Origin of the sequence: Streptomyces sp. NPDC094143 (assembly GCF_040303825.1) — a bacterium.
Taxonomy (GTDB): domain Bacteria; phylum Actinomycetota; class Actinomycetes; order Streptomycetales; family Streptomycetaceae; genus Streptomyces.
In genome coordinates this window covers 1-111,969 of the sequence record NZ_JBEOTZ010000012.1, presented here as the reverse complement: position 1 = coordinate 111,969, position 111,969 = coordinate 1, and the positions used below count along the sequence as shown (strand labels likewise).

General features: G+C 72.2%; 106 protein-coding genes and 2 pseudogenes (1 of these 108 only partly in view). 52 read left to right on the top strand and 56 right to left on the bottom strand.

Going from position 1 to position 111,969, the window contains the following annotated elements; translation table 11 throughout:
• The 5 genes from ABTZ58_RS17915 to ABTZ58_RS17895 form a co-directional block, all read left to right on the top strand.
• On the top strand, positions 1-370 hold the 3' end of the coding sequence (locus ABTZ58_RS17915) for a hypothetical protein (protein WP_351356998.1). Its footprint begins 749 nt before the window's first position; 370 of the gene's 1,119 nt are visible here — the last part of the coding sequence; its start codon lies beyond the left edge, outside the window; its stop codon occupies positions 368-370.
• 133 nt (positions 371-503) lie between these two features.
• A complete protein-coding gene (gene msrA / locus ABTZ58_RS17910; RefSeq protein ID WP_351356995.1) occupies positions 504-1,172 on the top strand; it encodes a peptide-methionine (S)-S-oxide reductase MsrA in 669 nt (222 codons plus the stop codon).
• A 96-nt stretch (positions 1,173-1,268) separates the two neighbouring features.
• Positions 1,269-2,384, top strand: a complete 1,116-nt coding sequence (locus ABTZ58_RS17905) for an AI-2E family transporter (RefSeq protein ID WP_351356992.1) — start codon at positions 1,269-1,271, stop codon at positions 2,382-2,384.
• A gap of 66 nt (positions 2,385-2,450) precedes the next feature.
• A complete protein-coding gene (locus ABTZ58_RS17900) occupies positions 2,451-3,641 on the top strand; it encodes an MFS transporter (protein ID WP_351356989.1) in 1,191 nt (396 codons plus the stop codon).
• Between the two features lie 49 nt (positions 3,642-3,690).
• Entirely contained in the window at positions 3,691-4,623 is a 933-nt protein-coding gene (locus tag ABTZ58_RS17895) for a DUF5829 family protein (protein WP_351356986.1), read from the top strand.
• Positions 4,624-4,650: 27 nt separating this feature from the next.
• On the opposite strand, the gene ABTZ58_RS17890 is transcribed toward ABTZ58_RS17895, so the two are convergent.
• Positions 4,651-5,034 (bottom strand): VOC family protein, encoded by a 384-nt coding sequence (locus ABTZ58_RS17890; RefSeq protein ID WP_309098155.1) that lies wholly within the window; start codon positions 5,032-5,034, stop codon positions 4,651-4,653.
• 145 nt (positions 5,035-5,179) lie between these two features.
• Complete coding sequence (locus ABTZ58_RS17885; protein WP_351356983.1) at positions 5,180-6,220, bottom strand: NAD(P)-dependent alcohol dehydrogenase; 1,041 nt, start codon at positions 6,218-6,220, stop codon at positions 5,180-5,182.
• Between the two features lie 183 nt (positions 6,221-6,403).
• On the opposite strand from ABTZ58_RS17885, the gene ABTZ58_RS17880 reads away from it, so the two are divergent.
• On the top strand, positions 6,404-7,312 hold the full coding sequence (locus ABTZ58_RS17880) for a helix-turn-helix domain-containing protein (protein WP_502996088.1): 909 nt from the start codon (positions 6,404-6,406) through the stop codon (positions 7,310-7,312).
• A 64-nt stretch (positions 7,313-7,376) separates the two neighbouring features.
• Here ABTZ58_RS17880 and ABTZ58_RS17875 read toward each other — a convergent pair whose 3' ends face one another.
• The 5 genes from ABTZ58_RS17875 to ABTZ58_RS17855 form a co-directional block, all read right to left on the bottom strand.
• Complete coding sequence (locus ABTZ58_RS17875; RefSeq protein ID WP_351356977.1) at positions 7,377-10,691, bottom strand: S8 family peptidase; 3,315 nt, start codon at positions 10,689-10,691, stop codon at positions 7,377-7,379.
• Positions 10,692-10,885: 194 nt separating this feature from the next.
• Entirely contained in the window at positions 10,886-11,569 is a 684-nt protein-coding gene (locus tag ABTZ58_RS17870; protein WP_351356974.1) for an ABC transporter ATP-binding protein, read from the bottom strand.
• Positions 11,570-11,637: 68 nt separating this feature from the next.
• Entirely contained in the window at positions 11,638-13,098 is a 1,461-nt protein-coding gene (locus ABTZ58_RS17865) for an ABC transporter permease (RefSeq protein WP_351356971.1), read from the bottom strand.
• A 186-nt stretch (positions 13,099-13,284) separates the two neighbouring features.
• Positions 13,285-14,535, bottom strand: coding sequence for a L,D-transpeptidase (locus ABTZ58_RS17860; RefSeq protein ID WP_351356968.1), 1,251 nt, complete (start codon positions 14,533-14,535; stop codon positions 13,285-13,287).
• Between the two features lie 262 nt (positions 14,536-14,797).
• Positions 14,798-15,091 carry a hypothetical protein gene (locus ABTZ58_RS17855; RefSeq protein WP_351356965.1) on the bottom strand — a complete coding sequence of 98 codons (294 nt, stop codon included), beginning with the start codon at positions 15,089-15,091 and terminating at the stop codon, positions 14,798-14,800.
• 148 nt (positions 15,092-15,239) lie between these two features.
• Here ABTZ58_RS17855 and ABTZ58_RS17850 point away from each other — a divergent pair, with 148 nt between their 5' ends.
• Positions 15,240-15,554, top strand: coding sequence for a hypothetical protein (locus ABTZ58_RS17850; RefSeq protein ID WP_351356962.1), 315 nt, complete (start codon positions 15,240-15,242; stop codon positions 15,552-15,554).
• Positions 15,555-15,631: 77 nt separating this feature from the next.
• Here the strand turns inward: ABTZ58_RS17850 and hutH are convergent, their stop codons facing one another.
• The 3 genes from hutH to ABTZ58_RS17835 form a co-directional block, all read right to left on the bottom strand.
• A complete protein-coding gene (gene hutH, locus ABTZ58_RS17845) occupies positions 15,632-17,170 on the bottom strand; it encodes a histidine ammonia-lyase (protein WP_351357244.1) in 1,539 nt (512 codons plus the stop codon).
• 533 nt (positions 17,171-17,703) lie between these two features.
• Positions 17,704-18,852 (bottom strand): GGDEF domain-containing protein, encoded by a 1,149-nt coding sequence (locus ABTZ58_RS17840; RefSeq protein WP_351356958.1) that lies wholly within the window; start codon positions 18,850-18,852, stop codon positions 17,704-17,706.
• 608 nt (positions 18,853-19,460) lie between these two features.
• On the bottom strand, positions 19,461-20,261 hold the full coding sequence (locus ABTZ58_RS17835; RefSeq protein ID WP_351356955.1) for an enoyl-CoA hydratase/isomerase family protein: 801 nt from the start codon (positions 20,259-20,261) through the stop codon (positions 19,461-19,463).
• A 217-nt stretch (positions 20,262-20,478) separates the two neighbouring features.
• On the opposite strand from ABTZ58_RS17835, the gene ABTZ58_RS17830 reads away from it, so the two are divergent.
• Complete coding sequence (locus tag ABTZ58_RS17830) at positions 20,479-21,189, top strand: hypothetical protein (RefSeq protein ID WP_351356952.1); 711 nt, start codon at positions 20,479-20,481, stop codon at positions 21,187-21,189.
• 40 nt (positions 21,190-21,229) lie between these two features.
• Here the strand turns inward: ABTZ58_RS17830 and ABTZ58_RS17825 are convergent, their stop codons facing one another.
• Positions 21,230-22,336 (bottom strand): adenylate/guanylate cyclase domain-containing protein, encoded by a 1,107-nt coding sequence (locus ABTZ58_RS17825; RefSeq protein ID WP_309097308.1) that lies wholly within the window; start codon positions 22,334-22,336, stop codon positions 21,230-21,232.
• Positions 22,337-22,570: 234 nt separating this feature from the next.
• On the bottom strand, positions 22,571-23,437 hold the full coding sequence (locus ABTZ58_RS17820; protein WP_351356948.1) for a biotin--[acetyl-CoA-carboxylase] ligase: 867 nt from the start codon (positions 23,435-23,437) through the stop codon (positions 22,571-22,573).
• Between the two features lie 110 nt (positions 23,438-23,547).
• Here ABTZ58_RS17820 and ABTZ58_RS17815 point away from each other — a divergent pair, with 110 nt between their 5' ends.
• The 4 genes from ABTZ58_RS17815 to ABTZ58_RS17800 all read left to right on the top strand — a co-directional run bounded on the left by ABTZ58_RS17815 (position 23,548) and on the right by ABTZ58_RS17800 (position 26,261).
• Positions 23,548-25,152 carry an acyl-CoA carboxylase subunit beta gene (locus ABTZ58_RS17815; protein ID WP_351356945.1) on the top strand — a complete coding sequence of 535 codons (1,605 nt, stop codon included), beginning with the start codon at positions 23,548-23,550 and terminating at the stop codon, positions 25,150-25,152.
• A 15-nt stretch (positions 25,153-25,167) separates the two neighbouring features.
• Positions 25,168-25,377, top strand: coding sequence for an acyl-CoA carboxylase epsilon subunit (locus tag ABTZ58_RS17810; protein ID WP_094054987.1), 210 nt, complete (start codon positions 25,168-25,170; stop codon positions 25,375-25,377).
• 103 nt (positions 25,378-25,480) lie between these two features.
• Positions 25,481-25,609 carry a morphogenic membrane protein MmpB gene (gene mmpB, locus ABTZ58_RS17805; protein WP_351356941.1) on the top strand — a complete coding sequence of 43 codons (129 nt, stop codon included), beginning with the start codon at positions 25,481-25,483 and terminating at the stop codon, positions 25,607-25,609.
• Positions 25,610-25,640: 31 nt separating this feature from the next.
• Positions 25,641-26,261 carry a Maf family protein gene (locus ABTZ58_RS17800; protein ID WP_351356938.1) on the top strand — a complete coding sequence of 207 codons (621 nt, stop codon included), beginning with the start codon at positions 25,641-25,643 and terminating at the stop codon, positions 26,259-26,261.
• Here the strand turns inward: ABTZ58_RS17800 and ABTZ58_RS17795 are convergent.
• A complete protein-coding gene (locus ABTZ58_RS17795; RefSeq protein WP_351356935.1) occupies positions 26,230-26,715 on the bottom strand; it encodes a hypothetical protein in 486 nt (161 codons plus the stop codon). The two genes, ABTZ58_RS17800 and ABTZ58_RS17795, sit on opposite strands and share 32 nt — an antisense overlap.
• A 336-nt stretch (positions 26,716-27,051) precedes the next feature.
• On the opposite strand from ABTZ58_RS17795, the gene ABTZ58_RS17790 reads away from it, so the two are divergent.
• Positions 27,052-28,824, top strand: a complete 1,773-nt coding sequence (locus tag ABTZ58_RS17790) for an acetyl/propionyl/methylcrotonyl-CoA carboxylase subunit alpha (RefSeq protein WP_351356932.1) — start codon at positions 27,052-27,054, stop codon at positions 28,822-28,824.
• 204 nt (positions 28,825-29,028) lie between these two features.
• Here the strand turns inward: ABTZ58_RS17790 and ABTZ58_RS17785 are convergent, their stop codons facing one another.
• Both ABTZ58_RS17785 and ABTZ58_RS17780 read right to left on the bottom strand, forming a co-directional pair.
• Positions 29,029-30,003, bottom strand: coding sequence for a DeoR/GlpR family DNA-binding transcription regulator (locus tag ABTZ58_RS17785; RefSeq protein WP_351356929.1), 975 nt, complete (start codon positions 30,001-30,003; stop codon positions 29,029-29,031).
• A 164-nt stretch (positions 30,004-30,167) separates the two neighbouring features.
• Positions 30,168-31,616: an NAD(P)H-quinone dehydrogenase gene (locus tag ABTZ58_RS17780; RefSeq protein ID WP_351356926.1), complete on the bottom strand. Its 1,449-nt coding sequence runs from the start codon at positions 31,614-31,616 to the stop codon at positions 30,168-30,170.
• A gap of 84 nt (positions 31,617-31,700) precedes the next feature.
• Here ABTZ58_RS17780 and ABTZ58_RS17775 point away from each other — a divergent pair, with 84 nt between their 5' ends.
• From ABTZ58_RS17775 to ABTZ58_RS17765, 3 genes are all read left to right on the top strand, one after another.
• Positions 31,701-32,138: a gamma-glutamylcyclotransferase family protein gene (locus ABTZ58_RS17775; protein WP_351356923.1), complete on the top strand. Its 438-nt coding sequence runs from the start codon at positions 31,701-31,703 to the stop codon at positions 32,136-32,138.
• 94 nt (positions 32,139-32,232) lie between these two features.
• Positions 32,233-33,057 carry a purine-nucleoside phosphorylase gene (locus ABTZ58_RS17770; protein ID WP_020274367.1) on the top strand — a complete coding sequence of 275 codons (825 nt, stop codon included), beginning with the start codon at positions 32,233-32,235 and terminating at the stop codon, positions 33,055-33,057.
• 308 nt (positions 33,058-33,365) lie between these two features.
• Positions 33,366-35,012 (top strand): phospho-sugar mutase, encoded by a 1,647-nt coding sequence (locus tag ABTZ58_RS17765; protein ID WP_351356919.1) that lies wholly within the window; start codon positions 33,366-33,368, stop codon positions 35,010-35,012.
• Between the two features lie 501 nt (positions 35,013-35,513).
• Here the strand turns inward: ABTZ58_RS17765 and ABTZ58_RS17760 are convergent.
• Entirely contained in the window at positions 35,514-36,215 is a 702-nt protein-coding gene (locus ABTZ58_RS17760) for a PH domain-containing protein (RefSeq protein ID WP_351356916.1), read from the bottom strand.
• A 101-nt stretch (positions 36,216-36,316) separates the two neighbouring features.
• On the opposite strand from ABTZ58_RS17760, the gene deoC reads away from it, so the two are divergent.
• The 3 genes from deoC to ABTZ58_RS17745 are packed head-to-tail and all read left to right on the top strand — an operon-like array spanning position 36,317 to position 39,649.
• The gene (deoC, locus tag ABTZ58_RS17755; RefSeq protein WP_351357241.1) at positions 36,317-37,279 is read left to right on the top strand and encodes a deoxyribose-phosphate aldolase; all 963 of its coding nucleotides are present in this window, start codon (positions 36,317-36,319) and stop codon (positions 37,277-37,279) included.
• 21 nt (positions 37,280-37,300) lie between these two features.
• A complete protein-coding gene (locus tag ABTZ58_RS17750; protein WP_351356913.1) occupies positions 37,301-38,758 on the top strand; it encodes an aldehyde dehydrogenase family protein in 1,458 nt (485 codons plus the stop codon).
• On the top strand, positions 38,759-39,649 hold the full coding sequence (locus ABTZ58_RS17745) for an aldehyde dehydrogenase family protein (RefSeq protein ID WP_351356910.1): 891 nt from the start codon (positions 38,759-38,761) through the stop codon (positions 39,647-39,649).
• A 79-nt stretch (positions 39,650-39,728) separates the two neighbouring features.
• On the opposite strand, the pseudogene ABTZ58_RS17740 reads toward ABTZ58_RS17745, so the two are convergent.
• A pseudogene (locus tag ABTZ58_RS17740) lies at positions 39,729-40,118 on the bottom strand (hypothetical protein); the annotation flags it as partial.
• Here ABTZ58_RS17740 and ABTZ58_RS17735 point away from each other — a divergent pair.
• A complete protein-coding gene (locus ABTZ58_RS17735) occupies positions 40,106-40,810 on the top strand; it encodes a uridine kinase family protein (RefSeq protein WP_502996084.1) in 705 nt (234 codons plus the stop codon). The pseudogene ABTZ58_RS17740 and the gene ABTZ58_RS17735 sit on opposite strands and share 13 nt — an antisense overlap.
• A gap of 504 nt (positions 40,811-41,314) precedes the next feature.
• Here ABTZ58_RS17735 and ABTZ58_RS17730 read toward each other — a convergent pair.
• On the bottom strand, positions 41,315-42,070 hold the full coding sequence (locus tag ABTZ58_RS17730; protein WP_351356904.1) for a SigE family RNA polymerase sigma factor: 756 nt from the start codon (positions 42,068-42,070) through the stop codon (positions 41,315-41,317).
• A gap of 237 nt (positions 42,071-42,307) precedes the next feature.
• Between ABTZ58_RS17730 and afsQ1 the strand changes: the two genes are divergently transcribed.
• The 5 genes from afsQ1 (at position 42,308) to ABTZ58_RS17705 (ending at position 46,256) form a co-directional block, all read left to right on the top strand.
• Positions 42,308-42,985 carry a two-component system response regulator AfsQ1 gene (gene afsQ1, locus ABTZ58_RS17725; protein WP_010048893.1) on the top strand — a complete coding sequence of 226 codons (678 nt, stop codon included), beginning with the start codon at positions 42,308-42,310 and terminating at the stop codon, positions 42,983-42,985.
• Positions 42,982-44,589 carry an ATP-binding protein gene (locus ABTZ58_RS17720; RefSeq protein ID WP_351356901.1) on the top strand — a complete coding sequence of 536 codons (1,608 nt, stop codon included), beginning with the start codon at positions 42,982-42,984 and terminating at the stop codon, positions 44,587-44,589. Before afsQ1 ends, ABTZ58_RS17720 begins: the two co-directional genes overlap by 4 nt.
• Positions 44,590-44,711: 122 nt before the next feature.
• Positions 44,712-45,308, top strand: coding sequence for a hypothetical protein (locus ABTZ58_RS17715; RefSeq protein ID WP_351356898.1), 597 nt, complete (start codon positions 44,712-44,714; stop codon positions 45,306-45,308).
• 85 nt (positions 45,309-45,393) lie between these two features.
• Complete coding sequence (locus ABTZ58_RS17710; RefSeq protein WP_351356895.1) at positions 45,394-45,978, top strand: VanZ family protein; 585 nt, start codon at positions 45,394-45,396, stop codon at positions 45,976-45,978.
• 65 nt (positions 45,979-46,043) lie between these two features.
• Positions 46,044-46,256, top strand: coding sequence for a PspC domain-containing protein (locus ABTZ58_RS17705; protein ID WP_351356892.1), 213 nt, complete (start codon positions 46,044-46,046; stop codon positions 46,254-46,256).
• A gap of 84 nt (positions 46,257-46,340) precedes the next feature.
• On the opposite strand, the gene ABTZ58_RS17700 is transcribed toward ABTZ58_RS17705, so the two are convergent.
• Positions 46,341-46,697, bottom strand: a complete 357-nt coding sequence (locus tag ABTZ58_RS17700; RefSeq protein ID WP_351356890.1) for an ATP-binding protein — start codon at positions 46,695-46,697, stop codon at positions 46,341-46,343.
• A gap of 141 nt (positions 46,698-46,838) precedes the next feature.
• Entirely contained in the window at positions 46,839-47,996 is a 1,158-nt protein-coding gene (locus ABTZ58_RS17695) for an adenosine deaminase (RefSeq protein WP_351356888.1), read from the bottom strand.
• A 123-nt stretch (positions 47,997-48,119) separates the two neighbouring features.
• Between ABTZ58_RS17695 and ABTZ58_RS17690 the strand changes: the two genes are divergently transcribed.
• A complete protein-coding gene (locus ABTZ58_RS17690) occupies positions 48,120-48,878 on the top strand; it encodes an alpha/beta hydrolase (RefSeq protein WP_351356885.1) in 759 nt (252 codons plus the stop codon).
• 93 nt (positions 48,879-48,971) lie between these two features.
• Here the strand turns inward: ABTZ58_RS17690 and ABTZ58_RS17685 are convergent, their stop codons facing one another.
• A complete protein-coding gene (locus ABTZ58_RS17685) occupies positions 48,972-49,925 on the bottom strand; it encodes a LysR family transcriptional regulator (RefSeq protein ID WP_351356882.1) in 954 nt (317 codons plus the stop codon).
• Positions 49,926-49,988: 63 nt separating this feature from the next.
• Between ABTZ58_RS17685 and ABTZ58_RS17680 the strand changes: the two genes are divergently transcribed.
• Together ABTZ58_RS17680 and ABTZ58_RS17675 are read left to right on the top strand one after the other, a co-directional pair.
• Complete coding sequence (locus ABTZ58_RS17680) at positions 49,989-51,260, top strand: MFS transporter (RefSeq protein WP_351356879.1); 1,272 nt, start codon at positions 49,989-49,991, stop codon at positions 51,258-51,260.
• 304 nt (positions 51,261-51,564) lie between these two features.
• Entirely contained in the window at positions 51,565-52,581 is a 1,017-nt protein-coding gene (locus ABTZ58_RS17675) for a sigma-70 family RNA polymerase sigma factor (protein ID WP_351356876.1), read from the top strand.
• Here ABTZ58_RS17675 and ABTZ58_RS17670 read toward each other — a convergent pair.
• The gene (locus tag ABTZ58_RS17670) at positions 52,465-52,851 is read right to left on the bottom strand and encodes an STAS domain-containing protein (protein WP_502996083.1); all 387 of its coding nucleotides are present in this window, start codon (positions 52,849-52,851) and stop codon (positions 52,465-52,467) included. The two genes, ABTZ58_RS17675 and ABTZ58_RS17670, sit on opposite strands and share 117 nt — an antisense overlap.
• Before the next feature lie 136 nt (positions 52,852-52,987).
• On the opposite strand from ABTZ58_RS17670, the pseudogene ABTZ58_RS17665 reads away from it, so the two are divergent.
• Positions 52,988-53,910 (top strand): annotated as a pseudogene (locus ABTZ58_RS17665) (AEC family transporter).
• Positions 53,911-53,917: 7 nt separating this feature from the next.
• Here the strand turns inward: ABTZ58_RS17665 and ABTZ58_RS17660 are convergent.
• A complete protein-coding gene (locus ABTZ58_RS17660; RefSeq protein WP_351356870.1) occupies positions 53,918-54,718 on the bottom strand; it encodes a GbsR/MarR family transcriptional regulator in 801 nt (266 codons plus the stop codon).
• 220 nt (positions 54,719-54,938) lie between these two features.
• On the opposite strand from ABTZ58_RS17660, the gene ABTZ58_RS17655 reads away from it, so the two are divergent.
• From ABTZ58_RS17655 to ABTZ58_RS17645, 3 genes are read left to right on the top strand one after another with little or no spacing between them, the layout of a single operon-like run.
• Entirely contained in the window at positions 54,939-55,607 is a 669-nt protein-coding gene (locus ABTZ58_RS17655) for a DUF4097 family beta strand repeat-containing protein (RefSeq protein ID WP_351356867.1), read from the top strand.
• Positions 55,608-55,638: 31 nt separating this feature from the next.
• Positions 55,639-56,598 carry an ATP-binding cassette domain-containing protein gene (locus tag ABTZ58_RS17650; protein ID WP_351356864.1) on the top strand — a complete coding sequence of 320 codons (960 nt, stop codon included), beginning with the start codon at positions 55,639-55,641 and terminating at the stop codon, positions 56,596-56,598.
• The gene (locus ABTZ58_RS17645) at positions 56,595-57,428 is read left to right on the top strand and encodes an ABC transporter permease (RefSeq protein WP_351356862.1); all 834 of its coding nucleotides are present in this window, start codon (positions 56,595-56,597) and stop codon (positions 57,426-57,428) included. The genes ABTZ58_RS17650 and ABTZ58_RS17645 overlap by 4 nt, the downstream gene beginning before the upstream one ends.
• Positions 57,429-57,540: 112 nt before the next feature.
• Here the strand turns inward: ABTZ58_RS17645 and ABTZ58_RS17640 are convergent, their stop codons facing one another.
• From ABTZ58_RS17640 to ABTZ58_RS17605, 8 genes are all read right to left on the bottom strand, one after another.
• On the bottom strand, positions 57,541-58,824 hold the full coding sequence (locus tag ABTZ58_RS17640; protein ID WP_351356859.1) for a thymidine phosphorylase: 1,284 nt from the start codon (positions 58,822-58,824) through the stop codon (positions 57,541-57,543).
• 72 nt (positions 58,825-58,896) lie between these two features.
• Entirely contained in the window at positions 58,897-59,301 is a 405-nt protein-coding gene (locus tag ABTZ58_RS17635; protein WP_351356856.1) for a cytidine deaminase, read from the bottom strand.
• Positions 59,298-60,572, bottom strand: a complete 1,275-nt coding sequence (locus tag ABTZ58_RS17630; protein WP_351356854.1) for an ABC transporter permease — start codon at positions 60,570-60,572, stop codon at positions 59,298-59,300. Before ABTZ58_RS17630 ends, ABTZ58_RS17635 begins: the two co-directional genes overlap by 4 nt.
• Entirely contained in the window at positions 60,569-61,690 is a 1,122-nt protein-coding gene (locus ABTZ58_RS17625) for an ABC transporter permease (RefSeq protein WP_351356851.1), read from the bottom strand. The genes ABTZ58_RS17630 and ABTZ58_RS17625 overlap by 4 nt, the downstream gene beginning before the upstream one ends.
• Positions 61,690-63,279 carry an ABC transporter ATP-binding protein gene (locus ABTZ58_RS17620; RefSeq protein ID WP_351356848.1) on the bottom strand — a complete coding sequence of 530 codons (1,590 nt, stop codon included), beginning with the start codon at positions 63,277-63,279 and terminating at the stop codon, positions 61,690-61,692. Before ABTZ58_RS17620 ends, ABTZ58_RS17625 begins: the two co-directional genes overlap by 1 nt.
• 210 nt (positions 63,280-63,489) lie before the next feature.
• On the bottom strand, positions 63,490-64,536 hold the full coding sequence (locus ABTZ58_RS17615; RefSeq protein WP_351356845.1) for a BMP family lipoprotein: 1,047 nt from the start codon (positions 64,534-64,536) through the stop codon (positions 63,490-63,492).
• A 272-nt stretch (positions 64,537-64,808) separates the two neighbouring features.
• Positions 64,809-65,852 (bottom strand): BMP family lipoprotein, encoded by a 1,044-nt coding sequence (locus ABTZ58_RS17610; protein WP_351356842.1) that lies wholly within the window; start codon positions 65,850-65,852, stop codon positions 64,809-64,811.
• Between the two features lie 330 nt (positions 65,853-66,182).
• Positions 66,183-67,415 (bottom strand): M20 family metallopeptidase, encoded by a 1,233-nt coding sequence (locus ABTZ58_RS17605; RefSeq protein ID WP_351357238.1) that lies wholly within the window; start codon positions 67,413-67,415, stop codon positions 66,183-66,185.
• 297 nt (positions 67,416-67,712) lie between these two features.
• On the opposite strand from ABTZ58_RS17605, the gene ABTZ58_RS17600 reads away from it, so the two are divergent.
• The gene (locus tag ABTZ58_RS17600; RefSeq protein ID WP_351356839.1) at positions 67,713-68,399 is read left to right on the top strand and encodes a class I SAM-dependent DNA methyltransferase; all 687 of its coding nucleotides are present in this window, start codon (positions 67,713-67,715) and stop codon (positions 68,397-68,399) included.
• Between the two features lie 470 nt (positions 68,400-68,869).
• On the opposite strand, the gene ABTZ58_RS17595 is transcribed toward ABTZ58_RS17600, so the two are convergent.
• The 4 genes from ABTZ58_RS17595 to ABTZ58_RS17580 are packed head-to-tail and all read right to left on the bottom strand — an operon-like array spanning position 68,870 to position 73,732.
• Positions 68,870-70,060 (bottom strand): ferritin family protein, encoded by a 1,191-nt coding sequence (locus ABTZ58_RS17595; RefSeq protein ID WP_351356836.1) that lies wholly within the window; start codon positions 70,058-70,060, stop codon positions 68,870-68,872.
• 47 nt (positions 70,061-70,107) lie between these two features.
• Positions 70,108-71,046, bottom strand: a complete 939-nt coding sequence (locus ABTZ58_RS17590) for an N-acetylneuraminate synthase family protein (protein WP_031119834.1) — start codon at positions 71,044-71,046, stop codon at positions 70,108-70,110.
• Positions 71,047-71,060: 14 nt separating this feature from the next.
• Positions 71,061-72,326 (bottom strand): cytidylyltransferase domain-containing protein, encoded by a 1,266-nt coding sequence (locus tag ABTZ58_RS17585; RefSeq protein ID WP_351356833.1) that lies wholly within the window; start codon positions 72,324-72,326, stop codon positions 71,061-71,063.
• A gap of 35 nt (positions 72,327-72,361) precedes the next feature.
• Positions 72,362-73,732 carry a DUF6716 putative glycosyltransferase gene (locus ABTZ58_RS17580; protein ID WP_351356830.1) on the bottom strand — a complete coding sequence of 457 codons (1,371 nt, stop codon included), beginning with the start codon at positions 73,730-73,732 and terminating at the stop codon, positions 72,362-72,364.
• A gap of 198 nt (positions 73,733-73,930) precedes the next feature.
• Between ABTZ58_RS17580 and ABTZ58_RS17575 the strand changes: the two genes are divergently transcribed.
• From ABTZ58_RS17575 to ABTZ58_RS17560, 4 genes are all read left to right on the top strand, one after another.
• The gene (locus ABTZ58_RS17575; RefSeq protein WP_351356826.1) at positions 73,931-74,917 is read left to right on the top strand and encodes a glycosyltransferase family 2 protein; all 987 of its coding nucleotides are present in this window, start codon (positions 73,931-73,933) and stop codon (positions 74,915-74,917) included.
• Positions 74,917-76,251, top strand: coding sequence for an alpha-2,8-polysialyltransferase family protein (locus tag ABTZ58_RS17570; protein WP_351356824.1), 1,335 nt, complete (start codon positions 74,917-74,919; stop codon positions 76,249-76,251). The genes ABTZ58_RS17575 and ABTZ58_RS17570 overlap by 1 nt, the downstream gene beginning before the upstream one ends.
• A gap of 178 nt (positions 76,252-76,429) precedes the next feature.
• Positions 76,430-77,584, top strand: a complete 1,155-nt coding sequence (locus tag ABTZ58_RS17565; protein ID WP_351356821.1) for an acyltransferase family protein — start codon at positions 76,430-76,432, stop codon at positions 77,582-77,584.
• 63 nt (positions 77,585-77,647) lie between these two features.
• Complete coding sequence (locus tag ABTZ58_RS17560) at positions 77,648-78,568, top strand: class I SAM-dependent methyltransferase (protein WP_351356818.1); 921 nt, start codon at positions 77,648-77,650, stop codon at positions 78,566-78,568.
• A gap of 123 nt (positions 78,569-78,691) precedes the next feature.
• Here ABTZ58_RS17560 and leuE read toward each other — a convergent pair whose 3' ends face one another.
• On the bottom strand, positions 78,692-79,339 hold the full coding sequence (gene leuE / locus ABTZ58_RS17555; protein ID WP_351356815.1) for a leucine efflux protein LeuE: 648 nt from the start codon (positions 79,337-79,339) through the stop codon (positions 78,692-78,694).
• A 63-nt stretch (positions 79,340-79,402) separates the two neighbouring features.
• Positions 79,403-80,983 (bottom strand): acyl-CoA mutase large subunit family protein, encoded by a 1,581-nt coding sequence (locus ABTZ58_RS17550; RefSeq protein ID WP_351356812.1) that lies wholly within the window; start codon positions 80,981-80,983, stop codon positions 79,403-79,405.
• A 137-nt stretch (positions 80,984-81,120) separates the two neighbouring features.
• Here ABTZ58_RS17550 and ABTZ58_RS17545 point away from each other — a divergent pair, with 137 nt between their 5' ends.
• On the top strand, positions 81,121-81,960 hold the full coding sequence (locus ABTZ58_RS17545; protein WP_351356808.1) for a L,D-transpeptidase family protein: 840 nt from the start codon (positions 81,121-81,123) through the stop codon (positions 81,958-81,960).
• A 157-nt stretch (positions 81,961-82,117) separates the two neighbouring features.
• Here the strand turns inward: ABTZ58_RS17545 and ABTZ58_RS17540 are convergent, their stop codons facing one another.
• The 5 genes from ABTZ58_RS17540 to ABTZ58_RS17520 form a co-directional block, all read right to left on the bottom strand.
• A complete protein-coding gene (locus ABTZ58_RS17540; protein ID WP_351356805.1) occupies positions 82,118-83,272 on the bottom strand; it encodes an extensin in 1,155 nt (384 codons plus the stop codon).
• Positions 83,272-83,946 (bottom strand): RNA polymerase sigma factor, encoded by a 675-nt coding sequence (locus ABTZ58_RS17535; protein ID WP_351356802.1) that lies wholly within the window; start codon positions 83,944-83,946, stop codon positions 83,272-83,274. The genes ABTZ58_RS17540 and ABTZ58_RS17535 overlap by 1 nt, the downstream gene beginning before the upstream one ends.
• Before the next feature lie 688 nt (positions 83,947-84,634).
• Complete coding sequence (locus ABTZ58_RS17530; RefSeq protein WP_351356799.1) at positions 84,635-84,841, bottom strand: hypothetical protein; 207 nt, start codon at positions 84,839-84,841, stop codon at positions 84,635-84,637.
• Positions 84,842-84,894: 53 nt separating this feature from the next.
• On the bottom strand, positions 84,895-85,902 hold the full coding sequence (locus tag ABTZ58_RS17525; protein ID WP_351356796.1) for a hypothetical protein: 1,008 nt from the start codon (positions 85,900-85,902) through the stop codon (positions 84,895-84,897).
• A gap of 162 nt (positions 85,903-86,064) precedes the next feature.
• A complete protein-coding gene (locus ABTZ58_RS17520; protein WP_351356793.1) occupies positions 86,065-86,682 on the bottom strand; it encodes an RNA polymerase sigma factor in 618 nt (205 codons plus the stop codon).
• A 304-nt stretch (positions 86,683-86,986) separates the two neighbouring features.
• Here ABTZ58_RS17520 and ABTZ58_RS17515 point away from each other — a divergent pair, with 304 nt between their 5' ends.
• Positions 86,987-88,150, top strand: coding sequence for a peptidoglycan recognition protein family protein (locus ABTZ58_RS17515; protein WP_351356791.1), 1,164 nt, complete (start codon positions 86,987-86,989; stop codon positions 88,148-88,150).
• 2 nt (positions 88,151-88,152) lie between these two features.
• On the opposite strand, the gene ABTZ58_RS17510 is transcribed toward ABTZ58_RS17515, so the two are convergent.
• From ABTZ58_RS17510 to ABTZ58_RS17495, 4 genes are all read right to left on the bottom strand, one after another.
• The gene (locus ABTZ58_RS17510; protein ID WP_351356788.1) at positions 88,153-88,548 is read right to left on the bottom strand and encodes a hypothetical protein; all 396 of its coding nucleotides are present in this window, start codon (positions 88,546-88,548) and stop codon (positions 88,153-88,155) included.
• Positions 88,549-88,680: 132 nt separating this feature from the next.
• Positions 88,681-89,235 carry a hypothetical protein gene (locus ABTZ58_RS17505; RefSeq protein WP_351356785.1) on the bottom strand — a complete coding sequence of 185 codons (555 nt, stop codon included), beginning with the start codon at positions 89,233-89,235 and terminating at the stop codon, positions 88,681-88,683.
• 108 nt (positions 89,236-89,343) lie between these two features.
• A complete protein-coding gene (locus tag ABTZ58_RS17500) occupies positions 89,344-89,850 on the bottom strand; it encodes a hypothetical protein (RefSeq protein ID WP_351356782.1) in 507 nt (168 codons plus the stop codon).
• Positions 89,851-89,946: 96 nt separating this feature from the next.
• On the bottom strand, positions 89,947-91,536 hold the full coding sequence (locus ABTZ58_RS17495) for a beta-N-acetylhexosaminidase (RefSeq protein WP_351357235.1): 1,590 nt from the start codon (positions 91,534-91,536) through the stop codon (positions 89,947-89,949).
• Between the two features lie 301 nt (positions 91,537-91,837).
• Between ABTZ58_RS17495 and ABTZ58_RS17490 the strand changes: the two genes are divergently transcribed.
• The 7 genes from ABTZ58_RS17490 to ABTZ58_RS17460 all read left to right on the top strand — a co-directional run bounded on the left by ABTZ58_RS17490 (position 91,838) and on the right by ABTZ58_RS17460 (position 97,350).
• The gene (locus tag ABTZ58_RS17490) at positions 91,838-92,311 is read left to right on the top strand and encodes a 2-oxo-4-hydroxy-4-carboxy-5-ureidoimidazoline decarboxylase (RefSeq protein WP_351356779.1); all 474 of its coding nucleotides are present in this window, start codon (positions 91,838-91,840) and stop codon (positions 92,309-92,311) included.
• Between the two features lie 218 nt (positions 92,312-92,529).
• A complete protein-coding gene (gene sdhC / locus ABTZ58_RS17485) occupies positions 92,530-92,910 on the top strand; it encodes a succinate dehydrogenase, cytochrome b556 subunit (protein ID WP_037670267.1) in 381 nt (126 codons plus the stop codon).
• Positions 92,911-92,915: 5 nt separating this feature from the next.
• A complete protein-coding gene (locus ABTZ58_RS17480) occupies positions 92,916-93,398 on the top strand; it encodes a succinate dehydrogenase hydrophobic membrane anchor subunit (protein WP_351356775.1) in 483 nt (160 codons plus the stop codon).
• Between the two features lie 19 nt (positions 93,399-93,417).
• The gene (sdhA, locus tag ABTZ58_RS17475) at positions 93,418-95,172 is read left to right on the top strand and encodes a succinate dehydrogenase flavoprotein subunit (protein ID WP_351356772.1); all 1,755 of its coding nucleotides are present in this window, start codon (positions 93,418-93,420) and stop codon (positions 95,170-95,172) included.
• Complete coding sequence (locus ABTZ58_RS17470; RefSeq protein ID WP_351356769.1) at positions 95,172-95,951, top strand: succinate dehydrogenase iron-sulfur subunit; 780 nt, start codon at positions 95,172-95,174, stop codon at positions 95,949-95,951. Before sdhA ends, ABTZ58_RS17470 begins: the two co-directional genes overlap by 1 nt.
• Before the next feature lie 152 nt (positions 95,952-96,103).
• A complete protein-coding gene (locus ABTZ58_RS17465) occupies positions 96,104-96,724 on the top strand; it encodes a Uma2 family endonuclease (protein WP_351356766.1) in 621 nt (206 codons plus the stop codon).
• Between the two features lie 209 nt (positions 96,725-96,933).
• Complete coding sequence (locus tag ABTZ58_RS17460; protein ID WP_351356763.1) at positions 96,934-97,350, top strand: hypothetical protein; 417 nt, start codon at positions 96,934-96,936, stop codon at positions 97,348-97,350.
• On the opposite strand, the gene ABTZ58_RS17455 is transcribed toward ABTZ58_RS17460, so the two are convergent.
• Positions 97,319-99,790: a DUF4132 domain-containing protein gene (locus ABTZ58_RS17455; RefSeq protein WP_351356760.1), complete on the bottom strand. Its 2,472-nt coding sequence runs from the start codon at positions 99,788-99,790 to the stop codon at positions 97,319-97,321. The genes ABTZ58_RS17460 and ABTZ58_RS17455 overlap by 32 nt on opposite strands.
• Positions 99,790-100,182, bottom strand: coding sequence for a hypothetical protein (locus ABTZ58_RS17450; protein ID WP_351356757.1), 393 nt, complete (start codon positions 100,180-100,182; stop codon positions 99,790-99,792). Before ABTZ58_RS17450 ends, ABTZ58_RS17455 begins: the two co-directional genes overlap by 1 nt.
• A gap of 120 nt (positions 100,183-100,302) precedes the next feature.
• Here ABTZ58_RS17450 and ABTZ58_RS17445 point away from each other — a divergent pair, with 120 nt between their 5' ends.
• The 3 genes from ABTZ58_RS17445 to ABTZ58_RS17435 are packed head-to-tail and all read left to right on the top strand — an operon-like array spanning position 100,303 to position 102,015.
• Positions 100,303-100,710, top strand: a complete 408-nt coding sequence (locus ABTZ58_RS17445; RefSeq protein WP_311680105.1) for a hypothetical protein — start codon at positions 100,303-100,305, stop codon at positions 100,708-100,710.
• A gap of 13 nt (positions 100,711-100,723) precedes the next feature.
• Positions 100,724-101,242 carry a thiol-disulfide oxidoreductase DCC family protein gene (locus ABTZ58_RS17440; protein ID WP_351356754.1) on the top strand — a complete coding sequence of 173 codons (519 nt, stop codon included), beginning with the start codon at positions 100,724-100,726 and terminating at the stop codon, positions 101,240-101,242.
• Between the two features lie 32 nt (positions 101,243-101,274).
• Positions 101,275-102,015: a TetR/AcrR family transcriptional regulator gene (locus ABTZ58_RS17435; RefSeq protein ID WP_351356751.1), complete on the top strand. Its 741-nt coding sequence runs from the start codon at positions 101,275-101,277 to the stop codon at positions 102,013-102,015.
• Between the two features lie 37 nt (positions 102,016-102,052).
• Here the strand turns inward: ABTZ58_RS17435 and ABTZ58_RS17430 are convergent, their stop codons facing one another.
• Together ABTZ58_RS17430 and ABTZ58_RS17425 are read right to left on the bottom strand one after the other, a co-directional pair.
• Positions 102,053-103,396, bottom strand: coding sequence for a metallophosphoesterase (locus tag ABTZ58_RS17430; protein WP_351356748.1), 1,344 nt, complete (start codon positions 103,394-103,396; stop codon positions 102,053-102,055).
• 23 nt (positions 103,397-103,419) lie between these two features.
• The gene (locus tag ABTZ58_RS17425) at positions 103,420-103,659 is read right to left on the bottom strand and encodes an SCO4848 family membrane protein (protein ID WP_351356745.1); all 240 of its coding nucleotides are present in this window, start codon (positions 103,657-103,659) and stop codon (positions 103,420-103,422) included.
• A 91-nt stretch (positions 103,660-103,750) separates the two neighbouring features.
• On the opposite strand from ABTZ58_RS17425, the gene ABTZ58_RS17420 reads away from it, so the two are divergent.
• Positions 103,751-105,058 (top strand): D-alanyl-D-alanine carboxypeptidase family protein, encoded by a 1,308-nt coding sequence (locus tag ABTZ58_RS17420; protein ID WP_351356743.1) that lies wholly within the window; start codon positions 103,751-103,753, stop codon positions 105,056-105,058.
• On the opposite strand, the gene ABTZ58_RS17415 is transcribed toward ABTZ58_RS17420, so the two are convergent.
• Genes ABTZ58_RS17415 through ABTZ58_RS17400 form a run of 4 tightly spaced genes read right to left on the bottom strand, consistent with a single transcriptional unit; the run spans position 105,006 to position 107,821 of the window.
• Positions 105,006-105,923, bottom strand: a complete 918-nt coding sequence (locus tag ABTZ58_RS17415) for a YihY/virulence factor BrkB family protein (protein WP_351356740.1) — start codon at positions 105,921-105,923, stop codon at positions 105,006-105,008. The genes ABTZ58_RS17420 and ABTZ58_RS17415 overlap by 53 nt on opposite strands.
• Positions 105,911-106,366 (bottom strand): GtrA family protein, encoded by a 456-nt coding sequence (locus ABTZ58_RS17410; RefSeq protein ID WP_351356737.1) that lies wholly within the window; start codon positions 106,364-106,366, stop codon positions 105,911-105,913. Before ABTZ58_RS17410 ends, ABTZ58_RS17415 begins: the two co-directional genes overlap by 13 nt.
• Positions 106,363-107,307: a decaprenyl-phosphate phosphoribosyltransferase gene (locus ABTZ58_RS17405; protein ID WP_351356734.1), complete on the bottom strand. Its 945-nt coding sequence runs from the start codon at positions 107,305-107,307 to the stop codon at positions 106,363-106,365. Before ABTZ58_RS17405 ends, ABTZ58_RS17410 begins: the two co-directional genes overlap by 4 nt.
• On the bottom strand, positions 107,300-107,821 hold the full coding sequence (locus ABTZ58_RS17400; RefSeq protein WP_351356731.1) for a phosphatase PAP2 family protein: 522 nt from the start codon (positions 107,819-107,821) through the stop codon (positions 107,300-107,302). The genes ABTZ58_RS17405 and ABTZ58_RS17400 overlap by 8 nt, the downstream gene beginning before the upstream one ends.
• A gap of 133 nt (positions 107,822-107,954) precedes the next feature.
• On the opposite strand from ABTZ58_RS17400, the gene dprE1 reads away from it, so the two are divergent.
• On the top strand, positions 107,955-109,349 hold the full coding sequence (gene dprE1, locus ABTZ58_RS17395) for a decaprenylphosphoryl-beta-D-ribose oxidase (RefSeq protein WP_351356728.1): 1,395 nt from the start codon (positions 107,955-107,957) through the stop codon (positions 109,347-109,349).
• Positions 109,350-109,368: 19 nt separating this feature from the next.
• Positions 109,369-110,124: a decaprenylphospho-beta-D-erythro-pentofuranosid-2-ulose 2-reductase gene (dprE2, locus tag ABTZ58_RS17390; protein ID WP_309095887.1), complete on the top strand. Its 756-nt coding sequence runs from the start codon at positions 109,369-109,371 to the stop codon at positions 110,122-110,124.
• Between the two features lie 11 nt (positions 110,125-110,135).
• Here the strand turns inward: dprE2 and ABTZ58_RS17385 are convergent, their stop codons facing one another.
• Positions 110,136-110,714, bottom strand: a complete 579-nt coding sequence (locus ABTZ58_RS17385) for a 2'-5' RNA ligase family protein (RefSeq protein ID WP_351356725.1) — start codon at positions 110,712-110,714, stop codon at positions 110,136-110,138.
• A 143-nt stretch (positions 110,715-110,857) separates the two neighbouring features.
• Positions 110,858-111,871 carry a tryptophan--tRNA ligase gene (gene trpS, locus ABTZ58_RS17380; RefSeq protein ID WP_351356722.1) on the bottom strand — a complete coding sequence of 338 codons (1,014 nt, stop codon included), beginning with the start codon at positions 111,869-111,871 and terminating at the stop codon, positions 110,858-110,860.
• Positions 111,872-111,969 lie beyond the last annotated feature (98 nt).

Genomic DNA, 111,969 nt, shown 5'->3' with positions numbered 1-111,969 from the left:
CCAGGGCTCCCTGCTGGCGGCGATGCCCCTGTTCGCGGTGTTCGAGCACCTGCCCGAGGTGACGCTGGTCAGCGGATTCTGGCAGACCGAGGTCGTCACGAAGGCGGTGCACGGCGCGCTGCACGCGGTGCACTCGGCCCGCCCCGACGACCCGATGCTGGCGCACGTGCGCCACCTGCTGGTGTACTTCCTGGTCCGCGGCGAGCGCTGGTCGGAGGCGATGAGCCAGCTGGTCCACATCGACGGGCACGTGGGCGCCCTGCCCTGGACCCTGTCCGCCGACCCGGCCGCGGAGTTCGCGGTATACCGGGCGCTGGCCGTGGCGGGCTACGAGGCGAACGGCGGCAGCCCGGCGAACCTGCCGCACTGAGGCCCGCTGTGGGGCCGGTTCCGCGCCGGAATTCCGTAAGCCGGGGGCGGGTTGAAGGGGACGTCGCCCACGCGTGGGGCGGCGCGCCCTCACCGGAGACCGCCGGGAAGAGGGCCACCGACCTGGAGGCCGCATGTTCCTCTACAGCCGCACGCCCCGGCTGCCGACCCGCGAGCAGGCCCTGACCGGCCGCCCCGAGCCGCTGTTCACGGTCCCCGACCGCCACACCGTCCTCGGCAACCCGCTGCTCGGCCCCTACCCCGAGGGCCTGGAGACCGCCGACTTCGGCATGGGCTGCTTCTGGGGCGCCGAGCGCGTGTTCTGGCAGCTCCCGGCCGGTGTCTGGACGACCCTCGTCGGCTACCAGGGCGGCCACACCGAGCACCCCACGTACGAGGAGGTCTGCTCGGGGCTGACCGGCCACACGGAGGTCGTGCGCGTGGTGTACGACCCGGCGGTGATCTCGTACGAGCGTCTGCTGAAGACGTTCTGGGAGTCCCACGACCCCACGCAGGGCTTCCGTCAGGGCAACGACGTGGGCACGCAGTACCGCTCCGCCGTCTACACGCACAGCGCCGGGCAGGAGGCCGCCGCCAAGGCGTCCCGCGCCGCCTACCAGCGGGTTCTGACGTCCTCCGGCCACGGGTTGGTCACCACGGAGATCCTCCCGGCCCAGGACCGCCCCTTCTACCCGGCCGAGGCGCACCACCAGCAGTACCTCGACAAGAACCCGGCCGGTTACTGCGGCATCGGCGGCACCGGTGTCTCCTGCCCGATCGGCGTGGCCCGGGCCGACGGGTGAGCCGGCGGGGGCGTGGAGAGCTTCGGCGCTGAGCCGGCGGGGCCGTGGAGGGCACGGTGTGTCCCTTGAGGCGTGGGCACCCCATAAAGTGCCCTCGTGACTGCGCCCCTGAGTTCCTCCAGATCCCGTATCGCGCTACGGATATCCGCGCGGGTGTCCGCCGAGTTGCTGCTGGTGTTGGCCGGGCTGGCCGTGGCTCTGTGGTTGCTGGGCCGCATGTGGTCGGTGGTGTGGCCGCTGGTGGTCGGGCTGCTGCTGACCACGCTGACCTGGCCCGCCGCCCGGTACCTGCGGCGGCGCGGCTGGCCGCCCGCGCTCGCCGCCTCGGTGGTGACCGTGCTGTTCCTGCTGGTCGCCGCGGGTGTGGTGGCGTTGATCGCCGTGCCGGTGGCGTCCCAGTCCGGGGAGTTGTCCGACGGCGTGGTCGAGGGCATCCAGCGCCTGCGCGAGTGGGCCGCCGGGCCACCGCTGAACATCGGGGACGCCCAGATCGACAAGGCCTTCGACTCCGCGGTCGCCCGGGCCCAGAACGGGCTCGGCAGCATGGTCGGCGCCGTCGTCACGGGGGTGAGCACCGTGGTCAACGGGGTCGTCACCGCCGTGCTCGCGCTGTTCCTGATGTTCTTCTTCCTGAAGGACGGCCCGCGCTTCCTTCCCTGGCTCGCCCGCCAGCTGCCCGGCCGACTCGCCACGGACGTCCCGGTCGTGTGCGCGCGGAGCTGGGACACGCTGGGCTCCTTCGTACGGTCCCAGGCGGCCGTCGGCCTGCTCGACGCCGTCCTGATCGGCCTTGGCCTGTGGATCCTGGGCGTCCCGCTGGTGCTGCCCCTGGCGGTGCTGACCTTCGTCTCCGCGTTCGTGCCGATCATCGGCGCCCTGTTCGCCGGTTTCGTCGCGGTCCTCATCGCGCTGGTCTACAACGGCCTGACGGACGCGTTGATCGTGCTGGCCATCATCGTCGTGGTGCAGCAACTGGAGGGCAACGTCTTCCAGCCCATGATCCAGAGCCGCGGCCTCGGTCTGCACGCGGCCGTCGTGCTGCTGGCGGTGACGCTGGGCGGCAACGTCGCCGGCATCGTCGGCAGCCTGCTCGCCGTGCCCGTCGCCGCGCTGATCGCGGTGGTGTGGAGCTACGTCCGCGAGCAGCTCACCGACCCGCCACCGGGACCGGGCGAGGACGATCCGGACCTCGCGGGACCCGTCCCGTCGTAGCCGCGTCCGCGGGCGGCCGGGCACGCCGCGCCGGGCGGAGGCGACCCGCGGGTTACGGTCGGCCGCATGAACGGTGACCGCCCCGGGTGGCGCCGGTGCCTGCTGGGCGGCGCGCTGTTCGCCGTGTGTATGGCCGGCACCACGCTGCCCACCCCGCTCTACCCCCTCTACCAGGAGAAGTTCGGCTTCTCCGAGCTCACCGTCACCGTCGTCTACGCGGTGTACGCCTTCGGTGTCATCGGCGTGCTGCTGCTGGCGGGCAACGCCTCGGACGCCGTGGGCCGCCGGCCGGTGCTGCTGGGGGGCCTGGGGTTCGCCGCAGTGAGCGCCGTCTGCTTCCTGTGCGCGACGGGTCTGGGCTGGCTCTGCGCGGGACGGCTGCTGTCGGGCCTGTCGGCCGGCCTGTTCACCGGTGCCGCCACAGCGTACGTGATGGAGCTGGCCCCCGCCGGGGGTGCCTCCCAGGCCACCTTCGTGGCGACGGCGGCCAACATGGGCGGACTGGGCTGCGGCCCGCTGCTCGCCGGACTGCTCGCGCAGTACGCCCCCTGGCCGCTGCACCTGCCGTTCGCCGTCCATCTCGGCCTGGTGGCCGCCTCGGCCGCCGCCCTGCTGCGGCTCCCGGAGACCGTGCGGGAGTCGCGGCCGCCGCGCACGGTACGGCCGCGGCGGCCCGCCCTGCCCGCTCGGGTGCGTCCGGTGTTCGGGCCGGCGGCGACCGCCTCGTTCGTGGGGTTCGCCCTGTTCGGGGTGTTCACGGCCGTCAGCCCCGCGTTCCTGGCCGAGTCGCTGGACCTGCGCGACCACGCCGTGAGCGGACTGGTCGTCGCGCTGGCCTTCTTCTCCTCGACAGCCGGGCAGTTGGTGGCCGGACGGTTGGGGGTGGCGCGGTCGCTGCCGCTGGGCTGCGCCGGGCTGCTGGCCGGGCTCCTGCTGCTGGCCGGCGCCCTGCACTGGGGCCTGCTCGCGCTGGTGGTGCTGAGCGCGCTCGCCGGCGGGGTCGGGCAGGGGCTGGCGTTCCGCGGCGCACTGTCGGCGGTGGCCGGGGCCTCGCCGGGGGACCGGCGCGCGGCGGTGATCTCGACGCTGTTCGTGGTGGCGTACGCGGGGATCTCGGTGCCGGTGATCGGGGTGGGGCTGCTGGCGGGCCCGATCGGCCTGGAGGGGGCCGGGCTCGTCTTCATCGCGTGCATGGGCGTCCTGGTGTCGACCGCCGGCGTGTACCTGCTGCGGCGACCGGTCCGGGTGACGGCGTAAGCGCCGAAATCCGCAGCGGAACGGATTCCTCCCGGCCTACGCTCCCCGCATGGTTCTCAGACGAGCGTTACAGGCGATCATGGTCATGACCCTGGCCCTCGCGGGGGCGGTCCAGGGTGCCGCGCACGCCGAGGACGGCGGCGGGGGCGGGCGGCAGTTGCTGTACTACAACCACGCCTACGGCGTGCTCGACCGGGAGACCGCCGACGCGATCGAGCACTCGGCGTACCTCCGGGACTTCGCCAACTTCCAGGTCCGCACCACCACCGGCTCCGGTGGACAGACCTGGACCGGCCGCTACCTCATGGGCCGCGAGACCTACCTCGAACTGTTCGGCGCCGGCGACCTGCCCGGCAAGGACGCCACCCTCGGCGCCGGCGGCATGGGCGTCTCGACGGAGCGGGCGGGCGACCTCGCGACGGTCACGGCCCGGCTGCGCGAGCAGGGCAACGGCGACCCGGTGGAGTTCCTGCAGACGCGTGACTTCGGCGACGGCGTCCCCGTGCCGTGGTTCGACGCTGTCTTCACCACCGACCAGTACGACCTGTTCGGCGCGTGGGGCATGGAGTACCGGCCCGAGTACTTCGCCGACCCGCGCGGCAACACCGAGCCCGCCGCGTACCCCGGTGACGTGGGCCGGGAGCGCTACCTGTCCGACGGCTACCGCGACCGTCTGATGCGGGACGTGACCGCCATCCGGCTCGCGGTGACCGCCCGGGACCTGGCCAACACCGTGCCGCTGCTGGAGGCCGGCGGGTTCGCCGTGCGGTCCGTGCCGGGCGGGGGCGTCGTCGCGAAGGGCGGCGGCACCACCCTCCGGTTCGACGCCGTGCCGCTCGACCAGGTGGGTCTGAAGCGGGTGGAGATGTCGCTGAACAGGCCGGTGCCCGACCGGCACGTGGAGCGGCTCGGCCACTCGGACCTGGTCGTCGGCCCCGGCCCCCGTGCCGTGTGGACCTTCGGCGGGACCTCTGGCGAGTAGGGTCCGGCGCTGACCCGGCCGGCCGGGTCACCCGCCGCTGCCGTACGGCCTGGTGATGATCTCCAGGCGGTGGCCGTCGGGGTCGTCGAAGTACGCGCCGCGGCCACCGTCGTTGTGGTTGATCTCGCCGGGGCGGCTGTGGAACGGGTCCGCCCAGTACGTCAGGCCGGCCTCCTGGATCCGGGCGAGGATCTGGTCGAACTCCTCCTCCGAGACCAGGAAGGCGTAGTGCTGCGGGGTGATGGCGCCGGGGCTGTCCATGAAGTCGAGCGTGACACTGTTGGAGATCTCGACCGGGAGGAACGGGCCGTAGGGCGCGCTCACCTCCAGGCCGAGGATGTCGGCGAGGAACCGGGCCGAGGCGCGCTTGTCGTGCGCGGCGACGATGGTGTGGTTCAGCTGCACGGTCATGGCGGGCCTCCCCTGACGTACCGGTGAACCCCCTGGTGCACTCCACCTGTGTACCCCGCGGGCCCGCCCCCGCGCATCACGAGAACGCCCCGAGGGCCCCGGCGCGGGTGCGCCGGGGCCCTCCGAGTCGCGAGACCGTCCGGTCTCAGATCGTGGCCGTGTCGATCACGAACCGGTACCGCACGTCGCTGGCGAGGACCCGCTGGTACGCCTCGTTGATCTGGTCGCCGCGGATCAGCTCGATCTCGGCGCCCAGGCCGTGCTCGGCACAGAAGTCCAGCATCTCCTGGGTCTCCGCGATGCCACCGATCATAGAACCGGCGAGGGACTTGCCGCCGCCGATCACCGAGAAGAGGTTCAGGGAGATGGGCTCCTCGGGGGCGCCGACGTTGGCCAGCGTGCCCTCGGTCTTCAGCAGCGACAGGTAGGCGCCGAAGTCCAGCGGCGCCGAGACCGTGGAGACGATCAGGTCGAAGGTGCCGGCCAGTTCCTCGAAGGTCTTCGGGTCGCTGGTGGCGTAGTAGTGGTCGGCGCCCAGCTTCAGGCCGTCCTCCCGCTTGCGCAGCGACTGTGACAGCACGGTCACCTCGGCGCCGAGCGCGTGCGCGATCTTCACGCCCATGTGGCCGAGGCCGCCGAGGCCGACGATCGCGACCTTCTTGCCGGGGCCGGCGCCGAAGCGCCTGAGCGGCGAGTAGAGGGTGATGCCGGCGCACAGCAGCGGCGCGGCGACGTCCAGGGCGAGCCCGTCGGGGATGCGGACGACGAAGTTCTCGTCGACGACGACCTTCTGCGAATAGCCGCCGTACGTGGGCTCGCCGTCCTTGCCGATGCCGTTGTAGGTCGGGATGTTGCCCTTGACGCAGTACTGCTCGCGGCCGGCCTTGCAGTTGTCGCACTCGCGGCAGGAGTCGACCATGCAGCCGACGCCCACGCGGTCGCCGACGGCGAACTTCGTCACGCCCGGGCCGACCTCGGAGACGACACCGGCGATCTCGTGGCCGGGGACCATCGGGAAGATGGCCTCGCCCCAGCCCTCGTTGGCCTGGTGGATGTCGGAGTGGCAGATGCCGGCGAACTTGATGTCGATCAGGACGTCGTACTCGCCGACCTGGCGGCGTTCGATGGTGGTGCGCTCCAGCGGTGCCTTGGGGGCGGGAGCGGCGTACGCAGCAACAGTGGTCATGCCGAGGGTTCTCCTAGCGGGGTCGTATGCCCGGCTGCCTTCCGGATCTTCCGGCCGGGCACGCACTCCACCGTGCCGGAATCCCGGGCCGTCACCCAGACCACGCTTTTGCGTACGCACAGCCTGCGTACCACTGGCGGGGTCAGGCTCGTGTGCGTACGACCGGCCATACTGGACGGCATGGTGGACGAACAGCCCGAACCCGCACAGACGGCCGGAGGCGGCCTGGACCGGCGCACCGAACTCAGCGAGTTCCTGCGCACCCGGCGTGCCCGGCTGAAGCCGGAGGACGTGGGGCTGCCCGACTTCGGGCGGCGACGGGTGCCCGGGCTGCGCCGGGAGGAGCTGGCCCAGCTGGCCGGGGTGTCCGTGGCGTACTACACGCGGCTGGAGCAGGGCAACGGCCACAACGTCTCGGCCGAGGTGCTGGACGCGATCGCGCGCGCCCTGCGGCTGAACGACGCCGAGCACGCACACCTGACGCACCTGGCCAAGCCGAAGCAGCACAAGAAGAAGCCGGTGGCGCGCAGCCAGCAGGTGCGGCCGGCGCTGCGGCACCTGCTGGACTCGATCGACAGCGTCCCGGCGTACGTCGTCGGGCGCCGCTCGCACGTCCTGGCCTGGAACCGGATGGCCGCGGCCCTCTTCGGCGACTGGGCGGAGCTGCCGGCCCAGGAGCGGAACTGGGCGCGGATGGTGTTCCTGCGGCCCGAGTACCGCCAGCTGTTCGTCGAGTGGGACCAGAAGGCGGCCGACATCGTCGGCTACCTGCGCATGGACGCGGGCTGCCACCCGGACGACCCGCAGCTGTCGGCCCTGGTGGGCGAGCTGTCGGTGAAGAGCGAGGAGTTCCGCCGCCTGTGGGCCGCGCACGACGTCAAGGAGAAGAGCTACGGCGTCAAGCGCATGCGCCACCCCCTGGTCGGCGACCTGACGCTGTCGTTCGAGACGTTCCGCCTGGTCGACGACGCCGAGCAGTCCCTGATCACGTATCACGCGGAGCCGGACACCCCCTCGGCCCAGGCCCTGCGCCTGCTGGCGAGCTGGGGGGCGGACGCGACCCGGGCGGGGGTCGAGAGCCCGGCCCCGTAGACGCGAAAGCGGCCCGCCGGAAGCCGAGGCTCCCGGCGGGCCGCTCGCGGACGGGCCCTACGGCCTACTTGCCGTAGTACGCGTTGTAGATCGAGATCGTCGACTTGTTGCCCTTCTTGTCGGCGATCTTGGCGTGGAAGGAGATGGCCTTCCCCTTCGCCGGGTTCTTGAAGGAGACCTTGCCCTTCTTGACGTCGAGCTTCTTCCAGGTCTTGCCGTAGTCGTACGACACGTACACCGACAGCGACTTCAGGTTGCCGCCCTTGGCCGCGCCCTCGACGGTGACCGGAACGGTGACCTGCTTGCCCGCCGGGACCTTGCTGTCCAGGCCGGTGGCCGCGTTGAAGCGAACGGTGGAAGCGGGCAGCTTCACACGCGCGTCACCGGACGGCTTCTTGGAACGGAACGTCCAGCTGGCATCGATACGGGTCGAAGCCGCAGCGACCTTGACGCTTCGCTTGACCGACGTCGTCAGCTTGTACTCGGCGTCTCCGGACGAAACGTTGAACTCCTCGCCGAACAGCGGGTCGGTGTTGGAGCTGACCTTGGTGCCGTTGCGGTAGAGGTTCGTGGAGACCGACGTGAAGTCGGACGAGCCCGCGTGCCCGGAGCCGTCAGCGAAGAGCGGCAGCGAACCGTAGAGGGCGTTGCCCCTGCGGAAGATGCCGAAGTCGGTGTTCAGGCGCGGACCGAACACCGCCGTGTTGAAGGTCTTCGTGTACTTCTGGCCGGCCTTGTACGTCTGCGGGTCGATCGAGTAGCCGGCCTCGGGGATCGCGTCGCCGTTGGCGTCCTTGCCCTTGTACTGCGTGAAGTCGAACGCCCACTGGACCTTGTCCGAGGTCGACAGGTACATGGTGCGCGCGCTCGGCAGCTTCTGCTCCACCGGGAGACCGAAGGTCAGGGTGTCGGGAAGCAGACCCATGGTGAACACGTCACCGGTCTTGCCGGATGCCGCCGCACCCATGTTGTGCTTCACCGTGGCAAGTTCACTCGCCTTGAAGTGCCGAACCTTGTCACCCTGGATCTTCTTGACCTTGGCCGAGGTGGCGACGTTGTACTCGGCGCTGTCGCCCTTGGCCCACTGCCCGCTCCAGACCTGGCTCAGCCCGGAGACCTCCGGACCGAGATGGGCCATGCGCAGGTCGGCGAACGTGCCGACACCGATGCCGAGACCCGCGCCCGCCGCTTCGTAGTAGTAGTCGACCATCGCGGACAGCGGCTTTGCCTGCCCGTCCGGAACCTTGATGTCGGCCGACTTGGCCTTGCGGGCGTCGATGGTCACCGTGGTGTTCTTGGTGACGGCCAGCTTGGGCTGGACGAGCCAGTCGATGCCGCCTTCGAACGTCTCGACGTCTTCGGCGATCAGGCTGTTGAGCAGGTACGAGCCCTTGGGCAGGCGCAGGGTGGCCGCGCCGGTGGGCGTGTCGGGCACCGAGTAGGAACGCTCCTTGCCCAGGCCGGCGTAGCCCGAAGCCTCGGTGGTGTAGCCGGCCGTCGGCTTGCCGTCCCTGCCGATGTGCTTAACGGTGACGTCGTACGACTCCACCTCGCGCTGCACCGCCGCCGCCGTGCGCACCGTCTGGCCGCCGCCCGTCGCCGTCACGTACGAGGAGTACGCGCCGTCGAGCGTGCCGCCCAGCTTGGTGTTGACGGTGAAGGGCACGGAGGCCTTGCCGCCCGCCGGGACCGTCACCGAGGTGGCGCCGAGCTTGAAGAAGCCGGCCGGGGCGGCCTGGCCCTTCGGGTTGGTGGCGGTCGACGCCAGCTTCAGCGTGACGTCCTTCGTACCGAGGTTGCGGTACGTCAGCTGCTTGGTGACCGGCTTGTCGTCGGTGTGCGGCCACTGCTGGATGCCGAAGCTCACCGACACCGGCTCGGCGACGACGGTCTGCTTGATGGCCTTGTCGACCTGGATGCGGCCCGAACCCTGCTGGAACGGCGTGTACTTGCCGCCCTTGGTGGAGCCGGTGAGGGCGCCCTTCAGCTCGGGGTACTTCCACTCGGGGTGCTGCTGCTTCAGGATCGCCGCCGCGCCCGCGACGTGCGGGGTTGCCATCGACGTGCCGGAGATGGTCATGTAGCCGGCCGGCTTCTCTCCGACGTCCTGGGCTATCAGGTTGCCCGGGGCGGAGGCCGCGGTGATGTCCACGCCGGGCGCGGTCACGTCGGGCTTGAGGGCGCCGTCCATGCCGGGGCCGCGGCTGGAGAAGTCCGCCAGCACGTCCTTGTCGTCGACCGCGCCGACGGTCAGGGCCGCGGCGGCGCTGCCCGGGGAGCCGACGGTCTGCTCGCCGAAGTCGCCCTCGTTGCCGGCGGCGATGGCGAACAGGACGCCCTTCTCCTCGGAGAGCTTGTTCACCACCGCTTCCATCGGGTCGATCGCAGGCGTGTCCAGGCCGCCCAGGCTCATGTTGATGACGTCGGCGCCCTGCGCGGCGGCCCACTCCATGCCGGCGACGATCTCGGAGTCGCTGCCGAATCCGGCGTCGTCGAGCACCTTGCCGTTGAGGATCTTCGCGCCGGGCGCGACACCCTTGTACTTGCCGCCGGACTTCGCGCCGGTGCCGGCCGCGATGGCGGCGACGTGCGTGCCGTGGCCGACCTTGTCGGTGGTGTCGGGCGCGGTGGAGAAGTTCTTGGCGTCGACGACCTGGCCCTTGAGGTCGGCGTGCGTGCCGTCGACACCGGTGTCCAGGACGGCGATCTTGACGCCCTTGCCGTCGTAGCCGGCCGACCACGCCTTGGGGGCGCCGATCTGCGGGACGGACTTGTCGAGGCTGGCCTTGCGGACCCCGTCGAGCCAGACGTGCGCGATGCCCGAGGCGGTCCGGTCGCCGTTGGTGACGGCGTCCCACAGCTCGGGAGTGTCCGCCTGCGGCGTCTGGACCGCGTCGGCGTTCAGGGTCTTCAGCGTGTGGCTCAGGGTGCCCGCGTCACGGACGTCGGCCTTGGTGGCCGCGGCGCTGCCCTGGTAGCCGACGATGACCTTCAGGCCCTTCTTCTGGGCCTTGCGGGTCGCGGACTTGTTGAGCTCGGTGACGTCGAAGAGACGCTGGTCGAGCTTGCCGGTGGCGACGAGGCGGGCCGCGTCGGCCGGGATCACGAGGGTGTGACCGTCGACCTTGCGGACCTGGACGGGTATGTCGTCACGGCCCTTGGCCCGCTCCAAGCCGACCACGCGGCCCTTGGCGTCCAGGGAGACCCGGTCGCCGGTGATCAGCGTGATGTGGTGCTTGGCGGTGAGCGAGGCCGGCTTGGCCGCCGCGCCCGTCCGCTCGCCGTCGGCCGACGCCGGGCTGGTCATGCCCGCCGCCAGGGCCACGGCTGCCGCTGTGGCGACCGTGGCCGCGCACGCCCTTTTCACTTGTCTGCGCAAGTTTCCCCCTTGCAGAAGTACCGGGCGAATTCCCCGTTCACCCGGCCGGGGGTGGTCTCGTACGCATGCGCGTCACCCCCCGGAATACGCAGTATGCCGACGGGTGATCAGGCACTCAATAGATGAGAGGAGAGTAAGAATTCCGTCGGCTGACTGTTACACGGCCGCCGGAACTCCGTTACAGGGCCGCAGCGTTACGCACGCGTGTTCTCCTTGACGGTGATTCGGCCCTCGCGGATCGTCGCCAGGCGCGGGGCCTTCTTCGCGAGGGCGGAGTCGTGGGTCACCATGATGAAGGTGAGCCCGAGCTCCTTCCACATGCGTTCGAGTACGTCCATGATCTCGTCGCGCATCGACTCGTCGAGGTTGCCGGTGGGTTCGTCGGCGAGCAGCACCTTCGGCTGTTTCACCAGGGCCCGGGCGATGGCCACGCGCTGCTGCTGACCGCCGGACATCTCCCCGGGCAGATGTGCGAGGCGTTCTCCGAGACCGACCGACTTCAGTGCCTCGGCGGCCTGTTCGCGGCGTTGTTTCGGCTTGACGCCGAGCGGGACGAGGGCGGTTTCGACGTTTTCCTGCGCGGTGAGCGTCGGGATCAGGTTGAAGGACTGGAAGACAAAACCGATGTTCTCACTCCGCACGCGGGTGAGTCTGGCCTCCGGCAGGGCGGCGAGGTCGGTGCCGTCGAGGACGATCCGGCCGGAGGTGGGGCGGTCCAGGCCGCCGAGCATTTGCAGCAGGGTGGATTTGCCGCCGCCGGTGGGGCCCTGGATGACCAGGCGGTCGCCGTCGGGGATGGTGAGGTCGATGCCGTCGAGGGCGTGGACGGTTTCCCGGGAACGGGTGTAGTGCTTGGTGACGGCGCTCAGTTCGTACATGGAGACTCCTGGTTCGAGCTTCTGGCTCGGGCTTCGGGCTTCGGCCTTCGGGTACGGGCGTGCGGGCGTCACTCGACTCGGCGCAGAGCGTCGGCGGGCCGCAGTCGTGACGCCCGCCAGCCCCCGAACGCGCCGGCGATCAGGCCGCCCGTCACCGCCAGGGCCACCGCGAGGGCGATGGTCGTCAGGCTGACGGGTGCGGTGAGGGTGACGTCGAGGGTCTGCTGCGCCCCCGGCCCGCCCGGCGTGGCCCGCAGGCCCCCGAAGCCGCCCCCGGCACCACCGCCCCCGCCCAACTGCGCCTGCAGCGTGGGACTCACGGCCGTCACCGCGTACGCGCCCGCCAGCCCCAGCGCGATGCCGAGCGCCCCGCCGACCAGGCCGTTGACGACCGCCTCGCCGACCACCTGCCCGGTCACCCGGCCCGACTTCCAGCCCAGCGCCTTGAGCGTGCCGAACTCGCGGACCCGGCGGGAGACCGCCGAGGACGTCAGCAGGCCCGCCACCAGGAACGCGGCCACCAGGACCACGATCGACAGCCACCTGCCCACGCTCGTGGCGAGGGAGGAGGCCGTGGACAGGGAGCCGGAGACGGTGTCGGCGAGGTCGGCCGAGGTGGTGACGGTCGTGCCGGGGACGTTCTCGCGGATCTCCGACTTGACGCTGTCGATCCGCTGCGAGTCGGTGGCTTTGACGTACACCGTGGTGACCTCGTCCTTGGCGCCGGCCAGCGTCTGCGCCTGCCGCAGCGGGATGTAGAGGTTGGCGGCGGCGTCCCCGCTGTCGGCCGTGGCGATGCCGACGACCTCGAACTTCGTGTTCCTGATGGTGACCGTGGACCCGGTGCTGAGCTTCTTCTCCTTGGCGTACGACGCGTCGGCCACGGCGACCCCGGCGTCGGTCTCGCTCGTCCTGAAGGTGCGGCCGCTGGTGATCCGGGAGGAGGTGAGCGGGCCGAGGGCCGGTTCAGTGACGTCGGTGCCGTAGACGGAGTAGCTGTTGACGTCGAAGTCGGCGCCGCCGCCCTCGATCCGGCCCTGCGGCGAGGGCTGGGCCCCGCCCGGGCCGCTGCTCCGGCCGCCGCTCCGGCCGCCGCTGCCGTCCTGCTGGAAGCGGCCGCGGGTGAACTCGCCGCTGACCTTGACGACCTGCAGGCTCAGCCCGCCCACCGCGTCCGCGACCCCGTTCTGCGCGGCCACCTCGTCCACGGTCGAACTCGCCAGTGTCTGGAAGCCCTGCACCATGACGCGGTCGCTGCTCTGCTCGCCGCCCGAGCCGTCGTCCTGCGCGTCGAAGCGGAAGCGGGGCCGCTCGGTGCCGGTGCCCGACGGTGCCGCGGCCTTGGTGACGGTCATGTCCGTGCCCAGCCCGTAGAGCGACTGGAGGACCCTGTCCTGCGCCGTGCTCATGCCGGCGGAGACGGAGGTGACGACGATGACCAGCGCGATGCCCAGCGCGAGTCCGGAGGCGACGACGAGGGCCGCCTTCCTGCGGCGGCGCGACTCGCGCCTCAGATAGGTGAAGAACATGGCGGCAAGCTAGGGACGGTCTGTGATGAGTGCTTGAGCCGCGCATAAGAGCCGGATGAGAAGGGGCCGGGAAGGCCGGAAGCGGCCGGGAAAAGCCCGAAGCGGCCGGGAAGAAAAGCCGGAAGCCGTCGCCCGCCCCGGGCGGGGGCGGGCGACGGCTTCCGGGTGTGCGGTGCCGAAGGGCCGTCAGACGGCCGAGCCGGCCTTCCAGTCGGCCCAGTTCATGTTCCAGCCGTTGAGGCCGTTGTCCGGCGCGATGGTCTTGTCACCGGTGTTCTCGACGACGACCACGTCACCGAGGATCGAGTTGTTGAAGAACCAGGCGCCCGGCGTGTTCGGGTCGTCCGCGCCCTTGGCGTCCTGGAGACCGACGCAGCCGTGGCTCGTGTTCGCGTTGCCGAAGATGGACTTCGCGCCCCAGTAGTTGCCGTGGATGAACGTGCCGGAGCTGGAGAGGCGGATGGCGTGCGGCACGTCCTTGATGTCGTACTCGCCCTTGCCGTCGTCGTCCGTGAAGCCCACGGTCGCGCCGTTCATGCGCGTCTCCTTGAACTTCTCGGACATCACCATGACGCCCTCGTAGGTCTTGTTCTCCGGTGAGCCCGCGGAGATCGGGATCGTCCGGACGACCTTGCCGTCCTGCGTGACCTTCATCTGCTTGGTCTTCGCGTCGACGTAGGAGATCTGGTTGCGGCCGATCTTGAAGGTGACCGTCTTCTGCTGGACGCCGTAGACGCCCTCGGCGCCCTCGACACCGTCGAGCGCGAGCTTCAGCGTGACGGTGGAGCCTTCCTTCCAGTAGTCCTCGGGCCGGCAGTCCATGCGGTTGGCGTTGAACCAGTGGCAGGCGACCTCCTGGCCGCTGGTCGTGCTGACCGTGATGCCCTTCTGGACCGCGGCCTTGTTGGTGATCGCCTTGTCGAAGTTGATCGAGACCGGCATGCCGACGCCGACGGTGGTGCCGTCGTCCGGCGTGAAGTTGCCGATGAAGCTGTTGGCCGGGGAGACCGTGGTGAACGAGGCGTTTTCGTGGGCGACGCGTCCGTCGGCGTCCTTCGCCTCGGCCGCCAGCCTGTAGGTGGTGGAGCGCTCCAGCTGCGTGCTGGGCTTCCAGCTCTTCCTGTCGGCGGATATCTGGCCGCTGACCTCGGTGCCGTCGGTCGTCGTCATCTTCACGTCCGTGAGCGTGCCCTTGCTCACGGTGACGGTGGCCGAGTTGTTGATCGAGGCGTTGTTCGAGCCGTCCTTGGGTGTGATCTTGATCTGGGCCTCGGAGGTCTTCTTGGCCGCGGCCTCGTCGACCTTCGACTGGGAGCTGTCACCGCCGTCGCTGCCGGAGGCGCTGTCGTCGCCGCCGGAACAGGCCGAGAGCATCAGCACTCCGCCGAGCAGTGCGGACGCGACCGTCAGGCCCTTGCGCCGCTTACTGACCGTCATCACACGCTTCTCCATCGTTGCCGATTTCCCCAAAACCCCGTGGCCCCCGTCACCAACCAAGTGCCCCCGTCGGGATCCGTGAGTCCCCGTCGAGAACTTTCAACGCTACGACCGGTTCGCCCGGTTCCCCAGGTGGCGCGCGTGTGGGGATCACCACGTCCGCGACGGACGGTGCCGGGCGTTACGGGTGCGGTCGCGCGCCGCCTGAGACGCGAGGACCCCGGGCGGCGGTTGCCGCCCGGGGTCACGAGCTTCCGGGCGGTCAGCCGTCGCTGTCGTCGTCGCCATCATCCTCGTCGAGGTCCCAGTCCGGCGAATCGGGGTCGTAGTCGATCCGCTCGCTGCTCCAGGAGGCCTGCTGGAGCTCGATCCCCGGCACCTCACTGACCAGGTCGAACGGGTCGACGAGATAGGCGAGGGCCTCCGCGGTGTCTTCCGTCACACCGTCCTCGGCGTGGGCCCGCTCCGCCGCGGGCATCCCGGCGTCGCCGGCGATCCGGCCGAGTGCGGCCTTGGTGATCGCGGCGGGGTCCTCGACTTCGAGAACGAGCTCCACTCGAAGCCGGACAAATCGTGATGTCTCTGGAGTGCTCATGGCGGGAGCGTACGGCCAAGGCCTCCCGTGACTTTCCCGTGACCCGCGCCTTTCACTAACATCGCCCCACACGGCCAATTCGCCGACGTCACAAGGGGATCGATATTCCGTGTCATCCGCTCGCCGTCCGTTGCTGACCACCACCGCAGCGGCGACCCTGCTGGGCGCCCTGTGGTTCGTCCCGTCCGCCAACGCGACGTCGGACTCCCCGGCGAGAGACGCGGTCTCGACGAGCCCGTCGCCGCAGGTCACGGAGCAGGCCCGGATCGCGGCCACGACCGCGGACGCCTCCGTCCCGGGGACCCGCCTCGCGGACACCGGCAGTTTCGACAGCACGCCGTACGTGATCGGCGGGACCTTCTGCCTCACGCTGGGCGCCGGCTTCGTCGTGTACTCGGTCCGCCGGGAACGCCTCGGTCTCTGACCGCACTTGGGCTCCGGCCGGGGGACGGCGAAGGGGCCCCGCCGGGCGGCAGGGCCCCTCCTGTCGCGCGGGCCGTCCTACCGGAGCGGCCCGGTGACCGCCTCCACCGCCGCGAGCAGCCGCCCGTCGCGCACGAACGCGTCCGCCGCGGCCAGGTCGGGCGCCAGGTACCGGTCCGGGCCGGGACCGCGCACCCCGGCCTCCCGTACGGCGTCGATGACCGCCTGCGTCGCGGGCGCCGGGGTCAGCCCCTCGCGCAGCTGGATCGCGCGCGTGGCGGCGTACAGCTCGATGGCGAGGACCCGGGTGAGGTTGTCCACGGACGTGCGCAGCTTGCGCGCCGCCGACCAGCCCATAGAGACGTGGTCCTCCTGCATGGCGGAGGACGGGATGGAGTCGGCGGACGCCGGTACGGCGAGCCGCTTCAGTTCGCTCACCAGCGCGGCCTGCGTGTACTGAGCGATCATCAGGCCCGAGTCCACACCGGCGTCGTCGGCGAGGAACGGTGGCAGGCCGTGGCTGCGGTTCTTGTCGAGCAGCCGGTCGGTGCGCCGCTCGGCGATGGAGCCGAGGTCGGCGGCGGCGATGGCGAGGAAGTCCAGCACGTAGGCGACCGGCGCCCCGTGGAAGTTGCCGTTGGACTCCACGCGCCCGTCGGGCAGCACAACGGGGTTGTCGACGGCGGCGGCCAGCTCGCGGTCGGCGACCAGCCGCGCGTGGGTGACGGTGTCCCGTCCGGCACCGGCGACCTGCGGGGCGCAGCGCACCGAGTAGGCGTCCTGGACGCGCGGGGCGTCGTCCTGGTGATGCCCGGTCAGCCCGGAGCCCTTCAGTACGGCCAGCATGTTGGCGGCGCTGGCGGCCTGGCCCGGGTGCGGCCGGATGGCGTGCAGCTCGGGGGCGAGGACCTTGTCGGTGCCGAGCAGGGCCTCCAGGGACAGGGCGGCCGTGACGTCGGCGGACCGGTAGAGGGTCTCCAGGTCGGCCAGGGCCATGACCAGCATGCCGAGCATGCCGTCGGTGCCGTTGAGGAGGGCGAGGCCCTCCTTCTCGCGCAGTTCGACCGGCTGGATGCCGTGCGCGGCGAGCAGTTCGGCGGCCGGGCGCACGGAGCCGTCGGGGCCCTCGGCCTCCCCCTCGCCCATCAGCGCGAGCGCGCAGTGGGACAGCGGGGCGAGGTCGCCGGAGCAGCCGAGGGAGCCGTACTCGTGCACGACCGGGGTGATCCCGGCGTTGAGCAGGTCGGCCATGGTCTGCGCGACCTCGGGGCGCACGCCGGTGCGCCCGGAGCAGACGGTCTTCAGTCGCAGGAACATCAGGGCGCGCACGACCTCGCGCTCGACCCGGGGGCCCATGCCGGCGGCGTGCGAGCGGACGATGTTGCGCTGGAGCTGGGCGCGCAGCTCGGGGCTGATGTGCCGGGTCGCCAGGGCGCCGAAGCCGGTGCTCACGCCGTACACGGGGTCCGGCTTGGCCGCCAGCGCGTCCACGATCTCGCGGGCCGCGGCGAGGGCGGCCACGGCCTCCTCGGAGAGCTCGACGCGGGCGCCGCCGCGCGCCACGGCGAGCACGTCGGACGCGGTCACCCCGGACGTCCCCACCACCACAGTGTGCATATCCATATTCAGGAGCGTACGCAGTGAATTCAATGATGTCACCACTGGGGACGGGGTTCGCCCCTTACCGAATACGTCACACCGGCGGGGTCGGCGGCGTCGGCGGGGCTGGGGGCCCGGGGCCGCGGGGGCCGGAGCCGCGGAGGCCGGGGCCGCGGAGGCCGGGGCCGCGGGGGCCGGGGCCGCCCAGAGGGGACCACTGGGGGGGGCCACGGAGCGCGGGGACCGCCCGAGCCGGTCGGGGCCGCCGGGACCGCAGGGCCTCCGGGACCGCCTGGGTCCGCGGAGGCGCGGGGGCGCGGGACCCCGGGACCGCGCGGGCCCGCGGGGCCATCACGACCGCAGGGACACCGAGACCACCCGAACCGGCGGGCCACCGAGACCACCCGAACCGGCGGGCCACTGAGACCACAGGGACGCCCGGACCACCCGAGCCCACAGGACCACCACGACCACAAGGGCGCCCGGACCACCCGAACCGGCGGGGGCGCTCGAGTCGTCGGGGCCCGGGCCGTCGGGAGCGCCCGGTGGTGTCAGGGCGCGTGCCGACCGCGGAAGCGCCGGCGCTCGCCGCCCGTCTCTCCGGACGGCTCGTCCGCGAGCCGCACGACGGGGTCGTCGGGCCCGGCCCGCCCGGCGACGACCGGGCGGGTGGCCCGCTCCGCCTTGGCCCGGTACTGGGCGGCGTCGGCGAGCCGGAAGAGCCGGCGGGCCGAGCGTACGGTCCCGATCGGATCCTCGGTGCAGGCGACTCCGCAGGCCACACCGTCCCCGAGCTCCAACTCGGCCGCCCTGCGGCACAGTTCACGGGCCGCCTTCACCACCTGGTCCGCGGGCGGCCCGACCGCCAGCAGGCAGAACTCGTCCCCGCCGAGCCGCGCGGCCAGCGCCCCCGGCAGCATGGCCCCGCACAGCGACAGCACCGAGCCGAACCGCTCCAGGAGCCGGTCGCCGGCCGCGTGCCCATGGGTGTCGTTGACCCGCTTGAGCCCGTTCAGGTCGCAGACGACGAGGCTGACGACGGTCCCGTCCCTGCGGTGCCGCTCGATGGCCTGTTCCAGGCGTACGTCGACGGCTCGGCGGTTGGCGAGCCCGGTGAGGGAGTCGGTGAAGGCGAGCCGCCGGGCCTCTTCGAGCCGCTCGGTCTGGGCGATGCCGGCGGCCACGACGGAGGCCAGGACGGTGGCGAAGTCGGCGTCGGCCCGTCCGAAGACGGGCTCCCCGACCGGGCGGGCCACGTACAGCTCGCCCCAGGCCCGGCCGTGCAGCACGATGGGCGCGACGACGCAGCAGCCGCGGCCGCGGCGGCGCAGGGCGGCGACCCGCTGGTGGCAGTAGCCGGGCTGCCCGGCGGCGGTGCCCTGGGCGGTCTCCACCCAAGCGTCGGGCTCGCCGCCGCCGGCCCACTGCTCGTGCAGGAACTCGGTGATCTCGGCGAACTGGTGCACCGGGTAGGACTCGTCCTCCGGAAACTCCTCCTCACTCTCGGCCAGCTCACCGACGTTCACGAGGACCTTCAGCCGCCCGAGCTCCCGCTCCCACACCGACAGCGCGGCGAAGCTGCCACCGAGCGCCCGGCACGCCCCCGTCGCCGCCGCACGCCATGCCTCGCGCAACCCGTGCGCGGCCGCCATCCCCTGAGCCAACGCGACGACGGCCGCCAGCCGTCTGTCCTCACCCATCACCCCAGGCTAGGTAGTTTTCGGCCAGACCGTTCTGTTGACGGGGCGAACGGGGAGGGCGAGGGTTCACACGGAACACCGGCCGTTCACAGCCCCCGGACAGCTCCCGACAGCGACGCTCCCGCCCACCCCGGCCACCCTCCGGGCCACTCCCGGCCGGGCCGTCCTCGGACTGCCCCGATCACCGCTCCACCGCCCTCCGGGCCACTCCTGCCGCCGCCCTCCAGACCCCCACCGCCCACCACCCCGCCGGCCCCGGCCACTACCGCCCGGGCCGCTCCACCCACCGCTCCGCCGGACCCGGCCGCCGCCCTCCGGCCCGCCCAGGCCGTCACTACCCGAGCCACTCCGACCGCCGCCCTCCGGGCCACTCCGGCCACCGGCCTCCAGACCGGCACCGGCCACCGCTCTGCCGGCGTTGGCCGTTACTACCCGGGCCACTCCGGCCGGCGCCCTCCAGCCCCCCACCGACCACCACCCCGCCGACCCCGGCCACTACCGCCCGGGCCGCTCCACCCACCACTCCGCCGACCTCGGCCGTTACCGCCCGGGCCGCTTCCGGCCACCGCACTCCGGACCGCTCTCGGTCGCCGCCGCCCGGGAGTCCGTCACTCCCCCGGCCACTCCGGCTTGCGTCGTTCGTTGAAGGCCGCGACGCCCTCCGCCCGGTCACCGGAGAACGCCGTGGTCCGCCACGCCGCGTCCTCGACCTCCAGCCCGGCTCGCAGATCCAGCCCCTGCCCCAGCCGCAGCGCCCGCTTCGCGGCCCGCAGCCCCACCGGCGAGTTCCCGGCGATCCGGACGGCCAGCGCCAGGGCCTCCTCCCGGTCCCGTCCCTCCTCCACCACCCGGTCCACGAGCCCCAGCTCCCCGGCCTCCGCGGCCTCCACCCGCCGCGCGGAGAAGATCAGCTCAGCCGCCCGGGCCGCCCCCACCCGCCGCGGCAGCAGCTGCGTCCCGCCGCCCCCGGGGATGACCCCGACCGACACCTCCGGCAGCCCCACCACCGCGGTCCGGTCCGCCACGATCACGTCGCACGCCAGCGCCAGCTCGAACCCGCCGCCCAGCGCGAAACCGTGCACCGCCGCCACCGTCGGCACCGGCAGCTCCAGCACCCCGGTGTACGCCGCGCGGGTCACGGGCCGCTGCCGCAGCAGATCCGCGTCACTGAACGAGTTCCGCTCCTTCAGGTCGGCCCCTACACAGAAGGCCCGCTCGTGCGTCGAGGTCAAGACGACCGCCCGCACCTCCCGGTCCTCCCCCAGCGCCGCGCACGCCCCGGAAATGGACCGCGCCATCTCGGTCGACACCGCGTTCATGGCCTTGGGGCGGTCGAGGACGAGCTCCGCGACATGCCCCTGCTCGTGCCGCCGCACCAGCACGAACTCCCCGAACCGTTCCTCACTCATGACACCCTCCGGTTAACGCGGGTTAACACAAACCGACGCTCAGATCATCGCAGCCGCACCCCGCCGGCGAAAGAGCGGACGCGCCCGGTTCCCTCTCCCCTCCCGCCCACCCGTTCGAGTGACATCACCCCAACTCCACCCCGACCGCGCAAGGGAGCGCATAACGTGCGTCCGCCATGGCGCACAGGGGGCGCGTGCGCATCGGGGAGGAACCGTGATGACGACGAACACGCCGGCGAGGCCGCAGCAGGACACAACGGCCGCGCGGCAACGCCGACCGCTGCCGGCCGCGCCCCACGAGCCGTCCCCGGCGGAAACCGGCCCCCTCACCCCGCGCCCCCGGGGCCGGCACCGCAAGCCCCGCCCCCGCAAGGCCCTGCTCGCCGCCGGCGGCCTCGCCCTGGCCGCGGGCGTCCTGAGCCTCGTACGCCTGACCTCGGGAACCGGCCCGGACGGCGGCGTCGGCGCCGTCGAGGCCGAGCCCCGCCCGGACCCGGTCGTCTCCGGCACGGACGAGACCCCCGGCACAGCGGCGGCCCGGCCGGACACGCCCGAGGCGGGCCCTTCGTCCCCCACCGCCCTCGGCGGCCTCACCCCGTCACCGGTCACCAGGGGGGCGGGGCAGGCCCCGTCCGCCCCGGCCGGGCATTCCGGCCGGACAACCGACACGCCCACCGCCCCCGAGCCCGGCACCTCGCCCCGCCCCGCCCCGGCGAATCCCCCGGCGGACCCCCCGGCCCAGCCGCCCCGGGACGACGCACCCCGCCCGGCCCCGACCGCACCCGCGCCGCCGAGCCGGACCGCGCCCACCCCGACACCCGGTCCCGGCGAACCGGACGAGCCGCGGAAACCACAGAAGCCACAGGACCCCGGCCTGTGCGTGCCGGTCATCGGCCTGTGCGCGGACCCACCCGTCGACCGCCGCTGACGACGCGCCGACGGCACACCGGGGAGCGGCTACGGCGCGGCTACGGCGCCGCGTCCCGCCGCGTGAGCAGCCACGGCTCCACGACGCCCAGTCCACGCACCGGCCGCTGCCACATCGGCTGCAGCGCGAACCGGTAGACGGGCGGCTCCTCGCCCTCCTTCTCCGCCGCCGCGGCCTCCTCGGCCGCCTCCGCCTCGGAGGCCGGGGCGTCCTGCGTGCGGATCAGCTCCTCGGCGAACGCGGTGTCGACGAGGACGGCGTCCTTCGGAGCTATCGAGGTGAGCCGGGACGCCAGGTTCACGGTCGTACCGAAGACATCACCCATTCGGGTGGTCACGGTGCCGAACGCCATGCCGACGCGCAGCTCCGGCATGGTCTCGTCGTGCGCCATGGTCTCGATCAGCCGCAGCGCGATCTCGGCGGCCGTGCCGGCGTCGTCGGCGGCGTACAGCACCTCGTCGCCGAGGGTCTTGATCAGCCGTCCGCCGTTGGCGGCCACCAGGTCGGCGGCCGTCGTCTCGAAGGCCTCGACCAGCTCGCCGAGCTCCTCCTCCTCCATCCGGCGGGTCAGCCGCGTGAAGCCGACCAGGTCGGCGAAGCCGACGGCCAGCCGCCGGTCGACCATCTCCTCGTCGTCGGCGGCCTGCACGACCCGTCCGGCCGAGGCGGCGAGCTGGCGGCGCCAGACGTAGACCAGGAACTCCTCCAGCTCGGGCAGGAGCAGCTCGACGATCGGATACGTCACCTCGGTGCGCGTCATGCCCGGCTCGGGCGGCTCGGTCAGGCCCTCCAGGAAGGAGTCGATCTGCCACTCGGCGAGCCGCGCGGTGGTCTGTCCGGTGGAGCGGGCCACCTGGACGGCCATCGCCTCGCTCAGCAGCCCGGCCTCGACGAGACCGGCCAGGCGCCGTAGGGCCAGGACGTCCGCCTCCGTGAGGGCCCTGGCCTGCCCGATGTCGGCGAAGCCCATCGCCCGCCAGAAGCGGGAGGCCAGTTCCATGGAGACGCCGGCGCTGCGGGCCGCCTGGAACGGGGTGTAGCGGCGCTCGGCGCCCAGGATGAGCTGTTCCAGCCGCAGGGCGAGTGGATCCTCGCCGGGGTCGGCGCCCTGCGCGTCCGTGCCGGAGCCCGAGTCGTCGACGGTCACGCGTGCTGCCCTTCCGATCTGTCACGGTCATGTATCGACCGGCCTCAACTCTACGGCAGGTGTGCGCCAGCTCACTCCGTTGGTTCTGCCGACGGGTGAGGTGCCGGGCGCCGTCCGGGTGCACGGCGTTTCCCACCGCCCCCAGAGGGCTCCGCCCCCGGACCCCCCATCGGCCTGAACGGTCTCGTCCTCGATCGCCGGACGGGCTGGAGACACCTGGCCGGCCGCTTGGCCTCAAGCAGGCCGCAAGTGCACGATGTCCCCCGCCCCGACCGGCTCCTGCACCCCCTCCCCCGTGGCCAGCACCAACCGCCCGTCCCCGTCCACCGCGACGGCTTCCCCCAACACCGCCCGATCCCCCGGCAGCTCCGCCCGCACCACCCTCCCGAGCGTCGCGCACCCGGCGGCGTACGCCTCCTGCAACCCGCTCACACTCGGGTCGCCCCCGGCCGCACGCCACTTCCCGTACCACTCCTCCAGGGAACGAAGCACGCCCCGCAGCAGTGGATCGCGGTCCGTGCTCACGGCCCCGGCCAGCGCCAGCGACCCGGCCGTCGGCACGGGCAGCTCGTCCGCCCTCAGCGTGACGTTGATGCCGACCCCGATGACGACCCCGTCGTCACCGGCCCGCTCGGCGAGGATCCCGCCGGCCTTGCGTTCCTCTCCCCCGACGGTGACCAGCAGGTCGTTCGGCCACTTCAGCGCCGTGTCGACACCCGCCGCCCGGGCCAGTCCCGTCGCCACCGCCACCCCCGTGAGCAGCGGCAGCCAGCCCCACCGGGCCACCGGCACCTCGGCCGGGGTGAGCAGGACGGAGAAGAACAGGCCCGAACGCGGCGGCGCGGTCCACTGGCGGTCCAGGCGCCCGCGCCCGGCCGTCTGCTCCTCGGCGACCAGTACGGCCCCCTCCACGGCCTCACCCCCGGCCGCCCGGGCGACCAGGTCGGAGTTGGTCGAGCCGGTGCGCTGGACGACCTCCACCCGCGACCACAGCCCTCCCTGCCGCACCAGACCCCGGCGCAGGCCGGTGACGTTGAGGGGCGGCCGGTCCAGGTCGGACCAGCGGCTTCCGTTCGGCTCTGATGCATCTCGCGGCGTCATGCAAGCCACCCTAGGTGTGGTAAACGCCGCACTGCCGATGTGGAGGGCCCCCACTACTCTACGGATGAGTAACCGTCCCCCCTTTTGAGCAGGCAGGGAGCCGCATCCCGATGTCCGAGCCGGAAGAGCAGCAGCAGCCTGACATTCACACGACCGCGGGCAAACTCGCGGATCTGAAGCGCCGCATCGATGAGGCGACGCACGCCGGCTCCGCACGCGCCGTCGAGAAGCAGCACGCCAAGGGCAAACTGACGGCCCGTGAGCGGATCGAGCTCCTGCTCGACGAGGGCTCGTTCGTCGAGCTCGACGAGTTCGCCCGGCACCGCTCCACCAACTTCGGCCTCGACAGGAACCGGCCGTACGGCGACGGCGTCGTCACCGGCTACGGCACGGTCGACGGCCGCCCGGTCGCCGTGTTCTCGCAGGACTTCACCGTCTTCGGCGGGGCGCTGGGCGAGGTCTACGGGCAGAAGATCGTCAAGGTGATGGACTTCGCGCTGAAGACCGGCTGCCCGGTCATCGGCATCAACGACTCCGGCGGCGCCCGCATCCAGGAGGGCGTGGCCTCCCTCGGCGCCTACGGCGAGATCTTCCGCCGCAACACCCACGCCTCCGGCGTCATCCCGCAGATCAGCCTGGTCGTCGGGCCGTGCGCGGGCGGTGCGGTCTACTCCCCGGCCATCACCGACTTCACGGTCATGGTCGACCAGACCTCGCACATGTTCATCACCGGCCCCGACGTCATCAAGACGGTCACCGGCGAGGACGTCGGCTTCGAGGAGCTGGGCGGCGCCCGGACCCACAACGCGACCTCCGGCGTGGCCCACCACATGGCCGGGGACGAGAAGGACGCGATCGAGTACATCAAGCAGTTGCTGTCGTACCTGCCGTCCAACAACCTCTCCGAGCCGCCCGCCTTCCCCGAGGAGGCGGACCTGGAGGTCACGGACGAGGACCGCGAGCTGGACACGATCGTCCCGGACAGCGCGAACCAGCCCTACGACATGCACACGGTGATCGAGCACGTCCTGGACGACGCCGAGTTCTTCGAGACGCAGCCGCTGTACGCGCCGAACATCGTCACCGGCTTCGGCCGGGTCGAGGGCCGGCCGGTGGGCATCGTCGCCAACCAGCCGATGCAGTTCGCCGGCTGCCTGGACATCAAGGCCAGCGAGAAGGCGGCCCGCTTCGTGCGGACCTGCGACGCCTTCAACGTCCCGGTGCTGACCTTCGTCGACGTCCCCGGCTTCCTGCCCGGCGTCGACCAGGAGCACGACGGCATCATCCGCCGCGGCGCCAAGCTGATCTACGCCTACGCCGAGGCGACCGTCCCGCTCATCACGGTCATCACCCGCAAGGCCTTCGGCGGCGCCTACGACGTCATGGGCTCCAAGCACCTCGGCGCCGACCTCAACCTGGCCTGGCCCACCGCCCAGATCGCCGTCATGGGCGCCCAGGGCGCGGTCAACATCCTGCACCGCCGCACCCTGGCCGAGGCCGAGGCGAACGGGGAGGACCTGGAGACGGTCCGCGCCCGGCTGATCCAGGAGTACGAGGACACGCTCCTCAACCCCTACGTCGCGGCCGAGCGCGGCTACGTCGACGCCGTGATCCTGCCGTCCGAGACCCGCCGGCACGTCGTCAGGGGTCTGCGTCAACTGCGCACGAAGCGGGAATCCCTGCCTCCGAAGAAGCACGGCAACATCCCCCTCTAGCCACCAGGAGCCCATATGACGATCAAGGTCGTACGGGGCAACCCGACCCCGGAGGAGCTGGCCGCCGCCCTGGCGGTGGTCAGAGCGCGCGCCGCGGCGGCGGCCGCCCTGCCGCCCGGCGCGCCGACGCCCCGCGACTCCTGGTCCGACCCGTCCCGCATCGCCGCTCACCGCCTGCCCCAGCCGGGGCCGACGGCCTGGGGCCGTACGTACTGGCCGGGCTGAGACTCTCAGGGGCGCGGGGACCCGCGCACGGCGGAACGACGCGGGGCGCGATCTGAGTACCTCTACTCAGGCGCCCCGCCCCGCCAGGCCGCACGCTGGACTCATGCTGTGGTCCGACCCCGAGAACGAACCGCCCGAGGAACTGCGCGACACGCAGGACATGCTGCGGCGGCTGAGCGTTCTCCTGGCCTCGGCCATGGTGCTGGTGATGCTCGTGATCGGCGTGAGGTGAGGGAGCGCCGTGCCGCCGATACGCTGAACGCATGACAGACCAGCCGCGCCGCCGACTCGTTCTCGCCTCCCAGTCCCCCGCCCGGCTCGGCCTGCTCCGCCAGGCCGGCCTCGCCCCCGAGGTGATCGTGAGCGGCGTCGACGAGGACGCCGTCACCGCTCCCACCCCGGCCGAGCTGGCCCTCGCCCTCGCCGAGGCGAAGGCCTCCGTCGTGGCGGCCCGGCCGGACGTCAAGGGCGCCCTGGTGATCGGCTGCGACTCCGTGCTCGACCTGGACGGCCGGGCCCTCGGCAAGCCCGCCGACGCCGAGGAGGCCGCGGCCCGCTGGAAGGCGATGCGCGGCCGGGCCGGCACCCTGCAGACCGGCCACTGCGTCTACGACACGCGCACCGGCCGGTACGTCTCCGCCACCGCGTCGACCGTCGTCCACTTCGGCGAGCCCAGCGACGAGGAGATCGCCGCCTATGTGGCCTCCGGCGAACCCCTCCACGTCGCCGGGGCGTTCACCCTGGACGGCCGTTCGGCCCCGTTCATCGACGGCATCGACGGCGACCACGGCAACGTCATCGGCATCAGCCTGCCCCTGGTCCGGCGGCTCCTGGCCGACCTGGGCGTCGGCATCACGGAGTTGTGGGCGCCGGCGCAGAGGTGACCGGGGGCCCGCCGTCTCCCGCCCCGCCCCGGGGCGCCGCGTCGGCGGGCTCGGCAGGCTCGGCCGGACGGTCGTAGGTCATCAGCAGCAGCACGATCAGGGCGAACACCAGCACCATGAGCAGGAACGCCGGCCAGCCGACGAGCCCCCAGGTGAAGGCGCCCAGCAGTGCGTGCACGACCGCCGCGCTGATCAGCAGCACACGTCCGAAGCCCGCCGGGGGCCGGTCGCGCACCGCCACGAGCAGGGCGACCAGGCCGCACAGCGCGAAGTAGAGGCCGAAGGCGATCCCGCCGATCTTCGACGACACCGACATCATGTGCGGGTCGAGTCCGGCCAGCGACATGTCCTGCCGGTCGACGACGACCCCCAGGAACCAGTTGAGCGCCGCGACGCCGAACGCCTCGGCGAACAGCACCACCGCCACGACCCACGCCACCGGCCTGCGCACCACCGCGCCCACCCTCTTCCGTTCGGGACATCGCGAACGCTACTCACCGGTAAACCCCGGGACAAGGGTCCGGGAGCGGGCAAAGAATCATTGGGCCATTCGTAGGGACTCCACAAAGAAACGGAGTGGCCCGCAGCACGTGATGACAGAGACCTCGACCACAGGGGACGGCTAGGGTTTCCCGGAGGAGCACTGCGTTCCGCGGTGCGACAAGGGATTTCGCGGGTCGAGCGGGCCTCGCATCACGCTCCGTGTGGGCAAGCTCACCACTGGGGACGGGTCGAAGTGCCGTGTCGGCAGTCCCTAAACTCGGCTTGTTTCAAGGAGGGAGCCTCAATCGTGCGCAAGGTGCTCATCGCCAACCGTGGCGAAATCGCTGTCCGCGTGGCCCGGGCCTGCCGGGACGCCGGGATCGCGAGCGTGGCCGTCTACGCCGACCCGGACCGGGACGCTCTGCATGTCCGCGCCGCGGATGAGGCGTTCGCCCTGGGCGGTGACACCCCGGGAACCAGCTATCTCGACATCGAGAAGGTGCTGAAGGCCGCCCGGGAATCGGGCGCGGACGCGATCCACCCCGGCTACGGCTTCCTCTCCGAGAACGCCGAGTTCGCCCAGGCGGTCCTGGACGCGGGCCTGATCTGGATCGGCCCGCCGCCGCAGGCCATCCGCGACCTCGGCGACAAGGTCGCCGCCCGGCACATCGCGCAGCGCGCGGGCGCCCCGCTCGTGGCGGGCACGCCCGACCCGGTGTCCGGCGCCGACGAGGTCGTCGCCTTCGCCGAGGAGCACGGGCTGCCGATCGCCATCAAGGCCGCGTTCGGCGGCGGCGGCCGCGGCCTGAAGGTCGCGCGCACCCTGGAAGAGGTCCCGGAGCTGTACGACTCGGCCGTCCGTGAGGCCGTGGCGGCCTTCGGCCGCGGCGAGTGCTTCGTCGAGCGCTACCTGGACAAGCCCCGGCACGTCGAGACCCAGTGCCTGGCCGACCGGCACGGCAACGTGGTGGTCGTCTCCACCCGTGACTGCTCCCTGCAGCGCCGCCACCAGAAGCTGGTCGAGGAGGCCCCCGCGCCGTTCCTCTCGGAGGACCAGGTCGCCCAGCTGTACCGCGCGTCGAAGGCGATCCTGAAGGAGGCCGGCTACGTCGGCGCCGGCACGGTCGAGTTCCTCGTCGGCAACGACGGCACGATCTCCTTCCTGGAGGTCAACACCCGTCTGCAGGTGGAGCACCCGGTCACCGAGGAGGTCGCCGGCATCGACCTGGTGCGCGAGATGTTCCGCATCGCCGACGGTGAGGAGCTGGGCTACGACGACCCGCCGCTGCGCGGTCACTCGTTCGAGTTCCGCATCAACGGCGAGGACCCGGGCCGCAACTTCCTGCCGGCGCCCGGCACGGTCACGACGTTCGCCCCGCCGTCCGGCCCGGGCGTGCGCCTGGACGCGGGCGTGGAGTCCGGCTCGGTCATCGGCCCGGCGTGGGACTCCCTGCTGGCGAAGCTGATCGTCACGGGCCGCACGCGCAAGGAGGCCCTGGAGCGGGCCGCGCGTGCGCTGGAGGAGTTCCAGGTCGAGGGCATGGCCACGGCGATCCCGTTCCACCGGGCGGTGGTGAAGGATCCGGCGTTCGCGCCCGAGCTCACCGGTTCGGCCGACCCGTTCACGGTCCACACCCGCTGGATCGAGACGGAGTTCGTCAACGAGATCAAGCCCTTCACCGCGCCGGCCGACGCCGAGGCGGACGAGGAGCCGGGCCGCGAGACGGTGGTCGTCGAGGTCGGCGGCAAGCGCCTGGAGGTCTCCCTCCCGTCGTCGCTGGGCATGTCCCTGGCCCGCACGGGCCTCGCGGCGGGCGCCAAGCCCAAGCGTCGCGCGGCGAAGAAGTCGGGCCCCGTCGCCTCCGGTGACACGCTCGCCTCGCCGATGCAGGGCACGATCGTCAAGGTCGCGGTGGAGGAGGGCCAGGAGGTCAAGGAAGGCGACCTGGTCGTCGTCCTGGAGGCCATGAAGATGGAGCAGCCCCTCAACGCCCACAAGTCCGGCACGATCAAGGGTCTGTCGGCGGAGATCGGCGCGTCGGTGACATCGGGCGCGGCGATCTGCGAGATCAAGGACTGACCGCTCCACCGCGTCGCCTACGGCGCGGCCCCGGGTCGGGGCCGCGCCGGTGGGTGCGGGTGCACCCAGCTGCGGGCATGCGTGCCGCCGGGGGGGCACGGGTGGGCGCAGCGCCCCGTACCGCCGGATTGCGCAACGCCCCGGCGTGGGCGACAGCGCCGAGCACCCGGCGACCGGCGGGGACTCAGCCCACTGCCGCGCCGCTCAGCGCCGCCGCAGGTCCGCCACCCGCGCCCGCTCCGACCCCGGCCCCTGCTCCCCGAGCATCGAGGTGGACCGCAAGCCGCCGTTCCCGCCCCCCGGCACCTGCCGCCGGGGCCCGGGCAACGGCACGTCCCGGCGCTGCTGACGCGCCGGGACGGCATCACCCCCGCCCGCAGACCCCGCGGAACCCCCCTGCCCGCCGGCCACGGCGATCTGCACGCCCTGGTCGGCCAGTGCCTGGAGCTCCGTGGCCGCACGCTCGTCATGAGCGGGCGGCTCGTCCGTCACTAGGCGCGTGATGAGGTCCGTCGGCACGGTCTGGAACATCGTGTCCGTCCCGAGCTTGGTGTGGTCCGCGAGGACCACGACCTCCGCGGCGGCCTGCACCAGCGCCCGGTCGACGGACGCCGACAGCATGTTGGACGTGGACAGCCCCCGCTCGGCGGTCAGCCCTGCCCCGGAGAGGAAGGCCCGGGACACGCGCAGCCCGTGCAGGGACTGCTCCGCCCCGCTGCCCACCAGGGCGTAGTTCGAACCGCGGAGCGTACCGCCGGTCATCACGACCTCGACCCGGTTGGCGTGGGCCAGGGCCTGCGCCACGAGCAGCGAGTTGGTGACGACGGTCAGGCCGGGCACCCGGGCGAGCCGGCGGGCCAGCTCCTGGGTCGTCGTACCCGCCCCGACCACGATCGCCTCCCCCTCTTCCACGAGATTCGCGGCGAGGTCGGCGATGGCGGTCTTCTCGGCGGTCGCGAGATGGGACTTCTGCGGAAAGCCGGACTCCCGCGTGAAACCGCCCGGCAGTACCGCACCGCCGTGCCGGCGGTCGAGGAGTCCTTCTGCCTCCAGCGCGCGCACGTCCCGCCGTACGGTCACTTCGGAGGTCTGGACGACGCGGGCGAGCTCACGGAGCGACACGGCCCCGTTCGCTCGCACCATTTCGAGGATCAATTGGCGACGTTCTGCAGCGAACACGAAACTGACAGTAACGCCAGCGACCGTCTGCTTTCAGCAGTTTGCGCTGAATAGCAGAAGATGTTCGCACCGAGCACCGGGAAGTGGTATAAGGCCCAGTCGCCCCGCCTATGCCGCACGCATGGTCGAACACACCCCGTGACGGCGAGGAGCCGGTTTCGGCCTCAGCCGTCGCCGTTCATCTTCCGGGTGTGCAACTGCCGTGCCACCTCGGCGATCGAGCCCGACAAGGAGGGGTAGACGGTGAAGGCGTTCGCGATCTGTTCGACCGTCAGATTGTTGTCGACCGCGATCGAGATGGGGTGGATCAGTTCCGAGGCGCGCGGCGCCACGACCACGCCACCGACCACGATGCCCGTGCCCGGGCGGCAGAAGATCTTGACGAAGCCGTCGCGGATGCCCTGCATCTTGGCGCGCGGGTTGCGCAGCAGCGGCAGCTTCACGGCCCGGGCGTCGATCTTCCCGGCGTCGACGTCGGCCTGGGTGTAGCCGACGGTGGCGATCTCCGGGTCGGTGAAGACGTTCGACGAGACGGTCTTCAGGTTCAGCGGGGCCACGGCGTCGCCCAGGAAGTGGTACATGGCGATGCGTCCCTGCATGGCGGCCACGGACGCGAGGGCGAACACCCCGGTCACGTCGCCGGCCGCGTACACGCCGGGAGCGGTCGTGCGCGAGACCTTGTCGGTCCAGATGTGACCGGACTCGCGCAGCCGGACCCCGGCCTCCTCCAGCCCCATGCCGGAGCTGTTCGGAACCGCTCCGACGGCCATGAGGCAGTGCGAACCGGTGATGACCCGCCCGTCGGAGAGGGTCACCTCGACCCGGTCCCCGACCCGCTTCGCGGACTGCGCCCGGGTGCGTCCCATGACGTTCATGCCGCGCCGCCGGAAGACCTCCTCCAGCACGGCGGCCGCGTCCGGGTCCTCACCCGGCAGCACCCGGTCCCGCGACGACACGAGCGTCACCTTCGACCCGAGCGCCTGGTAGGCACCGGCGAACTCGGCACCGGTCACACCCGACCCGACCACGATCAGCTCCTCGGGGAGCTCGTCGAGGTCGTACACCTGGGTCCAGTTCAGGATCCGCTCGCCGTCGGGCTGGGCGTCGGGCAGCTCGCGGGGATGCCCACCGGTGGCGATGAGCACGGCATCCGCCGTCAAGGTCTCCTCGGTCCCGTCAGCGGCGCGCACCACGACCTTGCGCGACCCGTCGAGCGCCTGCATGCCCTCCAGCCGCCCGCGCCCGCGCAGGACACGCGCCCCGGCACGGGTCACGGAGGCGGTGATGTCGTGGGACTGGGCGAGCGCCAGCCGCTTCACACGCCGGTTGACCTTGCCCAGGTCGACACCGACGACCCGGGCGGCCTGCTCGATGTGGGGGGTGTCGTCGGCGACGATGATGCCCAGCTCCTCGTAGGAGGAGTCGAAGGTGGTCATCACCTCGGCCGTGGCGATCAGAGTCTTCGACGGCACGCAGTCGGTGAGCACCGACGCCCCGCCGAGGCCGTCCTGGTCGACGACGGTCACCTCCGCGCCGAGTTGGGCGGCCACCAGGGCCGCTTCGTATCCGCCGGGTCCGCCACCGATGATCACGATCCGAGTCACGTACTCCATTGTCCCGCACCCCCCGGCGAGGCACCGCCCCGGGGCGGCTCTGTTACGCGAGTGACGCCGTTCGGCCTGCCGTACGCTCTCCCCATGTCGCTCTACGCCGCGTACGCCGGCAACCTCGACGCGCGGCTGATGTCCCGCCGCGCCCCGCACTCGCCGCTGCGCGCCACCGGCTGGCTGAACGGTTGGCGACTGACCTTCGGCGGCGAGCACATGGGCTGGGAGGGCGCCCTGCCGACGATCGTGGAGGACCCCCTCTGCCAGGTCTTCGTCTCGCTCTACGACATCGCCCCCATGGACGAGGAGTCGCTGGACCGCTGGGAGGGCGTGGGCCTCGACATCTACCGCCGCACGCGCGTACGGGTGCACACCCTGGACGGTGAGGAGTCCGCCTGGGCCTTCACCCTGAACGCGTACGAGGGCGGCCTGCCCTCCGCCCGCCACCTGGGCGAGATCGCCGACGCGGCGGAGTCGGCGGGCGCCCCGCACGACTACGTGATGGAGCTCCGCAAGCGCCCCTGCTGAGGGACCGCCTCGTCGGAAACGACAAGACAACGATCGCCACCCCGTCAGCTCCACCATCTACGCGCGTAGGCAATCACCGGCTACCCTCGTCGGCGTGAACGCATCTCTTCTTCCGGACGACATCCAGGGCGACCCCCACGCGGCCGCCGACGCCGCCGCGGCCCGCCTGCGCGAACTCACGGGCGCCGAGACCCACGACGTCGCCCTCGTGATGGGCTCCGGCTGGGCCCCGGCCGTCGACGCCCTGGGTGCCCCCGAGGCCGAGCTCCAGGTCACCGAACTGCCCGGGTTCCCGCCGCCGGCGGTCGAGGGGCACGGCGGCAAGATCCGCTCCTACCGGATCGGCAACAAGCGCGCCCTGGTCTTCCTGGGCCGTACGCACTACTACGAGGGCCGCGGGGTCGCCGCCGTCGCCCACGGCGTCCGCACCGCCGTGTCGGCCGGCTGCAAGACGATCGTCCTGACCAACGGCTGCGGCGGCCTGCGCGAGGGCATGCGCCCCGGCCAGCCGGTCCTGATCAGCGACCACATCAACCTCACCGCCACCTCCCCCATCATCGGCGCCAACTTCGTCGACCTCACCGACCTGTACTCCCCGCGCCTGCGCGCCCTGTGCAAGGAGGTCGACCCCACGCTGGAGGAGGGCGTCTACGCCCAGTTCCCCGGCCCGCACTACGAGACGCCGGCCGAGATCCGCATGGCCCGTGTCATCGGCGCGGACCTGGTGGGCATGTCGACGGTCCTGGAGGCGATCGCCGCACGCGAGGCGGGCGCGGAGGTCCTGGGCATCTCCCTGGTGACCAACCTGGCGGCGGGCATGACGGGCGAGCCCCTGAACCACGAAGAGGTTCTCCAGGCGGGCCGCGACTCCGCCACCCGGATGGGCTCCCTGCTCGCCCAGGTCCTGGGACGCCTGTAAGGGCACCCGGCGGGCGCTGATCCGGCGCCCGCAGCGGAAGCCGGGACGCGCCCGCACCCGCCGGACGACGGAAGGGGCCGTGTCGGGGGGTGTCCGCCCGCAGCGGTTGGCGCGTCGACGAACAGTCAGTCGGCGTCCGACCCCCATCGCGCCGTTCCGAGGACGGACACCCCCCGGCGCGGCCCCGACCCACCACCCGGCGGCACGCGCTGCGCGCACCCCGCCCCACCCGCGCAGGCCGCCGCAGGCACCCACCCGCACCCGCACCCCACCCGCACCCACGACAACCGGAGAGGCTGACCCACACCGTGCACGACGAACTCATCGCACAGGCCCAGGCGTGGCTCACCGAGGACCCCGACCCGGACACCCGCACCGAGCTCGCCCGCCTCATCGACGCCCGGGACCACACCGAACTCGCCGCCCGCTTCAGCGGCACCCTCCAGTTCGGCACCGCCGGCCTCCGCGGCGAACTCGGCGCCGGCCCCATGCGCATGAACCGCACGGTCGTCATCCGCGCCGCCGCCGGCCTCGCCGCGTACCTCAAGAAGCAGGGGACCCCGCACGGGGACGACACGGCCGGCCTCGTCGTCATCGGCTACGACGCCCGGTACAAGTCGCGCGACTTCGCCCTCGACACCGCCGCCGTCATGACCGGCGCCGGCCTGCGCGCGGCGATCCTCCCCCGCCCCCTGCCCACGCCCGTCCTCGCCTTCGCGATAAGGCACCTCGGCGCGGTCGCCGGCGTGGAGGTCACCGCCAGCCACAACCCGCCGCGCGACAACGGCTACAAGGTGTACCTCGGCGACGGCTCCCAGATCGTCCCCCCGGCGGACATCGACATCGCCGCGGAGATCGCCGCCGTCCCGTCCCTCACCACCGTCCGCCGCCCCACCGAAGGCTGGGACACCCTCGACGACAGCGTCCTCGACGCCTACCTCGCCCGCACGGACGCCGTCCTCGCCGAGGGCTCCCCCCGCACCGCCCGCACGGTGTACACGGCGATGCACGGCGTCGGCAAGGACGTCCTGCTGGCCGCCTTCGCCCGCGCCGGCTTCCCGGAACCGGTCCTCGTCGCCGAGCAGGCCGACCCCGACCCGGACTTCCCGACCGTCGCGTTCCCCAACCCGGAGGAGCCCGGCGCGATGGACCTGGCGTTCGCCAAGGCCCGCGAGACCTCCCCGGACCTGATCATCGCCAACGACCCGGACGCGGACCGCTGCGCCGTCGCCGTACAGGACGGCACCGACTGGCGCATGCTCCGCGGTGACGAGGTCGGCGCGCTCCTCGCCGCCCACCTGGTCCGGCGCGGCGCGACCGGCACGTTCGCGGAGTCGATCGTCTCGTCGTCCCTGCTCGGCCGTATCGCCGAGAAGGCGGGCCTGCGCCACGTCGAGACGCTGACCGGCTTCAAGTGGATCGCCCGCGCGGAGGGCCTGCGCTACGGCTACGAGGAGGCCCTCGGCTACTGCGTGGACCCCGACGGCGTCCGCGACAAGGACGGCATCACGGCGGCGCTCCTGGTCACGGAACTGGCCTCGCAGCTGAAGGAGGAGGGCCGCACCCTCCTCGACCTGCTGGACGACCTGGCGGTGGAGCACGGCCTGCACGCGACGGACCAGCTGTCGGTCCGCGTGGAGGACCTCTCCCTCATCGCGGCGGCCATGACCCGCCTGCGCGAACAGCCCCCGACCGAGCTCGCCGGTCTGGCGATCACCCGCACCGACGACCTCACCCAGGGCTCGGACACCCTCCCGCCCACGGACGGCCTGCGCTACACGCTCGAAGGCGCCCGGGTCATCGTCCGCCCGAGCGGCACCGAGCCGAAGCTGAAGTGCTACCTGGAGGTCGTCGTCCCGGTCGCCTCGCACGCCGGCCTCCCCGAGGCCCGCGCGAAGGCCACGGACGTACTGGAGTCGATCAAGCGCGACCTGTCGGCGGCGGCGGGCATCTGACCCGAGGGGCGCCCGGCCAGCCGCCGAGCGCCCCACCACCGCAGGCCCCCGACACCGCCGACCGCCCAACCACCGGACGCCCCCCGACACCGCCGAGCGCCGAACCACCGCACGCCCCTCGACACCGCCGCGCGCCCAACCACCGGACGCCCCCCCGACACCGCCGAGCGCCGAACCACCGGACGCCCCCCGACACCGCCGACCGCCCAACCACCGGACACCCCCCGGGCGCCCGACCGCCCACCGGCACGGGGCTCCATGGCCGGCCCCAGGAGCCCCGTTCAGAAACCCCTCCTCGCAGCCTCCCGCCGCTGCCGCTCGCCCAGGGGTGTCAGAGAGAGGTCCTCGACCGACGACCTGAGGTTCCCCGTAGCCGTACCCGCGCTGCTCCACCCAGGCCCGCGCGGCGTTCCCGGCCCGCTCCGTTTTCAGGGCCGCCCGGCCCGCCGGCCCACCACCACCAGAATCGGCACCGCCCCGGCGCCCGGCCCGCCGGAACCGTCAGCCCACCGCCACAAGAACCAGCACCAGGACCGCCCCCGCGGCCGCCGGGCCCAGGATCTCCCAGGCCCATCGCACGGTCACCTCACCCTGTGCCGACGCCGCCTCGCGCCGGTCCTCGTGCAGCGCGCGCAGGTCGTCCATGATCCGGTCGGTCTCGGCCCGCACCGGCCCGTCGGACACGGGCCCCGCATCGAAGCCGCCACCGAGCCCGGGCCGCGTTCCGGACGCGCCGCGGCCCCCGTCCTGCCCCATCTGCCGCCGCGCCTGCGCCGTCGCGCGCATCTCGCGCCGGGCGGCCTTCTTGCGAGCACGCAGCGAGACGGGCACAGCCCACAGCTGGTACTTCGCGCCGGACCCGGTGAGGACCTCGTTCGAGTAGGCGGACCTCAGCGAGGCGACCTGCCCCCAGGGCACCACGACGATCCGCCAGGGATTGCGGATCCGCAGCCGGTCGTGGCCCACGAACACGGCGGGCCGCAGCGTGAAGGCGACCACCAGCGGCACGACGAGGAGCAGCACGGCGAGGGCCAGCCAGGGCGTGCGGCCCTCGCCGTTGATCACCGCGTCGATGCCGATCCACGCGGCGATGGCGAGCAGCATCGCGCCACCGGCGATGGCCGGAACCGACCGGTGCACCCGGTCGCCGGACTCGGATTCCGAAGGCTGCGGCGCTGGTGACTGGGGTTCGGGGCTCGTCATGTCTCGATTCTGCCGGACCGGTTCCGCGCTCCGTCATCCGCCTGAGGGGAGTCGGAGGGCTGTACAGCCGCTACGCGCGTAGATATGCTCGTCTGGTGACCATGCCCAGTTCTGCACTCACCGCAGCTCACCCCCTCAAGGACGTCACCGCGTCCGACAGCGCGCTGCGCCGCTTCCTCCACGGGCTCCCGGGCGTCGACGCGGTCGGACTCGAAGGACGTGCGGCCTCCCTCGGGACGCGTTCGATCAAGACGACCGCGAAGGCGTACGCGATCGACCTCGCCATCTCGATGGTCGACCTGACGACGCTGGAAGGCGCGGACACCCCGGGCAAGGTCCGGGCGCTCGGCGCGAAGGCGGTCAGGCCCGATCCGACCGACCGTACGACGCCCTCGACGGCCGCGGTCTGCGTCTACCCCGACATGGTGGGCGTGGCCAAGGAGGCCGTCGCCGGCTCCGGCGTGAAGGTCGCCTCGGTGGCCACGGCGTTCCCGGCCGGCCGCGCCTCGCTCGACGTGAAGCTGGCCGACGTCCGCGAGGCCGTCGCCGCCGGCGCCGACGAGATCGACATGGTCATCGACCGCGGGGCGTTCCTCGCGGGGCGATACTTGAAGGTGTACGACGAGATCACCGCCGTGAAGGAGGCCTGCGGCAGCTCGGCGCGCCTGAAGGTCATCTTCGAGACGGGCGAGCTCTCGACGTACGACAACATCCGCCGCGCGAGCTGGCTCGGGATGCTGGCGGGGGCGGACTTCATCAAGACCTCCACCGGAAAGGTCGCGGTCAACGCGACCCCGGCGAACACGCTGCTGATGCTGGAGGCGGTGCGCGACTTCCGCGCCCAGACCGGCATCCAGGTCGGCGTGAAGCCGGCCGGCGGCATCCGCACCTCCAAGGACGCCATCAAGTTCCTCGTGCTGGTCAACGAGACGGCGGGCGAGGACTGGCTGGACAACCACTGGTTCCGCTTCGGCGCCTCCTCGCTCCTCAACGACCTGCTGATGCAGCGCCAGAAGCTGGCCACCGGCCGCTACTCCGGTCCCGACTACGTGACGGTGGACTGAGACCCCATGAGCATGGACAACGTGTCATCCGTATTCGCATACGCCCCGGCCCCCGAGTCGCGCGCGATCGTCGACATCGCGCCCTCCTACGGCCTGTTCATCGACGGCGAGTTCGTCGAGGCGGCGGACGGCAAGGTCTTCAAGACCGTCTCGCCGTCCTCCGAGGAGGTCCTGTCCGAGATCGCGCAGGCCGGTTCCGAGGACGTCGACCGCGCGGTGAAGGCCGCGCGCAGGGCGTTCGAGAAGTGGTCGGCGCTGCCCGGCTCGGAGCGCGCCAAGTACCTGTTCCGCATCGCGCGGATCATCCAGGAGCGATCCCGCGAGCTCGCCGTCCTCGAGACCCTCGACAACGGCAAGCCGATCAGGGAGACCCGCGACGCGGACCTGCCCCTGGTCGCGGCGCACTTCTTCTACTACGCGGGCTGGGCCGACAAGCTCGACCACGCGGGCTTCGGCCCGAACCCGCGCCCGCTCGGTGTCGCGGGCCAGGTCATCCCCTGGAACTTCCCGCTGCTGATGCTGGCGTGGAAGATCGCCCCGGCGCTCGCGACGGGCAACACGGTCGTGCTGAAGCCGGCCGAGACGACCCCGCTGTCCGCCCTGTTCTTCGCGGACATCTGCCGCCAGGCGGGCCTGCCGAGGGGCGTCGTCAACATCCTCCCCGGCTACGGCGACGCGGGCGCGGCGCTGGTGGCCCACCCCGACGTGAACAAGGTGGCCTTCACCGGCTCCACGGCCGTCGGCAAGGAGATCGCCCGCACGGTCGCCGGGACCAGGAAGAAGGTCACCCTGGAACTGGGCGGCAAGGGGGCGAACATCGTCTTCGACGACGCTCCGATCGACCAGGCCGTCGAGGGCATCGTCAACGGCATCTTCTTCAACCAGGGCCAGGTCTGCTGCGCCGGCAGCCGTCTGCTGGTCCAGGAGTCGATCCACGACGAGCTGCTCGACTCGCTCAAGCGGCGGCTGTCCACGCTGCGCCTGGGCGACCCGCTGGACAAGAACACCGACATCGGCGCGATCAACTCCGAGGAGCAGCTCACCCGCATCACCTCGCTCGTCGAGCAGGGCGAGGCGGAGGGCGCCGAGCGCTGGTCCCCGGCGTGCGAACTGCCGGAGAGCGGCTACTGGTTCGCCCCGACGCTGTTCACCAACGTCACCCAGGCGCACACCGTCGCCCGGGACGAGATCTTCGGCCCGGTGCTGTCGGTGCTGACGTTCCGCACTCCGGACGAGGCGGTCGCCAAGGCCAACAACACGCCGTACGGCCTGTCCGCCGGCATCTGGACGGAGAAGGGCTCGCGCATCCTGGCGGTCGCGAACAAGCTCCGCGCGGGCGTCGTCTGGTCCAACACGTTCAACAAGTTCGACCCGACCTCGCCGTTCGGTGGTTACAAGGAGTCGGGCTTCGGCCGCGAGGGCGGCCGCCACGGCCTGGAGGCGTACCTCGCCCCGTCGAGCCCGGAGGGCGAGCGTTAAATGAATGCAGTTGACCGTCTCAGTGTGTTCAAGACCTACAAGCTGTACGTCGGCGGGAAGTTCCCGCGTTCCGAGAGCGGCCGGGTGTACGAGGTGACCGACTCGAAGGGCAAGTGGCTGGCCAACGCGCCCCTCTCCTCCCGCAAGGACGCCAGGGACGCGGTCGTCGCGGCCCGCAAGGCGTTCGGCGGCTGGTCCGGGGCGACGGCGTACAACCGTGGCCAGGTGCTCTACCGCGTCGCCGAGATGCTGGAGGGCCGCCGGGACCAGTTCACCCGTGAGGTGGCCGACGCGGAGGGCCTGTCGAAGTCGAAGGCGGCCGTGGTCGTGGACGCCACGATCGACCGCTGGGTCTGGTACGCGGGCTGGACCGACAAGATCGCCCAGGTGGTCGGCGGCGGCAACCCGGTCGCGGGCCCGTTCTTCAACCTGTCCTCCCCCGAGCCGACGGGCGTGGTGGCGGTCCTGGCGCCCCAGGAGTCGTCCTTCCTGGGCCTGGTGTCGGTGCTCGCCCCGGTGATCGCCACCGGCAACACGGCGGTCGTGGTGGCCAGCGAGAAGGCTCCGCTGCCCGCGCTGTCCCTGGCCGAGGTGCTGGCCACCTCGGACGTCCCCGGCGGCGTGGTCAACGTCCTGTCGGGCCGCACGGCGGAGATCGCCACCCCGCTCGCCGCCCACCAGGACGTCAACGCGATCGACCTCGCGGGCGCCGACGAGGTCCTCGCCAGGGAGCTGGAGATCGCCGCGGCCGACAACCTCAAGCGCGTCCTCCGTCCACAGCCTGTGGATTACGCGCAGACGCCCGGCACCGACCGCATGACGGCGTTCCTGGAGACCAAGACGGTCTGGCACCCCACGGGGTCGCTGGGCGCGTCGGGTTCCTCCTACTAGGCGCCCCCACAGCTGAAGCCCCGGCTCTCCTCCGTCCGGGAGGGCCGGGGCTTCGCCGTGTGCGCGGCTGCTGCTGCGAGAGCAGCCCCGCCGCCTGTCCCACCACCGGGATGCTCGCGATCGACTGGGCCTGCGCCACCGGCCCCGTCAGCGCCTGGGACGTCATCGGCCTGAAGTCGGCGAGCTGGGTGCCGACGCCGTTGTCGAGCGGGTCCACTCCCGTGCCGGCGAGCGGGTTGGGCTTGAGGCCGGCGACCGGGCCGGTGACTTGACCACGCCGAGGAGGGACGTGGTGTCCGCCGCGGCCGTCGCCGTGCCCGCGCCCAGCGCCGCTCCCGGTGGCGAGGACGGCCGGAGCGCGCCGGGCGGTCGGCTTCTTGGGGGAGTCGTGGCGGGCCGTCGCCACCACCTTCTGACGCACTCGGTGACCGAACCAACGCGAAGGGTAGTTGAGGTGTGACGCGCGCATCAAAGCCGACCCGCGGGGTCGTACGGCCCCCGATGGATGCCTCACACTGGTGTCCCGTGAGTTCCCCTGCGTCCATACCCGCGCGAGTCGTGCTGCTCTGCGGCCCCTCCGGCTCCGGCAAGTCCCTCCTCGCGGCCCGCTCCGGCCTCCCGGTGCTGCGCCTCGACGACTTCTACAAGGAGGGCGACGACCCGACACTGCCCCTGGTGGCGGGGAGCTCCGACATCGACTGGGACCACCCGGACTCCTGGGACGCGGACACGGCCGTCGCCGCGATCACCGAACTGTGCCGCACGGGCCGCACGGACGTCCCCGTCTACGACCTCGGGCTCAGCGCACGGACCGGCGCGGAGACGGTCGACATAGGGCGGACCCCGCTGTTCATCGCGGAGGGCATCTTCGCCGCCGAGATCGTCACGCGCTGCCGGGAGCTCGGCGTCCTCGCCGACGCGCTGTGCCTGAGCCGCGGGCCGGTGAAGACCTTCCGCCGCCGCTTCCTGCGGGATCTGCGGGAGGGCCGCAAGTCGGTGCCGTTCCTGCTGCGCCGCGGCTGGCGCCTGATGCGCCAGGAACGCACGATCGTCGCCCGCCAGACCGCGCTGGGCGCGTACGCCTGCGACCGCGACGAGGCGCTGGAGCGGCTGACGGCAGCGGCGGCGGGCCGCTGCGAGGGGATGCGCACGGCGGCCTGAGGCCCCCGGGCCGTGCCCCGTGGCCGCGCTCGCGGCCCAACCGGCCGTCCGGGCCGAGGACGTGCGACGGGCCCGCACCCCGCGCGGGGGCGCCCCCACCGGCATCCGGTGTGCGCGCCCGGGCGTGCCTCGACGTCCGGCGTCGCGCCCTGACGCCACCCGGCCCCGGGCCGGTGGCCCTTCGTCACGCACACCGCGCCCGCGGAGCGGGAGTGGGCGTCCGCACCGGGCGGCGGCTCCGGCGGCGAGGACCGCGCGTCGTTCACCGCGGGACTCTGTCGCCGCCCGTCAGATGCCGGCACGGACTGGTTCCTCCGGTGGGACTGAGCCGCCGGCGGGCAGGCGGGGACCCGCGGCACACGCGAAAAAGCGGGACTGGACGGACCCCCCGGCCCTCCAGTCCCGCTCTCCGTTTCCCCCGTGTCCCCACTCTCCTGTGGAGACGCCCCCCAGCGTCTCCACAGATCCCCCGTGGGCCCCCTCTTGTGGTGCTCCCCCGTACCTTCAGGCGACGAGCTCGCCGAAGGCGTCCTCCTCGTCACGGCCGAAGCTGAGGACCTCGTCCTCACGCAGCCGGCGGAGCGACCGCCAGATGCTGGACTTCACCGTGCCGACACTGATGTCGAGGATGTCCGCGATCTCCGGGTCCGTGCGGCCCTCGTAGTAGCGCAGGACCAGCATGGTGCGCTGGAGCTCGGGCAGCCGGGCCAGCGCCTGCCACAGGACCGCGCGCAGCTCGGTGCCGCGCATCGCGTCCGTGTCGCCGGGCGTCTCCGGCAGTTCCTCGGTCGGGTACTCGTTGAGCTTGCGGCGCCGCCAGGCGCTGATGTGCAGGTTGGTCATGGTCCGGCGGAGGTATCCGCCGACCGCGGCCTTGTCGCTGATCCGGTCCCACGCCCGGTAGGTCGAGAACAGCGCGCTCTGCAGCAGGTCCTCGGCCTCGAAGCGGTCGCCGGTCAGGTGGTAGGCGGTGGCGTACAGGGAGGCGCGGCGCTCCTGGACGTAGGCGGTGAACTCCGCCTCCGTCAGCGAGCGACGCTCCCCCGAGTCCTCCCCGTACGCGGCTCCCCCGTGAACCGCCCCCGTCCCCTTGCTCTCCCCCGTGCGGGCGTCGACCACCGTCATGAACCCGGTGTGCTGACGCCCGGTGCCGCGAGCGCACCCCCGCCCGCTCACAGCACCGGACTTCTCGGAACCCCGGTGCACGTCGTGCAGACGCGTGATCACTGCGCTGGAGCTGGTGCCGTGCAGCGTGTTCATCTCGCGCCCCCCGTCGTGGACTTCCGGTGTGCGGCCCGCCGGTCGGGCGGGCTTCCTTGCCTGTGCCGAAAAGCTTGCCGCGGCACTTTCATGGCCGTGTCCGCCGACTGTCACAGACCTGTCACAGGGGTCGGCCACAGGACCGGCACACCTCGTCCACAGGGTTCACCGGCACCGGCGGGATCCTCTCGGGCCCACCGGTCGAACCCCGAGCCCTCCATGGGCCAGAATGAGCCCGTGCCTTCCCTGTTGCTGATCGAGGACGACGACGCCATCCGGACGGCCCTGGAGCTCTCACTGACGCGCCAGGGCCACCGCGTGGCGACCGCTGCCAGCGGTGAGGACGGTCTGAAGCTGCTGCGCGAGCAGCGGCCGGATCTGATCGTGCTGGACGTGATGCTGCCCGGCATCGACGGGTTCGAGGTGTGCCGGCGCATCCGGCGCACGGACCAACTGCCGATCATCCTGCTGACCGCGCGCAGCGACGACATCGACGTGGTGGTCGGGCTGGAGTCCGGTGCCGACGACTACGTGGTGAAACCGGTGCAGGGGCGGGTGCTGGACGCCCGGATCCGGGCCGTGCTGCGGCGCGGCGAGCGGGAGTCCAACGACGCGGCCACCTTCGGCAGCCTCGTCATCGACCGCTCGGCGATGACCGTGACCAAGAACGGCGAGGACCTCCAGCTCACGCCGACCGAGCTGCGGCTGCTGCTGGAGCTGAGCCGGCGGCCCGGGCAGGCGCTGTCGCGGCAGCAGCTGCTGCGGCTGGTGTGGGAGCACGACTACCTGGGCGACTCGCGGCTGGTGGACGCCTGTGTCCAGCGACTGCGCGCCAAGGTCGAGGACGTGCCGTCGTCCCCGACGCTGATCCGTACCGTGCGGGGTGTCGGCTACCGGCTGGATCCGCCTCAGTGACCCAGCAGCACCCAGGGGGGACCCGCGGCTGGACCGCGGCACGCAAGGGAGTTCTGTCGCGGCTGCGCTTCACCAGCCTGCGGCTGAGGCTGATCCTCGTCTTCGGCCTGGTGGCCCTGACGGCGGCCGTGTCCGCGTCCGGCATCGCGTACTGGCTCAACCGCGAGGCCGTGCTCACCCGCACCCAGGACGCCGTGCTGCGGGACTTCGAGCAGGAGATGCAGAACCGGGCGAGCGCGCTGCCCGAGCAGCCGACGCAGGACGAACTGCAGCACACGGCCGGCCAGATGGCGGGCAGCGACCAGCGCTTCAGCGTGCTGCTGGTGGCCCGCAACGCCGACGGGAAGACCGTCTACGGCAGCTCCGGCGGGCTGAGCGGCTTCTCGCTGCGGGACGTGCCGGTGTCGCTGCGCACGGCGGTGAACAAGAGGCAGCAGGCCGACGGGGCCGACAAGCACCCGTACCACCTGTACTGGCAGCGGATAGTCGACCACGACACCCCCTACCTCGTGGCCGGTACGCGGGTGATCGGCGGCGGTCCGACCGGCTACATGCTCAAGTCGCTGGAGCCGGAGGCCAAGGACCTCAACTCGCTGGCCTGGTCGCTGGGGATCGCCACGGGTCTCGCGCTGATCGGCTCGGCGCTGCTCGCGCAGGCCGCGGCGACGACCGTGCTGAAGCCGGTGCAGCGGCTCGGGGCGGCCGCCCGGCGGCTCGGCGAGGGCAAGCTGGACACCCGGCTGCGGGTGTCCGGGACCGACGAACTGGCCGATCTGTCACGGACGTTCAACAACGCGGCCGAGGCGCTGGAGAAACGGGTCGCCGACATGGCCGCGCGGGACGAGGCGTCCCGGCGCTTCGTCGCGGACATGAGCCATGAGCTGCGGACGCCGCTGACCGCCATCACCGCCGTCACGGAGGTGCTGGAGGAGGAGCTGGAGGCGGAGACCGGCAGCATGGACCCGATGATCGAGCCGGCCGTACGGCTCGTCGTCAGCGAGACCCGGCGGCTGAACGACCTGGTCGAGAACCTGATGGAGGTCACCCGCTTCGACGCGGGCACCGCCCGGCTCGTGCTGGACGACGTCGACATCGCCGACCAGATCACCGCCTGCATCGACGCCCGTGCCTGGCTGGACGCGGTCGAGCTGGACGCCGAGCGCGGCATCCACGCCCGGCTGGACCCGCGCCGACTGGACGTCATCCTGGCGAACCTCATCGGCAACGCGCTCAAGCACGGCGGCTCCCCGGTGCGGGTGTCCGTCCGCGAGGAGGACGACTCCCTCGTCATCCAGGTGCAGGACCACGGGCCCGGCATCCCCGAGGACGTCCTGCCGCACGTCTTCGACCGCTTCTACAAGGCCAGTGCCTCCCGGCCGCGCTCCGAGGGCAGTGGCCTGGGCCTGTCCATCGCCCTGGAGAACGCCCATATCCACGGCGGCGAGATCACCGCGGCCAACTCCCCCGACTCCGGCGCGGTGTTCACCCTGCGCCTCCCGCGCGACTCCGCCGAACCAGGGGAGCGGCCCGCCGGGGACGGCGACGGGCCGGGGGACGACGCGGGCCACGACACGGGTGAGGACGCGAAGGGGGACGCCCGATGACCGTACGACGTCCACGGACCGCGGCAGGGGCACGCGGCGCGGGCCCGGTGGCGCCCGGGAGGGCCCTCACGGCCCCGGTGGCGGGGAGGACTCGGGACCGGCGGTGGCGGCGCCCGGCGCGCGTGTCCCGGCTGGCCGGTCTCCCGGTGCTCGCCGTGCTGCTGGCCGGGTGCGGGATCCGGGCCACCGAAGTGCCGACGAACTACGGGCCCGCGCCCTCGCGGGTGCAGTGTTCGCTCGCCGAGCCGGACGGGTCGGCGCAGGCCGCCCGGGGCCTGCCGGTGCAGGTGTTCCTGTTGTGCGGCTCCCAGCTCGTCACCGTCGACCGGACCGTGCGGGTACCGGACGGCGCGGCCGACTCCGAGCGGCGCATGCTGGTCGCGCAGGGCCTGCTGGACCAGCTCGCGCAACCGCCGTCGCCCGCCGAGAAGGAGGCCGGGTACAGCACCGACGTACGCGGCGGCATCACGGTGGGCGGGCCCCGGCCCGGCGACCCGGACGACACGCTGCGGCTGGGCACGGCGCCGGACAGCCTCACCTCGTACGCCCTCGCGCAGATCGTCTGCACCTTCTCCGACTCGACGGCCGCCGAGGGCGACGGCTCGGTGGTCCTGGCGGGCCCCGGCGCCGAGCGGGCGCGCCGCTACGAGTGCACCGACGAGGTGCGGGCCCGCCCGGGCAGCACGGCACCGCCCTCCAAGGAGGTCACCGCGGAGTGACGCGGGCCCGCTGTGGCGCATGCCTCACCGGCGTACCGGGGCCCTTCCCGGAACCGATCCTGCCGGAGGCGGCGTCTAGGGGGGCGTGCAGCGTCAAGGCTCCATCGGCGGCAGCGCCGCGTTCCGTATCCGGGTGACAGGGGGTGTCCTCCTCGTCGCGCATCTCGCGTTCGTCGCCTGGCTGACGCTGCGGCCGCTGGACGTGCCCTGGGTGATGCCCGCCAATCTGCGGCCCTTCGCCGGCATCCGGGCCGACCTGGCCCTGGGCTGGCCCCAGGCGGTCCGCCCCATCGGCGAGAAGCTGGCCCTGCTCGCCCCGCTGGGCGTGCTGCTGCCGATGGCGAGCGGCCGGCTGGCCGTCTCGCCCCTGGTGTCCCTGCTGCGCACCGCCGCGGCCGGCGCCCTGCTGTCGCTGGGCATCGAACTGCTGCAGACCGGCGTTCCCGGCCAGGTCGTCGACGTGGACTCGCTGTTCGTGAACACCGCGGGCGTCGTCCTCGCGCACCTCGCGCTGGTGCCCGCCGGCCGCTCCTGGCTGCGCCGCCGCACCGGCCCGTACCCGCCCCGTGCGCCCCTGGCCGTGGAGGAGCCGGCTCAGGGTCGGACCCCGACGATTCCCAGGGTCGGGATCGCCCCGTGGAGCGACGCTTTGCCCCCTTCGTCTCCGTAGCGTGGAGTGCAGATGGGGTACTCGGAACGGAGGCCTCACGCACACCGACGTTGAAGGAGCCGCACATGTCCCGCCTCGCCCGCCCCACCCACGGCCGCATGATCGGCGGAGTGTGCGCCGCACTGGCACGGCGCTTCGGCACCTCCGCGACGACGATGCGGGTGATTTTCCTGGTCTCCTGCCTGCTGCCCGGCCCTCAGTTCCTGCTCTACATCGCCCTGTGGATCCTGCTGCCCACGGGGAGCGGGACGCAGGGCAAGGCGCAGACGGCCTGGTGACGCGCCCGCGCCGGAACGCCGATGGGGCGCACCCCGTGTCCAGGGGTGCGCCCCATCGGCGTGTGTGTCCGCCTCGGCGTACGGTCAGCCGACCGGCACGCCGTTCACCGGCAGGCCGTGCGTGGGCAGGCCCTGCACCGGGAGGCCGCCCAGCAGCTTGGACGCGGGACCGGTCGGGCCCTCGGCCAGCAGCTGCCCGGCCACCGGCTGGGCGGCGGCGAGACCGGCACCGGGCGCCGTCTGCCCCTGGCCCAGCGCCTCGCCCGAGCCCGGCAGCGCCTGGGAGAGCCGCTCCGCCGGGAGCGCCGTGGTGACGGTCTCGAGCGTCTGGGCGGTGTCCGGGAGGGCCGGGGCGGCGGCGTTGGCGGCACCGGCTCCGGCGGCGGCGAAGGCGGCGCCGAGAGCGGCGACACCGAGGGACTTGGCAGCAGACTGCTTCATGAAAGGCGTCCTCGTAATGGGATGACGGGGTGTGTGAGCGGTCCAGCGACCGTAGACACCCAGCGCCGCTCGCCGCAAACATCGAAATGCGGACGGATTGTGAACACCGCCCGCATCCGCGGTGCGCCGATTCCCGCCCGGTCAGCCCTCGGAGGGTGCAGAACCGCTGGTGGAGGCGGTTTGACGGAACAGCCATTCGGATTTCAGCTCGGCATATCCGGGCTTGATCACGTCATTGATCATGGCCAGTCGTTCATCGAAAGGAATGAAAGCTGATTTCATCGCATTGACGGAGAACCACTGCATGTCGTCGAGCGTGTAACCGAACGCCTCGACAAGGTGCTCGAATTCCCGGCTCATGCTGGTGTGGGACATCAGGCGGTTGTCCGTGTTGACCGTGGCCCGGAAGTGCAGCCGGCGCAGCAGCCCGATGGGGTGCTCGGCGTAGGAGGAGGCGGCCCCGGTCTGGAGGTTGGAGCTCGGGCACAGCTCCAGCGGGATGCGCTTGTCCCGGACGTACGAGGCGAGCCGCCCGAGTTCGACCCGGCCGTCCTCGTGGACCTGGATGTCGTCGATGATCCGCACGCCGTGCCCGAGCCGGTCGGCGCCGCACCACTGCAGGGCCTGCCAGATGGACGGCAGCCCGAAGGCCTCGCCGGCGTGGATGGTGAAGTGGTTGTTCTCGCGCTTGAGGTACTCGAAGGCGTCGAGGTGCCGGGTGGGCGGGTAGCCGGCCTCGGCACCCGCGATGTCGAAGCCGACGACGCCCAGGTCGCGGTAGCGGTTGGCGAGTTCGGCGATCTCCAGGGCCCGGGCGGCGTGCCGCATGGCGGTGAGCAGGGCGCCGACGCGGATGCGCAGTCCGGCCTCCCGGGCGCGCCGCTCCCCTTCCCGGAAGCCCTCGTTGACGGCCTCGACGACCTCTTCGAGGCTGAGCCCGCCTTCCAGGTGCTGTTCGGGGGCGTAGCGCACCTCGGCGTAGACGACGCCGTCGGCGGCGAGGTCCTCGGCGCACTCGGCGGCGACCCGGACCAGGGCGTCGCGGGTCTGCATGACGGCGACGGTGTGGGAGAAGGTCTCCAGATACCGCTCCAGGGAACCGGAGTCGGCGGCCTCGCGGAACCAGACGCCGAGCTTCTCCGGGTCGGTCTCGGGAAGCCGGGTGTAGCCGTTGCCGCGGGCGAGTTCGACGATGGTGGCGGGGCGCAGGCCGCCGTCGAGATGGTCGTGCAGCAGAACCTTGGGCGCCCGGCGGATCTGGTCCGGAGTCGGGGTGTTCGCGATGGTCTGGCTCGTCATTTCCGCACTCTAACTCCTACGCGCGTAGACGGCGCGTCCTCGGCTGCTTGACGTTTCCGTCGATATGTAACGGTGACCGCCGGGACAGGTCGAGTACACCCGGCCTTCTGACACTGTTCTGTCATGGCACACCAAGCGACGCCGGCGCGCAGGGCCCGGTTGGGAAGGACACTCGGACCGGAGCCGACGGCGGTGAGCGGCGTGGTGCTGCTGCTGCCCGGTGGTGACGAGGTCTCCGGCCGCAGGCCGTCGCCGCTGCTGGCGACCGCCTCCGTGCGCGCCCTGGGGCGCCGGCTGGCCCGCGCGGGCCGGGCGGAGGGGTTCGCCGCGCACGTGGTGCACTACCGCTGCCGCGGCTGGAACGGCAGCGAGGCGAATCTCGCGCGCGACGCGGCCTGGGCCGCGGACGAGGCCGTACGGCGCTACGGGGACGTCCCGGTCTGCCTCGCCGGGGTGGGGATGGGCGGGCGGGCGGCGCTGCACGCGGGTGGGCACGAGGCCGTCAACTCCGTCGTGGCGCTCGCCCCCTGGCTGCCGGCGGAGGACGTGGCGGCGCCACCCGAACCGGTGAGGCAACTGGTGGGCCGGCAGGTGCTGATCGTGCACGGCACGAACGACGGCCGGACGGACCCGGAGTTGTCGTTCCGGCTGGCGGCGCGGGCGAAGAAGGCGAACCGGGACGTGTGCCGGTTCGAAGTGCACGCGGACGGGCACGGGTTGCACCAGTACCGGGACGAAGTGCTGGCGCTGGCCGAGGACTTCGTGATGGGGGCGGTGTTCGGGCGGCCCGTGTCGCGACCTGTGCGGGATGCGCTGGCCGCGCCGCCGCCGTTGGGGTTGCGGATGCCGTTGGCGGCGGGGTTCAGCCCTTCGCGGCGGTAGCGCCGTCCGGCTGCCGGTGGTTCCCAGGGTGCGGGTCCGTGGCGGGTCGCTCGCGCAGTTCCCCGCGCCCCTTCGGGTGGGGAGCAGACCCCTTCAGGTGGGGAGCAGGCTGCCTCTTCTGGAGAGCAGGAACTTCTTGAAGGCCGCCACCGGGGGCGTGTCGGGGTGGCCCTCCAGCCAGGCCACGCCGATCTCGCGTACGGCCCGGGGAGCGGTGACCGTCAGTTCGGCCACTCCCGGGCGAGGGACCGCCGGCGGTGGCAGGAGGGCGACCCCCAGGCCCGCCGCGACCAGGCCGCGCAGGGTCTCCGCCTCCTCGCCCTCGAAGGCGATGCGGGGCTTGAAGCCGGCCTCCTTGCAGAGGTCGTCGGTGATGCGGCGCAGGCCGTAGCCCGGCTCCAGGGTGACGAAGGTCTCGTCGGCCGCCTCGGCGAGGCGGATGCGGCGGCGGCCGGCCAGGGCGTGGTCGGCCGGGACGACCAGGCGGAGTTTCTGTTCGTCCAGGCGGCGGGCGACCAGGTCCGGCGCGTCGGGGACCGGGGACGTCAGGCACAGGTCGAGGTCGCCGGCGCGCAGGCGTTCGAGCATGGCCTCGCCGTAGTTCTGCACGAGGCTGAAGCGGACGCGGGGATGGTCGGCGCGGAAGGCCTGGAGGAGACCGGGTACGGTCTCGGCGCCCATGGTGTGCAGGAAGCCGAAGGCGACCTTGCCGGTGGTGGGGTCGGCATCGGCCCGGACCTCCTCGGCGGCGCGCCGGATCTCCGCCAGGGCGCGTTCGACGGAGGTGAGGAAGGTGCGGCCGGCCGGGGTGAGGGAGACCGTGCGGCCGTGCCGGGCGAACAGGTCGACGCCCAGGTCCTGCTCCAGCCGGGCCATGGAGCGGGAGAGCGTGGACTGCGGGACGTTCATCTCCCGGGCCGCGCGGGTGACGTGCTCGGTGCGGGCCACACCGGCGAAGTACGCCAGGCGTGGCGCCAGCGTCGTCACCATGTCTTCTGTGTCACTGGACGGTGACAGCCGCTCCGCTGAACTGCGTTGATGCTCCATGGGAACGATTATGGCCGTTCCATGCATTGGACGGATCAGTGGGCGGGTCCGTACGTTCGAGGCATGTCTCCCGCCAGTACCGGGGCGTCCACCGCCGTGGGCGCCGATGCCTCCGTCCCTGCTTCCGGCTCACGCATGTCCCCGGGCGGTCCCGGCTACCGCCGGATGAGCCTCGCCCTCTTCCTCGCGGGTGTCGCGACCTTCGCGCTGCTGTACTCCACGCAGGCGCTGCTCCCGCTGATCTCCGGCGAGTTCGGGGTCGCGGCGAGCGACGCGAGCTGGACCGTGGCCGCCGCGACGGGCGGGCTGGCGCTGTTCGTGCTGCCGATGAGCGCGCTGTCGGAGCGCTTCGGACGGCGTACGGTCATGACGGCCTCGCTGGCCGTGGCGGTGACCGTGGGGCTGCTGGTGCCCTTCGCCCCCTCGCTGGGCGTCCTGGTCGTACTGCGGGCGCTGCAGGGCGCCGCGCTGGCCGGGCTGCCGGCGTCGGCCACGGCGTATCTCGCGGAGGAGGTCAGCCCCAAGGCGCTGGTCACCGCGATCGGGCTGTTCGTCGCGGGCAACAGTGTCGGCGGGATGAGCGGCCGGGTCATCACCGGCTGGGTCGCGCAGGAGTGGGGCTGGCGGGTCGCCGTCGGTGTCATCGGCGTGATCGCCGTGGCCTGCGCGGTGGCCTTCCGGGCGCTGCTGCCCGCCCCACGGCACTTCACGGCCGGCTCACTGCGGCCCCGCGTGCTGGCCCGTACGGTCCGCGACCACCTGTCCGACCCGCTGCTGTGCCGGCTGTACGCGATCGGCGCGCTGTTCATGACGGTGTTCGGCGGGGTCTACACCGTCATCGGCTACCGGCTGACCGAGGCCCCGTTCTCGCTGCCGCAGGGCATCGTCGGCTCCATCTTCCTGGTGTACCTGGTCGGTACGGTCTCGGCGTCGACGGCCGGGCGCCTGGTGGGCCGGCTGGGCCGCCGGGGCGCGCTGTACGCGGCCGGCGGGACGACCGCCACGGGCCTGCTGGTGTCCCTGGCGGGCTCCCTCCCGCTGGTCCTGCTGGGCCTGGTCCTCATCACGGCGGGCTTCTTCGCGGGGCACGCGGTGGCCTCCTCGGCGGTCAGCAAAACCGCCACGCACGGCCGCGCCCAGGCCTCCGCGCTGTACCAGTCCGCGTACTACATCGGCTCCAGCGCGGGCAGTACGGCCGGCGCCCTCGCCTTCCACGCGGGCGGCTGGGCCGGGACCGTCGGGGTCGGGCTGCTGGCGGTCCTGGGCGTCGTGACGATCACGGTGTTCGGAACCCGGGCCGCACGGCACCAGCGGCACCTCGCCACCGCCGCCTGAGTCCCGGCAGCCGGCCTTTCCCCCTGCCGGGGCCGGCGCCCACGGGTGCGGACACCACGTCCCGTGCGACCACGGGCCGGGCGGGGTTCCCTCGGTCCTGCGCACCGCCCGTGCGGGAGCCCCCGAAGTCCGCGGCCGGTGCGGTGGGACACTGCCTGCCGCCCCCTCGCGAAGGATTGCTGGGCCACCGCCCCTGATCTGCGCTTTCGTGCGCTCGGGGGGCCGTTGTCAGTGGGCTGCGGTAGCTTCCGAAGTGCTGGGGCGCAATGGCGCGTGAACAGAACGTCCACAGGGGTGGGTGGAGATGGCGAACGGCACGGCGACACCGACGGATCTTGACACCAGGCTGGAGGCACACCGCAAGGAGCTGACGGGCTACTGCTACCGGATGCTCGGCTCCTCCTTCGAGGCGGAGGACGCGGTGCAGGACACGATGGTCCGCGCCTGGCGCAGCTACGACAAGTTCGAGGGCCGCTCCAGCCTCCGCTCCTGGCTCTACCGCATCGCGACGAACGTGTGCCTGGACATGCTGACCGCGGGCAACAAGCGCGCCCGGCCCATGGACCTGACGGACTCCACCCCGCTGGCCCAGGCGGCCCTCTCCCCCCGACCGGACAACACCTGGCTGGAGCCCATGCCGGACGCCCGCGTGCTGCCCACGACCCACGACCCGGCGGAGGCGGCGGTCGCCAAGGAGTCCGTGCGGCTCGCGTTCATGGCCGCCCTGCAGCAACTCCCGGCCAAGCAGCGGGCGGTGCTGATCCTGCGCGAGGTGCTGGCCTGGAAGGCGAGCGAGGTCGCCGAGCTGCTGGACACGTCGGTGGCGTCGGTCAACAGCGCCCTCCAGCGAGCCCGGGCCACCCTCGCCGAGCGGCAGGAGCCGGGCGCGGACGCGGCCGTCTCCGACCCGCTCGACGAGGACCAGCAGAAGCTGCTGGACCGCTATGTCGCGGCCTTCGAGGGCTACGACATGACGGCGCTGACGGCCCTGCTGCACGAGGACGCCGTCATGACGATGCCGCCGTTCGACCTGTGGCTGACCGGCGTGCGGGACATCACCGGCTTCATGACCACGCTCGGCGCGCCCTGTGCGGGCTCCCGGCTGGTGCCGGTCCAGGTCAACGGCCTGCCCGGCTTCGCCCAGTACAAGCCGGACCCGGAGAAGGGCGGCTTCACGCCCTGGGCCGTGCAGGTGCTGGAGATCTCAGACGGCCGGATCACGGGGTTCCACTGCTTCCTCGACACCCAGCGCTGGTTCCCGCTGTTCGACCTGCCCCTCCACCTCGAAGCGGAGCCCGACCAGGTCGAGCAGGGCGCATAGGGCCGGGTCGGGATCGCGCAGCCGGATCCGGCCCCCGGCCCGGCGGGCGGCCAGCTGAAGCCGCGCCAGCAGGTCCACGGCGGCCAGCCCCGGCGGGCCCAGCCCTGCGACGTCGCAGACCACGACCCGGGCACCGCCGGAGCGCAGCAGTGCCCGTACGTCGTCGCTCAGCCCGTTCACCTCGTCCCGGGTGACGGGTCCGGGCAGTACGAGCACGGGCGGTGTCATGGCGTCCACGATCGGTAGACCGGGCGGGCGGCGGTAACTCATCGGGGCGGTCCGTTCCGCCGGCGCCGTGAGGATCACATTGACCCGGGTGCGGCCCGGCCCCGAGGGTTTGCTGTATGCGCCATGCATCTGCCCCTCCCGCGCCGTGTGACTCCTCCTTCGCCGGTCGGGGGGTGCCGTGCAAGGGGTGCTGAGCGGTTTCGCCGTCATCGCCGTCGTCATCGCGGTCGGCTATCTGATCGGCCGCCGGGGGTATCTGGGGGACGGCGGGCGCGAGGTGCTCACCAAGCTCGCCTTCCACGTGGCCTCCCCCGCCCTGCTGTTCACGACGCTCGCCCGGGCCGACCTGTCGGTGATCTTCTCCGACCGGCTGCTGGTCACGGCGCTGAGCACGGCAGCGGCGGCGGGCGTCTTCGTGGCCGTGGGCGCCGCACGCGGCTGGGGGGTGGGCCGGACGACCATCGGCGCCCTGTGCTCCAGCTACGTCAACTCCGGGAACCTGGGCATCCCGATCGCCGTGTACGTGCTGGGCGACGCCTCACTGGTCGCGCCGGTGCTGCTGTTCCAGCTGGTCGGTGTCACACCGGTGGCGCTGACCGTCCTGGACCTGGCGAGCGGCGGGGCGAAGCGGCCGCTGTGGCAGCGTCTGCTCACCCCGTTGCGCAACCCGATAGCGCTGGGCTCCCTGGCCGGGGTGGCGGCGTCGGCGTCGGGCCTGACGGTGCCGGGACCGCTGATGGACCCCCTCGTCCTGATCGGCAACATGTCGGTCCCGGCGGTCCTGCTGGCCTTCGGCATCTCGCTGCGCGGCAGCACCCTCCCCCTGCGCGGCGCGGAGCGGGCCCTTCCGTGCTCCTCGCCGTGACCCTCAAGTCGGTCGTCCAGCCCCTGGTCGCCTGGGTCCTGGCGGCGGGCGTGTTCGGACTGCGCGGGGCGCCCCTGCTCGACGTGGTGGTCACCTCCGCCCTGCCGGCGGCGCAGAACCTGTTCACGTACGCGAGCAGTTACCGGGTGGGTGAGGTGCTGGCCCGGGAGGCGATCCTGCTGTCGACGGTCCTGGCGGTGCCGGTCCTGGTGGTGGTGGCGGCCTTGCTGGGGTGACGGTCCCTCAGTCGGTGGCCGCCCTTCGGCCTTTGACGGACCTTCGGTCGGTGGCGGTCCCCGCCGGGGCCGGCTCGGGGGTGGTGTCCGCCGTCGCGGGGGGCTTCGTGTAGAGGATGTCGCGGGCCTGTTCCGCCGCGCGGGCCATGCTCTCGGTGACGAAGTCGACGAAGCGGGCGATGCCCTCCAGGCGGACGGCCGCCGGGGTGCCGGGGCCGAGGACGCCGACGCCCTGCCGCGCGGCCTCGGCGATCTCGGCGCTGCCCCGGGCGGCGGCGATCATCGACTGGTACCAGACGTCGTCGTCGACGATGTAGTGCTCGCGGCGGCGCTCGTCGCGCTCGCGGCGGATGAGGCCCTGGCTCTCCAGGAACGCCACGGCCTTGGAGACGGACGCCGGGCTGACCTGGAGGCGGCGGACCAGTTCGGCGGCGGTGAGGCTGCCCTCGTCGGTGGTGTAGAGGCAGGTCAGCACCCGGGACATCATCTTGGGCAGGCCCTGCTGCATGAAGAGGGTGGTGAACACCTCCTCGTACCGGCGCACCGCCTCGGGGTCCCGGCCGTGGGGCATCGGGGGCGCGCCGGCGTCCCGGGGCGCCGCCCGCCTGCGGCGGTGGGCGCGCTGTTCGGTGGCGCGATGGGCCAGGTCGGCCCGGTAGGCGGTGGGGCCTCCGTTGCGCATCACCTCGCGGGTGATGGTCGAGGTCGGGCGGTCCAGGCGTCGGGCGATCTCGGCGTAGGCGAGTCCGTCGGCCAGTCCCAGCGCGATCTGCTGGCGTTCCTGCTGGGTGAGCCTGCCTCCCGGCATCGCGATCTCCTCCGTGCTGCGCGGAAGCCCCACAGTAGCGTTCACCTGGTTTCGTTGCAACGCACTACCCGCACTCTGTTGCGTTGAATTCCCACTCGTTGCAACGAAATACACGCAGCTACCTGCACTGACGTAATTGATATGCAACAAGCTTGTTGCCGAGTCTATGAACGCAACGTAGCGTTTGCGATGTCAGAAACATGGATCGAAGGAGTGCACGATGCAGACGTTCCCCACCCCCGGCCCGGTCTCCGCCGTCCTCGACATCCCCGCCGGGGCCATCCGGTTCATCGCCGCCGACCGCGCCGACACCACGGTCGAGGTCCTGCCCGCCGACGCCTCCCGGAGCCGCGGCGTGCAGGCCGCGGAGCGGATCGAGGTGGCCTGCGCCGACGGTGTCCTGCGGATCACGGCCCCGGAGGCGAAGCACCGGACGCTCGGGCAGTCCGGAGCCGTCGAGATCACCGTCCGGCTGCCGGCCGGCTCCCGCGTGGAGGCGAAGGCCGCCGCCGGTGAACTGCGCGGCGTCGGCCGGCTCGGGGACGTCGTCTTCGAGGGCGCGCAGGCCACGGTCAAGCTCGACGAGGTCGGCTGCGCCCGCCTGGCCCTGGCCGCCGGCGACGTCTCGGTCGGACGGCTGAACGGCGGCGCGGAGATCAGCACCCGCAAGGGCGACATCGGCGTCGCCGAGGCGCTGCGCGGCTCGGTCACCCTGCGCACCGAACTCGGCGGGATCACGGTCGGCGCCGCCCGTGGCGTCTCCGCCTCCCTGGACGCCGGCACCTCCTACGGCCGGATCCACAACTCGCTCCGGAACACCGAGGACTCCCCCGCCCTGACCATCCACGCGACCACCGCCTACGGCGACATCACTGCCCGCAGCGTGTGACCACCCGAAGCCTGTGAAGGAGCACCTCCCCATGACCGACCTGGCCATCGCGGCGACCGGAGTGCGCAAGTCCTACGGCGACAGGACCGTCCTCGACGGCATCGACCTGGCCGTCCCGGAGGGCACGGTCTTCTCCCTCCTCGGCCCGAACGGCGCCGGCAAGACCACCGTCGTCAAGATCCTCTCCACCCTGATCGGCGCCGACGCGGGCGAGATCCGCGTCGGCGGCCACGACCTCGCCACCCACCCGCAGGCCGTGCGGGCCGGGACAGGCGTCACGGGGCAGTTCTCCGCGGTCGACGGGCTGATCACCGGCGAGGAGAACATGCTCCTCATGGCCGACCTGCACCACCTGCCCAAGGCCGAGGGGCGGCGCGTCGCCGCCGGACTGCTGGAGCGCTTCGGCCTCGCCGACGCGGCGAAGAAGCCCGCCTCCACCTACTCCGGCGGCATGAAGCGCCGCCTCGACATCGCCATGACCCTGGTCGGCGACCCGCGCGTGATCTTCCTCGACGAGCCCACCACCGGCCTCGACCCGCGCTCCCGCCACACCATGTGGCAGATCATCCGCGAACTCGTCACCGGCGGCGTCACCGTCTTCCTCACCACCCAGTACCTGGAGGAGGCCGACCAACTGGCCGACCGGATCGCCGTCCTCGACGACGGGAGGATCGCCGCCGAGGGCACCGCCGAGCAGCTCAAGCGGCTCGTCCCGGGCGGGCACGTCCGGCTCCGCTTCACCGACCCGGCCGCCTACCGCGGCGCCGCCTCCGCCCTGCGCGACGAGGTCACCCGGGACGACACCTCCCTCGTCCTGCACGTCCCCAGCGACGGCAGCCAGCGCGAGCTGCGCTCGCTGCTCGACCGGCTGGACGCCTCCGGCGTCGAGGCCGACGAGCTGACCGTGCACACCCCCGACCTCGACGACGTCTTCTTCGCCCTCACCGGCGGCAGCCGCCGTACGAACCAGCCCGAGGAGGCTGCCCGATGAGTTCCCCCCTGGCTCCCGCCCGCCCGGACCGGCTCTCCCCGGCCCTGCTCTCCCCGGCCCTGCGCGACTCGTCCACGATGCTGCGCCGCAACCTCCTGCACGCCCGGCGCTATCCGTCGCTGACGCTGAACCTGCTGCTCACGCCGATCATGCTGCTGCTGCTCTTCGTCTACATCTTCGGCGAGACCATGAGCGCGGGCATCGGCGGCGGCGCTCCGGACCGGTCCGTGTACATCGCCTACATCGTCCCGGGCCTGCTGCTGATGACCATCGGCAGCACCACCATCGGCACCGCGGTCTCCGTCTCCAACGACATGACCGAGGGCATCATCGCCCGCTTCCGCACCATGGCGATCCACCGCGGCTCGGTGATCATCGGGCACGTCGTCGGGAGCGTGCTCCAGTCGATCGTCAGCGTGGTCCTCGTCGGGGCGGTCGGGGTGGCCATCGGCTTCCGCTCCACCGACGCGACCGTGCTGGAGTGGCTCGCGGCCTTCGGGCTGCTGGTGCTCTTCGCCACCGCGCTCACCTGGATCGCGGTCGGCATGGGCCTGGTCAGCCCGAACGCCGAGGCGGCGAGCAACAACGCCATGCCGCTGATCCTGCTGCCGCTGCTGTCCAGCGCCTTCGTGCCGCTGGACGCGATGCCGGGCTGGTTCCGGCCGATCGCCGAGTACCAGCCGTTCACCCCGGCCATCGAGACCCTGCGCGGACTGCTCCTGGGCACCGAGATCGGCCACAACGGCTGGCTGGCGGTGGCCTGGTGCCTGGGTCTCGCGGTCCTCGGCTACTTCTGGTCGACGGCCAGGTTCGACGCCGATCCGAAGTAGCCGCCATGGCCACGGGAGCCGCCTTACGCACCGCGTCCCAACGCCGAGGGCGGCGCACACCGACAACCCGTCGGCGTGCGCCGCCCTTTCGCCTCCCCGCGCGGAAACCGGGTCAGGCGATCCGCTCCAGCACCACCGGCGACGGCGTGAAGTCCGTGCCGGCGGCCGCGATGTCGTAGGAGCCCTCCACCGCCTGGAGGGCGTAGGCGAAGCGGTCCGGGGTGTCGGTGTGCAGGGTGAGGAGCGGCTGGCCCTCCGTCACCGTGTCGCCCGGCTTGGCGTGCATCTCCACGCCCGCGCCCGCCTGCACCGGGTCCTCCTTGCGGGCCCGGCCCGCGCCGAGACGCCAGGCGGCGACGCCGACGTCGTAGGCGTCGAGGCGGGTGAGGACGCCCGAGGCCGGGGCCTTGATCACGTGCTGCTCGCGGGCCACCGGCAGCTCGGCGTCCGGGTCGCCGCCCTGGGCCGCGATCATCCGCCGCCAGACGTCCATCGCCGAGCCGTCGGCCAGGGCCTTGGCCGGGTCGGCGTCCTTCACCCCGGCCGCGTCGAGCATCTCGCGGGCCAGGGCGATCGTCAGCTCGACCACGTCCGCGGGGCCGCCGCCGGCCAGCACCTCCACCGACTCGCGGACCTCCAGGGCGTTGCCGGCGGTGAGACCGAGCGGGGTCGACATGTCGGTGAGGAGCGCGACCGTCCGCACGCCGTGGTCGGTCCCGAGGCCGACCATGGTGGAGGCCAGTTCGCGGGCGTCCTCGATGGTCTTCATGAAGGCGCCGGTGCCGACCTTGACGTCCAGGACCAGCGAGCCCGTGCCCTCGGCGATCTTCTTCGACATGATCGAGGACGCGATCAGCGGGATCGCCTCGACCGTGCCGGTGACGTCCCGCAGCGCGTACAGCTTCTTGTCGGCGGGGGCCAGGCCGTCGCCCGCCGCGCAGATCACCGCGCCGGTGGTGTCCAGGACGTGCAGCATCTCCTCGTTGGAGAGCAGCGCCCGCCAGCCGGGGATGGACTCCAGCTTGTCGAGGGTGCCGCCGGTGTGGCCGAGGCCGCGGCCCGACAGCTGCGGGACGGCCGCGCCGCAGGCGGCGACCAGCGGGGCCAGCGGCAGGGTGATCTTGTCGCCGACGCCGCCGGTGGAGTGCTTGTCGGCGGTCGGGCGGGACAGGGACGAGAAGTCCATGCGCTCGCCGGAGGCGATCATCGCGGCCGTCCAGCGGGCGATCTCACGGCGGTTCATGCCGTTGAGCAGGATCGCCATGGCGAGCGCGGACATCTGCTCGTCGGCGACCTCCCCGCGGGTGTACGCGTCGATGACCCAGTCGATCTGCTCGTCGCTGAGTTCGCCGCGGTCCCGCTTGGCGCGGATGACGGAGATGGCGTCCATGGCCATGGCTTGGCTTCCTTCCGAGGGTTCCACAAGCCGTACGGCCCCCCTGATCGACTCAGGAGGGCCGCACGGGAGTTACTTGCTGAGGTGGCCGGGCCCGAAGGCCTGCGGCAGCATCTCCGACAGCGGCAGGATCCCCGCCGGGGTCTCCAGCAGGAGGTCGGGACCGCCGAACTCGTACAGCAGCTGGCGGCAGCGGCCGCACGGGACGAGCGGCGCGCCCTCGCGGTCGACGCAGGCGAAGTGCGTGAGCCGGCCGCCGCCGGTGTTGTGCAGCTCGGAGACCAGGCCGCACTCGGCGCACAGGCCGATGCCGTACGAGGCGTTCTCGACGTTGCAGCCGGAGATGATCCGGCCGTCGTCGACCAGGGCCGCCACGCCGACCGGGTAGCCGGAGTAGGGGGCGTACGCCCGGGACATGGCCTCCCGGGCCACCTCCCGCAGCCGCTCCCAGTCCACGGCCGGGCGGGCGTCGGTCACTTGCCCTGTCCCTTCCGGTACGGCAGCCCGTCCGCCTTCGGCATGCGCAGCCGCTGGGCGGACAGCGCGAGGACCACCAGGGTGATGACGTACGGCGTGGCGGAGACGACCTGGTTCGGGACCTCGTCGGTGGAGGCGTACCAGGCGAACACCAGGGCGGCGACGACCGCGGTGATGACGGCGGGGACGTACTTCTTGCGGACCACCAGCCAGATCGCGCCGATGATCAGCAGCAGCGCGCCGAGCAGCAGCAGGGCGTGCACGTTGGCGGAGCCGCCGCGCAGGTTGAGGCTGTCGGTGTAGCCGAACAGGCCCGCGCCGAGGGCGAGGCCGCCCGGCATCCAGTTGCCGAAGATCATCGCCGCCAGGCCGATGAAGCCGCGGCCGCTGACCTGGCCCTCCAGGTAGAAGGGGTTGGCCACGATGGACAGGAAGACACCGCCGAGGCCGGCCAGTCCGCCGGAGATGACGACGGCGATGTACTTGTACTTGTAGACGTTGACGCCGAGGGACTCGGCGGCCACCGGGTTCTCGCCGCAGGAGCGCAGCCGCAGGCCGAACGCCGTGCGCCACAGGATCCACCAGGTGGCGGGGATCAGCGCGACGGCGATCAGGGTCAGCCAGGAGACGTTGGTGACCAGGCCGCCGAGCAGGCCGGCGATGTCGGAGACGAAGAACCAGCCCTGGTTGTTCAGGTCCCGCAGGGCGTCGGACAGGCCGGGCACCGTGAAGTGGCCGAGGGAGTCCACCGCCGGGGACTGCTTGGCGGAGCCGCCGGTGTGTCCCTCGAAGGCGAGGGGCGCGAGGTAGCGGGTGGCGCCGAGGGCGAGGATGTTGATGGCCACACCGGAGACGATGTGGTTGACGTTGAAGGTGACGGTGACGAAGGCGTGCAGCAGGCCGCCGATCGCGCCGCCGAGGATGCCGACCAGGACACCGGTCCACGGGCCCCACTGGAAGCCGGCCCAGGCGCCGAACCAGGTGCCGAGGATCATCATGCCCTCGAGGCCGATGTTGACCACGCCCGCGCGCTCGGCCCACAGGCCGCCGAGGCCGGCGAGCCCGATCGGCACGGCGAGCTGGAGCGCGGTGGACATCTGGCTGACGTTGGTGATGCCGTCGGCGCCGGTGATGAGGCGGACGATCGAGGTGAGCGCCAGTCCGCCGGCGATGATCAGCAGCAGGACGGGCCACGACAGGCGGCGGCCGGTGGGCGCCGCGGGCTGCAGCGTGGGCTGGTTGACGTCGATCGCCGAGGTAGGAGCGGTCATCGGCCAGCCACCTCCTTCGTGGTGTTGTGGGCGCCGAGGACGTGACCGGCGGCCAGTTCGGCGCCGACGCGGCGCTGCTGGCGGCGCAGGCCCCATTCCCGGACGGCCTCGTAGGAGACGACGACCGAGAGCACGATCAGGCCCTGCATGATGACCGCGATCTCCTTGTCGTAGCCGTGGAAGTCCAGCTCCGGCGAGGCCTTGTCGAGCCAGGCCCACAGCAGGGCCGCGAAGGCGATGCCGACGGGGCTGTTGCGGCCGAGCAGGGCGATGCCGATGCCGAGGAAGCCGATGCCGGTGGGGAAGTTCAGGCTGTAGGTGTGGGTGTCGCCGAGCAGGATCGGCAGGCCGGCGAGGCCCGCGATGCCGCCGGAGATCAGCATGGCGCTGAGCACCATGCGCCTGGGGTCCACACCGCTGGCCGCGGCGGCGGTCTGCGAGGCGCCGGAGGCGCGCAGGTCGAAGCCGAAGCGGGTGCGGTTGAGGACGACCCAGTAGCCGATGCCGAGCAGCACGGCGAGCAGGACCAGGCCGTAGATCTCGCCGGCGGCGCCCATCGGGATGCCGGGGATCCAGCCGGACTCGTACATCTCGCCGGTGGTGTTGTTGTTGCCGACCTTCACGCCGAAGACGTCCGGCAGCCACAGGTAGGCGATCACGGAGGTGGCGATCGCGTTGAGCATGATCGTCGCGACGACCTCGCTGACGCCGCGGGTGACCTTGAGGACACCGGCGATGCCGGACCAGAAGGCGCCGGTGAGGACGGCCGTCAGCAGCAGCAGCGGGATCTGCAGGGCGGCCGGCAGGTTCATGTGGGCGCCGACGATGGCGGCCATCATGGCGCCGAGCTGGTACTGGCCGTCGACACCGATGTTGAACAGGTTCATCCGGAAGCCGATGGCCACCGCCAGCGCCGCGATGTAGTACATCGACGCCTGGTTGATGATCAGCACCTGGATGTCGGAGAAGCCGAGCTGCTCGAACATCAGGGCGAACGGCTCGACGGGGTTCTTGCCCGACGCGATCAGCACGATCGCGCTCAGGACGAAGGCCACGGCGAGCGCGATGACCGGTCCGGCCACCGCGAGGAGCAGCCGCTCCTTGTCGAACTTCTTCATCAGCGGGCCTCGTCTTCCGGAGACTCGGACGGCTCGGGGGCCTTCGCCGGGGTCTCGGGGGTCTCGTCGGCGGTCTCGTCGTGTTCGAGGTGCCCGGTGGCGGCGCCGGTCATGGCCGAGCCGAGCTCCTCGGGGGTGATGGTGGCCGGGTCGGCGTCCGCGACCAGCTTGCCGTTGTAGATCACGCGCAGCGTGTCGGACAGGCCGATCAGCTCGTCCAGGTCGGCGGAGATCAGCAGCACGGCCAGGCCCTCGCGGCGGGCCTCGCGGATGTGGTCCCAGATGGCGGCCTGGGCGCCGACGTCCACGCCGCGGGTGGGATGGGCGGCGATGAGGAAGCGCGGCTTGTGGCTCATCTCGCGGCCGACAATCAGCTTCTGCTGGTTGCCGCCGGACAGGGAGGCCGCGGTGACGTCGATGCCGGGGGTGCGGACGTCGTACTCCGTGACGATCCGGCGGGTGTCCTCCTGGGCCGCCTTCGGGTCCAGCCAGACGCCCTTGGCCAGCGGCTTCTCGGTGACGTGGCCGAGGATGCGGTTCTCCCAGAGGGGGGCCTCGAGGAGCAGGCCGTGGCGGTGCCGGTCCTCGGGGATGTAGCCGACGCCCTGCTCGCGGCGCTTGCGGGTCGGCCAGGAGGTGATCTCCTCGTCGGCGAGCCGGATGGTGCCGGAGTCGGCGGCCCGCAGGCCGATCAGCGCGTCGACGAGTTCGGTCTGGCCGTTGCCCTCGACACCGGCGATGCCGAGCACCTCGCCCGCGTGGATGGTGAAGGTGATGTCGTCGAGGAGCGCCTTGCCGCCGGGGGCCGCGAGGTGCAGCTTCTCGACGCTGATGACCGGGCGGTCGGTGACCGTGGACTCGGCCGTCTCGGGCGTGGGCAGCTCGCTGCCGACCATCATCTCGGCGAGCTGGCGCGGGGTGGTCTCGGCGGGGACGGCCGTGCCGACGGTGGTGCCGCGACGGATGACGGTGATCTCGTCGGCGACGGAGAGCACCTCGCCGAGCTTGTGCGAGATGAAGATGACCGACAGGCCCTCGGACTTCAGTTCGCGCAGGTTGGCGAAGAGCGCGTCGACCTCCTGCGGCACGAGCACGGCGGTCGGCTCGTCCAGGATGAGGGTGGTGGCGCCGCGGTAGAGGACCTTGAGGATCTCCACGCGCTGGCGGGCGGCGACGCCGAGCTCCTCGACCAGCAGGTCGGGCTCGACGTCGAGGCCGTAGCGCTCGGAGAGTTCCTTGATCCTGCGGCGGGCCTTGGCGCCGATGCCGTGCAGCTTCTCGCTGCCGAGGACCACGTTCTCCAGGACCGTGAGGTTGTCCGCGAGCATGAAGTGCTGGTGGACCATGCCGATGCCGCGGGCGATGGCGTCGGCCGGGGACGAGAAGGCGACCTGCTGCCCGTCGACGGAGATGGTGCCCTCGTCCGGCTTCTGCATGCCGTAAAGGATCTTCATCAGGGTCGACTTGCCGGCGCCGTTCTCGCCGACGAGGGCGTGCACGGTGCCCTTGCGGACGCTGAGGTGGATGTCGTGGTTGGCCACGACACCGGGGAAACGCTTGGTGATCCCGGCGAGCTCGACAGCGGTCACCGATTCGTTGACCGCCGCTCCGGCCGGAGGGCTGCTGGACGCGTTGATGGCGCACTCTCCTGGGGACGGGGGTCGTCTACGCGCGTAGCGCCCCTACGGCATACAAAGGGGCCGACGCCCCGCGGCAACGGGGCACGAGGAGCAGCTCCCCGTACCCCGTCGAGCGGACGTAACCCCGGGGGTTACCGCCTGCTTCGAGGCAGTCGCTCGTCAGCTGCTCTTGACCTTGATCTCGCCGCTGATGATCTTCTCCTTGGCCGTCTTGATGGCTTCCTGGAGCTCGGCGTCGTCCGCGAACTTCGGGTTGGAGTTCGACAGGCTCACCTCGCCGGTCTTCAGATCGCCACGAACGATACCGGTCTCGGGCTTGCCGTCCTCGACCGACTTCGCCAGGTTGTACACCGCCTTGGCGACGTCCTTCATCGCCGAGGTCAGGATCGAGTCCTTGTACTTGGCGAGGGCTTCCTGCCGGTACTGGTCGGAGTCGACGCCGATGGCCCACACCTTGTTGGCGGCGGCGGCCTCGATCACGCCCTGGCCGGACAGACCGGCGGCCGCGTAGACCACGTCGGCCTTCTTCTCGATCTGGCCCTCGGCGGCCGTCTTGCCCTTGTCGGGGCTGGAGAAGCCGCCCTCCTCGGCCGTCTGCGTCAGGTACTGGGAGAGGACCTTGACCTTCGGATCGGTGTCCTTGACGCCCTGCTCGAAGCCCGCCTGGAACTTGTGGATGAGCGGGATGTCCACACCGCCGACGAAGCCGACGACGTTCGTCTTGGTGGACTTCGCGGCGGCGACACCGGCCAGGTAGGAGGCCTGCTCCTCGCTGAAGACCAGGTCGGCGACGTTCTTGGAGTTGATGGTGGCGTCGTCGACGATGCCGAAGGTGGTGTCCGGGAACTTCTCGGAGGCACCCTTGATGGCCGAGGCGTACGCGTAGCCGACGCCGATGACCGGGTTGTAGCCCTGCTTGGCCAGCGAGACCAGGCGCTGCTCCTTGTCGGCGTCCGTCTCGCCCTCGGTGGGCTCCAGGTCGGCCGTCTGGTACCCGAACTCCTTCTTCGCCTGCTCCAGGCCCGCGTACGCCGCGTCGTTGAAGGACTGGTCGCCCTTGCCGCCGACGTCGTACGCGATGGCGAGGCCCTTGTCGCCCTTCGAGTCCGACGACCCGGAGGTCGAGGTGCTGCCACAGGCGGAGAGGGCGAGGGCCAGGGAGGCGGTCGCTGCGCCTGCGACCGTGATCCGGGAAATCCGGCGCATGTCTGGGTGCTCCTGTCGTACAACGAGGTCGCACAGCGCCGGGACGGTTCAGCTTCAGCGCTGGCTTCGCCGCAGATTAACGCGCGTAGACCGGCCTGAAAACCCCTTCTGTCCACCTTGTTATAGGCCCGTGGCCAAGCCATCACCGGGTCTTGGCCCGGGTGTTGCCGACCGCAAACGAGGGGTGGCTCTGGGTGATCCAGCTCCGGGGAACGCGGAACGGGCGGACACCCTGAGGTGCCCGCCCGCCCTGGTGCCCTGCGAGGGCCGTTCTACTCGGTCTTCACCTTGATGGAGCCGTCGTCGATGCCCTGCTTCGCCTTGTCCACGGCCTCCTTGAGGCCCGCGACCTTGGCGAACTCCGGGTTCGACTCGGACAGGCCGACGCCGTCGACCTTCAGGTCGAAGGTCTGCGTGCCGGTCAGCGGCTTGTCGTCCTGGACCGACTTGGCCAGCGCGTAGACCGCTCCGCCGACGTCCTTGAGCGCGGAGGTGAGGATGTAGTTCTTGTACGGCGCGAGAGCGGCCTGCTTGTACTGGTCGGAGTCGACGCCGATCGCCCAGACCTTCGCCTTGGCGGCGGCCTCGATCACGCCCTGCCCGGACAGGCCGGCGGCCGCGTAGAGCACGTCGGCCTTCTTCTCGATCTGGCCCTCGGCGGCGGCCTTGCCCTTGTCGGGGCTGGAGAAGCCGCCCTCCTCTGCCGTCTGGGTGAGGTACTGCGACTGCACCTTCACCCCGGGCTTGGTGTCCTCGACACCCTGCTTGTAGCCGGCCTCGAACTTGTGGATCAGCGGGATGTCCACACCGCCCACGAAGCCGACGACGTCGCTCTTGGTGGCCTTGGCGGCGGCGACACCGGCGAGGTAAGAGGCCTGCTCCTCGGCGAAGACGAGGGAGGCGACGTTCTTGCCCTCGACGACCGAGTCCACGATGCCGAAGGTGGTCTTCGGGTACTTGGAGGCGACGGCCTTCATGGCCGGGCCGTAGGCGAAGCCGACGCCGATGACCGGGTTGTAGCCCTGCTTGGCCAGCGAGGCCAGGCGCTGCTCCTTGTCGGCGTCCGTCTCGCCCTCGGTGGGCTCGATGTCGGCCGTCTTGTAGCCGAACTCGTCCTTGGCCTTCGTCAGGCCGGCGTAGGCGGCGTCGTTGAAGGACTGGTCACCCTTGCCGCCGACGTCGTAGGCGATGGCGACGCCGCGGTCGCTGCTGTCGCTGTCGCCGCTGTCACTGCTGGTGCCGCCACATGCCGTGGCGACGAGCCCCAGCGACGCGACCCCCACCGCGACGCGGGTCAGTTTCGAAATCCGACGCATCTGAAGTTCCCCATTCTCCGAAGCTCCGCAGCGGGTGCTCAGTTCGGCGCACATTAACGCGCGTAGACACTCCTGGGAACGGGTCGCCGCGGGGCCGTTATCCATTCGTGCCGATGGCCGGTTACGCCCTTGTGAACCACGGGATCGAACGGGGTCGAAAGGTGTACTCGGGGACACGGCGCGTGCCTGCTCGTCACGCGCACCAGGCTGCCCCCGGGCTGCGCCGCTCGCAACCGGGGGCGTCCCGTCGTGGAGTTCCGGGTTGTCGGCTCGTGCCGCGCCTTTTTCGTGGCAGGTCGCGCAGTTCCCCACGCCCTGAGGGGCGCCGGGTCAGCGGAGGCCGTTGACCAGGGCCGCTGCGGTGAAGAGTTCCACGCCTACCGCGATGGCCGACTCGTCGACGTCGAAGTCGCCCTGGTGGAGGTCGCGGATCTGGCGTTCGCCGGGGGTGCGGACGCCCAGGCGGGCCATCGCGCCGGGGACGTGCTCCAGGTACCAGGAGAAGTCCTCGCCGCCGAGGCTCTGCTCGGTGCCCACGACCGAGTCGACCCCGCGCCGGGCGATCATGGCGTCGCGCAGCAGCTCGGTCACGCCGGGCTCGTTGACGACGGGCGGGACGCCGCGCACGTAGTTGATCTCCGACTTGGCGCGGTGCAGGTTGGCGATCTCGTCGATCGCGGCGACCACCACGTCGGGGGCCTGCCGCCACGCCTCGATGTCGAGGCAGCGCACGGTGCCGGAGAGCTCGGCGTGCTGCGGGATGACGTTCGGCGCGTGTCCGGACTCGATGCGGCCCCAGGTGATGGCGAGCCCGCTGCGGCTGTCGAAGCGCCGCCCGACCAGGGCCGGCACGTCGGTGACCACCCGGGCCGCCGCGGTGACCAGGTCGGTCGTCAGGTGCGGGCGCGCGGTGTGGCCGCCCGGGCCGTCCAGGCCGATCTCCAGCCGGTCGCAGGCGGAGGTGATGGGGCCCTCCCGGAGCCCGATCTTCCCGGCGTCCACCCGGGGGTCGCAGTGCACGGCGATGATCGCGCCGACGCCTTCCAGCGCCCCGCCCTTGATGGCGTCGGCGGCGCCGCCGGGCAGCACCTCCTCGGCCGGCTGGAAGATGAGCCGGACGGGGCGCGGCAGCTGGCCCCGCTTGTGCAGTTCGGCGAGGACGAGCCCGGCGCCGAGGACGACGGTGGTGTGCACGTCGTGGCCGCAGGCGTGCGCGCGGTCGGGCACGGTCGAGCGGTACGCGCAGTCGGACTTGGTGTCCGGGATGGGCAGGCCGTCGATGTCGGCCCGCAGGGCGAGCATGCTGGGACCCCCGCCCCACTGTTCGCCCGGTACGCCGATGTCACAGACGAGCCCGGTCCCGACCGTGAGGACGCGCGGCTTGAGGCCGGCCCCCTCCAGCCGTTCCTTGATCGCCGCGGTCGTGCGGAACTCCTGGTTGCCGAGCTCCGGGTGCATGTGCAGATCGCGCCGGAACGCGATGAGCTCGTCGCGCAGGGGGTCGGGAAGCGCGCCGGGAAGCACGGCTCCCGCGGGAAGGTCGACCTCGGACTCCAGTGACATCAGTGGCTTCACCCTCTGAAGGGTAGGGCGCCCATGTGGTCGCCCGACCCTGGATCGACAAAACTTCAACCCGTTAGGGGAAGAAAATATGACTGCCGGACGCATAGCTATCGACTGAGCTGGGTAAACTTGCCGCCTTTCCGACCGAGTCGGCGGTCGCGCCACTGGCTGTGACTTCGGCCACACCCGACTCGGAGCTCCGGGTATCCATCCATCCTCCTTCACGGATACCACGCCCTGCGCGCCGAACACGGGCGCGTTCATCTGGCGGACGCGTGCGCCGATAGGGTGCGCCCCGTGCGCGCCGACAGCCCCGAGTTCCTCGACCCGATCCGAGCCTCGTACGACGCCGTCGCCGAGGCCTACGCCGCCGAGCACCCGGACAGCCTGGCCGGGAGACCGCTGGAGAGCGCGCTGCTCACGGCGTTAGCGGGGCTGGCCGGTGCGCGAGGGGGGTCCTCGCGGCCCCCGGTGGCCGACCTGGGCAGCGGCCCCGGGTACGTGACGGCCCGGCTGCGGGACCTCGGGCTGCCGGTGTTCGGGGTGGATCTCTCGCCCCGCATGGTGGCCCTGGCCCGCCGGGCGCACCCGGACCTGCGGTTCCACGTCGGTTCGATGACCGCGCTGGACCTGCCGGACGCGTCGCTGGGGGGCGTCGTCGCGCTCTACTCGATCATCCATGTGCCGGACGGTCACCTGCCGTCGGTCTTCGCCGAGTTCCACCGCGTCCTGGTGCCGGGCGCGCCCGTCCTGCTCGCCTTCCAGTCCGGCACGGTGGACGGGCACCGGCGGCTGACGGAGCGCTTCGGGCAGGAGATCTCGCTCGACTACTACTGGCGTACCCCGGAGTCGGTGGCCGACCGGCTCCGGCAGGCGGGTCTGGAGCTCTACGCCCGGGTCGTACGGGAGCCCGAGGACGAGGAGAAGCTGCCCCGCGCGTTCCTGCTGGCCCGGAAGCCGGGTACGGCCGACGGGTCCGTCTGACCCGGCCGACGGGCGGCCTCGCGGGTCCGACCGGGCGTCCGGGTGGCCGCCGCGCGGGCCGCCGCCCCGGGCTGCGGACCGCGGGCCGCCCCGGGTCCGGCGCACCGGGTCCCCCCTCACCGCGGGCATCCGGCGCCGGCGGCGCTCCGGGACGACGAGTGTGACGTCGTGCAGCGGCTACGGGCCGCCGGGCTGCGCGGCCCGGGGCTCCGCCCCCCAGAGCCACCTCGGCTCGCCTTGCCCGGCACCACGCGCCCGGCTCCGGCTCCGGCTCCGGCTCCGGCGGGTCGCCTCCCCGGATCTCCCCCACGTTCCAGTCACCTCGGCCCGTCCCCGCCCGGAACCCGTGCCCGTGACCGCAGCCCAGGGGCCGTGGCCGCGACAACTCGTAGCAGCCCGGCGACGACCGGTCCAAGACCACGGCCAGCCGGTCGCCGTGGGCGTCGGCCGGACGATCGGTCGTCGGTGGTCTAGCCCGCCGCCACCGCCCCCGTCGTGCCCGCCGGGCCGGTGCGGCCCGTGGGGCCCGGCAGCGTCGCGAAGGTCGCCGTGTGCGGCGGGGCGGTCGGGTCCGTGGCGGGCGCGGGATCCGGGGTGTGCGTCGGGGCCGCCGTCGTCAGGCCGTGGGCCTCGCGGGCCGTGCCCGTGACTCCGGAGAGGAAGCCCTGGGCGCGGGGCGAGGCGTGTTCGGTCAGCCAGGCCGGGTCGATGTCGCACACCGCGACGCGCACCTCCGTCCCGGACAGGGCGAGCGGGAGGGTGTGGACGACCGTGGACGGGAAGCTGAGGATGGTGCGGCCGATGGGGCCGCGGCGGGCGATCAGTTCCAGGGGGAGCTCGGGCCGGACGATCTCCAGGCCCGTCTCGACGGCCAGCCGGTGCAGCTTGTCGGTGCTCTCGCGGCGGTGGGCGAAGTAGCGCGTGGCGCCGTGGGCCGTGGCCAGGGCGCGGACCGCCTCCAGGTAGCGGCCGTCGTCCACCACGCCCGTCTCCACCAGGGACGTGCCCACCATGTCCGCACCCCTGGTGAGGCGCGGCGGGCCGAAGCGGGCCCGGGTCCAGGCGAAGGTGTTGGCCCGGACCGTCACGCCCGCCGGGGTCTCGTCCATCGGCATGGAGGAGAAGATCTCGACTCGGCGGCTGTCGCCCGGGGTCAGACGGCGGCGTGCCGCGGCCGACACCGGCGCGAAGAGGAGGTCCCGCGGGCCGGGACGGCCGCCCTTGCGGTGCCAGCGCACCAGGCGTTCGCCCCGGGCCAGCTGCCCGACGAACTCCATCGTCGCCGTGCCGTCGTCGACGACGACCAGGTCACGGGCGCGGGTGATCGTCAGCAGCAGCTGGACGTAGCGGGAGAAGGGGTCCCCCAGGACGACGCGGCCCGCCCTGCGGAGCGGGCCGGCCAGGCCGCCGACGGTCTGGAAGGGAGCCAGGGGCCCGCCGCGCGCCTCCTCCCAGCGGACCTCGTGCCCCTCCTCGCGGGCCAGGTCGGACATCCGTCGCAGCTGGCCGCGCGTCATCGGGTCGACGGGGGACAGCACCACGAGGGTGAGCCCCACGCCGGGGGCGTGCGCGTGCGCCCACTCCAGCACGTTCAGCAGCTGTACCGGGCTCTCGACGAAGGCGAGAGTGTGGGGGCCGGCGTTCCCGGCGCGGGGGCTCATCGACGTACGACCGTCCCGTCGTAAGGGGGGTTGTGGAGGTGGTGCGCTCAGACGCCGACCGGCTCGCCCGCGGCCGTGGCGATCTCCGCCTCGGCGACCACGCCGGCGACGCGGCGCAGCTTCTTCATCGGGCCCAGCTCGGACTCGTAGACCTTCTTGACGCCGTCGCCGAGGGAGGCCTCGATGGTGCGGATGTCGCGGACGAGGCGGGTCAGGCCCTGCGGCTCGACGGAGGCGGCCTGGTCCGAGCCCCACATGGCGCGGTCGAGGGTGATGTGACGCTCGACGAAGGTGGCGCCCAGGGCGACCGCGGCGAGGGTGGTCTGCAGACCGGTCTCGTGGCCGGAGTAGCCGATCGGGACGTTCGGGTACTCCTGCTGCAGGGTGTTGATCACGCGCAGGTTGAGCTCCTCGGCCTTGGCCGGGTAGGTCGAGGTGGCGTGGCACATCAGGATGTTGTCCGAGCCGAGGACCTCCACCGCGTGGCGGATCTGCTTCGGGGTCGACATGCCGGTGGAGAGGATCACCGCGCGGCCGGTGGCGCGCAGGGCGCGCAGCAGCTCGTCGTCGGTGAGGGAGGCGGAGGCCACCTTGTGGGCGGGCACGTCGAACTTCTCCAGGAAGGCGACGGCCTCGGTGTCCCACGGGGAGGCGAACCAGTCGATGTTCTTCGACTTGCAGTAGTCGTCGATGGCGCGGTACTCGTCCTCGCCGAACTCCACGCGGTGGCGGTAGTCGATGTAGGTCATCCGGCCCCAGGGCGTGTCCCGCTCGATGTCCCACTGGTCGCGCGGGGTGCAGATCTCGGGGGTGCGCTTCTGGAACTTGACGGCGTCGCAGCCGGCCTCGGCGGCGGCGTCGATGAGCTTGAAGGCGTTCTCGAGCTCGCCGTTGTGGTTGATGCCGATCTCACCGCAGACGTAGACCGGACGGCCCGGGCCGACCTCGCGCGAACCGAACTGGCGGATACGGGAGTTGGTGCTCATGGCAGGAGATGTCCTTACTTGGTGAGGGAATCGAGAGAGGGGCCGAGGATCCAGCTGGCGATCTCTCGGATCGCGCCGTCGCCACCGGGGACGGTGGTGACCGCGCGTGCGGCGCCGCGCACGACGTCGTGGGCGCTCGCGACCGCCACGGGCCAGCCCACGAGGGCGAAGCACGGGAGGTCATTGACGTCGTTGCCGACGTAGAGCACGCGCTCCGGCGCGATGCCCTGCTCCTCGCACCACTGCTTCAGCGCGAGGTCCTTGCGGTCGATGCCGTGCAGCACCGGGAGCTTGAGCTTCCGGGCCCGGGCGGCGACCACAGGGTTCTGTTCCGTGGACAGGATCAGCATCTTCAGGCCGCTCCTGCGCAGGGCGGCGATGCCGAGTCCGTCCCCGCGGTGCACGGAGACGAACTCCCGTCCGTCGGAGTCGACGAGCACCCGGTCGTCGGTCTGGGTGCCGTCGAAGTCGAGGACGACCGCGTCGATGTCGTCGGCGGTCGGGAGCGCGCCGGGCCGGTCCGCGTCGAAGAGCGGGGCGAGGGCCCGGGCGCGGGCGAGGTCGTGCGGGTCGTCGATCTCCAGCACGCGTGCCGGGTCCGTGCGGACCAGTTCGGTGCGGCCGAAGAAGCGGTGCCGGTGCTCGCGGAAGCCGGTCGCCTCCATGGCGTAGGCGGCGCCGGTCTCCAGCAGGTCCTGGGGGCGGTCCTGGCGGCGGGGCCGGAAGGACTTGTCGTGGTTGACGCCGTAGCCGCCGCCGGCCGCGGCGTCGGCCTCGGCCTCGCTCTTGGCCGTGGCCTCGTCGTCGGCGTCGCGCCAGACGAACCCGTGGAAGGGCGCGACGGTGACGGCGGTGTCGGCGCCGTTCTCGGCGATCGCGCCGGCGACCCCGTCGATGTCCTCGCGGACGAGGAACGGGCTGGTGCACTGCACGAGCAGCACCACGTCCACGGGCGTCCCGTGCAGGGCCTCGTGGGCGTCCATGGCGTGCAGGACGGCGGCCTCGGAGGTGGCGGTGTCACCGGCGATGGCGGCCGGGCGCAGCACGACCTCGGCGCCGGCCTGGCGGGCGGCGGCGGCGATGGCCTGGTCGTCGGTGGAGACCACGACGTCGGTCACGAGCCGCGCGGCGCGGCATTCGCGGACCGCCCGCGCCACCAGCGGCACGCCGCCGACGGGCAGGAGGTTCTTCGCGGGCACGCCCTTGGAGCCGCCGCGTGCGGGGATCACCGCGAGCACGCGGCGCACGGAGGCGCCTTGGCCGGCTTCCGGTCGGGACATCGGGTCTACTCCTTGGGCAGGGGTCTCTTGGCGGCTCACAGCTCCCCCATCCGCCGGATGACGGGCGCCACGCGCTGCACGCCGTGCCGGTAGGCGCCGCGCGCCGCCCGGCGCACGATCTGCCGGACCGGTCCGGGCTCCTTGTCGGCTGCGGGGGCGCCGGGCAGCGGCGTGCCGTCCGGGCCGAGGTGGTGGCGGGCGAGGATCCCGGGCAGGTAGCCGGGGGCGGTGGCGGGGGTGTAGTACGGGGTCAGCGGGGGCAGGCCGCCGGGCCTGCCGAGCAGCTCGGCGATGCGCTCGCGGGCCGCGTCGAAGGCGGAGTCGTAGGTGCCGTCGGCCACCACGCCCTGCCGGGAGACCCACTCCTTGTCGGGTTCCGGGCGGTGTCCGGCGTCGAGCTGGTCCCAGGAGGCGAGGCAGCCGGAGCCCACGAAGTGGTGGTTGCCGAGCGACTCGCGCACGCCGAGGTCGGTGAGGACGACCGTGGGGATGCGGCGGTGCAGCGACTCCAGGGCGGCGGTGGAGCTGACCGTCACCAGCAGGTCGGTCCGGTCCAGGACCTCGCCCATGTTGCCGTACACGAGGCGGAAGTTGGCCGGCGGATCGAGCCGCTGGACCAGCTTCTGGTAGGGCAGTTCCTCGATGTGGGTGGTGTGTTCGCCCGGCTTGGAGCGCAGCTTCAGCAGCACCTCGCGCTCGGGGTGCCTGCGGGCGTGCTGCACCAGCCGGTCGAGCAGGTAGGTGCGGTCCTTGCGGCTCTCGGGGACCGAGGGCTGGGCGGCGAAGACGACCGTGTAGGGCCTGCGCCCTTGCTTCGCAGAGGGGTCGTGTTCGCCGGTGTACGACGCGCCGCCGAGGAAGGGCAGGGCCACCTCCGTCACCGAGGAGGCGTCGGCGCCCACTCCCTCGTACACGGCCCGGAAACGCTCCGCGTCCTGACGGGAGTTGGCGAGGACGAGGTCGGCGCCGTGGCGCAGCAGCAGGCCGTCGGCGAGCTTCTCGTAGACGACGCCGACGTAGCCGGTGACGACGACGGGCCGCGAGGTGCGGTCCTCCCAGACCCGCTTGAGGCCGTGCAGCATCGCCTGCACACCGCCGCCCACCAGGGACAGGACGAGGACGTCGTAGGACTCCTCGGCCATGACGCGCAGGAACTCGACCGCGGTGACCTCCCGCAGCGAGTCGGCGCGCACGCCCACTTCCTGGAGCTGGCGCGGGGTGGGCGTGGCCCGGCCGCGCAGCAGGAAGCCGTCGAGGACGGGGCCGACTTGCGCGTCCTGACGCGCTGCGGTTTCCATGGACGGTCCCGGGGCGATGCGGTGCGCGGTCAGCGCACCCCATTTCCATCGGGTGTCGGAGTCCGCGAGGACCGCGATGCGCGGGCGGTTCGGTGTACTTGCTGGCACGTCGATGACGCTAGGAAGCGAATCCTAGGTATGGCGGAACCGCGACTCAACGAGAAGTTAACAACACCCCTCCGGGAGCCGAACTGGCCCGCTGGAAAGCGGTAAGTACACGGGGTGCACCGTTCTGACACATGGAGTTCACCCGGTGTACCTTCACCGGAAAGTTCCGCTGCCGGGCGGGCTCCTAACGTTTTGCGGGTGCCTAAGCTTTCCGTGATCGTGCCGTTCTACAACGTGCAGCAATATGCCCCGGACACCCTCAGAAGCCTTCGGCTGAACGCCGACCGCGATTTCGAGTTCATCCTGGTCGACGACCATTCGAAGGATGAAACCCCGGCCATTCTCGAACGGGCGGCCGAGGAGCTCTCGGACGTCGCGCAGGTGCGTTACATCCGACACGAGAAGAACGGCGGCCTCGCCACCGCCCGCAACACCGGCCTGGACGCGGCGCAGGGCGAGTACCTGACGTTCCTGGACGGTGACGACTGGCTCGCCCCCGGATATCTCACCGAACTGGTGTCCGCCATCGACGGGTTGGGGTGCGACTTCGTGCGCACCGACCATGTGCAGGCCACCGCACGCGCCCGGTCCGTGCACCGGGTGCCGGTCGGGCGCCGCTGGGAGGTGTTCGACCCGCGTGAGGCGATCCTGCCGGCCCACCGCTCCACCTCGGTGGACTACGCCTACGCCTGGGCCGGCGCCTACCACCGCCGCCTGGTCGACAAGGGCCTGCTCCACTTCACCGACGGGCTGCGCACGGCCGAGGACCGGCCGTGGATCTGGAAGCTGCACCGGGAGGCGGAGTCGTTCGCCGTGGTCAGCCTGCTCGGCGTGTTCTACCGGCGCGGGGTGGCCTCGTCGCTGACGCAGATCGGCGATGTCCGCCAGCTCGACTTCATCCGCGCCTTCGACCAGGTGATCGAGGAGACGGCCGCGGACCGTGAGGCCGGCCGGCTGCTGCCCAAGGCGGTGCGGACCTACTGCGCGATCATCGCCCACCACCTCTCCAACGAAGACAGGTTCGAACCGGCCGTGGCGAGGCAGCTGCGGTCGATGAGCGCGGCGGCCATCAAGCGGATGCCGCAGGACGCGCTCCGTGACGCACTGGAGGCCATGGACATGGACCGCGCGTCCAAGCTGCGGCGGCTGCGCCGCCGGGTGACCACGACGGGAGCGGCCGCCTGATGCCCGGGACCACTCAGATCTTCTGCGCCTCGACGCTCTACGGCGTCGCCACCCTGGCCGCCGCGATCGACTCGGACCTGTTCGAGGAGCCGGACCGCCGGGTGCTGCTGGTGTTCAACAACGCAGCGACCCCGGAGACCACCCCGGCCCTGGACGAGATGCCGGGCTTCGCGCCGCTGCGCGAGCACTTCGACGAGGTGCTCTCCTGGAACGAGGCCATCCGCCCCTTCCACCCCGGGGCCTGGACCCCGCGCGCCGACGACGTGCCGCTCTTCGAGCGCTACCTGCGGATGCTGTGGAACCTCGGTGACGACCGCGTCAGCCTGGTCCTGGAGTCCATCCAGGTGGCGCCCGCGCTCACGGTGGCCCAGTTGTTCACCGACGCCCCCGTCGACGTCTACGCCGACGGCCTGATGAGCTACGGCCCCACGCGCAACAAGCTGGACCCGCTGGTCGGCACCCGTGTGCGGCGGCTGCTCCACCTGGACCTGGTGCCGGGGCTCACGCCGATGCTGCTGACCGAGTTCGGCGTGCCGGCCCACCTGGTGCCGACGCCCGCGTTCCTGAAGGTGCTGGGCGAGGTCACCGAGACCGTGCCCGAACTGCCCCACCTGCCCGGCGACTCGGCGTTGCTGCTCGGCCAGTACCTGTCGGCGCTGAACATCCTCTCCCCCGAGGAGGAGGAGGACCTGCACGTGCGGATGATGCGGGGCGCCGTCGCCCGCGGCCACCGCACCGTCGTCTTCAAACCCCACCCGACCGCCCCGGCCCGCTACAGCCGCGCCCTGGAGACCGAGGCGGAGAAGCTCGGCGTGGACCTCACCGTGCTGGACACGCCCGTCCTCGCCGAGGTCCTCTTCGACCGCGCCCGGCCCGCGCTGGTCGTCGGCTGCTTCTCCACCGCCCTGTTCACGGCGTCGGCCTTCTACGACCTGCCGGTCGCCCGCATCGGCACCGAGCTGCTGCTGGAGCGGCTGACGCCCTACCAGAACAGCAACCGCGTCCCCACCACCCTGGCGGACGCACTGCTGCCCGGCCTGGAGAGCGGCACGGAGGGCGACGTCCTGCCCGCCGAGCGGCTGCCCGGTCTGCTCACCGCCGTCGGATTCACCATGCAGCCGCAGATCTATCCGGAGCTGCGTGACCAGGCCGAGCAGTTCCTCGCCCGGCACCTCGGTCCGCGCACCCGGCGCTACTTCAAGAAGCGCCGCCTCACCTCGCTCGGACTGCCCGGGGGAATTCCGCAGCGGCTGGCGTTCCTGCCGCGCAATTCCACGGCGCGCCGGGTGGTCCGGCGGGCGCGGGCGCTGCGCAACAAGGCGGTACGCCGCTGAAGAAGGTGCGCCCGGCCGCCGGTCACGGCGACATCCAGATGAACCCATGGAAACCGGCAGGCGAAGCCTGTCGCCATCGAACACGATTCCGTCAACTCTCGTCCTAGGGTGACAGGCGCCCTGCCCGCGCACAGGCGGCCCAGGTAAAGGACATACGAGCCACACAGAGGTTTCCAGCGTGACCGAGACGGTCGTCAGCCCCCGCAAGCCCCGGCCCGGTCCCGCCGTGCCGGTCGAACCACCGGGCGCCACGACCGTGCCACGGCGCCGGGAGAGGTCCGCAGGCCGGATGCGCGCCCTCGACGGCCTGCGGCTGGTGGCCGCGCTCATGGTCGCGGCGTACCACTACGGCGGGCGCGACGGCGAGGTCGCCGAGGCCTGGGGCTCCTCGCCGAAGCTGCAGTTCCCCACGCTGCACGAGTTCCTCGCCTACGGCTGCCTCGGCGTGCAGGTGTTCTTCGTGATCAGCGGGTTCGTGATCTGCATGAGCGGCTGGGGCCGGCCGCTGAGGTCGTTCTTCGCCTCCCGCGCCTCCCGGCTGCTGCCCGCCTACTGGGTGGCGGTCCTGCTCGTCACGGCCGTCTTCGCGCTGCCGGTCGTCGCCTACGAGGCGGTCTCGCCGAGTGACGCGCTGGTCAACCTCACCATGCTGCAGATGCCGCTGGGCGTGGACCGGGTGCTCGGGGTGTGCTGGACGCTGTGGGCGGAGGTCCGCTTCTACGCGTTGTTCGCGCTGTGCGTCGTACTGCCCGGGGCCACCCGGCGCCGGGTGATCATGTTCTGCGCGGCCTGGACGCTGGCCGCGGTGGTCGCCGACAACGCGCACATGCCGCTGCTCGACATCGTGCTGATGCCCGAGTACGCCCCCTTCTTCATCGGCGGTGTCGGGCTGTACCTCGTCCACCTCGACCGGCGGGACGTCTACGGCTGGGGCATCGTCGCCGTGAGCTTCCTGGTCGGGCAGCACTACGCGGTGCAGGACCTGTGGCACGCACCGGAGGCGGGCGGCTTCTCGTACCGCTCCTCGCTCGGCATCATGCTCGTGGTCACCTTCGGCTTCGTGGCGGTCGCGGCGATCGCGCTGGGCTGGCTGCGCTGGGCGAACTGGCGCTGGCTGACGGTGGCGGGGGCGCTGACGTACCCGTTCTACCTGGTCCACGAGCATCTCGGCTGGGTGGTGATCCACGCCCTGCACCGCGGCCTGGGGCTGCCGTCGGCGGTGACCTTCTCCCTGACGGTGGCGTCGATGCTGCTTCTGGCGTGGTTGCTGAACAAGTATGTGGAGAAGCCGCTGACACCGCGGCTGCGGGAGCTGCTGGCCAAGGCCCGCTGAGCTGTTCACGGGCCGTTCAACCCACCGTCGGTTCGGGCAACGCTCACAGAGAAGGCTCGTCTCATGACCAACGCGCAAGCGACCGACAAGCACCCCGGCGAACTGGCGGACGTCCCGGGCTGGTTCCCGGCGCTGGACCAGATGCTCTTCACCTGGTTCCTGGAACGGCAGCAGAAGCAGGGGACCCGCGGCGACCTGCTGGAGATCGGCGTCTACCTGGGCAAGAGCGCGATCCTGCTCGGCCACCACCTGCAGCCGGGCGAGACGTTCACGGTCTGCGACCTGTTCGAGGGCGACGCCCCGGACGGGGCCAACCAGGCGGAGGCGGCGAAGTCGTACTCCTCGCTGACCCGGCAGGCCTTCGAGCGGAACTACCTCTCCTTCCACGACACCCTGCCGACGGTGATCGCCGCCCCCAGCTCGGTGGTGCCGGCCAAAGTGGCCCCGGGCACCTGCCGCTTCGTCCACATCGACGCCTCGCACCTGTACGAGCACGTCCACGGCGACATCGGCGCGGCCCACGACATCCTGCGGCCCGACGGCATCGTGGTCCTCGACGACTTCCGCTCCGAGCACACGCCGGGCGTCTCGGTCGCCGCCTGGGAGGCCGTCCTCAACCGCGGTCTGCGGCCGGTCTGCCTCAGCACGCAGAAGCTGTACGGCACCTGGGGCGATCCCGAGCCGCTCCAGGAGGACCTGCTGCGGATGCTGCGTCAGCGCACGGACGTCGGTCTGAGCGTGCAGGAGGCGGCCGGGCACCGGCTGATCCGGACCCGCTCCCGGGGCATCAAGCCGCCGCCCTTCCCGACCTCGCGGCACTACGTGGCACCCGTCCCCGTGCAGGCTCCCGCCACCGAGGTCGCCCAGGCCCGTGCCGCGCGTCCGGCCCGTCCCGCCCCGTCCCGGACCCGCCGGATCGTCAGGGACCTGCTGCCGCCCGTGGTCACCCGGGCCGTACGGCGGGCCCGGGCGAGGCGGTCCTGACGGCGGGTCGTCGGACGCCGGGGCTGTACCTCGTCCACCCCGACGGCTACCTCGGCTGGGCGGGCGACACGGCGGCCGGGCTCCCCGGCCACCTGGCCCGCTTCGGCCCCTGGCGGCGAGGCGTCACGAACTCGCCAGCGACAGCTTGACCGCGAACCCCAGGAACAGCGCGCCCGCCGCCGAGGTCGCCCCCGCCGACAGGCGCCTGCGGCGGCGGAAGGCCGCGGCCAGCCGGGTGCCGCCGAAGATCAGCGCGCTGAGGTACAGCACGCTGGCGAGCTGGGCGAGGACGCCGAGGACGACGAAGGACAGGGCCGGGTAGGCGTACGCCGGGTCCACGAACTGCACGAAGAAGGCGACGAAGAACAGGATCGCCTTCGGGTTGAACAGACTGACGACGAAGGCCCGCCGGAAGGGCCGCTCCTCCGCGGGCGCGGCGCCCTCGTCACGGGCGGTCCGCTCCCCGCGCGTCCGCCACATGCCCCAGGCGGCGCGCAGCATGCCGATCGCCAGCCAGGTCAGATAACCCGCCCCCGCGTACTTCACGATCCCGAACAACACGGCGTTCGCCTGCAGCAGCGAGGCGACCCCGGCCGCGGACAGGGTCATCAGCACCGTGTCCCCGCACCAGACGCCCGCGGCGGCGGTGTACCCGGCGCGCACGCCACGGCGGGCGGCCACGGACAGCACGTACAGGGAGTTGGGGCCGGGCAGCAGAATGATCAGGACGAGGCCCGCCAGGTAGGTGGGCAGATCGATGACACCGAACATGGAAGGGAGTGTCGCACGGAGCCCTGGGCTCCGGACCCGGTGCTCACCGGCTTCCGCCGCCGCTCAGAAGGCGTCCGAGGGGACATACGCCCCCCAGACCTCCCGCAGCGCCCCGCACACCTCGCCCACCGTCGCCCGGGCCCGCAGCGCCTCCCGCATCGGATACAGGACGTTGTCGTCGCCTTCGGCGGCCTTCCTCAGGGCGGTGAGGGCGGTGGTGACGGCCTGCCGGTCGCGTTCGGCGCGCAGGGCGGCCAGGCGTTCGGTCTGCCGGGCCTCGATGGCCGGGTCGACCCGCAGCGGCTCGTAGGGCTCCTCCTCGTCGAGCCGGAAGCGGTTGACACCGACCACGACCCGCTCGCCGGAGTCGGTCTCCCGGGCGATGCGGTAGGCGTTGCGCTCGATCTCGCCCTTCTGGAAACCGCGCTCGATGGCCTCGACCGCCCCGCCCAGCTCCTCGACCCGGCCCATCAGGTCGAGCGCCGCCGCCTCCACGTCGTCGGTCAGCCTCTCCATGACGTAGGACCCGGCGAAGGGGTCGACGGTGGCCGTCACGTCGGTCTCATGGGCCAGGACCTGCTGGGTGCGCAGGGCGAGACGCGCGGATGTGTCGGTGGGCAGGGCGATGGCCTCGTCGAAGGAGTTGGTGTGCAGCGACTGGGTGCCGCCCAGCACCGCCGCCAGCGCCTGGACGGAGACGCGCACCAGGTTCACCTCCGGCTGCTGGGCGGTGAGCTGGACCCCGGCGGTCTGGGTGTGGAAGCGCAGCATCAGCGACTTCGGGTTGCGTGCCCCGAACTCCTCGCGCATCACCCGGGCCCAGATCCGGCGTGCGGCGCGGAACTTGGCGACCTCCTCCAGGAGCGTGGTGCGCGCGACGAAGAAGAACGACAGCCGCGGCGCGAAGTCGTCCACGTCCATCCCGGCCGCCACCGCCGTGCGTACGTACTCGATGCCGTTGGCCAGGGTGAAGGCGATCTCCTGCACGGGCGAGGCACCCGCCTCGGCCATGTGGTAGCCCGAGATCGAGATCGTGTTCCACCGCGGCAGCTCCGCCCTGCAGTACTGGAAGATGTCCGCGGTCAGCCGCAGCGACGGCTTGGGCGGGAAGATGTACGTGCCGCGGGCGATGTACTCCTTCAGGACGTCGTTCTGGATCGTGCCGGTCAGCTGCCCGGGCCCGGCCCCCTGCTCCTCGGCGACCAGTTGGTACAGCAACAGCAGGACGGCCGCCGGGGCGTTGATCGTCATCGACGTCGAGACCCGCTCCAGCGGGATCCCGCCGAACAGCACCCGCATGTCCTCGACCGAGTCGACCGCCACGCCCACCCTGCCGACCTCGCCGTGCGCGAGCGGCGCGTCGGAGTCGTGGCCCATCTGCGTGGGCAGGTCGAAGGCGACCGACAGCCCCGTGGTGCCGTGGGCGATCAACTGCCGGTAACGCGCGTTGGACTCTGTCGCCGTACCGAACCCGGCGTACTGGCGCATCGTCCAGGGCCGGCCGGTGTACATCGTCGGGTACACCCCCCGCGTGTACGGGTACGCCCCCGGCTCCCCCAGCTTCTCGGCCGGGTCCCAGCCGTCCAGGGCCTGCGGCCCGTAGACCGGCTCGATCGGCAGTCCCGACTCCGACTCGCGTGCCATGGTGGATGCCTCCCGGAAGCAGTGACCTCGCTCACCACCATGCCCTGTGGTTCGCGGCGGGTCACGCCCGGGGAACATCTCAGGTGACATCCGGGCGGACCGGTGAGACGACGGGGGGCCGTGTGCGTACCACGGGCATGGGGAGATCGACAGCGGCAGCGGTCGCCGTGCTGGCCGCGCTGACCGGCTGCACCGTGCAGACCCCCGGCGACGACGGCAAGGGCCGCTCGCCGGTGCGCATCGAGCTGCCCGACGGCACGCCGTCCCCCGCGCGCAGCCCCGCCGGCGGTGGCGAGGGCCGGCCGAGCGCCGCCCCGCCCTCCGGGGACACGCCCCGGGCCGCGCCCCGCGTGCTGTGGTCGCGCGGCGACACGGGCCGGGACGTCCGCGAGCTCCAGGCGCGGCTCCGGCAGGTCGCCTGGCTGTTCGACGGCCCGACCGGGACGTACGACGGGGCCACCGAGCGGGCGGTCAGCGGCTTCCAGGGCAGGCGCGGGCTGCCGCGCACCGGGCGGACCGACACCGTCACCTGGGAGCGGCTGCTGCGGATGACCCGCGAGCCGGGCCGCTGGGAGCTGTATCTGATGGGCGGCCAGCCGGCCGATCCGCCGGATGCGCGCTGTCGCGGCGGCCGGGTGCTGTGCATCGACAAGACCAGCCGGACGCTGCGCTGGATGGTCGACGGGCGGACGCTGTCGACGATGGCCGTCCGCTTCGGCTCGGAGTACACACCCACGCGGGAAGGCGTCTTCTCCGTCTACTGGAAGTCCCGCGACCACGTGTCGACGCTCTACGACTCCCCCATGCCCTACGCCCTGTTCTTCAGCGGCGGCCAGGCCGTGCACTACTCGGCGGACTTCGCCGCCCGGGGCTACGCGGGCGCCTCGCACGGCTGCGTCAACGTCCGGGACGAGGCGGCGATCGCGAGCCTGTACGCGCAGGTGCGCAACGGCGACAAGGTCGTCGTGTCCTGGTGAGACGGGGGAGAGGGGTTCGGGGCGCGGGCGGGACCGGGGGAACGTGTCCCGCCCGCGCTCAGGTGCACGAGCCGTAGGTACGGGGGGAACCCCGGCTCCGTGCGACGGCCGATGACCAGTCGGCTCACTCATTACTGCGCCGCAGCGGCCGAAAACGTCACACCCTCGGCCAAGGGTTTTTCACGGAGGACGAAACCGCAGGTCGCAGGGGTGCAAGGGAGTGCCCGGCGCGGCTGTGGCCGACGCCGCCCGCGACGTCGGCCGTCTTCACCCCGGCCTGCGGCCCCGCCTTCCGGTCGGCTTTCCGGTCGGCTTTCCGGTCGGCTTTCCGGTCGGTCTTGCGCTCGGCCTTCCCCTCCGCCTTGTCCGCCTCGCTGTCCTGGCCGCGGTCCCGCTGCCCGTCCCGGCCCTTGCCGTGGCCTTGCCCTTGCCCCTGTCCCTGCCCTTGCGCTTGCCCCTGCCCTTGCCCCTGCCCCGTGTCCTTGTCGTCCGGCTCGCCGGAGCGGGGGCCGGCCATCAACAGGACGCCCTTGCAGTACTTCCACACGCGCGTGCCGCCCGCCGCGTTCCGCAGGACGCGCGTGCGGTCGTCGTCCAAGTGCTTGCCGTCGCGCAGGTCGCGGCAGGCCCGGGCGATCGCCTCGCGGCTGTCGGGGCGGTCCTCCCGGGCGTCGCCCTTCCCGGTGGTGTCCTCGCGGGTGCCGTTCCGTCCGGGGTCACCGGCGCCGCCGGTCGCGGCGCTGTCCGGGGCGTCGTCGCCGGGAGCACCCTCGCCCTGCCCGGCGCCGGTCGGCGAGGGTGAGACCAGGGGGCGCTCGGGAGGAGTGGTGGCGGCCGAGACGGAGGCGCCGGGGTCGGTCTCCTCGCCGCCGAACGGCGCCCCCAGGACTCCGGTTCCGGCCACGACGGCGACTGAGCCGACGGTGCCGACGGCCAGCGAGGCGGCCAGCGCCAGGCCGGCCGGACGGACCCGGCGGGAGCGCCGGACGCCACCCGGGCCGCGGCCGCGCGCGCGGCCGATCCGGACCAGCCCGGCGTCGGCGGTCCCGGCGGGGGCCTGATCACGGATGGCGGCCAAGGCGGTCGCCGCGTCGGCGCGTTCCTCGCGGGCCTTGCGGAAAGCGGCTACCGCGGCGGCCTCACCGGGCAGTTCCTCGCTGGTCGGCGGGGGTGGCACGGACAGCGCGCCGAGTGTCCTGGCGAGCCGTTCGGCCTCGCCGCGGTGGGCGCCGTCGACAGCTTCCGGTGGCTCTCCGCTCAGCAAACGCTCCGCCGTTTCGCGGTCCAGCCACCTGTACTGCTCGTCGGCCATCACACATCCTTCTGCGTCCGCGCAACGCTGTGCGTCACACCTGCGGACGTCACCGCACCGCCACGCGGTTCTCGCTGGGGCGGCAGGGCGTCGAGCACCCCGGCCGATTCCGGATCGGCCTGAGGATTGTCGCCCAGCAGCTCGGCGAGCCGCTTCAGGCCCCGGTGCGCCGCCGTGCGGACCGCGCCCGGGCGCTTGCCGAGCGTCTGCGCGGCGGTCTTCGCGTCGAGCCCCACGACCACGCGCAGCACGACCGCTTCGGCCTGGTCCTGCGGCAACCGGGAGATCAGGGAGAACGTACCGTCGGTGGCGAGCGCCTCGATGGCCTCGCCCGCGGTGTCGCACTCGGCGGCGCGGCCGGTCAGTTCCGTCTCGTCACCGCCGATGGCGGGCCGCCGCCCGCGCATGCGTATGTGGTCCAGCGCGCGGTTGCGGGCTATCCGGGCGGCCCAGCCGCGGAACCGGTCCGCGTCGCCGGTGAACCGCTCCAGGTCCCGGGCTATCTGCAGCCATGCCTCGGACGTCACGTCCTCGGCGTCGGGCTCGCCGACGAGCGTCCGTACGTATCCGAGCAACCGCGGGTGCACGGCGCGGTACACAGTACGGAACGCGGTCTCATCCCCGTCCTGTGCCGCACGCACCGCGGCGGTCAGCTCCGCGTCGTCCCCCAGCACCGCGTGCCCTTCTGCGCCTGAGCCGGCGCCGCTTGCCGCGGCCCGGGTTCTCGCCGTCGTCGTTCCTCGTTGATCATTGCGGTTCACAAGCCCGCAGGTGGTTGCGGTGGTCCTGCTGCCTCCGGTGTGGCGCGAAAGGCACGTTACGACCTGAAACCACTCGCCGTCCACGTCCCCCCGAGATGCAACGAAGCCGTGACACGGAGGGGTGTGACAGAAAACGCACACCGGACGCTGTAGGAAGTACGGGCCGCCGCGCGGCCCGTGCCGCGCGACGGCCGGGGCCTCTCCTGTGGGGGGTGGCGGCCCTGGCCGTCTCCGGCGGCCGGCCGGACGGTTCCGATCCGCAGGAGCCGCGCAGCCGGATGAGAGCTGCATCACAACTGCCGGACCGCCGCGGGATCTCGACCGCGTCCGGACCGCGCCCGGCTTCAACGGCGCAGCGCTTCCACGGGCGGGACGCGCGATGCCCGCCTCGTGCCCACGAGCCCTCCGACGAGGCCGAGCGCCGCGGACTCGGTCAGGAACTTCTTCTCCCTCGGGTTCCAGCCCAGGTCGCTCGTTGAGGGCCTCGGCGCGTGCGACGCCCGCGCGGACGGCCTTGGGAAGGCGCAGTCCTTCGGTTCCGCGGCGTACGCAGCGGAAGTCAGCGCCTGTGACTGCGGGAGCGCCACGACGGCGGTGGCGCTCACGTGCCCCTCTTCCCGGAATGCCCGGAACGCCCGGAACACTCGGGTGCGGTGGTGCGGCGGCGTTCGGCGACGGCGATCAAGGCGAGCGTCAGCTCGAACACCGCACAGACCGTCATCACAGGTGTGAGGAAGTCCGGGACGGCCGCCGTGCAGGAACCACCCGACGACAGGCGGCAGTCGAGGGCGGATGGCAGGTAGGACACGCGGCAGCCGCTCACCTGCCCGTACGGCTCGCCAGGTCACATCGCCGACCGGGTCAGGGACGGCCGCGGTCGTCGGGGCGCTGGGTCCGCCCCTCAGTGCGAGGCTCTCCGCCGTCGCTGCCACGGCCGTTGCCCGCGCCACTGCCCCCGGCGCCCGCACCGTTCTCCGCGGCGCCCGCACCGTTCTCCGCGACGCCCGCACCGTTCTCCCCGGCGCCCCTGCCGTTGCCCCCGGCGCCCGTGCCCCGGCTGTCGCCGCCCGAGCCGTTGCCCGCGTTCCCGGGGTCACCGCCCGCGTTGCCGGAGCCGGGAGTTCCGCTGCCCTTGTCAGGTGCGGCGGTGCCGCCGGGCTCGTCCTGGGCACCGGCGGACCGCTCCGCGCAGTAGGCCGTGACGTTCCTCTCGCCGCCCGCGGCCTCGACGAGGCGCTGCCAGGCCGTCGCGCCCAGGGCCTTGCCCCGGCCGCCGGCCCGCTCGTAGGCGCGGCAGTGCGCCTCGGTGTCCCGAGCCGTGCCGGGGTGGTCCGGGCGGGCGGAGCCGGAGCCGGCCGGGCCGTCGGTGGCGCCGCCGGACGAGGGGCCGGGGGCGCGGGTGACGGCGGGTGTGCGGCCCCGTTCGCCGGGATCGTCCGTGGACGCCACCGAGCCGATCGCCGCCACGGCGACACCGCCCAGCGTGAGACTGGCGAGCAGCACGGAGAGGGTGGCCCTCAGCGAACGCCCGCGAAGCCGGCGCTCCCGGGAGCGCCAGTCGTCCCGGCGGCGGGTGCCGGCCCGGTGCGCGCCCGCGTCCCGGGCGGCCCGGAACGCGGCGACGGCCCGCTGCTCGGCCTCGGCGTCGATGCCGTCGCGGATGAGAACGGCGGCGAGCAGCGCCTCCAGCTCGGCCTCCCGCAGGGCCGGGGAGGAGCCGGGGCGGCCCGGGCTGCCGGGCCCGGCGGTCCGGGCGTGGCCGGCGGGCCGTTCGCCGGTGTCCGGCACGGCCCGGCGGGTGTGCGCGGAGTCCGCGGGGTGCACCTGCCGACGGCCGGGGAGCCCGCCGTCGCTTCGATGTTCACCCATGTCCGGTTCCGTCCCTGCTCGATCCACGCGTACCGCACGGCCGGCCGTGTGCCCACGACCCGGCCGGCCGGCCCGGTGACCCGGGCCCCATCCATACGTCTCGCCCGTCCGCCCTGTTCAGGGCGGCGGCCCCGGCGGCTGCCCCCGGGCCGCCGACGCCGTTCATTTCGACTCCCCCAGCGTCCGGCGCGCCTCATCCGTCACACCTTCGACGCCCAACTGGGCGGCGAGACGTTTCAGCCCCCGGTAGGCGGCGGTGCGCACCGCCCCCGGCCGCTTGCCGAGGACGCGGGCGGCGGCGGGGCCGTCGAGTCCCACCACGACCCGCAGCAGCACGGCCTCGGCCTGGTCCTGCGGCAGTCCGCCGACCAGCCGCAGGGCGTGCGCGGTGGACAGCGACTCCAGTGCCTGGTCGTGCGTGCTGTGCGGCCCGGGCAGGTCGAGGACGTCCTGTTCCAGCGCGGAGGACCGGGGCCGTACGCGCTGGCGGCGCAGGTGGTCCAGCGCCCGGTGCCGGGCGATGGTCGCCGTCCAGCCCCGGAAGCCGGCCCCGTCGCCCTCGAACCGCCCGAGGTCCCGGGCGATCTCCAGCCAGGCGTCGGAGGCCACGTCCTCCGCGTCCTCTCCGACCAGGCCGCGCAGGTAGCCGAGCAGGCCCGGCTGCACGATCCGGTAGGCGACCGCGAAGGCCGCCTCGTCACCGTCCTGGGCCCGCGCGACGGCCGCGCCCAGTTCCCCGTCGTGCGCCTGCCCGCGCCGGGGTTCCCCTCCCTGGCCCAAGAACCGTCCTCGTCCGTACCGAGCGCGGCGCGTCCGTGCCACGTCCTCCACGCAGATCAGCGCCGGGCGGCCGAGAAGTGTCACAGCGGACCGGCCGTCGCACCCCCGAGGGCGGGCAGAACCTGACGCCGTGACACCCCGAATCTCCGCTTGAGGACAGGGCCCGGTGCGCGCGGTGCACGGGGCCCTTCGGTCGTCCTCCGTTCGCCGGATTTCTCCCGGCGGGCGAACGGACGGCCCCGGCAGGCGGGAAGGACGGTCAGGACATCCCGCCGCCCCGCAAGTGGACCGGAGACGAGCCCTCATGACACGCCTTCTGCTGCGCACCGCCGTCGTCACGGCCCTGGCCCTCGGCGCCCTCGGCCCGGCCCGGCCCGCTCTCGCCGCCTCCTCCGACGGCGTGCACACCCTGCGGGTGCCGGACGGCGACCCGCACGACAGGGCCCTCGCCCCGCGCACCACCGAGCCGTTCAGTCTGCTCGGCATCACCTGGGACGACCCGCACGAGGCCCTGGACGGCACCGCCCACGTGCGCACCCGCTCACGGGACAGCGGTGCGTGGAGCGCGTGGCGCCCCCTGGAGACCGATGCGCGGATGCCCGAGACGGGCCCCGACCGCGCCCGGGCCGGAGTGCGCGGCGCCACCCAGCCGCTGTGGGCGGGGCCGTCGGACGGCGTCCAGGTGCGCGTCTCGGGCGAGCGGCTGCCCGAGGGGCTGCGCGTCGAACTGGTCGACCCCGACGGCGGACCGGACCACGCCGTGCACGTGGTGGAGCCGGGCGTCGTCCCCCCGGCCGCCGGACCGCTCGCCCCGGACCGTCCCGCCGTCACGGACCGTTCGGCCTGGGGCGCCGACGAGTCGCTGGTGAAGGACCCGCCCACCTACACCGGCGACACCAAGGCGGTGTTCGTCCACCACACGGCCGGCACCAACGACTACGCGTGCTCGGAGTCCGCGTCGATCGTGCGCGGCGTGTTCCTGTACCACGTGATGAGCAACGGCTGGAACGACATCGGCTACCACTTCCTGGTCGACAAGTGCGGCACCGTCTTCGAAGGCCGCGCGGGCGGCATCGACAAACCCGTGCTCGGCGCGCACGCCTACGGCTTCAACACCGACACCAGCAGCGTCTCGGTGCTCGGCGACTACTCCGCGATGACCGCCAACGCCGCCGTCCGGGAGTCGGTCGCCAAGGTCGCGGCGTGGAAACTCGGCCTGTACGGCATCGACCCGACCGGCACGGTGGTGCTGACCGCCGGGGCGGACAACGGCAAGTACGAGCTGGGCGAGAAGGTCACGATGCACCGCATCTCCGGCCACCGCGACGGCTACCCGACCGAGTGCCCCGGGCAGCACCTCTACGACGACCTGCCCCAGATCCGCACCCTCGCCGGAGACGCCGGCAACCCCACCGAGCCCGCCCCGCCGCAGACGGACCCGTTCGCGCCGGAGCCGTCCGGGCGCTGAGGCTACGGCCGGGACGTGCCGCTCACCGCGTCCCGGCACAGCAGCCGCAGCGAGCCGTGCCCGGCGTAGGCGCGGCGGGCCTCGTCGATCGGGTCCCACAGGCGCCCGTCGGGCGTGCGGATCCAGTGGTCGCCGCCGCTCGCCCACCACTCGGCGCCGGCCTGACGCGCCATCACCTCGCCCGCGTAGGCGCCGAAGCCGCGCAGCACCGTCTCGACGGCGGCGAAGGGCGCTCCCTCGCGCCGGATCTCCTCGATCATCCGGTCGACGCTCCACAGACTCTGCGCCGAGTAGTCGAGGCGCAGCCGTGCCCCCTCGCGCATCGTCGCCACTGTGTCCGCCGCCCACCGCAGGGGCTTCGCCGCCGCCGACGGCCTGGTCTCCGCTTGAGTCGTCACATCCCCAAGAGCGCTCAGGAGAAGCGTTTCGTCACCCGGATCCCGGCGGCTGCCCCGAAGCGGCGCAGGACCGCCCCACCTCACCCGGAGGACGGTCACAGGACTCTCGCAGGATCGGGGGTTTGGCCTGTCTCAGCCCTGCTGCCGGTTGCGGCGCGACACCACCGCGCGCAGCACCCGCCGCCCCTCCGTCGACACCTCAAGCGCCCGGCGCAGCCCGGCCTGCCCGTGTCCGGCAAGGACCTCCAGGACGACGACCTGCCGGCGCAGTTCGGCGGCGACCAGGGGCGACATGCCCTCCGTACGGCCCTCGCGGCGGGCGGAGACGGAGGAGGTGCCGTCCTCGGAGGGGTCGAGGAGCCGGTGGATCTGCAGGGCGGCGACGGAGCAGGCGTCGGCCCACACGCGCACCGCGGCGGCGGACCGCTCGGCGGGAGCGGCCCGCAGCATCCGGTGGGCGAGCACGACCGCCTCGTCCCCGTCGTCGACGGCGTCCAGCTTCGCCCGGGCCTGCTCCAGCCGCTCGCCCCACTCGGCCGCGCCGGCGCCGTCGGTGAGGCTCGCCCACAGCGGCCGCAGGGTCTCGTCGTCGCCGCCCAGCAGGGGCACGCACCGATCCAAACAAGCCAGACCGCTCGCGGCCAGCCCGCGTTCGTCGGCCTGTGCGATCAACTCCACCAGGCTCATCCACGCCTCCCTCCGCGGACCGTCTCCGGGGCCCTGCCAGGCCGCTTTCAGCCCATACCCCTCACGGAACCCGCACTTCCCCTTACTGCGTGCGACGGCCCCGGAGTGTCACAGGGGCACCACGCCCAGCCTGTCGAGGAAGCGGAACAGCAAGTTTTCGGCCAGGGGATCGGGGTCTGACGTGAGTACGTCCAGGAGGGCCCCGGCGTCCACCTCGTGCCCGGCCTCGGCGGCCCAGCGCACCGCGCGCTCGGCGGCGTCGTCCGGTTCGAGGAAGTAGTCCTCCAGCGTCAGGCCCTCCTGCCCGGCCCCCAGGTACCCGGCCATGGCCGCCCGGGCGAGGCAGGTCGTCCACGCCCCGCTCTCCGGCGCGGCGGCCTCCAGCACCACGCACTCGCTGTTCATGACGTACCCGAACAGCGCGGGCGCGCCGGTCTCGTCCGCGAGGGCGTTCATGTTCCCCACGTCGCCCTCGCCGCCCGGGTACTCCCAGACCTGCCATCCGTCCGGTGCCGAGGTGTGGCGCGTCATCCGGTCCGCCGCGCCCGCCAGCGCGTCCAGCCCGGCGAGCGGCCGCTCCCCCCGGCCGACGACGAAGTATCCCCAGTAGCCCATGTTCCGGTTCCCCCCGGCATATTCGATTCGGCTCGCGTCAGAAGACCACCACAGCCGTACGGGCGTTCGCAGCCGTATGGGCCAATTCGAGCGGACTCAGCCGAGCCTGTCCGCGAGCGCCCGGAACTCGGCCCAGGACAGTTCGGGCCTGTCCGGGTCCCACAGTTTCTGCACGGTCGCCCGCAGCGGCAGCCGGATGCCGGCCGCGACCTGGGCTTGCGTCTGGGAGTTCGCCAGGTCGCACCAGACCGCGAAGGAGCCGCCGAGGATCTGGCCGTCGTAGCGCTCCGGGACGGCCGCGGTGCCGCGCAGCACGCGTGGCGTCCACTGTTCGTAGATCCGCTGCCCCGTCGGATAGACGAAGGTCTGCGGCTCGCCGAGCACGTAGTACAGGAACTCGTCGTTGTAGTTGATCACCTTGCGGCCGGCCTGCAGGTACTCCAGCGGCGGCCGGGCGCCGATCTCCTTGCCCGTCCAGTAGGCGACCTGGATGTCCTTGTCGGCCTGGACGGAGCCGCCGCGGAAGAAGCCGTCGTTCCAGGCGCGCGGGACCCGCTGGTGCCCCCGCACGGTGGCGGCCCGGTCGTTCAGCCAGCCGGTGGTGAGGTCGGCGATCGTGGCGCCGGAGCCGTACTTCTCCCGCGCGGCGGCGGCCAGCTGCGGGAAGGACGCCTCCGGGTCGGAGCGGACCAGCGCCTGGTACTCGTCGGCGCCCAGGTGCCAGGGCCTGCCGGGGAAGAGGCCGGCGTACTCGTTCAGCAGGTCGTCGACGATCTCGGCGCTCCGCGGCTTGGAGATGTCGATGGCGCCCTGCACCGCCGACCCCTGCGCGGTGCGCAGCTGCAGGTCGGGGTGGGCGTCCAGGACCGCGCCGAGGTGCCCGGGCGAGTCGATCTCGGGCACGACGGTGATGTGCCGGCTCTCCGCCAGGTCGACGATCCTCCGCACCTGCGCCTTGGTCAGGTGCTGCTCGGAGACGACCTCCGGATGCGTGTCGGACTGGATCCGGAAGCCCTGGTCGTCGGAGAAGTGCAGCCCCAGCTCGTTGAACTTCAGGTCGCCCAGCTCACGGATCCGGTCCTCGATCCAGCCGGCCGTGAAGTTCTTGCGCGCGATGTCCAGCATGAACCCGCGCCGCTCCTTGGCCGGCTCGTCGCGCACCACGCCCTCGGGGGCGGTGCCGCCGTCGTGGGTCTCCTGCTTGAGCGTGCGGGTGCCGTAGAAGACACCGGCCTCGGCGGGCCCGCTGATCTCGACGCGCCCGTCGCGCACGGTCATCACGTACGACTCCGGGTTGGCGCCCTTCTTCGCCGCCAGCGACAGCCGCACATCCCCGTCCCGGTCGTCGTCCTTCTCACCGGCGTAGGTCAGCCCCAGCTCTCCGGCGATCAGCCGCCCCTCGTCGGCGAGCGCGGGGTCGTTCACGACCACGCGCTCGCCGTCCCCGGGCTTCCAGCCCGGGCCGCGGGCGGGGGTGTGGTCGCGCACGGCGGGGATCGTGCGGGGCGTTTCGGACAGGGCGTAGGAGCGGCTCGGGCTCGTGCCCGGTTCGGTGGTGGTGGGGGCCGCCGCGGCCCCGCCGGGGGTCGATCTCGCTTCCGCCCCGGTGGACCCGCCGTCGCCGCCCGAGGCCGCCCACAGCCCCAGACTCACCCCGGCCGCGACCACGACCAGGGCTACCGCCATGGCCACGACCAGCACCTGCCGCTGTCTCACCTGCTTCGCCGAAGCCCGGCGCCTGTGCTGACTCACACGCCCAACCTAAGACCCGGCACGCCCCGGCGCGCGTCCACACGCGTCCACCACGCGTTCCGAAACTCTCTCCCCCGGGTGAAATTCGGGCATCCGTCGGACACGCCGTGGTCGCACTCGATAGCGTGACGTCACAACTCTCACAACATTGCCCTGCCGACACACGTGACGCCCACGAGGACCCACGCTGCCCGCGCACCGTCTCCCAGACCTCCCCGGCCGACTGGCCATACCGGTGGAGCACTTCAACGCGGCCTCGGCGGAGGACCTGGAGCAGACCCTCCTCGCCTGCCTGCGCAGCCGCCGCTGGGCCCGCCGCGTAGCGGACCACCGCCCCTACCCGGACCTGGACTCCCTGCTGGCCGCCGCCGACGAGGCGGCCTACGACCTGACCTGGGCCGACCTCACCGAGGCGCTGGCCGCCGAGCCGCTGCCCACGCTGCCGCCGGACACGTACTCCGCGGCCCACACGGCCCTCGACGCGGCCCACGCCGCCTACGAGGCCCGCTTCGGACACGTGTTCGTCATCTGTCTGGACGGCCTGTCCCCCTCCCAGGTGCTCGACCGCATCCTGGAGGCCATCCGGTCACGATTGACGAACGATCCGGAGGAGGAGCGGGCGGTGACGGCCGAGGAACTCCGGCGCCTGGCCAGGGGACGCCTACTGGCTGCCCTCAGGGGCGCGGGGAACTGCGCGATCAGCCACTGACGGCCCGCACCCGGCACCACAGGACGCCGCACGGCGCCGGGCCGCACTAGCCCACCCGTACCCCTTTGCGTGCCAGTTTGATCACACCCAGGGACCCCCGCTCAGCCCAGCGGCAGCGCCTCGCTACGATGCTGGGGGCCGGTGGACCGTACCCGGCCGGGCCCGACCGACAAGGAAAGCCGGCGCGGCCCCAATCACCGCTCCCGGAGGAAACTTCCGTGCCGGCTGGAACGCTGTACCGCGGCCGGGAAGGAATGTGGTCCTGGGTGGCTCACCGAGTCACCGGCGTCCTCATTTTCTTCTTCCTGTTCGTCCACGTGCTGGACACCGCTCTCGTGCGGGTGTCCCCCGAGGCCTACGACAAGGTCGTGGCCACGTACAAGACGCCGATCGTCGCGCTGCTGGAGTACGGCCTCGTCGCCGCCATCCTCTTCCACGCGCTCAACGGCCTGCGTGTCATCGCCGTCGACTTCTGGATCAAGGGCGCCCGCTACCAGAAGCAGATGCTCTGGACGGTCGTCGCCCTGTGGGTCGTGCTGATGCTCGGGGCGATCTACCCCGTCCTCGGCCACGCCGCTCGTGAACTGTTCGGGAGCTGACGCCAATGTCCACGACCGATAAGACCGCCGCAGGCGTCGGCCCCGTCGAGGGTGGCGCCGTCTACACCGTCGACAACCCGGCGCCCTTCATCGAGGCCCCGCGCAAGCGGACCAAGAAGTCTCCGAAGAGCACCCGGGGCAACTTCGAACTCGCCGCCTGGCTCTTCATGCGCCTGTCCGGCGTCGTGCTGGTCGTGCTGGTCCTCGGCCACCTGCTGATCCAGCTCGTGCTGGACGGCGGCGTCTCCAAGATCGGCTTCGCCTTCGTGGCGGGCCGCTGGGCGTCCCCGTTCTGGCAGGTCTGGGACTTGCTGATGCTTTGGCTGGCGATGCTGCACGGCGCCAACGGCCTGCGCACGGTCATCAACGACTACGCGGAGCGCGCGAACACCCGGCTGTGGCTCAAGGGTTTGCTCTACACGGCCACGGTGTTCACCATCCTGCTGGGCACGCTGGTGATCTTCACCTTCGACCCGAACATCCGCTAGGCACGGGGCTGCGAGAATCATGAAGATCCACAAGTACGACACCGTCATCGTCGGCGCCGGTGGCGCGGGCATGCGCGCGGCCATCGAGTCCACCAAGCGCAGCCGCACGGCCGTCCTGACGAAGCTTTACCCGACCCGCTCCCACACGGGCGCCGCGCAGGGCGGCATGGCCGCCGCGCTGGCCAACGTGGAGGAGGACAACTGGGAGTGGCACACCTTCGACACGGTCAAGGGCGGTGACTACCTGGTCGACCAGGACGCCGCCGAGATCCTGGCGAAGGAGGCCATCGACTCCGTCCTCGACCTGGAGAAGATGGGCCTGCCGTTCAACCGGACGCCGAACGGCACCATCGACCAGCGCCGCTTCGGCGGTCACAGCCGCAACCACGGCGAGGCCCCGGTCCGCCGCTCCTGCTACGCGGCCGACCGCACCGGCCACATGATCCTCCAGACGCTGTACCAGAACTGCGTCAAGGAGGGCGTGGAGTTCTACAACGAGTTCTACGTCCTGGACCAGCTGATCACCGAGGTCGACGGCGTCAAGAAGTCGGCCGGTGTGGTCGCGTACGAGCTGGCCACCGGCGAGATCCACGTCTTCCACGCGAAGTCCGTGATCTACGCCTCCGGCGGCTGCGGCAAGTTCTTCAAGGTCACGTCCAACGCGCACACGCTGACCGGTGACGGCCAGGCGGCCGTGTACCGGCGGGGCATCCCGCTGGAGGACATGGAGTTCTTCCAGTTCCACCCGACCGGCATCTGGCGCATGGGCATCCTGCTGACGGAGGGCGCCCGCGGTGAGGGTGGCATCCTGCGCAACAAGGACGGCGAGCGCTTCATGGAGAAGTACGCGCCGGTCATGAAGGACCTCGCGTCCCGTGACGTGGTGTCCCGCTCCATCTACACGGAGATCCGTGAGGGCCGCGGCTGCGGCCCCGAGGGCGACCACGTCTACCTCGACCTCACGCACCTGCCGCCGGAGCAGCTGGACGCCAAGCTGCCCGACATCACCGAGTTCGCCCGCACCTACCTCGGCATCGAGCCCTACACGGACCCGATCCCGATCCAGCCCACCGCGCACTACGCCATGGGCGGCATCCCGACCAACGTCGAAGGTGAGGTCCTGGCGGACAACACCACGGTCGTCCCGGGCCTGTACGCGGCCGGCGAGGTCGCCTGCGTGTCGGTGCACGGCGCCAACCGCCTCGGCACCAACTCGCTGCTGGACATCAACGTCTTCGGCAAGCGCGCGGGCATCGCCGCCGCGGAGTACTCTCAGAAGGCGGACTTCGTCGAGCTGCCCGAGAACCCGGCGGACTTCGTGGTCGAGCAGGTGGAGCGGCTGCGCAACTCCACCGGCGCCGAGCGGGTGTCGGTCCTGCGCCGCGAGCTTCAGGAGACCATGGACGCCAACGTCATGGTGTTCCGCACCGAGCAGACCATCAAGACGGCGGTCGAGAAGATCGCCGAGCTGCGCGAGCGCTACAAGAACGTGGCGATCCAGGACAAGGGCAAGCGGTTCAACACGGACCTGCTGGAGGCCATCGAGCTGGGCAACCTGCTCGACCTCGCCGAGGTCATGGCCGTCTCCGCGCTGGCCCGCAAGGAGTCCCGCGGCGGTCACTACCGCGAGGACTACCCGAACCGCGACGACGTCAACTTCATGCGGCACACCATGGCGTACCGCGAGGTCGGCGCCGACGGCTCCGAAACCGTCCGTCTCGACTACAAGCCGGTCGTCCAGACCCGCTACCAGCCGATGGAGCGTAAGTACTGATGGCTACCCCTGTTCTGGACAAGGAAGACGCGGCCGGCAAGCCCGAGCCCGGTTTCGCCGACTCCCCCTACATCACGGTCACCTTCCGGGTCCGCCGCTTCAACCCGGAGGTCTCGGCGGACGCCACCTGGGAGGACTTCCAGGTCGAGATCGACCCGAAGGAGCGCGTCCTCGACGCCCTCCACAAGATCAAGTGGGAGCTCGACGGTTCGCTGACGTTCCGCCGCTCCTGCGCGCACGGCATCTGCGGCTCGGACGCCATGCGGATCAACGGCAAGAACCGCCTGGCCTGCAAGACGCTGATCAAGGACATCAACCCCGAGAAGCCGATCACCATCGAGGCCATCAAGGGCCTCACGGTGCTGAAGGACCTCGTGGTCGACATGGAGCCGTTCTTCCAGGCGTACCGGGACGTCATGCCCTTCCTCATCACGAAGGACACGAACGAGCCCACGCGCGAGCGGCTGCAGTCCGCCGAGGACCGCGAGCGCTTCGACGACACCACGAAGTGCATCCTCTGCGCGGCCTGCACCACGTCCTGCCCGGTCTTCTGGAACGACGGCCAGTACTTCGGCCCGGCCGCCATCGTCAACGCGCACCGCTTCATCTTCGACTCGCGCGACGAGGCCGGCGAGCAGCGCCTGGAGATCCTCAACGACCGCGACGGCGTGTGGCGCTGCCGCACGACCTTCAACTGCACGGACGCCTGCCCGCGCGGCATCGAGGTCACGAAGGCGATCGCCGAGGTGAAGCGCGCGCTGATCACGCGCCGCTACTGAGCCCGGCAGCCTGACCGAGAAGGCCCCGTCACCGCTGGTGACGGGGCCTTCTGGCATATGCCACACCATCGGATGAAGGCGGCGGAACGGGCCGCGGGGGCGTCGCCCGGCCTACGATGATGCTCTCGACACCAGCCCCCAGGAGGCACCTGATGTCCGCAGCTTCCGTCGAGCATCCCTTCCATGACGAAGAGCCGGTCACCCTGACGACCATCGCCGACGAGATCATGGAGCGCCATCCGGGCTACCGCGTCGAGATCATCGGAGGCCACCTCCTCGTGACCCCGTCCCCGGATGCTCCTCATGCCCGTGCCCTCACCGGCCTCATGATCCCGTTCATCGCCGCAGGCCTGCACGGCGCAGAGACCGAGACCCTTCAGAACGTCGGGCTGTGGCTCCCCACCGGCGCCGAGGACTACGCCATCCCCGACCTCGTGGTGGTGGACGCCGACATCGACGACCACCTCGTCGAGAACAACGCGTACGACCCCGCCTGCTTCCGTCTCGTGCTCGAGGTCACCTCCGGCAACTGGAAGGACGACCTCAGGACCAAGGTCGCCGCCTATGCCGAGGCGAAGGTGCCCGTCTACGTGGTGGTCGACCGCGAGCACCAGCGTCTCCACGTCCTGACCGATCCGGTGGGAAGCGGCTACGAGAACCACCGCCCGCACGCCCCCGGCGAGCTCGTCACCCTCCCCGACTCCATCGGCGCGAAGGTGACCCTCGACGTGGCCGAGATCCTCAAGGCCGGCCAGGCGAGGACGAGCGACTGAGCTCGGAGCACCCCGTTGGTCAGGGAACAGACCTGAACAAGGGCCGTCGTCACCCAGCACAGCTGACCCACATCATTCCCTTACTCGTGTCCGCCTCGGGCCATGCCGTGGGAAAGAAATCCAGTCAACGCCGTCCGCAAGGTCCGCATCGAAATCGCCATCGATGTAAAGGCACGTTCCCTGTCACCCAGGACGTCTCGGGGGACGGCGTGACCGACCTCGTCTACCGCTCCGACGTCTCCGGGAAGCTGTGGCTCCGCAAGGGCATCGCGGCTTCGGGCAGCGGGGTCGACCTCACCTCGCTGGCGACCGCGGCCAATTCCTCGGGCGGGGCGGACAACGAGTACGGCGCCTCGGGATGGTCCAGCAGTGCCGTGCCCCATCTGATGGGCACACCGAGTGCCAACGGCGACACTATTCCCGACCTGTGGGCCGTCCTGGCCGACGGATCCATGCGCTTCCACTCGGGCAGCAAAACCGCTCTGACCGGCCCCGGAGCGGAGATCATCGCTCGGGCCGACTACTGGAAGACCCGGATCGCGATCGGATGGGGCAGGGGCCGGGGTCCGCTCTCGCGGGGCCCCGGCCCTTGCGTCACAGCTGGCTCAGGATCGAAGGGTCCGTGATCCTCGTGTCCTCCGCCAGCAGCATCGCCTTGCTCAGGATGACCGACAGCATGCGGTCGCCCTCGAAGGGCAGGTAGCCCGTGCCCGGTGCCGTCGGGTCGGACTTCGGGACGATGCAGAGGTACTGGTCGTTCGGGGTTCTGAGGATGTTGCCCGAGCCGAGGTGGATCTTGTAGGTGTGGCGGTCGCCCCTGACGTGGAGGAAGCGGCCCTGAAGCGTGCAGCGGTCGGCTATCGCCAGGCGCGGGATGAGGCGCTCCAGCAGGAGCCTGCGGGTCTCGGCGCTCTGGTTGAGCTCGCCGAAGCCGTACGACCTCCAGTACTCCCGGAAGCGGCCACCCGGGCCGCCGTCCTGCCAGGTCGGGTCGTTGCCGACGCTGGCCACGCCGACGAACAGGTCGACGTCGCGCAGGACCTCGGAGAGGACCAGGGGCGGGATGTCCTTCAGCGGGACGGGGGCGACGCGCCTCTGGCCGGGGGTGAGCCACATGGTGTACTCGCCGCCGTAGCAGTGGGCCCAGTTCTCCGGGGCGTCGATCGGGTAGAAGCGGACCTGGTCGGTGCGCAGGCGCAGGTAGCTGCCGGATTCGGTGGTGTCGACGCCGTACTCCTCGCCGTCGCCCTCGATCCAGTACTCGGCGCGCAGGCCCCACTGGGGCAGCTCCCGCATGGCGGGCGGGGCCGAGTCGTCGACGCACAGGCGGAGCTTGTTGCGCCAGCCGCGGATCGCCGCCAGGGAGTGGAACTGGTGCTGGCGCAGCACGTGTGCCGCGAAGCGGTTGGAGTAGGTGCGGGTCGCGCGCTCGGCGTCCGTGAGCAGGTACACCTCGCGGTGCGCCTGCTTGAACGGCTGCGTGATGCCGTGCCGTTCCAGCCAGTCGCGCCAGGCGACGATCTCGGCCGGTTCGTGGCCGACGGGGTGCCAGAGCTCGACCCGGGTGCCCGGCGGCAGCGGTTCGTCGGACAGGGTCCGCAGCTCGCCGTCCGCGAATCCGGCGGTCGTGCCGTCGACCGTCCACAGCAGGCGGCGGGCCAGCGTGCCGACCAGCGGATGGTCGAGGTACCGCTCGCGCCAGACGGCGTACGGCCAGCTGCGGCGGGCCAGGAACTGGCGGTCCAGGCGCTCGCTCTGCGCCGAGAGCATCTTGTCGATGTCCTTGACCGCCGTCTTCAGGTCCTTCAGTTCCTCGGCGTGGTCGCGCCTCACCGCGGCCGGCACGCTCTTGACGGGCTTGCCCGCGGCGTTGCGCCAGGTCAGGACGGCCCGGGTGCCCCGGATCTCCAGCAGGGCCGTCGCCTCGCCGAGGTGGTACGCCGCCTGCCCGACCTCCGTCAGCCCGTAGGCCGGGACCGCCAGTTCCTCGATCTCCTCGCGGCTCAGGCCCAGTGCGCCGGCGCGGGTCTCCAGGGCCGTGTCGAGGAGCTTGGCGGTGGGCTTGTACGTCACCCGCGTGGCCAGCCGGGCCAGTTCGGCGAGGGCCGCCTCGGACTCGACGCGGGCGAGCGCGATCACGCCCGCGTTGGCGACCTTCGGGTTGCGCGGTCCGATGCCCGCGACCTTCTTGAGCGAGGTCTCCACCAGGGTGCCGAGGGCCCGGGCCGTGCCGGGGTCGGGGGGCAGGAGGGACAGGAGCCAGGCCAGGCCCCGCAGGGCGGTGGCGTTGTAGGGGTCGTAGGCGCTGTCGACGTCCGGCTCCCACTCGCGGCGCACCAGGGGAAGCGTGCGGGGGCGGCCGGCCAGGGCGAGCCAGGAGAGGACCTTCTCGCGGACGGCGTCCGCGCCGAGGGTGTCCAGCAGGGCCCGCGCGCCCTTGTCCCACTTCGCCGTCGGCTTGGAGGCGGTGGCCGTCAGCGCGTGCCGCAGCAGGGCCTGCCAGTCGGGGGTGGTGGCGTCGCGCAGGGCCTGGTCGGCCCAGGCCTCGCCGACGTTGAGGGCGGGGTCGGTGAGCTGCCGGGCCAGGGTCAGGAGGTCGTCCGCGCGGTAGGCGTCCAGGGCGGCGCGGCGGACGACGGCCACGACAGGGGCGGACAGCGGGCGGCCCGCGGCCAGTTCGGCCCGGGCCAGGGCGTCGAAGCGGGCCGCGTGCCAGAAGGTCTGCCGTCGGGCCAGGTCGTCCAGGGCCCGGCCGCGCTCGGCGGCCAGCGGGTCGTCGTCGAGGCCCTCGGAGATCAGGCCGCACAGGACGAGATGGCGGCAGCGGTCCTCCGTGTCGTCGCCGGCCTGGGCGAAACGGTCGGCCAGGGCGTGCAGCAGCTCGCGGCGGCGCTCGGCCGGCAGCTCGCGCAGCCGGTCCAGGGCCTGCTCCCAACCGCCGCCCCAGCTGCCGCGGCTGGAGCGGAGGACGCGCAGCGCCTCGTCGGCGACCCGGCCCATGTCGCCCTCGGTGATCCTGTCGCGCAGCCGGTCCATGTGCGACCGGGGCGTGCGGAAGGCGCTCATCAGCCACCGACCAGGGGGACGAGCTTGAGGAACGTGACCTCGGTGCCGAGCGGGAGGTCGATCTCCTCGTCCGGGTCGGTGACCTGACGGTCTCCCACCAGCACCAGGAAGCCGTTCCCCGCGAACGCCCGCAGGGCCAGGGCCGTCTGGGCCTCCGGGTCGATGCGGCGGGGTGTGCGCAGCGCGTACCCGTTCAGCACGCGCTCGGTGTCCTCCGGCTGGACGAGCCCCTGGAACACCTGCGGCGTCCGGGCGTTGAACTCGGCGACCTCCTGGAACACCCGGCGGCGGATCAACTCCCGCACGCTCAGCCTCTCCTCGGCGATCTCCAGCCCCCAGGCCGCCCGCCGCTCCCCCGCTGTCGTCTCGTCGACGAACGTCACGATTGCCATGCCGACGACAGTACGAGCCACCACTGACAATCACCCCGCACCTTGTGTTGAACATGTTCAAAAAGAGGTCTACAGTCATCCCCGACAGTATTTTGAACGTGTTCAAGAAGGGTGGGGGCAATGGACCGCACGGTCGTCGCCTACGTCATCTACCTGCTGGTCAGCATCGGTCTGACCATCTGGGTGGCCCGCACGCTCAGCCGGAACGGCAGGATCTTCCTCGCCGACGTGCTGCACGGCAACGAGAAGCTCGCCGACGCCGTCAACCACCTGCTGGTGGTCGGCTTCTACCTCGTCAACCTCGGGTTCGTCGCGCTGTACCTGAGCGACGACGAGACCATCACCGACACGCGCGGGATCTTCGAGGCCCTGTCGACCAAGCTCGGTGTGGTGCTGCTGGTGCTCGGCGTGATGCACCTGGCCAACGTCTACGTGCTCAACCGGATCCGGCGCCGGGGCGCGATGGAGCGGGAGCAGGTTCCCCCGGTGCCGCCGCAGGGCTGGGTCGCCCCGCAGGCCCAGGCCTGAACGGAGACGGCACATGAACGCCACCGCACCGGCCCCGCGACCGGGCCCCGCCCCGGTCCGCCGGCTCACCGTCCTCTACGACGCCGAGTGCTCCCTGTGCGCGTTCCTGCGCGACTGGCTCCTGCGGCAGCCCCAACTGGTGCCGCTGGAGCCGGTCCCGGCCGGCTCCGCCGAGGCCCGGCGGCGCTTTCCCGGCCTCGACCACGGCGCCACCCTCGACGAGATCACCGTCGTCGGCGACGCCGGACAGGTCTACCGGGGCCCGGCCGCCTGGGTCGTCACCCTGTGGGCGCTGCGCGAGCACCGGCCGCTCGCCCACCGGCTGAGCACCCCCTCCGGCGCCCGGCTCGCCAAGGGCGCCGTGCTCGCCGCCGCGAAGTGGCGCGGGACGCAGTGGAACCGGGGGCAGCGCGGCACGGGTCAGTGGGGCGGCCGGGTGTACCGGCGGGCGGACGGGTGGGCGTACGCCCCCGGCACCGGCTGGACCTACACCGCTCCGGGCTGCGCCGACGGCACCTGCGCCCCTCGGTAGCGGCACCGGTCCTGGCGTTAGGCTCTCTTCCCGTGCCCGAGAAGAACGACGGCCCCGACGACGGCGCCACCCCGACCAAGTCCGAGCAGACCCGCGCCCTGATCCTGGAGACGGCCATGCGGCTGTTCCAGGAACGCGGCTACGACAAGACGACGATGCGGGCCATCGCCAAGGAGGCCGGGGTCTCCGTCGGGAACGCCTACTACTACTTCGAGGGCAAGGAGCACCTGATCCAGGGCTTCTACGACCGGATCGCCGCCGAGCACCAGGTGGCCGTCCGGGAGATCCTGCGGCGGGAGACCGACCTGGAGGCCCGGCTGGCGGGCGTGCTGCGGGCCTGGCTGGACATCGCCACGCCGTACCACGAGTTCGCGGTGCAGTTCTTCAAGAACGCCGCCGACCCGGACAGCCCGCTCAGCCCCTTCTCGCCCGAGTCGGAGCACGCGCGCGTGGAGGCCATCAGCGTCCACCGGCAGGTGCTGGCCGGGACGAAGACGAAGGTGCCCGAGGAACTGCGGGACATCCTGCCCGAGTTGATGTGGCTGTCCCAGATGGGCCTGTGCCTGTATTGGATCTTCGACCGGACCGAGGGCCGCGAGCGCAGCTACCGGCTCGCCGAGCGGGGTGCCCGGCTCACCGCGCGCGGGGTCGCCCTGGCCCGCTTCCGGGTGCTGCGGCCGCTCGTGCGGGAGGTGCACGAGCTGTTCACGGACTTCCTGCCGGGCATGACCCGGGCGTTCCCGGACCCCGCCGGGCGCGCCGCCGAGTCCTAGGTCGTGTCCGGGTCCGGGGCGTTCTCACCGGCGTGGGTCAGGCCTGCTTCGACGCCAGCTCGATCACCGTGATGTCGGACGGCGCCCCCACGCGGGTGGGCGGGCCCCAGGCGCCGGCGCCGCGGGAGACGTAGAGCTGGGTGTCGCCGTAGCGCTCCAGGCCCGCGAGGGTGGGGTTGGCGCCGGAGGCGATGAGGTTGCCGGGCCAGAGCTGGCCGCCGTGGGTGTGGCCGGAGAGCTGGAGGTCGACGCCGTGTTCGACGGCGTCGTGGATCTGCACGGGCTGGTGGGCGAGGAGCACGCACGCGCGGGCCCGGTCCCGGTCGCCGAGCGCCCGCGCGAAGTCGGGGCCCTGGCCCTCGTCCTCGCCGGCGATGTCGTTGACCCCGGCCAGGTCGAAGTACGGCAGTTCCCTGCGGGCGTTCTCCAGGGGGGTCAGGCCGAGCCGCCGGATCTCCTCGACCCACTGTTCGGCGCCGGAGAAGTACTCGTGGTTGCCGGTGACGAAGTACGAGCCGTGGCGCGCCCTCAGCTGGGCCAGCGGGGCGGCGGCGGGGCCCAGGTCCTTCACGCTGCCGTCGACCAGGTCGCCGACGACCGCGATCAGGTCGGGCTGGGTCGCGTTGACGGTGTCGACGACCTTCTGCGCGAAGCCGCGGCCCAGGACCGGGCCGAGGTGCACGTCGCTGACCACGGCGATCCGGTACCCGTGCGCGCCGCGCGGCAGCTTGGCCAGCGGCACGGTGACCCGCTTGACCTCGGGGCCGCGCAGCACGCCGTACGTCCCGTACCCGACGGTGCCGACGGCAGCGGCGGCGGCCGCACCGCCGACCACGCGGGAGACGAAGAGGCGGCGGGAGGGGCCGGTGGGTGCGGGGGTGCCGGCCGGGTCCGTGGGGGCGGGCGGCCGGGCGCGGTCCCCGGCCGGACCGGGCGCGGGGGCGGGCTCCGGGCCGGGCGCCACGGGTTCGGCCGCTCCGCCGGGCACGGTGACCTTCTCGGTCGGTGCCGGGGCCGCCGGTAGCGAGCCGGGCTCCCCGCCCCGCTGCTCGGCTCCGTCCCGCCGCTCCAGGAAGCGTCGCAGCACCGGCCGTACGACCTCGCCCGCGAGGACCGCCAGCAGCAGGTACATCGACAGCGCCAGCCAGAGGAAGCCCGGCCAGGCGAGGACCTGCTGGAGCCAGAAGGGCGCGCCGGTGCGTTCCGCGACCAGGGCCGTGACCGCGAGGACCCAGCCGCCGGCGATCAGCACCGCGCCCGCGCGGCGGGTGAGGCCGGGACCGCGGGTCGTGTCGCGGAACAGGCGGCGCCACACGTACCAGTTGGCCGTCACGATGACGGCCAGGACCAGCAGTGCGACGAGTACGAGGACGATGGCCACGGTGTCGTGTCTCCCGATTGCCGTTATGACGTCCGGCGCAGTGCGCGCAGACCACGCAACCCGATGGCCCCGACGACCGTCCCCAATACGAAGGAGACGACGGCGAGCAGCAGGTGCACCCAGAAGTACGCCGTGGGACGACCGTCGTCGAACGCGAGCCCGCTGCCGTCCTCGACGAGGTTCTTGACGAAAGTGATCCAGATGACCCAGCTCCACACCCCGAAGGCGAGCAGGAACCAGGACACGGGGCGGCTGAGCTTCATGCACCCAGTATCTCCAGGGCCTGTCCGGTTCCGTTCGCGGGGTAGGGCCGGGAACGGGACTTCCCCCGGCGCTGCATGTACGTTTCCGACCGTGCCCGCACCGAAGAAGACCGTCAGGCGATCCCTGTTGGTCACCTCCGCCGTCCTGTCGTCCCTCGCCCTGGCCGCGCCCGCCGCCGTCGCGGCCCCCAAACCCTCGGGCAGCCCGTCGGCGAGCCCGTCGGCCACTCCCCCGGCGACGATGTCGACCGTCGGGGGCGCCCGGCTCGGACGGCCGGGGACGCAGGTGAACCTGGCGAGCGGTGTGCCGGTGCTGCCGAAGGACCTGAGCGCCCGCTCCTGGATCGTCGCCGACGCCGAGACCGGTGACGTGCTGGCCGCGCACAACGCCCACTGGCGCCTCGCCCCGGCGAGCACGCTGAAGATGCTGTTCGCGGACACGCTGCTGCCGGAGTTCCCGAGGACCACCAAGCACAAGGTCGTGCCCTCCGACCTGGCGGGCATCGGCCCGGGCTCCAGCATGGTCGGCATAAAGGAGGACGAGACCTACACCGTCCACGACCTGTGGCTCGGCGTCTTCCTGCGCTCCGGCAACGACGCCGTGCACGTGCTGTCCGCGATGAACGAGGGCGTCGAGAACACCGTCCGGGAGATGAACGAGCACGCCGAGGAGCTCCAGGCCCTCGACACTCACGTCGTCAGCCCGGACGGCTACGACGCGCAGGGGCAGGTCTCGTCGGCCTACGACCTGACGCTGATCGCCCGCTCCGGGATGCAGAAGCCGGACTTCCGCGAGTACGCCTCGACGGTCACCGCGAAGTTCCCCGGTGAGACGAAGAAGAACAAGAAGGGCAAGAAGGTCCGCAAGCCCTTCGAGATCCAGAACACCAACCGGCTGCTGACCGGTGACGCGGACATACCCGTCTACCAGGGCATCGCCGGCGTCAAGAACGGCAACACCACCAACGCGGGCGCCACCTTCACCGGGGTCGCCGAGCGGGGCGGCAAGGTGCTGCTGGTGACAGTGATGAACCCGGAGAAGGACGAGCACAACGCGGTCTACAAGGAGACCGCCCGGCTGTTCGACTGGGGCTTCAAGGCCGCCGGGAAGGTGCAGCCGGTCGGCGAGCTGGTGCCGCCCAAGAGCGCCGCGCAGGCCGGTGCCCAGCCGGACGCGAACCCCTCCGGCGAGGCCGGCGGCTCCGGGGACGCGGGTGAGGGCACGGCCGGGACGGGAGCCAAGCCGGTGGCCGGCGCCCCGGTCGCGGACGGCTCCAGCGGCATCGGGGTCGCGCTCGGCGTCACCGGGGGCGTGCTGGTGTTGCTCGCGGGCGGCGCGTTCCTGGTCAACCGCCGGTGGCCGCTGCCGGATCTGGTGCGCCGCCGGACCCGCCCGTGAACTCCGGGACCTCGTCCTGCTTGCTCCGCGTCGCCGTCCAGGAGGCGCAGAACAGCACCAGCTTCGAGGTGAAGTTGATCCACAGCAGCAGCGCGACGGGCACGCCGAACGCGCCGTACATGCTCTTCGCGGCCACCCCCTGCAGGTAGCCGCTGAGCAGCAGCTTCAGCAGTTCGAAGCCGACCGCGCCGGTCAGGGCCGCCACGACCAGGCGGTGGCGCGTCGGCTCCACGCCGGGCAGCAGCGTCAGGACGTACAGCAGCAGCAGGAAGTTGGCGAGGACGGCGATCAGGAACGCGACGGCGTGCAGCAGGACCCCGCCCCAGCCGTCCTCGTCGACGCCGAGCTCCCGGGTGACCCAGCCGATCAGCGCGGAGGCGACGGCGGAGGCGGCGATGGTGACCAGGAGCGCGCCGCCCAGGCCCATCAGGACGCCCGCGTCCTTGCCGTAGCGCACGACGGGGTTCTCCTCGTCGTCGGGCAGCTCCCACACCGCCCGCAGGCACTCGCGCATCGAGCCGGCCCAGCTGACGCCGGTGAAGAACAGCAGCGCGCCGGCGATCAGCCCGATGGTGCCGGCGTTCTCCACCAGACCGGCGATGTCCAGCTGGTCGGAGATGCCGGGCACCTGCTCGGCGATCTTGTCCTGCAGCTGGTCCTGCTGCCCGGTGCTGAGCGTGGCGGCGGCGATGGTCGCCGAGACCGTGAGCAGCGGGAACAGCGCGACGAAACTCGTGAAGGTCATCGCGGCGGCCAGCCGTGTCCACTTCACCCGGTCCAGCCGCTCGTACGACCGCCACGCGTGTGTGATCATCAGCCGTCCCGCCCACGGCCCCACCACCGGGAGCTTTTTCAGCCAGTCCATGATCCGACTCTGCCCTCCGCCGCCGGGAACACCCAGGTACGGGTACCCCAGAACCGCAGGACTGTGGCCAGGGCCATGCCGACGATCGCGCCGGAGACGGTGTCGGCGCGCTGCGAGGTGAGTCCGAGGCCGTAGTGGCTGACGGCGAGGCAGAGCAGCTGGACGGCGGCCCCCGCGAGGTTCACCGCGAGGAACACGGCGCAGGGGCGCAGGCCGCGGGGCCGCGCGGCCCGGTAGGTGCCGAGGGCGTTGCCCGCGTAGGCAACCGCGCAGGCGGCCAGGAAGGACAGGGCCTTGGCGGTGAGCGGGCCGAGCCCGCCGGGGCCGCGCAGCCAGGTGAACAGGGCGAGGTCGACCGCGTAGGCGACAAGGCCGGCGGCGGCGAAGCCCAGCAGTTCCCGGCGCAGCGGGGGCGCGGGGCCCGACCACGCGCGCGTGGTCACCAATTGGCCACCGCCAGGCCGTACATCGCCACCCACACCACGCCGATGAGGGCGAGCGCCCGGTCGCGCAGGACGACGTCCTCGGGCTCGCCGGCGGTGCCGCGGTCGGCGAAGACGGCGTAGCGCAGGACCGCCAGGATGAAGGCGATCATGGACAGCTGCCGCCAGGGCAGCACGCTGGTGTGCGGGACGCCGCCCTCCTCCATGGCCCACAGGCAGTAGCCGAGGACGGCGACACCGGCCGCGAGCTGCCAGACGAAGCGGAGGTAGCCGGTGGTGTACTCGGTGAGCAACGCGCGTGTGGCGCCCGCCTTTCCGGCCATCTGCACGGCCTCCGAGTAGCGCTTGGCCGACACCATGAACAGCGCGCCGAACCCGGTCGTGATCAGGAACCAGCGCGAGAGCGGGATGCCGAGGGCGAGCCCGCCGACCATGGCCCGCATCAGGAACCCGGTGGTGACGACGGCGAGGTCGACGACCAGGACGTGCTTGAGGCTGATGCAGTAGGCCAGTTGCAGGGCGAGGTACGCGGTCAGCAGAGCGGCGACGGCCGGGCCGCACAACCGGGCCGCGGCCACGGGCGCGAGGACGCCGAGGAGTCCGCCGACGGCGTAGGCGACGGGTACCGGGACCTGTCCGGCGGCGACCGGGCGGTGCCGTTTGACGGGGTGGGCGCGGTCGGCGTCGGCGTCGCGGGCGTCGTTGACGAGGTAGACGGCGGCGGCGCATGCCGTGAACAGGACGAAGACCAGGGCGAGTTGGGTCAGGGCGTGCCGGGAGAAGAGCTCTCCGGCGGCGGCCGGGGCGGCGATGACGAGGACGTTCTTGACCCACTGCCGGGGGCGTGCGGTTCGGAGCAGACCGGCCAGAAGACCGCCCTGGCGGGTGGGCGCGGGCGGCTGCTCGGGGGCGCGCTGACGGAGGACGGCCGTCTCAGTCATGGTGGGCGCCTCCGCGCATCCAGCGGGCGCCGAGCCGGGCCGCGAGGGCGCCGAGGGCCGCGCCGGCGGCGACGTCCGAGGGGTAGTGGACGCCGACGACCAGGCGCGAGACGCACACGGCGGCGGCGAGCGGCCCGGCCACGGGGACGCCCAGGGCGCCGAAGGCGACGGCGGCGGCGGCGGACGAGGTGGCGTGCGAGCTGGGGAAGGAGTGCCGGCCGGCGGTGCGTACCAGGGGGTCGACGTGCGCGGGGCGCGGGCGGCGCACGATCCGTTTCACTCCCATGCTGGCCAGGTGCGCCCCGGCGGTGAGGGCGGTGCCGCGCAGCCAGGCGCCGCGTCTGCCGCGGTCGACGGCGGCTCCGGCGAGCCCCGCCGCCAGCCACAGCGCCGCGTGCTCCCCCGCCCAGGACAGGGCGCGTGCGGCGCCGGCCACGCGCGGGTCGGTGCCGCACGCCCTGAGCGCCGAAACGATCCGGTGGTCCATGTCGTGCAGGTCGTCGAGGTCGTCCATGTGGACTCACTGTTCACGTCCGACTCGCCTGAACTCCGGCAATATTGAGCGACATCCCATTAATCACCCATTTCGGGGAGAGGTGCCATGTTCTCTAACTCATAGCTCACACTAGGGCGATACGGTCATCGACATGTCTGCCGACACCGACTCCGTCCCCGATTCCGCCCCGGACGTCATGGGCCTCGACCACACCACCGTCACCGGCTGGGGCCGCACCGCTCCCACCGCCGCCCGGCTGATCCGCCCGCGGACGTACGAGGAGGCCGCGGCGGCCGTCCGCGGTTGCGGAGAACGCGGCGGGATCCCCCGGGGCCTGGGCCGGGCGTACGGCGACGCCGCGCAGAACGCGGGCGGGGCCGTGCTCGACATGACGGGTCTGGACCGGGTGCACGCGATCGACGCCGACGGTGGCACCGTGCTGTGCGACGCGGGCGTCTCCCTGCACCGCCTGATGGAGGTGCTGCTGCCCCTCGGCTGGTTCGTGCCGGTCACGCCCGGCACCCGTTACGTCACCGTCGGCGGGGCGATCGGCGCCGACATCCACGGCAAGAACCACCACGTCTCCGGCTCCTTCGCGCGGCACGTGCTCGCCCTCGAACTGCTCACCGCGGACGGCGAGATCCAGACGGTGATCCCCGGCACGCCGCTGTTCGACGCGACCGCCGGCGGCATGGGCCTGACCGGGGTGATCCTCACCGCCACGATCCGGCTCCAGCCGGTCGAGACCTCGCTGATGTCGGTCGACACCGAGCGCGCCACCGACCTCGACGACCTGATGGCCCGGCTGGCCGCCACCGACCACCGCTACCGCTACTCCGTCGCCTGGATCGACCTGCTGGCCCGGGGCGCCGCCACCGGCCGCGCGGTCCTCACCCGCGGCGACCACGCGCCCCTGGACGCGCTCCCCGCCCGGATGCGCCGCGACGCGCTCTCCTTCCGCACCTCGCGCCTGCCGTCCGCTCCCGCCGCTCTGCCCGAGGGCCTGCTCAGCCGGACGACCGTGGGCCTGTTCAACGAACTCTGGTACCGCAAGGCGCCCCGCGCACGGACCGGCCAGCTCCAGCGGATCCCCGCCTTCTTCCACCCGCTGGACGGGGTCCCCCACTGGAACCGCGTCTACGGCCGGGGCGGCTTCGTGCAGTACCAGTTCGTCGTCGGCTACGGCCGGGAGGACGCCCTGCGCCGCATCGTGCGCCGGATCTCCGAACGCCGCTGCCCGTCCTTCCTGGCCGTCCTCAAGCGCTTCGGCGAGTCCGACCCGGGCTGGCTGTCCTTCCCCGTGCCCGGCTGGACGCTGGCGCTGGACATCCCGGCGGGCCTGCCCGGCCTCGACGCCTTCCTCGACGAGCTCGACGAGGAGGTCGCCGCCGCGGGCGGCCGCGTCTACCTCGCCAAGGACGCCCGGCTGCGCCCGGAGCTGCTCGCGGCGATGTACCCGCGCCTGGACGACTTCCGGGCCCTGCGCGCCGAGCTGGACCCGCACGGGGTGTTCGTGTCCGACCTGGCCCGCCGCCTCCATCTCTGAGCCATCCCTAGGAGCTGTCATGAAGGACGCCTTCGGCCTCCCCCAGTCCCTGCTCGTCCTCGGCGGTACGTCCGAGATCGCGCTGGCCACCGCCCGCCGGCTGATCGCCCGCCGCACCCGCACGGTCTGGCTGGCGGGCCGTCCCTCGCCCGCGCTGGAGGAGGCCGCCGGGCAGCTGCGCGGCCTCGGCGCCGACGTGCACACCGTCGCCTTCGACGCGCTCGACCCCGCCTCCCACGAGGCCGTGCTCGGCAAGGTCTTCGCCGAGGGCGACATCGACCTGGTGCTGCTCGCCTTCGGGCTGCTCGGTGACCAGGCCCGTGACGAACGGGAGCCGGAGGCGGCGGTGCGGGTCGCGCAGACCAACTACACCGGCGCGGTCTCGGCGGGCCTGGTGTGCGCCCGGGCGCTCCAGTCGCAGGGGCACGGCTCGCTGGTCGTGATGTCCTCCGTCGCGGGCGAGCGGGCCCGCCGCGCCAACTTCATCTACGGCTCCAGCAAGGCCGGCCTCGACGCCTTCGCGCAAGGGCTGGGCGACGCGCTGCACGGCACCGGCGTGCACGTGATGGTCGTACGCCCCGGCTTCGTGCGGACGCGGATGACCGCGGGGCTGCCCGAGTCGCCGCTGGCGACCACGCCGGAGGCGGTCGCGACGGCGGTCGAGCTGGGGCTGCGCCGCCGCTCGGAGACGGTGTGGGTGCCGGGCGCGCTGCGCGTGGTGATGGCGGCGCTGCGGCACCTGCCGCGGGGGGTGTTCCGGCGCCTGCCGATCTGACCCGCGGCCGGTCAGCGCGTGGGGATCGAGCCGTGATCCACGCGGTCGGCCTGCGAGGGGACGACGGGGCCGCCGAAGGGGAACTCGCGCAGCTTGCGCCAGACGCCGTCGGCGCCCTGCTCGTAGAGGGCGAAGCCGGTGCAGGGCCACTCGGCCTCGTAGCCGGCGAGCTCCTCGAAGGCGCGGTCCATGGCGGCCTCGTCGATGCCGTGCGCCACGGTGACGTGCGGGTGGTAGGGGAACTGCAGTTCGCGTGCGATGGGCCCGGCGGGGTCGCGGACCTGCTGCTGGAGCCGCGCGCAGGCCTCCGCCCCGGCGACGACCCGGACGAACACCACCGGGGACAGGGGCCGGAAGGTGCCGGTGCCGGACAGCCGCATCGGGAAGGGCCGGCCGGCCGCGGCGACCTCGGTGAGGTGCGTCTCGACGGCCTGCAGCGCGGCCTCGTCGATCTCCGTCGGCGGCAGCAGGGTGACGTGTGTGGGGATGCCGTGAGCCGCGGCGTCGCCGAAGCCCGCGCGCAGCTGCTGGAGCTCGCTGCCGTGAGGCTCCGGGACCGCGATCGAGACACCGATCGTTACGGTCCCCACGTCGTCTCCTGTCGTTTCCGTTGGCGGGCCGCTGATACGACCACCCGGTTATCGACTGTACGGCCACGACCGGGTTACGGGCAGGCGCAACCGGAGTGATGTACAGCGCTGTTCGGTGGTACGGCTGTGCGCGGGGGTGGCGTTCAGTGCTTGGCGGGCAGGAAGCCGACCTTGTCGTACGCCTGGGCGAGGGTCTCGGCGGCGACGGCGCGGGCCTTCTCGGCGCCCTTGGCCAGGACCGCGTCGAGCGTCTCGGGGTCGTCCAGGTACTGCTGGGTGCGCTCCCGGAACGGCGTGACGAACTCGACCATGATCTCGGCGAGGTCCGTCTTCAGCGCGCCGTACAGCTTGCCGGTGTACTTCTCCTCCAGCTCGCCGATGGTCTCGCCGGTGAGGGTCGAGTAGATCGTGAGGAGGTTGCTGACGCCCGGCTTGTTCTCGGCGTCGTAGCGGATCACCGTGTCCGTGTCCGTGACGGCGCTCTTGACCTTCTTGGCCGTGGCCTTCGGCTCGTCCAGGAGGTTGATCAGGCCCTTCGGCGTGGACGCCGACTTGCTCATCTTGATCGACGGGTCCTGGAGGTCGTAGATCTTCGCCGTCTCCTTGAGGATGTACGGCTTGGGGACGGTGAAGGTGGGGCCGAAGCGGCCGTTGAAGCGCTCGGCGAGGTCGCGGGTGAGCTCGACGTGCTGGCGCTGGTCCTCGCCGACGGGGACCTCGTGGGCCTGGTAGAGCAGGATGTCCGCGACCTGGAGGATCGGGTACGTGAACAGGCCGACGGAGGCGCGGTCGGTGCCCTGCTTGGCGGCCTTGTCCTTGAACTGGGTCATCCGGGACGCCTCGCCGAAGCCGGTGAGGCAGTTCATGACCCAGGCGAGCTGGGCGTGCTCGGGGACGTGGCTCTGCACGAAGAGCGTGCAACGGTCCGGGTCGAGACCGGCCGCGAGGAGCTGGGCGGCGGCCAGGCGCGTGTTCGCGCGCAGGTCCTTCGGGTCCTGCGGGACCGTGATCGCGTGCAGGTCGACGACCATGTAGAACGCGTCGTGGGACTCCTGCAGGGCCACCCACTGGCGGACGGCGCCGAGGTAGTTGCCGAGGTGGAACGAGCCGGCGGTGGGCTGGATGCCGGAAAGCACGCGGGGTCGGTCGTTGGCCATGTGCCACATTGTCTCAGAGAGCTCGGGTGGTTCGGGTCGTGGGGGGGGGGGGCGGGGGCGGGGGGCCCCGCCCCCCCCCCCGCCGGCGCGCGCACGCG

Bases quoted from the DNA above. Each gene is read 5' to 3' on its own strand.
- leuE (WP_351356815.1), bottom strand. From the start codon at position 79,339: ATGTTCGGTGTCATCGATCTGCCCACCTACCTGGCGGGCCTCGTCCTG.
- ABTZ58_RS17700 (WP_351356890.1), bottom strand. From the start codon at position 46,697: ATGAAGCAGTCTGCTGCCAAGTCCCTCGGTGTCGCCGCTCTCGGCGCC.
- ABTZ58_RS17640 (WP_351356859.1), bottom strand. From the start codon at position 58,824: ATGGCCATGGACGCCATCTCCGTCATCCGCGCCAAGCGGGACCGCGGC.
- ABTZ58_RS17450 (WP_351356757.1), bottom strand. From the start codon at position 100,182: ATGGCAATCGTGACGTTCGTCGACGAGACGACAGCGGGGGAGCGGCGG.
- ABTZ58_RS17550 (WP_351356812.1), bottom strand. From the start codon at position 80,983: ATGGCACGCGAGTCGGAGTCGGGACTGCCGATCGAGCCGGTCTACGGG.
- ABTZ58_RS17870 (WP_351356974.1), bottom strand. From the start codon at position 11,569: ATGTACGAACTGAGCGCCGTCACCAAGCACTACACCCGTTCCCGGGAA.
- msrA (WP_351356995.1), top strand. From the start codon at position 504: ATGTTCCTCTACAGCCGCACGCCCCGGCTGCCGACCCGCGAGCAGGCC.
- ABTZ58_RS17890 (WP_309098155.1), bottom strand. From the start codon at position 5,034: ATGACCGTGCAGCTGAACCACACCATCGTCGCCGCGCACGACAAGCGC.
- ABTZ58_RS17505 (WP_351356785.1), bottom strand. From the start codon at position 89,235: ATGAGCCTGGTGGAGTTGATCGCACAGGCCGACGAACGCGGGCTGGCC.
- ABTZ58_RS17610 (WP_351356842.1), bottom strand. From the start codon at position 65,852: ATGCGTCGGATTTCGAAACTGACCCGCGTCGCGGTGGGGGTCGCGTCG.
- ABTZ58_RS17625 (WP_351356851.1), bottom strand. From the start codon at position 61,690: ATGAAGAAGTTCGACAAGGAGCGGCTGCTCCTCGCGGTGGCCGGACCG.
- ABTZ58_RS17590 (WP_031119834.1), bottom strand. From the start codon at position 71,046: ATGAGCACCAACTCCCGTATCCGCCAGTTCGGTTCGCGCGAGGTCGGC.
- ABTZ58_RS17560 (WP_351356818.1), top strand. From the start codon at position 77,648: ATGACCAACGCGCAAGCGACCGACAAGCACCCCGGCGAACTGGCGGAC.
- ABTZ58_RS17455 (WP_351356760.1), bottom strand. From the start codon at position 99,790: ATGAGCGCCTTCCGCACGCCCCGGTCGCACATGGACCGGCTGCGCGAC.
- ABTZ58_RS17500 (WP_351356782.1), bottom strand. From the start codon at position 89,850: ATGGGCTACTGGGGATACTTCGTCGTCGGCCGGGGGGAGCGGCCGCTC.
- ABTZ58_RS17820 (WP_351356948.1), bottom strand. From the start codon at position 23,437: ATGACGCCGCGAGATGCATCAGAGCCGAACGGAAGCCGCTGGTCCGAC.
- ABTZ58_RS17675 (WP_351356876.1), top strand. From the start codon at position 51,565: ATGGCGAACGGCACGGCGACACCGACGGATCTTGACACCAGGCTGGAG.
- ABTZ58_RS17835 (WP_351356955.1), bottom strand. From the start codon at position 20,261: ATGAGTGAGGAACGGTTCGGGGAGTTCGTGCTGGTGCGGCGGCACGAG.
- ABTZ58_RS17885 (WP_351356983.1), bottom strand. From the start codon at position 6,220: ATGACCACTGTTGCTGCGTACGCCGCTCCCGCCCCCAAGGCACCGCTG.
- ABTZ58_RS17495 (WP_351357235.1), bottom strand. From the start codon at position 91,536: ATGGCGGTAGCCCTGGTCGTGGTCGCGGCCGGGGTGAGTCTGGGGCTG.
- ABTZ58_RS17690 (WP_351356885.1), top strand. From the start codon at position 48,120: ATGGCACACCAAGCGACGCCGGCGCGCAGGGCCCGGTTGGGAAGGACA.
- ABTZ58_RS17660 (WP_351356870.1), bottom strand. From the start codon at position 54,718: ATGCCGGGAGGCAGGCTCACCCAGCAGGAACGCCAGCAGATCGCGCTG.
- ABTZ58_RS17775 (WP_351356923.1), top strand. From the start codon at position 31,701: ATGTCGCTCTACGCCGCGTACGCCGGCAACCTCGACGCGCGGCTGATG.
- ABTZ58_RS17645 (WP_351356862.1), top strand. From the start codon at position 56,595: ATGAGTTCCCCCCTGGCTCCCGCCCGCCCGGACCGGCTCTCCCCGGCC.
- mmpB (WP_351356941.1), top strand. From the start codon at position 25,481: ATGCTGTGGTCCGACCCCGAGAACGAACCGCCCGAGGAACTGCGCGAC.
- dprE1 (WP_351356728.1), top strand. From the start codon at position 107,955: ATGTCTGCCGACACCGACTCCGTCCCCGATTCCGCCCCGGACGTCATG.
- ABTZ58_RS17440 (WP_351356754.1), top strand. From the start codon at position 100,724: ATGAACGCCACCGCACCGGCCCCGCGACCGGGCCCCGCCCCGGTCCGC.
- ABTZ58_RS17615 (WP_351356845.1), bottom strand. From the start codon at position 64,536: ATGCGCCGGATTTCCCGGATCACGGTCGCAGGCGCAGCGACCGCCTCC.
- ABTZ58_RS17605 (WP_351357238.1), bottom strand. From the start codon at position 67,415: ATGTCACTGGAGTCCGAGGTCGACCTTCCCGCGGGAGCCGTGCTTCCC.
- sdhA (WP_351356772.1), top strand. From the start codon at position 93,418: ATGAAGATCCACAAGTACGACACCGTCATCGTCGGCGCCGGTGGCGCG.
- ABTZ58_RS17900 (WP_351356989.1), top strand. From the start codon at position 2,451: ATGAACGGTGACCGCCCCGGGTGGCGCCGGTGCCTGCTGGGCGGCGCG.
- ABTZ58_RS17655 (WP_351356867.1), top strand. From the start codon at position 54,939: ATGCAGACGTTCCCCACCCCCGGCCCGGTCTCCGCCGTCCTCGACATC.
- ABTZ58_RS17480 (WP_351356775.1), top strand. From the start codon at position 92,916: ATGTCCACGACCGATAAGACCGCCGCAGGCGTCGGCCCCGTCGAGGGT.
- ABTZ58_RS17830 (WP_351356952.1), top strand. From the start codon at position 20,479: ATGACGACGAACACGCCGGCGAGGCCGCAGCAGGACACAACGGCCGCG.
- ABTZ58_RS17705 (WP_351356892.1), top strand. From the start codon at position 46,044: ATGTCCCGCCTCGCCCGCCCCACCCACGGCCGCATGATCGGCGGAGTG.
- dprE2 (WP_309095887.1), top strand. From the start codon at position 109,369: ATGAAGGACGCCTTCGGCCTCCCCCAGTCCCTGCTCGTCCTCGGCGGT.
- ABTZ58_RS17595 (WP_351356836.1), bottom strand. From the start codon at position 70,060: ATGAGCCCCCGCGCCGGGAACGCCGGCCCCCACACTCTCGCCTTCGTC.
- ABTZ58_RS17865 (WP_351356971.1), bottom strand. From the start codon at position 13,098: ATGTTCTTCACCTATCTGAGGCGCGAGTCGCGCCGCCGCAGGAAGGCG.
- ABTZ58_RS17405 (WP_351356734.1), bottom strand. From the start codon at position 107,307: ATGACTGAGACGGCCGTCCTCCGTCAGCGCGCCCCCGAGCAGCCGCCC.
- ABTZ58_RS17680 (WP_351356879.1), top strand. From the start codon at position 49,989: ATGTCTCCCGCCAGTACCGGGGCGTCCACCGCCGTGGGCGCCGATGCC.
- ABTZ58_RS17685 (WP_351356882.1), bottom strand. From the start codon at position 49,925: ATGGAGCATCAACGCAGTTCAGCGGAGCGGCTGTCACCGTCCAGTGAC.
- ABTZ58_RS17465 (WP_351356766.1), top strand. From the start codon at position 96,104: ATGTCCGCAGCTTCCGTCGAGCATCCCTTCCATGACGAAGAGCCGGTC.
- ABTZ58_RS17745 (WP_351356910.1), top strand. From the start codon at position 38,759: ATGAATGCAGTTGACCGTCTCAGTGTGTTCAAGACCTACAAGCTGTAC.
- ABTZ58_RS17540 (WP_351356805.1), bottom strand. From the start codon at position 83,272: ATGGCCGACGAGCAGTACAGGTGGCTGGACCGCGAAACGGCGGAGCGT.
- trpS (WP_351356722.1), bottom strand. From the start codon at position 111,871: ATGGCCAACGACCGACCCCGCGTGCTTTCCGGCATCCAGCCCACCGCC.
- ABTZ58_RS17760 (WP_351356916.1), bottom strand. From the start codon at position 36,215: ATGACGAGCCCCGAACCCCAGTCACCAGCGCCGCAGCCTTCGGAATCC.
- ABTZ58_RS17895 (WP_351356986.1), top strand. From the start codon at position 3,691: ATGGTTCTCAGACGAGCGTTACAGGCGATCATGGTCATGACCCTGGCC.
- ABTZ58_RS17780 (WP_351356926.1), bottom strand. From the start codon at position 31,616: ATGGAGTACGTGACTCGGATCGTGATCATCGGTGGCGGACCCGGCGGA.
- ABTZ58_RS17695 (WP_351356888.1), bottom strand. From the start codon at position 47,996: ATGACGAGCCAGACCATCGCGAACACCCCGACTCCGGACCAGATCCGC.
- ABTZ58_RS17630 (WP_351356854.1), bottom strand. From the start codon at position 60,572: ATGACCGCTCCTACCTCGGCGATCGACGTCAACCAGCCCACGCTGCAG.
- ABTZ58_RS17650 (WP_351356864.1), top strand. From the start codon at position 55,639: ATGACCGACCTGGCCATCGCGGCGACCGGAGTGCGCAAGTCCTACGGC.
- ABTZ58_RS17840 (WP_351356958.1), bottom strand. From the start codon at position 18,852: ATGGGTGAGGACAGACGGCTGGCGGCCGTCGTCGCGTTGGCTCAGGGG.
- ABTZ58_RS17445 (WP_311680105.1), top strand. From the start codon at position 100,303: ATGGACCGCACGGTCGTCGCCTACGTCATCTACCTGCTGGTCAGCATC.
- ABTZ58_RS17670 (WP_502996083.1), bottom strand. From the start codon at position 52,851: ATGAGTTACCGCCGCCCGCCCGGTCTACCGATCGTGGACGCCATGACA.
- ABTZ58_RS17810 (WP_094054987.1), top strand. From the start codon at position 25,168: ATGACGATCAAGGTCGTACGGGGCAACCCGACCCCGGAGGAGCTGGCC.
- ABTZ58_RS17515 (WP_351356791.1), top strand. From the start codon at position 86,987: ATGACACGCCTTCTGCTGCGCACCGCCGTCGTCACGGCCCTGGCCCTC.
- hutH (WP_351357244.1), bottom strand. From the start codon at position 17,170: ATGCACACTGTGGTGGTGGGGACGTCCGGGGTGACCGCGTCCGACGTG.
- ABTZ58_RS17585 (WP_351356833.1), bottom strand. From the start codon at position 72,326: ATGTCCCGACCGGAAGCCGGCCAAGGCGCCTCCGTGCGCCGCGTGCTC.
- ABTZ58_RS17470 (WP_351356769.1), top strand. From the start codon at position 95,172: ATGGCTACCCCTGTTCTGGACAAGGAAGACGCGGCCGGCAAGCCCGAG.
- ABTZ58_RS17545 (WP_351356808.1), top strand. From the start codon at position 81,121: ATGGGGAGATCGACAGCGGCAGCGGTCGCCGTGCTGGCCGCGCTGACC.
- ABTZ58_RS17860 (WP_351356968.1), bottom strand. From the start codon at position 14,535: ATGACGGTCAGTAAGCGGCGCAAGGGCCTGACGGTCGCGTCCGCACTG.
- ABTZ58_RS17425 (WP_351356745.1), bottom strand. From the start codon at position 103,659: ATGAAGCTCAGCCGCCCCGTGTCCTGGTTCCTGCTCGCCTTCGGGGTG.
- ABTZ58_RS17525 (WP_351356796.1), bottom strand. From the start codon at position 85,902: ATGGGTGAACATCGAAGCGACGGCGGGCTCCCCGGCCGTCGGCAGGTG.
- ABTZ58_RS17415 (WP_351356740.1), bottom strand. From the start codon at position 105,923: ATGGACTGGCTGAAAAAGCTCCCGGTGGTGGGGCCGTGGGCGGGACGG.
- ABTZ58_RS17800 (WP_351356938.1), top strand. From the start codon at position 25,641: ATGACAGACCAGCCGCGCCGCCGACTCGTTCTCGCCTCCCAGTCCCCC.
- ABTZ58_RS17570 (WP_351356824.1), top strand. From the start codon at position 74,917: ATGCCCGGGACCACTCAGATCTTCTGCGCCTCGACGCTCTACGGCGTC.
- ABTZ58_RS17400 (WP_351356731.1), bottom strand. From the start codon at position 107,821: ATGGACGACCTCGACGACCTGCACGACATGGACCACCGGATCGTTTCG.
- ABTZ58_RS17815 (WP_351356945.1), top strand. From the start codon at position 23,548: ATGTCCGAGCCGGAAGAGCAGCAGCAGCCTGACATTCACACGACCGCG.
- ABTZ58_RS17730 (WP_351356904.1), bottom strand. From the start codon at position 42,070: ATGAACACGCTGCACGGCACCAGCTCCAGCGCAGTGATCACGCGTCTG.
- deoC (WP_351357241.1), top strand. From the start codon at position 36,317: ATGCCCAGTTCTGCACTCACCGCAGCTCACCCCCTCAAGGACGTCACC.